Below are 113,857 nucleotides of genomic sequence, written 5' to 3'. Positions count from 1 at the left end.
GTGCCGCGGCCGGAACCGGGCGAGGTGCTCGTCCGGGTGCACGCGGCCGGCCTCAACCCGCCCGACTGGTACGCGCGCGAAGGGATGCCCGACGTGCCGCCGGAGCTCAAGCCCCCGTTCCACCTCCCGCTGATCCCGGGGACGGACGTCTCGGGTGTCGTGGCGGGCGTCGCCCCTGATGTCGACGAGTTCGCCATCGGGGACGAGGTGCTGGGCCTGCTGCGCTTCCCGGTCGCCATGCAGTCCGGTGCGTACGCCGAGTACGTCACCGCCCCGGCGTCGGACCTCGCGCGCAAGCCGGCCGCTCTCGACCACGTGCACGCCGCCGCGCTGCCCATGTCGGGGTTGACGGCGTGGCAGTTCCTGATCGAGCTCGGGCACGACCACCCGTCGCCGTTCCAGGAAGCCCGGCACCGCCCGATGGCGCTGGACAGCACGAAGACGGTCCTCGTCAACGGCGCCGCCGGTGGCGTGGGGCACCTCGCACTGCAGCTGGCCAAGTGGCGGGGCGCCCGCGTCATCGCCGTCGCCTCCGGTTCGCACGAGGAGTTCCTGCGAGACCTCGGCGCTGACGAGTTCGTCGACTACACCAAGGAACGCCCCGAGGAGGCCGTGCGCGACGTCGATCTCGTGCTGGACAACGTCGGCGGCCCGGACAGCAAGCGCTTTCTGCGCACCCTCAAGCGCGGCGGGGCGCTCTACCCGGTCTACTTCGGACAGTTCGACGAAGAGGAGAACGCGCGGCTGGGCGTGACGGTCACGGCCACGCAGGTCCGCGCGAGCGGCACGCAGCTCGCCGAGCTGGGCCGCCTGACGGACGACGGCAAGCTCCGCGTGGCGATCGACAGCACCTACCCACTGGAAGACGCCCAGGCGGCGCACGAGCGAGCGGCCCGGGGGCACCTCCGGGGCAAGATCGTGCTCACGGTGGCCTAGCGGGAGACCCAGTGGTCTGAACCCCCTGACCACCACCGCCCACTGGTCTGCCGCCGGACGTTTTTTGGTGCGTTCGGCGGCTTTCCGTGGCCGGTGGACAACGAAATACTCGTCCACATGCGATCGAGGTGGCTCGCGGGAGTGGTCGTACTGGCGCTGGCGGCACCGGGCGCCCAAGCCCAAGCGGCGCCGGCACCACAGGCCCAGGCCCAGGCCCAGGTCGTCGTTGACGGGCATGCCCGCTTCGAGGTGCTGACCCCGACCCTGATCCGCCTGGAGTACGCCGGCGACGACAGGTTCCAGGACGCGGCCACGTTCACCGTCCCGTCCCGGAACCTGCCCGCCGCCTCGTTCACCACCGACGTGGCGGGCGGGTACCGGGAGATCCGCACCGCGAGCCTGACCCTGCGCTACCGCGAGGGCAGCGGCCCGTTCACCTCCGCCAACACCTCCGTGCAGGTCGGCTCGGTCACCGCCACGCCCGAGTTCCCGTCCTACTGCGTGTTCGGTACGCCGTGCCAGGCCGAGAACGGCCTGATGACCGGTTCGGCGTCCCCGGCCTACGACCACGCGAACTACACCGGATCCGGTTTCCAGGCCGGGTTCCAGTCCACCGGCAGCACGCTCGCCCAGGACGTCTCCGGAATTCCGGCCGCGGGCACGTACCAGTTGTCGGTGCGGTACGCCAACGCCACCGGAGGCGACGGCCAGAACACGACGAGGACGCTGTCGACGACCGTGGACGGCGCGCCCGGCCCGAAGCTGACGTTGCCTCCCACCGGGTCGTGGGACACCTGGTCGACGGTGTCAGCGCAGGTGGCCCTGCCCGCCGGCACCCACACCGTCGCCCTCGCGCAGACGGCCGCCGACTCCGGCAACGTCAACGTGGACAGCTTCGCGGTCACCGCCACGGGCGCCGGTTATCCGTCGTTCACCGATCCGCTGCTGACCACCGCCTATGGCGCCGGCCCGAAGAACGTGCTGGGCGGCTGGGACCGGTCGCTGGACAACCCGGGCACGCTTCCGGTGGCGGAGCACCCGGGCATCCTGGACCGGGACGGCTGGTACCTGCTGGACGACAGCCGCACCGCGCTGCTCAACGCGAACCACACCGTCACCGACCGGCCCGCCCACGGCGGCCAGCCCTACCAGGACGGCTACTTCTTCGGCTACGGGCAGGACTACAAGCAGGGCCTGGCCGACCTCAACACGGTGACCGGCGGCACCGATCTGCTGCCCCAGTCGGCGTACGGCGTGTGGTACTCGCGTTACTACGCCTACAGCACCGCCGACTACGAGAACACGCTGCTGCCGGCGTTCCGCAACACCTTCACGCCGCTGGACTGGCTCGTGATCGACACGGACTGGAAGTCGCCGTCGCAGTGGAACGGCTGGAACTGGAACTCCGCGTTGTTCCCCGACCCGCAGTCGTTCCTGAACTGGACCCAGCAGCAGGGACTGTCGACCGCGCTCAACATCCACACCTCCATCGCCGGGAACGACCCGCAGTTCGCCAAGGCCAACGCCACGGCAGGCGGCCTGATCCCGGAAAGCGGCAACAACCAGTACGACTTCGACTGGTCCGACCCCGCCCACCTCAAGGCGTACTTCGACCTGCACCAGCCGTTCGAGCAGCAGGGCGTGCGCGAGTGGTGGCTGGACTACTGCACCACCTGCGGCGGGTCGCTCACGTCCGATCCGCACGTGGCACCGGACAACTTCATCAACCAGGCGTACGCCGACGACGGCACCGCCCGTGGCGTGCGGGGCTTCTCGTTCGCCCGGCTCGGCGGCGACGAGCGGGGCGGCATCGAGTCGAACTTCGCGCTCGGCCCGTGGTCGGAACGTCGCAACACCATGCAGTTCACCGGCGACACCCCCGCGACGTGGGACATGCTCGCGTTCGAGGCGCGGTTCACCCCGGACGAGGCCGCCGCCGGGCTGAGCAACGTCAGCCACGACATCGGCAGCTTCCACGGCGGCCACCTGGCCGACGACCTCTACGCGCGCTGGGTCCAGCTGGGCACCTTCCAGCCGGTCGACCGGCTGCACTCCGACCACGGCGACCGCCTGCCGTGGAACTACACCGGTGCGGCGGCGGCCGGCGCGGAGCGGTTCCTGCGGCTGCGCGAGGCACTCGTGCCGTACACGTACACGCTGGCGCAGCAGGCCAACGCCACCGGCGTGCCCATCACCCGGCCGCTGTACCTGGACTACCCGGCGCAGAACGACGCGTACACGCACCCGCAGGAGTACCTGTACGGCGACAACGTGCTGGTCGCGCCGATCACCACGCCGAACGACTCCGCCGGCAACGGCTCGGTGACCGCGTGGATCCCGCCGGGAACGTGGACCGACTACTTCAGCGGCACGACGTACACCGGCCCGTCCACCGCGACCATCACCGACCCGCTGACCGCGATGCCGGTGCTGATCAAGGCGGGCGGCATAATGCCGACCCGCACGAACTACGTCGACAACCAGCAGTCCCCGCTGACGCAGGTGACGCTGAACGTGGCCGCGGGCGCGGACGGCACCTTCACCCTGTACCAGGACGCCGGTGAAGGACCGCTCGGCCAGTCGGCGAGCACGCCGATCTCATGGCAGGACGGCAACCGGACGCTCACCATCGGCGCCACCACCGGTTCGTACCCCGGCGCGGTCACCGCCCGCACCTACACCCTGCGGCTGTCCGCCGCCGCGGCCCCGGCCGCCGTCCTCGTGGACGGGACGCAGGTGCCGGAGACCGCGTGGTCGTACAACGGCGACAAGCGGACCGTCACCGTGACCACCGCGAGCCTGCCGGTGACCGGCAGCCACACCGTGACGCTCGCCGGCTCGGGCAGCGGGAACCCGTCCGCCGGGGAGGTGCTCGGCGCGAACGGCCAGTGCCTGACGGCGAACCCGTCGGTCGCGCTCGCGCCCTGTGACCACTCCGCCGCCCAGCTGGTCACCCCGCCGTCCGGGGGCGCCGTGCGGATCTCCGGGCAGTGCCTCGACCAGGCGAAGCTGGCCGCCTGCACCGGATCGGCGACGCAGAGCTGGACGCTGCGGTCGAACGGCGAGCTGGTGAACGCGGGCACCGGCCAGTGCCTGGCGGCGAGCGGGATGGCGGCCTGCACGGGCACGGCCGACCAGGTGTGGCGGTTCCCGCCGGCCCAGGTCAGCGGCCCCGGCGGGCTGTGCACCGACATCGCCGACGCGGACCCGGCTTCGGGCACCGCGGTCCAGCTGTACACCTGCAACCAGAGCGACGCGCAACGGTGGTCGGCGCCCGGCGACCAGACCCTGCGGGCACTGGGCAAATGCCTCGACGTGACACTGGGAGGCACGGCCAACGGGACACCCGTGCAGCTGTGGGACTGCAACGGCACCGGCTCCCAGGTGTGGGTGACGCGGGCGGACGGCTCCCTGCAGAACCCGGCGTCGGGCCGCTGTCTCGACGACCCGCAGAACGCGCGGAAACCGGGCGACCGGCTGCAGCTCTACGACTGCAACGGCAGTGCCGCCCAGCGTTTCCGGCTCGGCAGCTGAACAGGGCTCACTGTGGGCTCGCCGCGCGGTTTCCGGTGCGGCGGCGGAGGTTCGGCGTCGTGAGGTGCGGTGGCTCGTAGGCCACGTCGACCGGTCCGAGATCCGTGCCCGGCGGGACGATCCGGTCGATGCGGTCGAGGAGGTCGTCGTCCAGGGTGGTGCTCGCTCCGGCGAGCAGGTCCGCCAGCTGCTCCTCCGTGCGGGGGCCGATGATCGCCGAGGTGACCGCGGGATGGGCGGTGACGAACGCCAGCGCGAGGTACCGCAGAGGAATTCCGGCTTCCTCCGCGAGCGGGACGAGTGCCTCGACGGCGTCGAGCTTGCGTTCGTCGGTCAGGTGCCGGGGCACCCAGTGCAGACGGCCTGGTGACGCGGTTTCCGTGCCGCCCCTGCGGAACCGGCCCGTGAGCAGCCCCATCGACAGCGGGCTCCACACGAGAACGCCCAGCCCGTAACGCTGGCACAACGGCAGAATCTCCCGCTCCACGCCGCGGTTGAGGATCGAGTAGTGCGGCTGCTCGGTGCGGAACCGCGCGAGGCCACGCCGCTGCGCCACCCATTGGGCTTCGACGATCTCGGACGCGGGCAGGTTGGAATGGCCGATGGCGCGGATCTTGCCGGAGTGAACCAGGTCGGTGAGCGCGCTGAGCGGTTCCTCGATGTCGGTGCCGGGTTCGGGGTGGTGGAGCTGGTAGAGGTCGATGTGGTCGACGTCGAGGCGGCGCAGGGACGCTTCGACGGCGGAGATGATCCAGCGGCGGGAGTTGCCGCGCCGGTTCGGGCCGGGTCCCATCGCGCCGTTGCCCTTGGTGGCGAGGACGACGTCGTCGCGGCGGCCGCGCAGCGCTTTCCCGACGATCCGCTCGCTTTCGCCGTTTCCGGCGCCATAGACGTCGGCGGTGTCGATGGTGGTGATGCCGTGGTCGAGCGCTCGGTGCACGATGCGGACGCAGGCGTCGGGATCGGGGTTGCCGTGCGGCGCGAACATCATCGTGCCCAGGGTGTAGGCGCTGACGTGGATGCCGGTGCGGCCGAGGGGGCGGGTGTACACGGGGCTCCTGCGGGAGGTCGGCGCGGTGGAGTGCCGACGGCACTCCACCGCGGAGCGGGTAAGGAGTCAGGCCGGGGCGTATTCCGTTGCCACGTCGAGAATCCAGGTGACGCCGAACCGGTCGGCGAGCATCCCGAAGGCGGGCGCCCACTGCGCGGGGCCGAACGCCTCGATGACGGTGGCGCCGTCGGCGAGGCGCTCCCACACCGCGGCGACCTCGTCGACGGTCTCGCCGCGGATCGAGAGGAAGAACGGCTCCCTGGTGATGGTGGTGCCGTTTTCGCGGCGGGTGGTGGGCTCGGCCGGGGCGGCCGGGCCGTCGGTGCCGGGCACGTCGTAGGCCATGACCCGGAAGCCGTTGCCGGCGGTGACCTGGCCGAACACCACCTTGCCCGCGTCGGGCAGATCGGCGGACATCCCGAAGTCGCCGTAGGTGACGATGGTGGCCTGGCCGCCGAAGACCGACTGGTAGAACTCCAGGGCCGCGCGGGCCTGACCGTGGAAGTTCAGGTGGGCGACAGCGTTGAGCGACATGGTTTTCCGGTCCTTCACGAGTGGTTCCGCCGCCGGGGGTTTCCGGCGACTCGGTCACTGTGTCAGCAGTACCGGTCAGGGAACGTCCGCTTCTCGTGGCAGCATCGAAGTCGTGCCGACCGCTTCCTCGACGACGACCTCGGGTCGCCTCCTTTCGCTGCTGTCGTTGCTGCAGGTTCGTCGCGACTGGCCGGGCGTGCTGCTCGCGAGCCGCCTGGGCGTCAGCGAACGGACGGTGCGCCGCGACGTCGACCGGTTGCGCGAGCTGGGGTATCCGGTCCAGGCGGTCAAGGGGCCCGAGGGTGGTTACCGGCTCGAAGCCGGTGACCGGCTGCCGCCGCTGCTGTTCGACGAGGAGCAGGCGGTCGCGCTCGCCGTGGCGTTGCGGATCGCGGCCGGGACCGGCGCGGACATCGAGGAGGCCGCGGCGCGGGCGCTGGCCACCGTGCGCCAGGTGATGCCCGCGCGGCTGCGGCAGCGGGTCGACGCCCTGGAGATCGCGGCGGCTGGTCCTGGTGGCGCGCCGCGGGTCGGTGCGGATGTGCTGCTGGCGTTGAGCGCGGCGGTCCGGGCCCGCGAGGAGGTGCGGTTCGACTACGAGCCGCCGTCCGGGGCGGCGGAGCCGGTTCCGCCGCGCCGGGTGCGGCCGCACCACCTGGTGGTCCGAAGTGGACGGTGGTACCTCGTGGGGTGGGACGCGGAGCGCGAGGACTGGCGGACCTACCGCGCCGACCGGATGCGGCTGCGCGTCCCGAACGGCCCGCGGTTCACTCCGAGGGAGATCCCGGGCGGTGACGTCGCGGCGTTCCTTTCCGCGCGGTTCAAGGGTTCCGCCGGTGCGGACGCCTGGCCCTGCCGGGGCGAGGTGGTCCTCGACCTGCCGGTCACGCAGGTGGCGCCGTTCGCGGGCGACGGCGTGGTCGAGGAACTCGCGCCGGGCAGGACCAGGCTGGTGACCGGATCCTGGTCGTGGGCCGCGCTGGCAGCGTCTTTGGCCCGGTTCGACGCGGAGATCGAGGTGATCGGCCCGCCGGACCTGCGTGCGGCGTTCGCCGCCCTGGCCCGCCGTGCCGCCCGCGCCGCGGGGGGCTAGTGGAGCCTTGACGGGGTGGCTACCGGTGTGGTGTCCGGTTGTGCCGGGGTGGGCACGGTGGCGACCACAAGACCGGCGAGCAGCAGCGTGGCGCCCACACCCGCGGGCCAGGGGAGGTGTTCGCCGAGGAAGGCGAGGCCCAGTACGGCCGCGATGAGGGGTTCGGCGAGGCTCAGCGTGCCGGCTGTCGCGGCGGTGACGTGGCGGAGTCCCGACACGAAGAGCAGGTAGCCGAGCGTGGTGGCGGGGACCGCGAGCCAGCCGACCAGGGCGAGGCTGTTCGGCTCGGCGAGGCGGGGCAGGTCGTGGGCGAAGGGCAGCAGCGCCGCCCCGCCCAGGATGAGGGTGGCGGAGACCGCGACCAGGGCGGGTGCGGGGCCGTCCAGCAAACGTTTGGCTGCCACCGTGTAGGCGCCGTAACAGAGGCCGCCGAGTATCCCGAGCAGCACGCCCGCCGTGTCGATGTGGACGGTCGCGCCCGGCAACAGCAGGACCGCCGTGCCGGCGACCGCCGCGAAGGTGCCCAGCAGCCAGGGCCGGGTGAGCCGCTCGCCGCCGGTCAGCCGGGCCAGCACGCCGACGGCGGGCGGCGCGACGCCGAGCGCGACGACCGTGGACAGCGCGGCTCCGGTGCGGACCACCGAACTGAGGAAGGCTGCCTGGTAGGCCGCGGTCGACGCGGCGGCGAGCAAGAGCCACCCCAGTGCCGGGCCACGGCCGAGCGTCCGCCACCGCCCGAGGCGGCCGCGGACGCCGACGAGGCCGAGCAGGACGAAGCCCCCGACGACCAGCCGAGCGGCGCCGAGAGCGAGGGGATCGGCGCCGGACGCCGCCAGGACCTGGGCCGGGCCGACGGTGCCCCACAACACCGCCGCCCCCAGGACTGCCGCCGAACCGCGGGCGGCGGTACTCATTCGTGCGATCACACGCACGGACGCTAGTCACGGTGGCCACCCAAGCCACGCGCTGTCGAACTTATCGTCACGCAGGCGCGAAAGAGCGAAACTTCATTCGGTCACCCCGCGACTTCACGGCCGGTGATCGAACCAGGTACGGCCGGGCAGCCATCGACGTTCGGGCTGATCCATCCCGGTGTTGCATCTTGACTATTTCTGTGGAGTCGCCGAAGGATCGTGTTCGGTTCTGGTTCAGCGCTGCCCAGGAGGTCCCCCCGATGCGCTCCGGTCGCCGTGCTCGTTTCCGGGTGTTGTTCGCCGCTCTGCTCGCCGCCCTCCTCGGACTGGCCGGGCTGACCGTTCCGTCCGTCGCCGTGGCGGCGCCGAAGCCGGCGCACAGCGTCACCTACGACGGCTACTCCTTCCTCGTCGACGGAAACCGGACGTACCTGTGGTCGGGCGAGTTCCACGCCTACCGGCTGCCGAGCCCCGATCTGTGGCTCGACATCTTCCAGAAGATGAAGGCGGCCGGGTTCAATGCGACGTCGCTGTACTTCGACTGGGGCTACCACTCGCCGCGCCAGGGCGTCTACGACTTCACCGGCGTCCGCGACCTCGACAAGCTCCTCGACATGGCGCAGCAGGCCGGGCTGTACGTCATCGCGCGGCCCGGGCCGTACATCAACGCCGAGGTCGACGGCGGCGGGTTCCCCACGTGGCTGTCCACCACGCCGGGCCACACGCGCAGCGCCGACCCGGTGTACCTGAAGTACTCGGACGAGTGGCAGACGCAGATCGACCGGATCCTGCAGCGCCACCAGCTGACCAACGGCACCGGCAGCGTGCTGGCGTACCAGGTCGAGAACGAGTACTACAACGGCGGCGCCGACGGCCGCGCGTACATGAAGCACCTGGAGGACAAGGCCCGCGCCGACGGCATCACGGTTCCCTTGGTGGGCAACAACAACGGCACCTTCAACTCCGGGGAGGCCGCGCTCGACGTCGACGCCGCCGACTCCTACCCGCAGGGCTTCGACTGCTCGAACCCCACGCACTGGAACGGCGTGCCGGACATCAGCTACGACCACGTTCCCGGCAAGCCGCTGATCACCGCGGAGTTCCAGGGCGGCGCCTTCGACCCGTGGGGCGGCCCGGGTTACGACCAGTGTGCCCAGCTGATCAACGACCAGTTCGCGAACGTGTTCTACAAGCAGAACATCGCGGTCGGCGCCACCGGGCAGAGCTTCTACATGCTCTACGGCGGCACGTCCTGGGGCTGGAGCGCGATCCCGCAGAACTACACCTCCTACGACTACGGCGCGGCGATCACCGAAGGGCGCCAGTTCGACCCGAAGTACGACGAGGACAAGCTGATCGGCTACTTCACGCAGTCCGTCGCCCCGCTGACGAAGACCGACGGACTGGCGAGCGCGCCCCTGACCGACCCCGCGCTCACCGACACCGCCCGGATCAACCCGGACACCCGCACGCAGTTCCACACCCTGCGCCACACCGACTCGACGTCCACCGCCACGAACACCACGAGCATCGCGCTCGATCTCACCGCGCACTCGGGGTACACCTACGACGACGCGGCCGCCGAGCTCGGCTACACCGGCACATGGAGCCACGTCGGACCGGAGCAGAACTACACCGGCGGCGACTACCAGCACACCGAGTCGTTCTCCGAGACTGCCGGTGACAGCGTGAGCATTCCCTTTACCGGCACCGGAATCCGCTGGGTGACGTCGAAGGACCAGAACCACGGCATCGCCGACGTCTATCTCGACGACACGAAGGTGAGCAGTGTCGACCTCTACGCGGCGAGCAAACAGAACCAGGTCACCGGCTACGAGGTGCGCGGCCTGCCCGCCGGGGCGCACACGCTGAAGATCGTCGTCACCGGGCAGCAGAACGCCGCCGCCACCGGCACGTTCGTCGTCGTGGACGCCGTCGACCTGCTGTCCGGCAGTGCCGACTACTACCCGGTCGTCCCGCAGCAGCCGGGCACCGGCATCACGCTGAACGGCCGCCAGTCGAAGATCCTCGTCGCCGGCTACGACCTCGGGCAGACGCGGATGCAGTACTCGACGTCGGAGATCATGACCTCCGCGACCATCGGCGGCCGGGACGTCGCGGTCCTCTACGGCGACCAGGGCGGGCCGGGGGAGACCGTCCTGCGGTTCGCGCAGCAGCCGTCCGTGCGGGTGCTCGACGGGAACGCGACGTCCACTTGGGACGCCGCACGCGGTGACCTGCGGCTGAACTACACCCACGACGGCCTGACGCGGGTGCTCGTCACCGCTCCCGGCGCGCGGCCGCTGCTCCTGCTGCTCGCGGACAAGGCGACGGCGGCGACCTTCTGGCGCCAGGACACCGCTGCCGGCCCGGTGCTCGTCCGCGGCACCCATCTCGTGCGGACCGCGACCGACCGGTACGGCGTCCTCGCGCTGACCGGCGACACCGGCACCGACGGCGCCTTCGAGGTCTTCGGCACCGCGAAAACCGTGCTTTGGAACGGAATTCCGGTTCCGGTGCGGCCGACATCGAGCGGCAGCCTGACCGGCGCGGTGCCGACCGCGAAACCGGTGACGCTGCCCGCGCTGACCGGCTGGAAGCACCAGGAGGAGTCGCCGGAGAGCCAGCCCGGCTTCGACGACTCGGCCTGGCCGGTGGCCGACAAGGAGACCACCAACAGCTCGACCACGTCCGGCACGAAACCGGTGCTCTTCGCCGACGACTACGGTTTCCACACCGGCAACACCTGGTACCGCGGCCGGTTCACCGGTGACGGGCGGCAGACCGGGATCACCCTGTCCAGCCAGAGCGGCGGCACCGCGGGCGCGTTCTCGGTCTGGCTGAACGGAACCTTCCTCGGCAGTTCGACCGATCCCCAGCACACGTTCGGTTTCCCGGCCGGGGCGCTGCGCTCGGGGGAGAACGAGATCTCCGTGCTGACCGTGAACATGGGCCACGAAGAGGACTACGGCGCGAACAACGGCAACAAGGCCGCGCGCGGGCTCACCTCCGCCCGGCTCACCGGGGCTCCGCTGACGTCGGTGACGTGGCGGCTGCAGGGTGTCCGTGGCGGCGAAACCGGCCTCGACCCGGTGCGCGGCCCGCTCAACACCGGCGGGCTGTACGGCGAGCGCGCGGGCTGGTCGCTGCCCGGGTTCCCGGACGGCCGCTGGAACCCGGTGACGCTGCCGGCGAAGGACACGACTCCCGGGGTGAGCTGGTACCGCACCACCGCGGATCTGGACCTGCCGCGGGGCCAGGACACCTCGCTCGGCCTGACGATCACCGACGACCCCGCGCGGCAGTACCGTGCGCTGATCTTCGTCAACGGCTGGCAGGTCGGCCAGTACGTCAACTACCTCGGGCCGCAGCACAGCTTCCCGGTCCCCAACGGGATCCTGAACCCGAACGGCCACAACACGATCGCCGTCGCGGTGTGGAACCTCGACGGCAGCACCGGCGGCCTCGGCAAGGTCGAGTGGACGAACTACGGCAGCTACCGTTCCCCGCTGACGGTGCGGCAGAACGCCTCGCCCGGCTACGATCCCGTCCGGTACGCGATGCCGCCGGCACCGGCCGCCGGGGTGACGCTGACCGCGCCGGACACGGCGTCGGGCGGGCAGCGGTTCACCGCGTCGGCGACCGTGCGGGTGCCGGCGGGAGCGCCGCCGGTCTTCGACGTGCGGCCGGTGCTCACCGCCCCGGCCGGGTGGGCGGTCAGTGCCGCCTCGCCGCCCTCGGTGCCGCGGGTCGACGGCGGCGGATCGGCGACGTTCTCCTGGACCGTGACAACACCCTCCACAGTGGACACCGCAGCGGCGCTGAAGGTCTCGGTCGGCTACCGGCAGGCCGGACGCCCGGGCTCGGTCACGGACGAGCGGATCGTCGGCGCGGTGCCGCCCGCGCCGCCCGCCGGGCAGGTGGCGGTTGGCTCACTGCCTTTCCTCACCGCGACGAACGGCTGGGGCCCGGTCGAACGCGACACGAGCAACGGCGAAGCCGCCGCGGGCGACGGCAGGCCGATGACCATCGGAGGCGTGTCGTACGCGAAGGGGCTGGGCGTCCACGCGGCCAGTGACGTCCAGCTCTACCTGGCGGGCGCGTGCACGCGCCTGACGGCTTCCGTCGGCGTCGACGGCGAAACGGGCACCGGCGGCAGTGTCTCGTTCAGCGTCGCGGTGGACGGCACGACCCGGGTCACGACCCCGGTGCTGCGCGGCGGCCAGGCGGCGGTGCCGGTCGACGTCGACGTCACCGGGGCGCAGGTCCTGGACCTGCTGGTGTCCGACGGCGGTGACGGCAACGGCAACGACCACGCCGACTGGGCGCTGCCGACGCTGACCTGCGCCACACCGCCCGCGGGGTGAACCCGGCAGGTGCCGTCTTCCGCGTTCGGCCACGCGGCGGCTGATCATGGGGTAGTTTCTGGCCCTGTGACACAGCCACCTCCTTACCGGCCTGGCCCGCCCGGACCACCGCCCGGCTGGGGACCGCCGCCCGGACCACCGCCCGGGTGGGGGCCGCCGCCGCCCGGCTGGGGTGCTCCCCGGCGCAGCCGGGCTCCACTGTGGATCGGCATCGGCACCGCGGTGGTGCTCGTGGCCGCGCTGCTCGTCACCGGATTCCTCGCCCCCGGTTTCTTCCTCGGCGACGAGCACACCGCGAGCGGGACGCCGGCCGCGCCGTCCTCCGGACCGCCGCCGACGTCCGCGTCGGTGGAGGAGGAGTTCGCGGTGCCGATCAACGCGTTCATCGACAAGGTCAACGCGGGTGACGCCGAGGGCGCCATGCGACTCGTCTGCTCCGGGGACACCGTGATCGTGCGGACCCGGTTGACCAAGGTGCTCGCCGCGGGAACGCCGCAGTTCTACTCCGAGGCGGTCGGGCTGGACGTCCCCGGCTTCGCCGAGGCGTACCTCGCGGGCACGCTCGACGGCAAACCGTTGCCGGAGACGAAGGACTCGGACGGGATCACCGTCTCCCAGGGCAGGATCAGCTCGAACAACGTCAGCGGCGACTGGTGCGTCGACGGCTTCCTCACCGGAATCCCCGAGATCGACGGTCACTGAACCGCCCCGGCTGTCCTTTGTGGACGAAAGTCACCTCGTCACGGCGAGGCCGCCCAGCAGCATCGCCATCGCGTTGTGGAAGTCCACGCTCCCGCTGTCGCCCTCGGGGTCGGGGTCCAGCGAGATCTCCGAGCACACCGCACGGACGAACAGCTTCGCGGCCCAGTCCGGGTCGCGGTGCCCGGCGAGCCTGAGCACGGTGGAGGCGTAGGCGACCAGCACGTTCCGCTCCGGGGCGATGGAGATCGTCTCCGCGACGCGGCGCGCCACGCCTCGCAGCGGCAGCAGGGTCGCGCGCATCGCCGCGGCCAGCGCGGCGAGCGTGTCCTGCCACGCCTCGCTGTCCCCGGGGAGCGTCGGCAGGGGCACGTCGCCGACCGCCTTGCCGACCACGGCCTCCGCGAGGGCCTCGTCGCCGCCGAGGTGGTCGCGGATCGCCCGGGGGTCGCACCTCAGGCGTCCGGCCACCGGCTCGACCCGGAGGTGGTCGAGACCCCTTTCGGTGACCAGGGCGAACGCGGCCTCCAGGATCGCCGGAGGCGTGACGTCGTGCTGACCGCGGAGCCGGGCAAAACCGCTCATCGTTCCACCATAGGCGTCTTCGCAGTCCTCCGTGGCACACGGGCACCCGCGGCGACCGGTAGGGCACACTGGGTGTGTTCCCGCCCACAGGAAAGTGAGGAGCTGCGGCACATGGACAGGACGAGCGCGAACGGCCCTGTGGTGGCGATGTCCCGCGAACTCGCGCAGCACCTGCTCGAAGCGTCGACGCAAGAGCCGCACGAGGGCCGGTTGTACGACTACTACCTGGGCGGCGTCGCGAACTACAAGATGGACCGGGTGTTCGCCGACCGGCAGATCTCGCTGCTGCCGGACCTGGTGTGGGCGGCCAAGCAGAACCGGGCGTTCCTCGCGCGGGCGCTGCAGTTCATGATCACCCGGGGGGTCCGCCAGTTCGTCGACATCGGGTCCGGGCTGCCGACGCAGGGCAACGTGCACCAGCTGGCCGAGCGGTACGCGCCGGGGGAGTGCACGGTGATCTACATCGACCACGACCCGGTCGCCTCCGCCCACTCCTACCTGCTGCTGGAGCAGGCCGGTGAGCTGGACCGCAACTTCCCGATCAACGGGGACTTCCTGCACTACGAGCAGCTGTGGGACGCGATCGCCGACACCGGGCTGGTCGACCCGGCGAAACCCGTCGGGCTGCTGCTGGTGGCGTTGCTGCACTTCGTCGTCAAGGACGAGCCCGCCCACGAGGCGGTGCGGTTCTTCCGGGACCAGGTCGCCTCCGGCTCCTGGATGGCGATCTCCCACGCCTCCACCGAGGGCATGTCGGAGGACACCATGCAGCGCTTCGGCACGGTCATGAAGAACTACGACGAGGCCACCTCCTCGCTGCGGGGCCGGACGCGGGCCGAGGTGCGGAAGTTCTTCGGCGACTGGGTGGAGCTGGACCCGCCCGGCACGGTGTGGCTGCCGGAGTGGACCCACCCCGACCTCCCGCAGGAGGCCATGGTCGGCGACATGGACCCGAGCCGGGCGCTGAACGTCGCCGCGCTGGCCCGCAAACCCTGACGTCCACAGTGGACTCCACGGGGCGGGAGGCGTGTCGCCCGCCCCGGCCCCGTCGCGGGCTGGCACTATCACGGCATGGAACGCGTGCTCGGCATCGGTGGGTACTTCATCCGCGCTTCGGACCCGGCGGCCCTGGGCGCCTGGTACCGGGACTGCCTCGGCCTCGACGCCGACGAGAACGGGGTGTGGCACCAGCAGGAGGGCCCCACCGTCTTCGCGCCGTTCGAGGCGGGAACGGACTACTTCGGTTCCCGCGCCCAGCAGACCATGCTCAACTTCCGGGTCCGCGACCTGGACGCCATGCTCGCCCAGCTCCGCGGCCAGGGCGCCGACGTGGCCGAGGAGACCCAGGAGCTGGCTGGGGTCGGCCGCTTCGGCTGGGTCACCGATCCCGAGGGCAACCGCATCGAGCTCTGGCAGCCCGCCTAGCCGCCGGGTGAACCGGAACGCCGGGCGGATCGTGTCCAGAGGGTGCGGACGGTGTCGCTCTCCACGGAGCAGCTACCGAGCCCGGGCGAAACGCACCCGCCGGGGAGGCGGTGGAGGCTGGCCTGTGTCGTGCTCGCGCTCCTCGCCGCGATGGCGGTCGCGATGGTCACGACGGCCGTGGCGCAGACGCCGACCATCGACGAGCCCGTCTACGTCGGCACGGCGGTCGTGTACCTGGACCAGCACAGCCTGCGGTACAACCCGGAGCACCCGCCGCTGGGCAAGCTGCTCATCGCGACCGGGGTGGCCTTCGCGGGCGTGCACCTCGACCCCGCCTTCGCCGGTGACCAGACGCAGCTCGGGCGGCAGGTGCTGTACGGGTCCGGCGTCGATCCCGGGCGGCTGATGCTGCTGGCACGGCTGCCGATGATCGTGCTGACCCTGCTGTTCGGGCTGGTCGTCTTCGCGTTCGCCCGCGACGTGGCAGGCACAGCGGGTGGGATGGTGGCGCTCGCCCTGTACGCCTTTTCGCCGGACATCATCGCGCACGGCTCGCTGGCCACGCTCGACGTCCCCGCGGCGGGTTTCGTGCTGACGTCGGTGTGGCTGGTGTGGCGGGCACGACGCCGCCCCGGCCGCTACCTGCCGCTCGTGGGACTCGCCCTCGGCGCGGCCCTCGCCACGAAGATGAGCACCCTGGCCGCGGTGCCGGTGGTGCTGGCGCTGGTCGTGCTGTCCGTCTGGCCGGGCTCACAGAGGGTCCGGCGAGTCCTCGCGGCAGTCGGCGCCGTGGCGGTGCTCGCGGTTGCCGTGGTGTGGGCGTCCTACCTCGTCGTGGATCCGCGGCTGCGCTGGGATCCGCCGCCGGGCCTGCCGGTCGTGCCCGGCCTGCGCGCGCTGCCGTTTCCCGAGCCGTACCTGGACGGGATGCGCCTCCAGTTCGGCTTCGAGAACCAGACGTGGGGCGGTTTCCTGTTCGGGCGGCAGTACTCCGGTTCGCTCTGGTACTACCTGCCCGCCGCGCTGCTGGTGAAGACACCGCTGGGTTTGCTGGCGCTCTCGGCGGCCGGTGCCGTCGCGATGGTGGCGGTTCCCCGGTTGCGCGCGGCGGCGCCCTACGTGCTCGTGCCCGCGGCCGTGCTGCTGGCCGCGGCCATGACCGGCGCCCGCGACCTCGGCGTCCGGTACGCGGTCTTCGTGCCGATGTTCGCGGCGGTCGCCGCGGCCGCGGTGGTCGCACTGCGGCGGCGGTGGTCGCACGTCGCGGCAGTGGTCCTGGTCGTGTTCGCGGCGGTCAGCTCGCTGCGGACGTTCCCGTACTACCTGCCGTACGCCAACGAGGCGTTCGGCGGCCCGGCGAACACGCACCGGTACCTGCACGACTCGAACGTCGACTGGGGCCAGGACCTGGGCCGGCTGGCGGACCGGCTGCGGCAGCGTTACGCGGGCGAGCCGATCTGGCTCGTCTACAAGGGTTCCGGCGTGCCGTCCCACTACGGCATCGACGCCGCCGACCCGCTCGCGGTGCCCGCGGACCAGGTGCGCGGACTGCTCGTCGTGTCCGATTCCGCCCTCGCCAGGGCGGACGACCACCTGCGGGCGCTGACGGGCAGCAGCACGCCGGTGGACGAGGTCGGCTACTCGATCACGATCTACCGCCGCTAGCCCCGGCTGTCCACAAGAGACAGTGCGGGCGCGGCGCCGGTCGCCGCGCCCGCACGACGGCTCAGGACGCTTCCGCCACGACCGGCAGTGCCGGGCCGCGCCGGGATTTCACCGGGGGGAGCATCGACAGCACGGCCGCGAACAGGCAGGTCGCACCGGCCGCCACCCAGACGATGGTGTAGCTGCCGGTGTGGTCGCGGACCATCCCGCCGGCCTCGGCGGCGATCGCTCCGCCGATCTGGTGCGCGGTCCACATCCAGCCGAACACCACGCCCGCCGAGGAACCGAAGTACTGCTGGCACAAGCGGATCGTCGGGGGCACCGTCGCGATCCAGTCCAGCCCGTAGAAGACCGCGAACGCGATCATGCTCGGGGTGGGTGTCGCGGCGAACAGCAGCGGCAGCAGGATCAGCGAGAGGCCCCGCAGGGTGTAGTACGTGGCCAGCAGGAACCGCGAGTCGTAGCGGTCGGTCAGCCAGCCCGAAACGGTCGTTCCCGCGATGTCGAACACCCCGGCCACCGCCAGCAGGCCCGCCGCGGTGGTGCCGGTCATCCCGTGGTCCTCCGCGGCGGGGATGAAGTGCGTCTGCATCACGCCCGACGTGGTCACCCCGCAGATGGCGAAACTTCCCGCCAGCAACCAGAAAACCCGCGTCCGCACGGCGTCGCGCAGCACCCGGAACGCGCCCCGCGGTGCCGGTTCCTCCTCCTCGACGACCGGCTCGCCGTCCGGGCCCGGCTCCGCGCCCAGCGGCGCGAGTCCCATGTCCCGCGGCCGTTCCCGCAGCAGCGTGATGATGAACGGCACGCTGATCACCGCGGCCACCGCCACCACCACCGACACCGTGCGCCACCCCGAGTGCTGGCTCAGCCAGCCCAGCACCGGCAGGAACACCAGTTGCCCCGCGGTGCTCGCCGCGGTGAGCACGCCGGTGACGAGACCGCGGTACTTCACGAACCAGCGGTTGGTCAGCGTCGCCACGAACGCCAGCGAGATCGCGCCGCACCCGAGGCCGACCAGCCCGCCCCACAGCAGCACCAGCTGCCAGGGCTCGCTCGTCACGACCGGCAACCCGGTGCCCACCGCGATCAGCACCAGCGCGGTGGCCAGCACGAGGCGGATGCCCAGCCGCTCCATCAGCGCCGCCGCGTACGGGGCGGCCAGCCCGACCAGCACCAGGTTCACCGAGATGGCCAGCGAGATCGTGCCGTAGGACCAGTGCATGTCCTCGTGCATCGGCGCCATGACCACCGAGGGCAGCGACCGGAACCCGCTGGTGCTGATCAGCACCAGGAACGACACCGCGGCCACCACCCAGGCCCAGTGCAGGCGGCCGAACCGCCGCCGCGGGCCGGAAGCGAGTTGCTGTGTCTGCGTCATGGTCACTCCCCGTCCCGGCCGGCCAGGTGGGTCAGCACCATCGCCGAGTAGGTCGCGCCCAGCCCCGTGGCGACCAGCAGGTAGTGGTGGCCGGGGCGCAGCCTGCCGCTGTCCCGCAACGTCAGGTAGTTGACGAACACGTCGGAGGCGTAGCAGTGGCTGTACTTCGGCAGGTTCTCGGCGAAGAACCGCTCCCGCGGCAGGCCCAGCTCGGCGGACACCTCCAGCATCAGCGAGTTGTAGTGCACCACCCGGTCGATGTCGCCGAGCTCCAGCCCGGCCTCGGCGACCGCCTGCCGGATCACGTCGCACACCTCCGGGTCGTGGGCCTGGTTGTGCACCTCGCGGGTCTCCGGGTCCATCAGGATTCCCGCGGCGAACTCCCCGCGCGCCCTGGTCACGTAGGAGCGGACCCGGTCGCCCTTGCCGCCCCTGGCGATCAGCATCGCGCTGGCCGCCTCGCCCATCACCGAGCCGAGCGAGTGGTAGTCGTGGTTCAGCTTCGAGAACGGCTTTTCGCCGGTGACCACCAGCGCGCGGGCGTCCGGGTCACCGTCGGCCGCGAGCAGTGCGCCCGCGGCGTCGATCGCGGCGAGGCCCGCCGCGCAGTTCTGCTGGGTGATCGCGAACGCCTCGGCGTCGTGCAGGCCCAGCGAGGTGCGGATCACGTCGGCCGCGTCCGTGGTGGACGGGGTGACCTCCTGGGTGGCGTGCGCGTAGAGGACGTATCGCACCGAGCCCGGGTCGGCCACGTCCTTGGTCACCGCCCGCGCGGCGGGCAGGATCAGGTCGAACAGGGACTGGGACGGGTCAAGACGCATGTCCCGCACGCCGTAGACCCGTTGCAGCACCTTCACCTGCGCACGGGTGAGCCCCAGCGGCCCGGCGACCTCCTCCAGCGAGGTCGAGCGGCTCGGCAGGTACGCGGCGAGCGCCTCGATGGTGGTCTGTACCTCCCGGGCGGGTTGCCCGGCGGAAACTTCCTCCCCTGTTTCGCACAGCTGTGCCGCCATTTCACACCTTCCTGCTCGCGGATCTCCGGCATTTGCACCGTGGGGGAATGGGAGTGCCCGCGGCCGCGCGGAACCGCGGGCGATGGGGCGACATTGCGACCGCCGGTCAGATTAGGGAATGGCCGGAGCGGCTGCCAAGTGCTATGCGACCAATTGACGAAAGGGCTTCTCCGGAGCACTGACGCTGCTACCCGGGTAGTACTACCCGGCTTGCTCCGTTCCGGGGACTGCCCGGTGCGGATATGGCTCCGGTGCGCCTTACTCGGAAGAATGATGGCATGCCGAAACACGCTTCCGGAATAATCGAAATCGTGCTCGTCGACGAGCGGCCGATGACCCGCTGGGCGCTGCGCATCTCGCTCGAACCCGACCCGCGATTCGTGGTCACCGGTGAAGCGGACAGCGAAGCGAAGGCTCGCGCCGTGGTCGGCGAGCAGCGCCCGGACGTGGTGGTGATCAGCGCGCACGACGGCGACGGTCCGGAACTGGTGCGCGCGGTGCTGGAGGCGTCACCCGAGAGCCGGGTGGTCGTGCTGCGGCCGGTGGAGAGCTCCGGCGTGGTCAGTGACCTGATCTCCGCCGGCGTGCGCGCGTACCTGCTGAGCAAGGCGATGCCGGAGGAACTGGCCGCCGCCATCGACGCCGTCTGCAGCGACGACGACAGGGTGGTGCTGTCGGTGCCGAGACACTGCCTGCCCCAGAACGGCGGGCGCAGACCGGACCTGCTCTCCGCCCGTGAGCTGGACGTGCTCGGCCTGGTCGCCGAAGGGCTGAGCAACGCGCAGATCGGCCGCAGGCTGCTGATCACCGAGGCGACCGTCAAACGCCACCTGCAGAACGCCTATCGCAAACTCGGCGCCACGTCGAGGCTGGACGCGGTGAACCGGGCCTGTAACAGCGGCCTGCTGGAGGCGCCGCGGATTCGCTGACCGCCGGCGTATCGAACAACGCTGTTCCTGTGGTCGCCGTCACAATTTCGGGTAGTACTCCGGGAGAATCGGTCCCATTCGCCCATCGGCGAATCCCGTGTCACCTTCAGGGCACGCGTCTTGCCCGGCCGGGCCCGGGCGGCTTCAAATGTGTTCGCCCGTTCTCGATGGGGAAGGAGCACAGGATTCGTGGACAGTGCCTATTTGACCGGGCTCAAGAAGTCGCTGGTCGGCGACGAGGCTGCCCGGTTCGTATTTCTCTGCAATTTCGAGGTCGAACACGCCTGGGCCCGCAATTACGTGGGGCTGCCGCGGCCCGCGCTGGAGAGCGCACCGGAGACGGTGCGCCGGATGGAGGAGCTCGGCGCACTGCTGGCGGGTGGTTCGGACCTGTTGTGCCTGAGCCGGCTGCTGGATCCCGGCTTCCGCCGGTACGCCGAGGACCTCGGGTTCCGGCTCCCCGCCGAGCTCGTCGTCGACGGGGCGGCCGGATCCGGTACCAGCGAACGGATTCTGGCCGATCCGGCCGCGCTGCGGCGGCTGGGTGAGCTGGCGGACGGCCGCACCTACCTGATGCCGATGGGCACCTCGGCGGCGGAGCAGAAGATCGCCGAGGCCACCGGGCTGCCGCTCGCGGTGCCGGACAGCGACACCGCGGAACGCGTCAACGGCAAGATCTACGGCCGGCGCCTGGTCGACCGGCTCGGCCTCCGTCCGGTGCCCGGCACCTGCTGCGAGACCGTCGAATCCCTCGCCGAAGCGGTGGAGTCCCGGCTGGCGAACGGAATTCCCGTCATCGTCAAGGAGTCCTACGGCGTGTCCGGCAAGGGCCTGGTCGTGCTGGACAGCCGGAAGAAGGCCGACCGGCTGCTGCGCATGGTGCGCCAGCGGGCCGCCCGCACCGGCTCGGACGCGGTGCACGTCGTGGTGGAGCAGTTCCTGGACAAGAAGTCCGACCTGAACTACCAGTTCACCGTCGACCGCGCCGGCGCCGTGCGGTTCGACTTCGTCAAGCAGGCGGTGACCGCCGGCGGTGTGCACCTCGGTCACGTGATGCCGCCCGAGCTCGGCGAGCACCACCTGGCCGAACTGCGCGCGGCGGCCGAGCTGATCGGCGGCGCGCTGTTCGACGACGGGTTCTCCGGCGTGGTCGGCGTGGACGCCATCCTCGGCGCCGACGACACCCTCTACCCGGCGCTGGAGATCAACGCCCGGCTGAACATGTCCAGCTACCAGGGGCCCGCGACCGAACGGTTCCTGCGGCCGGGCACCAGCGCGCTCGCCAAGCACTACCCGCTGCGGCTCGCCGCGCCGGTCACCTTCGCCGAGGTGCGCGAGGCGCTCGGCGGCCTGCTCGACCCCGGCCCGGCCGGACCGGAGGTCCTGATCACCTGCTTCGGCACGGTCAACGCCGAAGCCGGCCGAACCCCGCCGTTCGACGGCAGGCTCTACACCCTGCTGTTCGCGCCGGACCGCGCCGGGCTGGCCGCGCTGGACGAGCGGGTGTCCGCCGCACTGGAAACCCTCACCGGAGGACGCCGATGACCACCGACGAGTTCACCGTGCAGGGCGTGCCCGTCTCCGAGCTGGCGCAGCAGTACGGCACGCCGTTGTTCGTCTACGACACCGAAGTGCTGAGGGCCGGGTACCAGCGGTTGCGCGAGCGCCTGCACCCGGCGGTGGACGTCCTGTTCTCCCTCAAGGCGAACCCGAACGTCAGCGTGTGCGCGTACCTGCGCTCGCTCGGCGCGGGGGCCGAGGTTTCCTCGCTGGCCGAGCTGATGACCGCGCGGCGGGCCGGGGTCGACCCGAAGGACACCATCTTCCTCGGGCCCGGGAAGTCGGCCGAGGAACTGACCGCCTGCCTGCGGGCCGGGCTGCACGCGGTGGTGTGCGAGTCGCTGGCGGAGCTGAAACTGCTGGACGCGCTCGCGGTGGCCGAGGGCCTTTCCGAGGTGCCGGTGATGCTGCGCATGAACCCGGACTTCCACACCAAGGGCTCCGGGCTGGCCATGGGCGGCAAGCCCCGGCAGTTCGGCGTCGACCTCGCGGTGCTGCGGCAGTCCGCGGACGTGGTGAAGCGGCTGCGCGCGGCCCGCGTGATCGGTGTGCACGCCTACATGGGCACCCGCTTCCTCGACCACGCCGACGTCCTGAACAACACCACGCACATCCTGGCCGCGGCCGAGGCGCTGTGCGCGGAGCTCGGGGTGCCGCTGCGGACCGTCGACTTCGGCGGCGGGCTGGGCGTGCCGTACTTCGACGGGGAGAAGGAGCTCGACCTCGACAGCCTGCTGGTGGCCCTGCACGGCGTGGTCGACGAGTTCACGCGCACGCACCCGGAGACCCGGCTGATCATGGAGCTGGGCCGGTACCTGACCGCGATGGCGGGCACGTACGTGGTGCGGGTGCTGTACGTGAAGGAGTCGATGGGCGAGACCTTCGCCGTGGCCGACGGCGGGACCAACCACCACATGGCCGCGGTCGGGGTGGGCAGCTTCGTCAAACGCAACTTCCCGATCCGCTCGCTGACCCGCTACACCGAGCCCGCGGTGGGGCCGGTCACCGTGACCGGGCCGCTGTGCACGCCCAACGACGTGCTCGGCAAACGGGTCCAGCTGCCGCCGGTGGAACCCGGCGACCTGCTCGGCGTGGAGCGCTCCGGCGCCTACGGGCCCACCGCCTCCCCGGTGCTGTTCCTCAGCCACGGCTACCCGGCCGAAGTGCTGGTGCACGACGGCGAAGCGCACCTGGTCGCGCGCCGCGACACCCCGGAAGACCTGCTGAACCGACAGATCCTCAAGGAGTTCTGAGATGAACCGCAGTGAAGTGATCGCCCAGATCGCGGCCACCCTCGCCGAGGTGCTGGAGGAGCCGGTGCCCGACCCGTCCGAGGACACCCGGCTGTTCGAGGACCTGCACCTGGACTCGACGTCGATCCTCGAGGTCCTGATGGGGCTGGAGGACGCGGTCGGCGTCGAGGTCGACCCGGAGAAGCTGGAGATGGACGACTTCAGGTCCATCGGCAGCCTCGCCGACTACCTGCTGCGCAACGCCCCGGCCACCGCCGGGCAGGTGACGGGCTGAAAGGGGGCGACCATGCGACTGGCGATCCGCCGGGGTTCCACCGTGCTGGAACCCCACCGCGTCGCCCACCCCGAGATCCCCGGCCTGGAGGAGTACCACCGGGACCTGCTGCGCTCCTTCGGCCAGGACCTGGACCCGGCCGCCGCGGCGAACCCGCCCGCGGTGACCCACGCCGACCTGGTCGAGCAGCTGCTCGACGGGGACCCGCTGGGCCCGGTCGTCCCGGACCTGGTGCTGGTGGCCTACGCGCTGCCCGACGTGCACCCGTTCACCACCACCGCGACGCACGCGAACTGGCGGCTGGGCAACCACGCGGCGAGCTTCGCGGTGTCGGAGCAGGGGCTGGCCGCGCCGTTCTCGGCGGTGCGCATCGCCGACGCGTACTTCCGCGCCGGCCGCTGCTCCGCGGCGGTGCTCGCGGTACTGGAGCAGACCACGCTGCCCAACCAGGATCCCTTGGTGGACAAGGAGAACCTCGTCGACTCCGGTGCGCTGCTGCTGCTGTCGGCCGAGGACGACGGGCTGCCCGCGCTGGGCGTGGAGCAGATCTGGACGCAGCGGCAGCCCGCCGCCTGCGCGCGGCGGCTCGCCGCCGCGGTGGGTGAACCCGGGGCGACGCTGGTGGTCGAGGGACCGTGGGCGCTCGACCACGGGGTTTCCGGTGCCGGAGTGACGGTGGACCGGCTGGGCACCCGCACCTACGGCACCAGCGTGTGGCTGGCGCTGGCCGAGCACCGGGAGTGGGCGCAGCGGTACGACACCGTGGTGCTGCACGACACCGACCCCCGGTCGGACTGCTGTGCGGCGGTGGTGCTGCGCAGTTCGCGGGAGGAGACACCGGGGTCATGACCGCCACGGCTCCCGCGGTGGAGCCGGCGGCCGGTCGCCGGTTCGCCGGGGTCGGCGTGGACGTGCTGTACCTCGGCGAACTGGACCGGCTGCTGCGGCGGCCCCGGTTCCACCGGTTGATGTACTCACCCGGCGAGCTGCGCACCGCCGCGACGCTCGCGCCCGCCCGCCGCCGCGAGTTCCTGGGCGGCCGGTTCGCCGCGAAGGAGGCGGTGGGCAAGGTGCTCGGCACGGGCCTGCTCTGCGGGATCCCGCCCGCCTGCATCGAGGTCCGCCGCCGCGCGGACGGCGCCCCGGAGGTGCGGCTCAGTGGGGCGGCGGCCCGCCGGGCGGCGGAGATCGGCGTGGGGCACATCGCGTTGTCCCTCTCGCACAAGGACGAGCTCGTCGTCGCGGTCGCGCTCGGCGGCCCCGGGGAGCACCCGCCCGCGGACGAGGCGGGCACGCTCGCCGCGGAACTGGAGGCCGCGCTGGCGGCCCATCCGACCAGGAAGGAGGAAACCGTTGCAGGACAAGGACTTGACCGTAACGCTGCGGGTGCGCCTCGGCGCCGCGGACGCGCACTACGGCGGTCAGCTGGTCGACGGCGCCCGGATGCTGCGGCTGTTCGGTGACGTGCTCACCGAGGTCACCATCCGGACCGACGGCGACGAGGGGCTGCTGTCCGGCTATTCGGGCGTCGAGTTCACGGCGCCGGTCCACGCGGGCGACTTCGTCGAGGTCACCGGCCGCCTGGTGAAGGCGGGCCGGCTGCGCCGGGTGGTGGAGCTGGAAGCCCGCAAGGTGATCGAGGCGCGGTACGAGCAGGGCCACAGCACCGCGCGCGTGCTGGACGAGCCGATCGTGGTCTGCCGGGCGGTGGGCACCACCGTGGTCCCGGTGGGCAAGGTCCGCACGAGGGCCAGCTGAGGAGCCGACATGCGACTCGCACGGATCCTGTTGTGCCTGGTCCTGCTGGCCGGTGCCGCCGTCGTGGCGGCGGCACCGGCCGTCCCCTCCGTCCCCTCCGCGCCCGGTGCCGCCGGTCCCGGGCGGTGCCTCGGCGATCCCGGGCAGCAGCCCGGCTGGGCGTTGTCCACGACCACGTTCGACCCCGGCTACACGAGCCACGCCTTCGTCGGCAACGGTTACCTGTCCCAGCGGGTACCTCCGGCCGGCACCGGCTACGCCGCCACCGGCGAGCAGAGCGGCTGGCCGCTGTTCACACCGCGCTACGACGGGGCGTTCGTGACCGGCCTGTACGGCGCCGACCCGCAGCTGCTCGAAGGCAGGCACGTGGCGGCGGCGTTGCCGACCTGGTCCACGCTCTCGGTCGACGTCGGCTCGGACAGCTTCACCGCGGCCACGCCTGCGGGCCGGATCTCCGGTTACCGGCAGACGCTGTACCTGGGATGCGGGGTGCTGCGCACCACGCTGACCTGGACGTCCGCCGACGGCCACGCGACCGACCTGGAGTACGAGGTGCTCGCCGACCAGGCCGATCCGCACGTCGGCGTGGTGCGGCTGGTGGTCACCCCGCGGTGGAGCGGCGACCTCGGCGTGACCGACCTGATCGACGGCGCGGGCGCCCGCAGGCTGGAACCCGCGCCGGACCGGCCCGCCGAGCCCGCGGGGACCATCGCGGTGCCGTTCCGCACCCAGGGCACCGGCGTGGCGGGCGCGGTGGTGTCCACCCTGCGGGCCGGGCCCGGCGTGTCCGGGGCACGGCTCACCGCGGTCCCGGCGGACGGGCTCACCCGCGGTCAGCGGCTGACCCTGCCGGTGCGGGCGGGCCGTTCCTACGAGTTCACGAAGTACGTCGGCGTGGACACCGCGCTGACCTCGGCCGATCCGGCGGCCACCGCGTTCCGTGCGTCCACCGCCGCCGCGGCGCGGGGCTGGCCCGCGGTGCTCGATGAGCAGGTCGGCGCCTGGCGGCAGCTGTGGCACTCGGACGTCCAGGTGCCCGGCGACCCGCGGCTGCAGTCCTGGCTGCGCTCCGGGATGTACGGGCTGCTGTCCAGCGTCCGGGCGGGGGAGGACGACAGCATCTCCCCGACGGGGCTGAGCAGCGACAATTACGCGGGCCTGGTGTTCTGGGACGCCGACACGTGGATGTACCCGGGCCTGCTGCTCCAGCACCCGGATATCACGCGGTCCATTGTGGACTACCGGAGCAAGCTGCTGCCCGCCGCCAGGAGCAACGCCGAGCGGATCGGACAGCAGGGCGCGTTCTACTCCTGGACCTCGGCCGACAGCGGTGACCTGTGGCAGGACTGCGAGAGCTGGGGGCCACCGCCGCACTGCCTGATCCAGGACCACCTGCAGAGCGACATCGCGCTGTCGGTGTGGCAGTACTACGCCGAGACCGGCGACCTGGACTGGCTGCGGCGGGAGGGCTGGCCGCTGCTGCGCGGCCTCGCCGAGTACTGGGCGGGCCGGGTCACCGCGAACGCCGACGGCAGCTACTCGATCCGGGACATCGCGGGACCGGACGAGTACAGCAACGACGTCGACGACGGCGTGTTCACCAACGCGGGCGCGGCGACCGCCCTGCGTACCGCGATCCAGGCCGCCGCACTGCTCGGGCAGCAGGTGCCGGGGTCGTGGCAGACGATCGCCGACCACCTGCGCATCCCGTACGACCCGCGGACGCAGGTCTTCCAGCAGTACGCCGGATACCAGGGCACCACCATCAAACAGGCCGACAGCGTGCTGCTGCAGTACCCGCTGGAGTGGCCGATGTCCACGCAGGCGGCCGCGGCCACGCTGGACTACTACGCGCAGCGCACCGATCCGGACGGGCCCGCGATGACCGACGCGATCCACGCGATCGACTCCGCGCAGATCGGCGCGCCCGGCTGCGCCACCCACACCTACCTGGAGCGGGCGAGCGAACCCTTCATCCGGGACCCGTTCGCCCAGTTCTCCGAGGCCCGGGGTACGCAGGCCGGGCAGGGCGCCGGGGCGCCGGCCTACGACTTCCTCACCGGAGTCGGTGGTCTGCTCCAGGTGTTCACGAACGGGCTCACCGGGCTGCGGCTGCGCACGGACGGGGTGGTGCTCGACCCGATGCTGCCACCGCAGCTGGCGCCGGGCGTGACCCTGACCGGACTGCACTGGCAGGGCCGGACGTTCGACGTCACGGTCGGGCCCCGCATCACGACGGTGACGCTGCGCGGTGGTGCTCCGTTCACGGTGCACGCGCCGGACGGTGCGCACCAGGTCAGCGCTGCCGCGCCGCTGCGGCTGACCACCCGCAGGCCGGATCTGACGCCCACCGACGACCTGGCGCGCTGCCGCACGGCCACCGCCAGTTCGGCCGAACCCGGCATGTACGCCGAGGCCGCGGTGGATGGCAGCACCGCGACGGCCTGGTCACCGGACGGCGCCTCGGGCGAGCTGACCGTGGACCTGGGCCGCGCCACGACGGTTGCCACGGTCAGTCCACAGTGGAGTGACGTGCACCCGGCCACGGTGGCGGTGGCCGTGTCCACCGACGGCGTGCGGTTTTCCCCGGTGGCGGTCAGCGCGGACGGACGGCTGGCCCAGCCGGCGACCGCGCGTTATGTGCGGGTGACGGTGACCGGCGGTGACCAACGGGTCCGGCTGACCGAGCTCACCGTGCGGGGATGACGGCGATGCGGCGGTTTCCGCTCAACTGAGCGGAAACCGCCGCTGCCGTGCCTTTTCGTGAGCAGGGGATTTCCCTCATTCTCCGCCCGTGGTTGGTAAAACTTCCCCATCGAGGGGGGTCCCCGCCACGATGTGCGGATGCGCAGCCGAGAGCAGGCAGACATCAGCATCGTGATCGTCGATGACCGCCCCATGCCCCGGCGGGCGCTGCGGCTGTTGCTGGACGGCGAACCGCGGTTCACCGTGGTCGGCGAAGCGGCGGGCACGGGCACGGTCGGGGCGGTGGTGGCCGAGTACCGTCCCGACATCGTGGTGTTCAGCGCGCACCAGAGCGACGACATCGTCACGGTGCACGAAATCCTGGCCGGTTCCCCCGAAAGCCGCGTGATACTGCTGCGGACGGCCGATCGCGCCAGGATCGTCGGCGAGCTGATCGCCGCCGGGGTGCGGGGTTATCTGTTCAACAAGGCGAAACCGGCCGAACTGGTGGCCGCGATCCGCGCGATCAGCGCCGACGAGGAGCGGATCATCATCTCGATGCCGCGGGGGTCCATCCCCGCGCTCGGCCGGTCCGGGCGGAACGTGCTCTCGCCGCGGGAGCGGGACGTGCTCGGGCTGGTCGCGCTGGCGCTGAGCAACGCCCAGATCGGGCGGCGGCTGCACATCGCCGAAACCACGGTGAAACGGCACCTGCAGAACATCTACCGCAAACTGGGCGCCACCTCGCGGGTGGACGCGCTGAAACGGGCCGCCGCCAACGGCGTGCTGGAGGAGGGCTGAGTCCACAATGGATCGGGCTCAGCGCAGCACCACGCCGCCGTTGACGTCGAGCCACGTGCCGGTGACGAACGACGACGCCGGGCCGGCGAGGTAGAGGAACGCCTCCGCGATCTCGTGCGCGGCCGCCTGTCGTCCCAGCGGGATTTGCGAGTCGCGGCGCGCCTGTGCTTCTTCGAGCGTGATCCCTTCTCGTTGTACCGTCTCTTCGAGCCGTCGCCGGGTCAGTGCTGATTCCACAGAGGACGGTGCGACACCGTTGACGCGGATGCCCTCGCCGGCGAGTTCGAGTGCCAGGCTCTGGGTGAACAGGCGCAGTGCGCCCTTCGACGCGCAGTAGGCGGCGGTTTCCCGCTGCCCGGCGAGCCCGGTGTAGGAGCCGGTGAAGACGATCGTGCCGCCGGGCCGGGTCAGCCGTGGGATCGCGCTGCGGGCCAGCAGGAAGGAACCCTTGGCGTTGACGGCCATCACGCGGTCCCATTCCTCGGGCGAGAGGTCGGCGGCCGGTGCCTGCCGCTGGCCCACGGCGGTGGCGTGCGCCAGGACGTCCAGACCACCGTGCCGTTCGGTGGCGAGGGCCATCAGCGCGTCGCAGGCGTCCGGGTCGGTCACGTCGGTCACCGTGCTCACGGCGCCCGATCCGGGGAATTCGGCGGCGAGGTCGTCCGCCACTTTCTGCACGGCGCCGGCCTGGTCCGCGGTGAGCTCGCTGAGCACGAGCCGCGCTCCCTCTTCGGCGAACCGCCGCGCCACGGCCGCGCCGATACCCTGCGAAGCCCCTGTCACCACCACGACCTTGCCGGCGAGGACTCCCGGCGTCTCCCTAGCGATCATGCCGACCATCGTCACCGGGAACGCCGTGCCCCAGCCAGGGATGGGCTGTACCTGGCTGGGATCAGGTTGGGGCACGGTGGGTTCGATCGCGACGATGTCGCGGAAAGAGAACGGCAGTGTCGCCCACGTGGGACGTCGTCACGGCCTTCGAGCCTGCCGATGAGCGTGTCGGCTTGGGCGCGCGTGATGGGCGGGTCGGTCAGCAGCACCTCCGTCCGGCCGCGGACGAGTGTGGGACAGCGTCGACCACCGCGATGGGCCGTTGTCCGGCCTCGGTGGGTCGCGACCGTGGCCAACACCAGCAACGTCTGGCACGACGTGCGCACCTGCGGCAACGCCGCCAACCTGCGGGCCTCCCGCGCCCGCCGCAACCCGCAGTGCCGCGGAACCCTCGACGTGACCCCGTCGTCGACAGCGGCTGACGCCTCGAACCCCGGAAACCAGAACCCGTCCCACCGGCTCGAAGCCGGTGGGACGGGCCGGACCCCGGTCAGTGATCGGCCATCGCCTTCGCGATGTCCTTGAGGTACTTGCGTTCCTCGCCGGTCGGGGCGTTGACCACCACGCGGTCCACGCCGGCCGACGCGTAGTCGTCCAGGGAGTCCAGGTGGGCCAGGAAGATGGTGATCTCCATGCGCCCGCGGCCGGCCGCCGCCGCGCGCTCCTGCAGTTCCGCGACCCGCTCGCGGAAGAAGCCCGGGTCCTCGTGGTGGCCGGGCATCCACCCGTCACCGTAGGCGAGCACCCGGTCGAACACCGTGGGCCCGTCGCCCCCGACGAGCACCGGTGGGCGCGGCTGCTGCACCGGCTTCGGCCACGCGTAGAGAGGATCGAAGTCGACGAACCGGCCGTGGTACTCCGCCCGCTCCTGGGTCCAGATCCGCTGCATGGCCTCCATCCGCTCGGCCATCAGCGTCATCCTGGTGTGGTAGTCGGTGCCGTGGTTGGCCAGCTCCTCGCGGTTCCACGGCGAGCCGATCCCCACCCCGAACACCAGCCGCCCGCGTGAGAGCTGGTCCAGCGTCGCGACCTGCTTGGCCAGCCAGATCGGGTCCCGCTGCGTCACCACGCAGATCCCGGTGCCGATGCGCAGCGTCGAGGTCACCGCGGCCACCCCGGCGAGCGTCACGAACTGCTCCCGGTTGCGGTAGAAGTCGCGCGGCATGTCACCGCCCGCGTCCTCGAACCCCTCACTGAGGTCCTTGCGCTGGGAGATGTTGACGGTCTTCTCGTTCCCGGCACCGAACGGCGTCCGGCGGGTCACGGGCACGTGGCTGTGGTCCAGGACGAACAGCGACTCCAGACCGAGCCCCTCGGCTTCGCGGGCGAGCTCGAGCGGGTCGAGACCCTCGTCCGAGTTCATGGAGAACACGCCGAACTTCATTCTTCTCACCTCTCCGGCACTCCGGTCAGAGGAGCGCCTGCCCTGGCTCGTAGTCGCCCGCGGTGGGCTGGCCGACGATGACGTTCATGCGGTTGAAGGCGTTGATCAGCGCGATCCGGGACACCAGCGCGGCGAGCTGGTCCTCGTCGAAGTGCTTGGCCGCGTTCTGCCACGCCTCCTCGGTGACCCCGCCCGCGGCGTCGGCGATGCGGGTGCCCTGCTCCACCAGCTCCAGTGCCGCGCGCTCGGCCTCGGTGAACACCGTGGCCTCCCGCCACACCGCGACCAGGTGGAGCCGCACCGCGCTCTCGCCCTCGTGCGTGGCGTCCTTGGTGTGCATGTCGGTGCAGAAGCCGCACCCGTTGATCTGGCTCGCGCGCAGGCTGACCAGCTCCTGGATCGACATCGGCAACGCCGACTTCGCGGCCACGTCGTGGGCCGAGGTGAGGTACTTCAGCACCTTCCGGGTGATGTCGTTGCCGAAGAGGTTCAAGCGGGCTTCCATGTTCGGGCTCCTCTGCCGTTGCTGCTGCTTGCGGGTCCACCTCTCCGACGGGGCAGCCCGGCGGGATGTGAGACGCTCACGCGGTCTTCACCGCGCACAGGATGGCCTGGACGGGAATGACGTCCGGCGGCATCTCGGCCGGATCCTTCGTGACCGTCCTGGTGACCCGGAAACCGCACTCCTCCAGCCAGCGGCGGTACGTCGACACCTTCTGCGGCCCGCCCTGGCCCATCGTGCCGCCGAGGAAGAACGCCGGGAAGAAGTCCACGCAGTAGTTGCCGCGGTCCCTGATGTCCTCGGGGTACACCGGCACCATCACGGCGACCTGCCCGCCGGCCTCCAGCGACTTGTGCACGCCACCGAGGATCCGGAACACGTCGTCCCGGTCGAACATGTCCAGGAAGTGCTTGATCAGCACGACGTCGAAGCCCTCGGGGACCTTGTCGAAGACGTCGCCGCCGATGAACGAGCACTGTTCCGCGACGCCGTGCTCGCGGAAGTTGCGCAGGCACTCCTCTTCCTTGTGCGGCAGGTCGAACGTCGTGACCTGAAGCCCCTCGGACGGCTTCAGCCGGCAGGCGTGGATCGCCCCGAGGCCGGTGTTCCCGGCGAGGTCGAGCACGCGGGACCCGGCGGGGATGTCGACGTTCTCGAAGAACCACGGGTCCACCCTGGCGGTGACGTTGTCCATCAACGTCGCGAAGGCGTCGTACAGGTCCTGGTGCTCGGCCACGGCCTCGTACAGGGTGCCGTCGAACCCGTACAGCTCCTTGAGGCCGACGAGCGAACCGGTCCGCACGCTCTCGGTGAGGTAGAAGACCTGCCGCAGCGCGACGAACTTGATCAGCTTCATGTAGGTGGTCGCCCGCTTGAGGTCCGCCTGCGCGACGGCCGCGAGCGCGTCGAGGGAGTAACCGCCGGAAGCGGGGTCGTAGGCGAGGAACTCCTCCTTCACCAGCAGTTGCAGGAGCTGTTCCACCGCGTCCGGTTTGGCGCCGACGGCCTCACCGAGCTTCGCCGCGGTCGCGCCCGGGTGCTCGCGCAGCTCGTCGATGATGCCCAGTTCGAAGCAGGACAACAGGTTCATGAACCGCGTCGGCCCCACCATGTACTCGCGGAACCGTGCCAGCGTGGCTTCCGGTGTCAGCACAGCCAATCCCTTTCGACTCAGGCGGTCTTCGTCGCGCACAGCACGGCCTGCAGCGGCAGCGAGTCCGCCGGGATGGCGGCCGGGTCCTCCACGGTCACCTTCGTCATCTCGAAACCGCTTTCCTCCAGGCACGCCTGCCAGGTCGACAGCTTCTGCGGGCCGCCCTGGCCCATCGCGCAGCCGAGGAAGAACGCGGGGTAGAAGTCGACCGAGCGGGAGTCGAACTCCCGGACGTCGTCCTGGAACACCGGGACCAGCACGTTGACCTGGCCGCCGACGTTCAGTGCCTTGTGGACGTTCGCGAGGATCTTGACGACCTCGCTCTTGTCGAACAACGTCAGGAAGTGCTTGACCAGCACGACGTCGAAGCCCTCGGGGACCTTGTCGAAGACGTCGCCGCCGATGAACGAGCACTGCTCCGCCAGTCCGTGCTCGCGGAAGTTGCGCAGGCACTCCTCTTCCTTCTCCGGCAGGTCGAACGTGGTCACCCGCAGGCCGGGCGACTCCTTGAGCCGGTAGGCCAGAATCGCCCCGAGGCCGGTGTTCCCGGCGAGGTCGAGCACGCGGGACCCGGCGGGGATGTCGACGTTCTCGAAGAACCACGGGTCCACCCGCGCGGTGCCGGCGTCCATGCACCGGCCCCACGACTCCCGCAGGTCCCGGTGCTCGGCCACGGCCTCGAAGAGCGTGCCGTCGAACCCGTACAGCTCCTTGAGGCCGACGACCGTGCCGGCCCGCACGCTCTCGGTGAGGTAGAAGATCTGCCGCAGGATGCAGACCTTGACCAGGTCCATCATGGCCAGCACGCGTTCGAGGTCGGCGCTCTCGACGGCGGCCAGCGCGTCGAGGGAGTAGCCGCCGGAGCCCGGGTCGTAGGCGAGGAACTCCTCCTTCACCAGCAACTGCAGGAGCTGCTCGACCGCGTCGGACTTCGCGCCGACGGCCTCGCCGAGCTTCGCCGCGGTCAGTCCCGGGTTCTTCCGCAGCTCGTCGATGATCCCCAGTTCGAAGCAGGACATCAGGTTCATGAACCGCGTCGGGCCCACCATGTACTCGCGGAACCGTGCCAGCGTGGCTTCAGGCGTCATTACGGCTAATCCCTTCCAGTCGCCACTGCGTGCACCGAGCATCGATCACCGGCCTTGGCCGGGACTGTCCGGCGGGTTGGCGCCGGCTTGCCGGAGCGGCGGCAGTTCGCCGGCAAGCGGATCACAAGCGGGATGGGTGACGGTACTGGACGTACCGAGGTCAACTCCGAAGAAGTGGATGCCGGACATGCCAACGCTCTGCAAGCCGGCGGTAAGCGTGCCGGAACACGTCGTCACGATGGAACAGACCCTCGAATTCGCCGAGCGGATCCACGCGGGCAAGCCGCAGCTTTCGCTGGCGCTGCGGCTGATCCGCAACACGGGGGTGCGCAAGCGCCACATCGTGCAGCCGCTGGAGGACACGCTCCGCCATCCGGGGTTCGAGGAACGCAACCGCATCTACGAGGTGGAGTCGAAGAAGCGCTGTCCCGAGGTCATCGAAGAGGCGCTCGCCAACGCGGACCTGCGGGCCAGGGACATCGACGCGATCATCTACGTGTCGTGCACCGGGTTCCTGATGCCGTCGCCGACCGCGTACCTGATCAACACGATGGGGTTCCGCTACGACACGCGGCAGATCCCCATCGCGCAGCTCGGCTGCGCGGCCGGGGGAGCGGCGATCAACCGGGCCCACGACTTCTGCCTCGCCCACCCCGGCAGCAACGTGCTGATCGTCTCCTGCGAGCTGTGTTCCCTGTGCTACCAACCGGAAGACGACGGTGTCGGCCAGCTGCTGTCCGACGGGCTGTTCGGTGACGCCGTCGCGGCCACGGTCGTGCGGGGCACCGGCGGCACGGGGATCAGGCTGGAACGCAACGCCTCCTACCTCATCCCGGACACCGAGGACTGGATCTCCTACGTCGTGCGCGCCACCGGGTTCCACTTCCGGCTCGACCGCCGCGTGCCCGGCACCATGGAGCCGCTGGCCCCGGTGCTGCGGCAGCTCGGCGAGGACCACGGCTGGGACATCGGCGACCTCGGCTTCTACATCATCCACGCCGGCGGGCCGCGGATCCTCGACGACCTGAGCAAGTACCTGAACGTCGACCCCGGGGTGTTCCACCACAGCCGCAACACCCTCACCGAGTACGGCAACATCGCCAGCGCGGTCGTCCTCGAAGCGCTGCGGGGCCTGTTCGACGCCGGCACGGCGGACCAGGGCGCGACCGGCGTGATCGCCGGGTTCGGCCCCGGCATCACCGCCGAGATGGCGCTGGGCACCTGGACGGCAGGCGCGCCGGACCGGGAGAGGCGGATCGCATGACCGGGCTCATCCTCCCGCCGGGCCAGGGGAAGAAGATCGTCACGAAGGCGCAGGAGGTGACCTTCAAGGCCACCGCGGCGGACGGCTCGTCCGTGTCGGTCTTCGAGGTGATCGTCCCGCCCGGCTTCGACGTCGGCGCGCACGTGCACGACCACTCCCAGGAGTTCTTCTACGTGCTGGAGGGCACGCTGGACCTCCTCGCGTTCGAGCCCACCGAACGGACCGGGGACAGCTGGCACGACTGGGAGTCCCCCGACGGGGACCGGCTGGTGCGCGCGGAAAAGGGCAGCTCCATGTTCGTCCCGCCCCGGACCCCGCACGCGTTCCGCAACTCCACGACCGAACCGGTGCGCATGCTGTTCCTGAACTACCCCTCACCCGACCACGAGCGCTACTTCGAGGAGATCGCGGAGATCTTCTCGGCTCCGTCGGTGGATCCCGGTGCCGTGGCGCGGATGCGGGAGCGCTACGACATCGAGCCGATCACCCCGCTGCGCTACGAGCCACCGCTGGGAGCGTGAGATGGACCCGATTCCCCTGGTGCACGCGAGTCTGGGCGAGCGGGAGCTGGCCGCGGTCGCGGAGGTGTTCGCCTCGGGCTGGCCCGCGGGGCAGGGACCGAAGGGCAAGGCGCTGGAGGACCAGCTGGCGCGGCGCTACGGCGCCGGCGGCGCGGTCGCGGTCAGCAACTGCGGGGCCGCGCTGCACCTGGCGCTGCTCGCGCTCGGCGTCCGCCCGGGTGACGAGGTGATCGTCGCCGACTACACGTTCCCCGCGCCCGCCCACGCGGTGCGCTACCTCGACGCGGTGCCCGTCTTCGCGGACGTGCGGCCCGGCACCGGCACCGTGGACCCGGAGTCGGTGGCGGACCTCCTCGGCCCGCGGACGGTGGGCGTGATCGCGGTGGACACCGTCGGCCTGCCCGCGGACTACGCCCAGCTGCGGCCGATCGTGGACCGCCACGGCCTGTTCCTCGTCGAGGACGCCGCCTGCGCCGTCGGGGCGACCTACCAGGGCCGCGAGGCGGGCGCCCTCGCCGAGGTGGCGTGCCTGTCCTTCCACGGGCGCAAGGGCGCGACGAGCGGCGAGGGCGGGGCGCTGCTGTCCACCGACCCGGCGATCGCGGCGGACGCCCGGCTGCGGTCGTCCTTCGGTATCGGCAGCATCTTCGACTCCTCGAAGGTCGTCGGGCTGCCGATCCCGGAGTTCACCGAGATCGGCTACAACTTCAAGCTGTCCGACATCGCCGCGGCGATCCTGACCGTGCAGGTGGACCGGATCGACGAACTGCTCGCGCGCCGCAACGCCGTCGCCGCGCGGTACGCCGAGCTGCTCGCCGACGAGGAACTGCTCACGCTGCCCGAGGTGCCGGACGACCGCACGCACGCCTGGCAGACCTACGCGGTGACCCTGGACGCGAGCGTGGACCGGGCTGCGGTCGCCGCCGACCTGCGCGGCCAGGGCATCGGCTGCGGGCACGGCACCTGGGCGAGCCACCTGCAGCCCGTGTTCGAGGCGAAGCAGGAGTGCCCGGTGTCGGCGGACCTGTTCCGTCGCCACCTCGCCATCCCCATGCACGCCGAGCTCCGCCCGGACCAGGTCGAGCGGGTGGCGGAGCGCCTGCGTGCCGCGGTCCGCGCCCACGTCCGTCCACAGAGGACCTAGGAGGCAGCAGTATGACCAACCCGCAGCCGGACCGGATTCTGCGGCTGATCAACGGTTACTGGACCACCGGCATCCTCGGCGCGGCGGCGAGCCACTCGCTGTTCACCCACCTCGAAGCGGGCGCGGACACCGCCGGCGAGCTGGCCGCGCGGGCCGGGATCTCCGAGCGGGGCGCGCAGACCCTGCTCGACGGGCTCGTGAGCGTGGGCCTGGTCGAGGTGCGCGACGGCCGCTACCGCAACACCGCCGAAGCCTCGGCCTTCCTGGTCGAGGGCAGGCCCGCGGGGCTGAGCAGTTTCGCCGAGCTCAAGCTGTCGCAGATGGGCACGCTGGCGGACCTGCCCGAGGTGGTCCGCCACGGCGGCCCGCTGACGGAGGCGACGGTGGAGGTCGCCGACAACCCGCACTGGGCGAAGGTGGTCCAGGCCATCGCCGCGCAGTCGGTGCCGGTGGCGGTGCTCGTCGCGGACCTGCTGCGCCTGGACGAGGCCGGGGAGATCTCGATCCTCGACGTGGGCGGTGGTTCGGGCGTCTACTCGGCGACCTGGCTCGAACGCAACCCGCACGCGCGCGCCACCCAGCTCGACTGGGGGCCGATCAACGCGATCGCCCGCCGGCTGGTGGCGGAGAAGGGCCTGGCCGACCGGTTCACGTGCGTCGACGGCGACTTCCACACCACCGGCTTCGGCACCGCCGCCCACGACATCGCGGTGTACTCCCACATCGCCCACCAGGAGGGGCCGGAGGACAACGTCGCGATCTTCACCCGCCTGCGGGACGCCCTCAAGCCCGGCGGCACGCTGGTCGTCAACGACTACGTCGTGGACGACGACCGGAGCGGGCCGCCGTTCCCGCTGCTGTTCGCCTCGGAAATGCTGCTGAAGAGCAAGCAGGGCCGGACGTGGCGGCAGGCCGACTACCAGTCCTGGCTCGCCAAGGCCGGTTTCGAGGACATCTCGTTCCACTCCACTCCCTCTCCCGCCACCGTGGTTCTCGCCCGGTAGCCGTCTCACCGAGGAGCGCCCCATGAAGTACGCCGTCGCACTGCCGCAGTCCGCCCGCGTCGGGAGCACCGCCGCGATCCACGACGCCGCACAGGCCGCCGAAGAGCTCGGCTTCTGGGCGGTGTCCATGCACGACCACATCGTCTTCGACGGCGGCTGGCTCCTGTGCGGCGCCGAAGAGGACGACGGCCAGTCCGACCGCAGGACCGTCTTCGAGCACCTCACCACCTTCGCCTACGTCGCGGGGATCACCTCCCGCATCCGGCTGCTGTCCAGCGTCCTGCTGCTGCCGGTGCGCGCGACGATCGTGACCGCGAAGCAGATCGCCACGCTCGACCAGCTCTCCGGCGGGCGCGTGGTCCTCGGCGTCGGCGTGGGGCTCAGCGGCACCGACCGCGACCCGCGGCACGTGGCACTCCTGTCGCGGAACGCGAGCGTCGAGCTGGCCGCGCTGAAGGTGCCGATCACCCGCCGCGGGCAGCTGGCCGACGAGCAGCTCGCCGCGTTCCAGCAGATCTGGACCCAGGACGTCGCGTCGTACCACGGAAAGCACGTCAACTTCGACGATGTCCAGATCTTCCCGAAGCCCGCGCAGCCCGGCGGCCCGCCGATCTACATCGGTGGCGCCAGCCCGGCCGCGCTGCGCCGCGTCGCCGAAGGCGGGTACACGTGGCTGCCCGGCCACTGCACCCCGGAGGAGATCGCGGGCGGCCTCGACGCGCTCGCGCAGCTCAACGGCAACCACGGCCAGGAGTGCGCGCTCGACCTGTTCTTCAGCATGACCACGACGAAGGCGCGCCCGACCGCGCTGGAGAAGTCCTTCGGCGACCAGCTGCCGCTGCGCAACCTCGTCGGCACCCCGGACTACGTGACCGAGCGGATCCGCCTGTACCGCGACGCCGGGGCGACCACCCTGGAGCTGAAACCGGTGTACCGCAACGTCGACGAGTACATCCAGCTCCTCGAAACCTTCATGAAGGAAGTCGCCCCGGCGGTGTAGGACCTAGGTTTACCCGGCCGCGCGGCCGGCCTTCAGTGCGGCCGCGACGTCGACGGCGTGGCGGGCCTGGTAGCGCGCCGCGGCCAGGGTGTTTTCGCCGGGCTTGCCCTCGCCCGCCACGTGGGAGGTGCCGTACGGGGTGCCGGTCTTGAACTGGACCGGATCGGTGTAGCCGGGCGGCACGATGATGCCGCCCCAGTGGTAGAAGGTGTTGGCCAGCGCCAGGATGGTCGACTCCTGCCCGCCGTGGGTGGTGTTGCTGGCGGTGAACGCGGAGTACACCTTGCCGGCGAGCTTTCCCGCGAACCACAGCGGACCGCTGGTGTCGATGAACGCCCGCAGCTGGCTCGCCGGGTTGCCGAACCGGGTCGGGGTGCCGAACAGCACCACGTCCGCCCATTCGAGGTCGTCGTGGGTCGCCTGGACGACGTCGGCGGTGGCCCGGACGTGCTCGCCCCAGGCCGCGTTGGCCTCGATCGCCTCCGGCGGCGCCGTCTCGGCCACCTTGCGCAGGCGCACGTGCGCGCCCGCCTTCTCCGCGCCCTCGGCGGCGGCCTGCGCCAGCGCGTGCACGGTGCCGGTGGCGCTGTAGTAGATGATCGCGGCGTTGACGGGTTCCATGGGAACGAGGTCCTTCCTTCCGGTGCGCTTCGGCTCCTACGACGGAGCGGTCCCGCAGAATGTGAGGCGCCGGCCTCACAGTGCGGCGCGCTGTCTCGTCGGAGAGCTGTGAACCGAGCCGGCGGAAGGAGCCGATGACCATGAGCACGCTGTCCGGGCCGGGGGACGACCCGGGGCTGAGCGCCGTCATGGGCGAACGGCGGCAGCTGATCAACCTCGCGTACCGCCTCCTCGGCTCGCTGGCCGAGGCCGAGGACGCCGTGCAGGAGACCTACACCCGCTGGTACGCCCTGTCGCCGCAGCAGCGGAACGCCGTCGAAAACCCGGGCGCCTGGCTGACGAAGGTCGCCGGCCGCGTCTGCCTCGACCTGCTGCGCTCGGCACGGGCCCGGCGGGAGAGGTACGTCGGCGAGTGGATCCCGGAGCCCGTGCCCGATCCCGCGGAGTGGAGCACGCTGCGGCCGGGTGCCGACGCCGATCCCGCCGACCGGGTGACGCTCGACGAGTCGATCACGATGGCGTTCCTCGTGGTGCTCGACTCGATGACCCCGGCCGAGCGCGTCGCGTTCGTCCTGCACGACGTCTTCCGCTACTCCTTCGCCGAGGTGGCCGAGATCGTCGGCCGCAGCCCGGCGGCCTGCCGCCAGCTGGCCTCCTCCGCCCGCCGCCGCCTCGCCGGGTCGCGGACGCCCGCCGCTCCCGCGGCCCAGCGCGCCGGGATCGTCCGGGACTTCCGGCAGGCATGGGAGGCCAAGGACATCGACGCCCTCATCGGCCTGCTCGACCCGGCCGTGACGACGGTGACCGACGGCGGCGGGCTCGTCAGCGCCATCGGCACCGTCGACGGCGGCGAGCGGGTCGCGCGGGCGTTCGTCGACATCGCGAACCGGGTGCCCGGCCTGACGTTCCTGGAGCGCACCGTCAACGGCCAGCCCGGCCTGGTGGCGCAGCAGGACGGCGTGGTCGCGTCGGTGCTGGCGTTCGACGTGGCGGACGGGCGGATCACGAACATCTGGGTGGTGCGCAACCCCGAGAAGCTCGGCCCCTGGACGGCAGCCGCCGCCCGCTGAAGAACACCCGCCGGGCGAAGCGTTTCCGTCAGGCCCGGGCCAGCTGGGACTGCGCCGCCAGTGCCGGGGCCAGGCCGTCGCGCAGGGCCTGCGCCACCGCGACCACCCGCCGGGCCTGCACGGCCGCCGCCGCGCGGGCGGTGTCGTCGACCGGGTGCTGGCCCTGCGGGTTGACGTGGCTGGTGCCGTAGGGGTTGCCGTCGGCGAACTTGACGGGGTCGGTGTACCCGGGCGCGACCACGATGCCGCCGATGTGGTGGATCGTGTTGTACAGCGCCAGCAGCGTGGACTCCTGGCCGCCGTGCAGGGTGCCGCTGGCGGTGAACCCGCTGTACGCCTTGTCCTGCAACAGCCCTTGCTGCCACAGCCCGCCCAGGGTGTCGACGAACTGCTTGAGCTGCGCGGCGACGTTGCCGAACCGGGTGGGGGAGCCGAAGAGCACCCCGTCGGCCCACACCACGTCGTCCGGGCTCGCCTCGGGCACGTCCCGGGTGGCGTCGAGGTTGGCGCGCCACGCGGGGTTGGAGTCGATGGCGGCGTCGGGAGCGAGTTCGGCGACCCGGCGCAACCGCACCCGCGCGCCCGCCTTCTCCGCCTCGCCGGCCAGTGTCCTGGCGAGCTCGGCGACGGTCCCGGTCGAGGAGTAGTAGACGACAGCGAGTTTCACCGGATCGGTCACTGGGAGGCTCCTTCCTCGTCTGCCGCCACCGTCGCCCATCCCGCTTGCCCCCGGCTTGCCGCCGGACTGGTGCCGGTGTGCCAAGCCCGCGCCAATCCCGCGGACAGCCCAGGGCAAGACCGGTGCCCGATCCTCGGTGCAGGAGTCCGCCACGTGGCGATCGGACATCGGAAAAAGGAGCTGGTCCGGATGAAGAGCTTCGCGATCTCCCGCTCCCAGCGGAAGCGCGGTCTCTACCTCGGTGTCCTGCCGGAGCTGGCCGCGGCGAAGAACGCCGCGACCCCGCTCACCCTCGACCACGACCTCGACGTCCTCCCGGAGGCGGGACGGCGCCTGACGGTGGCGGAACTGGCGGAGCACGTGGCGGACCTGGCGGCGCGGCTGCGGGCGGCCGGAATCCGGCCGGGGGAGCGCGTCGCGATCCACAAGGCCGCCAACTTCGACGTCTGGATGCTCGCCACCGCGACGGCACGCGTCGGGGCGGTGCCCGCGATGCTGTCGCCCGCACTGGACGGCGCGACCGTGGGCGCCCTGCTCGGCAGGCTCGACCGGCCGCACCTGATCACCGACGCGCCGAAGCTCGCCGCGCTGGCCGACGTGCCGCTGACGGAGCTCACGAACAGCGTGATCACCGTGAGCGGCACGAGGCCGGGCGCGGTGGCGCTCGCCGATCTCACCGGCTCCCCCCGGGTCGAGCCGGTGTTCCAGGGGCTGGACGAGCCCGCCCTGATCACGCACACGTCCGGCACCACCGGGCTGCCCAAGCTCGTGGTGCACACGCCGAGGACCCAGCGCACCCGGCTGCGGCCGCAACTGGTGCTGCTGTCGCTGATGCGGAAGCGGGAGAAGGTCGCGATCGTCATCCCCTTCGTGCACTCCCGCCTGTACGCGGCGATGGCGCTGTGCCTGGAGAAGCAGCTGCCCGTGCTCGCCATGAACCACGCGGCCGCGCCCGACGAGATCGCGACGGTGTTCACCGAGGAACAGCCCGGGTTCATCGAGGCGCTGCCCAACTCGTTCATGGCATGGGAGGGGCTCACCGAAGACCCGCGCAAGCCGTTCTCGTCGGTGAAGTACTTCAGCAGCACGTTCGACGCCATCCACCCCGGCACGATGAGCAGGCTGCTCCGCTCCTCGGCGCGGCGGGCCCCGCTGTTCTTCCAGATCTACGGGCAGAGCGAGGTCGGCCCCGCGGTCGGCAGGCCCTACTTCCGCGGCTCCGCGCACCGCACGGACGGGCGCTGCGTCGGATGGGCGCTGCCCGGCAGCGCGCGGGTCCGCCTGGTGAGCCGCAACGGCAAACGACCGTCCAAACGCAACCCCGGTTTCATCGAGGTCAGCTGGGACGGCCTGGCGAAGACCTACTTCGGCGAGCAGGAACGCTACGACGCCAACCGGAACGGCAAGTGGTGGCGCACCGGCGACGTCGGGTACCGCACCGTGCGCGGCTGCCTGCACATGCTCGACCGCGAGGCGGACGTGATCCCCGGCGTGCACAGCAACCTGGAGATCGAGGACGCGCTACTGGGCAGGCTGACCGAGCTGAGCGAGGTCGTCGTCGTGCCGGGGCCCGGCGCGGAGCCGGTCCCGGTGGTCTGCACCCGCGGCGACCGGCCGCTGGACCGGGACCGCTGGCGCGCGGCCGTCGCCGGGCTCCCGCGCCTGGCCGACCCGGTCCAGCTCCCGCTCAGCGAGCTGCCCCGCACCGCCACGCTGAAGGTGCGGCGGATCGAGCTGTCCCGCAAGCTCCGCGAGAAGGACGCGGAACCGGCGTGACCGATGGGTTTCCTCGCGGCACTGGACGCCGGGGTCGGCCCGATGGCGGCGATGGAGGACGCGAACCTCCCCGGGAACGTCGGCAAGCCGCACGAGGTGGCGTCGTCGTTCTGCCACGGCCGGGAGAACCTGCTGCCGGACGTCTTCTCCGCGGTCCGGTCCACCGTGGACGACGTGCTGGGGAACGCACCGGTGTTCCGGCGCTACCTGGACCGCCGCGCCGAGCCGGCACGGCCGGGCGGCGCGGAAAAACCCACGCCGCCCGGCCGTGCCCTAAGTGCCGCCGGAGCGGGGCCCGGCCGGAATCAGCCGTTCGCCGAGTGCCGGGTCCTGGTTGAGGATGTCGCGTTCGAGCTGTTGCAGCGCGGGGCGGGGATCGATGCCCAGCTCCTCCCCGAGCCGCGTCCTGATCTCCCGCAGCACCGCCAGCGCCTCGGCCTGCCGCCCGGTGCGGTACAACGCCAGGCTCAGCAGCTCGTAGCCGTGCTCGCGCAGCGGGTGGGCGTGGACGAAGGCCTTCAGCTCCGCCACCGCGACTTCGTAGGCGCCCACGGCGACCAGCGCCGCACAGCGGCCTTCGACCACCGACAGCCGCAGCTCCTCCAGCCGCGCCACTTCCGGTGCCACGCAGGGGGAATTGGCCATCTCCGCGTACGCCGGTCCCCGCCACAGCGCCAGTCCCGCCTCGAACTCGGCCAGCGCCCGGTGCGGATCACCCCGGTCCCACGCCTGCCAGCCCGCCTTGGCGCGGTCGCCGAACCAGCGGACGTCGACGTCGGCGACGCGGCTGTCGAGCAGGTACCCGGGCGGGTGCGTGCGCAACACGGTGGCCGGCGTTCGCGGGGCCCGGTGCGGTTCCAGCACCCGCCGCAGGTTCGCCACGTGCGCCTGCAACGAGGTCACCGCCGACGGCGGCGGCGGTCCGGTCCACAACGCTTCCCGCATCAGGTCGACCGCCACCGGCTGGCCCAGCTGACTCACGAGCAACGCGAGCAGTGCCCGCTGTTTGGGCGCGCCCAGATCCACCAGGCGGTCGCCGACCACCGCCTCCAGCGGGCCCAGCGCCCGGAACTCCACCTTGACCTCGGAACCCCCGCGGGGAGCCGGCGGTTGCACCGTGGTCCAGCGGATAGCGCCCGGTGGATTGCGAAATGAGGCTACGGCTTCTTCGCCAGTCATTTTTTCCGTTTCCTGTTGTGAAATTCCCGGGCACCCGCGAGTGCGGATTCTGCACACGTTCGCCGGTGGCCGGTGCGCGGACAACAAGTCGGGGTCGAGACGAGCCGGGGATGGGACCCGGTCACTCTTCGTGTCACATTCGGGCTGTGCACGGACATTGGCCAACCCCCAAGTGTTGCAACGATTGCCCTGGGACGAGAGGTTTTGGGGTGCGGTGGGTTATTACCCACCTGGCGTTGGGATCGTACGAGTCCGGGTCGGCGGGTCGCAACCGGTGCCAACGGGCGGGCTCACATGAGCGCCGAATCTTCCCAAATCCCTCCGGTAGAGTTCTGCCCGCATCCGGTTTCCGTTAATTTTGATCTTGGTTGGGAAGTACCGGAATTGCACTTCCGGGCAATGCCGCAGGGGTGTTCAGGCAATTCCATCCTCTTTGAGAAAGCGCTTACCGGATACGCCATCAGCTCGGCGCCAAGCCGATGACAAGTGCGATGGGCGACGGTGGGAGGCGTCCACCCGACGCGACCCTGGAGGTGCGCCGTGACACACGTCGGCATCATCGGAGCGGGCATCGGAGGGCTGTACCTGGCGCTGTACCTCCAGCAGCAGGGCGTCTCCGTCACTCTCCACGCGGACCGCACACCCGACGAGCTCCGGCAGAGCCGGCTGCCGAACACCGCCACGTACTGGTCGGCGATGCGGCAGCGGGAACGGCAGCTCGGTGTCAACCACTGGGACGAGCAGGCGGCGGACTGGAGCGTCCGGCACCTCCACCTCCGCATCGGGCCGGAACCCGAACCGTTGCGCTTCCACGTCGAGCTCGACGAGGCCGGCCTCACGGTCGACCACCGCCTCTACGCGTCGAGGCTGCTGGAGGACTTCGCCGACCGTGGCGGCGAAGTCGTCTACGGGCCGGTGCGGCCGGAGTCGCTGGAGCCCCTGTCGGAGGAGTACGACCTCGTGGTGGTCTCGGCCGGGCGGGGCGGCCTGACCGACCTGTTCCCGCGGCGCGAGGGGGCGGCGAACTTCACTCAGCCGCAACGGTTCCTGTGCAGCGGGATCTACCGGGGGATCGAGCTCCCGCCGCCGGTCGGCACCTACCTGAGCTTCGTGCCCGGCGGGGAGCTGTTCCACGTCCCCGTCATCACGTTCGACGGCAATCGGAGCGTGCTCTTCTTCGAGATCGTGCCCGGCGGGGAGCTCGACGCGCTGCTGAACGTGCGCTACGAGGAAGATCCGCGGAAGTTCGACCGCACCGTGTTGCAGCTTCTGGAAAAGGCCTTCCCGGAGACCCGGGCGCTCGTCGACGACGCGTCGTTCGGCGTGAACCGGCCCCAGGACATCCTGCAGGGCGCGATCACGCCGACCGCACGCCGCGGTTACGCCCAGCTGCCCAACGGAAAGTGGGTCATGGCACTCGGCGACGTGCACGTGGTCAACGACCCCCTGCTGGCGCAGGGCGCGAACGCGGCGTCGGCGTGTGCCTTCCTGCTGGGCGAGGCGATCGTCGCCGACGATCTCGCGTTCGACGAGATGTGGTGCCGCCGCACCGAGGCCGCCCTGTGGGCCTACGCGCAGAACCCGTTCGACTGGACCAACTATATGCTGCGCGACCCGCTGCCGGCCAACGTCGCCCGGCTGATGGCCGCAGCGACCCAGGACCAGCGGGTGGCCGACGAGTTCGGCAACAACTTCGCCACCCCCGAACGCAACTGGAACATCCTCGCCAGCCCCGAGCGGACCGACGCCTACCTGAGCCGGCTGGCGGACGAGGACCGGGCGCGCTGATGGCCCCGGGATCGCCGCCGGTGGTCCGGACAGCCGACCCGGCGCGGGTGCGCTCGGCGTTCCGCCAGCACCCGGAGGGCGTCACGATCATCACGACGCTGGACGAGTTCGGCCACCAGTGGGGCATGACGGCGACGGCGGTCACCGCGGTCTCGCTCGAACCACCGCTCCTGCTGGTGTGCGTCGCGAACCGCTCCGGGCTGATCGGGCCGATGACCGCCGGGGCCGGGTTCGTGGTGCACTTCCTCGCCGGCGGCCAAGCGGAGCTGGCGCACCGGTTCGCCACTCCGCTGGAGGACAAGTTCGCCGGCACCAGCTACCGGTTCGCCCCCAGCGGCTGCGCCCGGCTGAACGGGGTGCTGGCGTCACTGGACTGCGTCGCCCACGACGTGCACCCCGGTGGGGACCACACGATCGTCGTCGGCCGGATCCTCGAGGTAGCACTGGAAGACTCCGCCGGCGACGCACTCGTGTTCTTCGGCGGTGCCATGTCAACTCTGCGAGGAGGTCGATGACCTTGTTGTTCACGTCGGAGTCCGTGACCGAGGGGCATCCGGACAAGATCTGCGATGCGATCAGTGACTCGGTGCTGGACGCGTTGTTGGAGAAGGATCCGCGGAGCCGGGTGGCGGTGGAGACGCTGATCACGACGGGTCAGGTGCATGTGGCGGGTGAGGTCACCACCGAGGCGTATGCGGATATTCCGACGATCGTGCGGGAGAAGATCCTCGACATCGGTTACGACTCTTCGGCGAAGGGGTTCGACGGCAACTCCTGTGGCGTGAACGTCGCGATCGGTGCCCAGTCGCCGGACATCGCGCAGGGTGTCCAGCAGGCACACGTGGCCGACGAGCTGGACCGTCAGGGCGCGGGGGATCAGGGTTTGATGTTCGGCTACGCCTGCTCGGACACCCCGGAGCTGATGCCACTGCCGATCGCGCTGGCGCACCGGCTCTCACAGCGGTTGACCCGGGTGCGCAAGGACGGGGTGTTGCCGTATTTGCGTCCGGATGGCAAGACGCAGGTGACGATCGAGTATGCCGGGGATCAGCCGGTGCGGCTGGACACGGTGGTGCTGTCGACCCAGCACGCGGAGGGCATTGACCTGGAGGCGATGCTGGGGGTGGATATCCGGGAGCAGGTGGTGTCGCCGGAGTTGGCGGGGCTGGAGCTGGACACCACGGACGTGCGGCTGCTGGTGAACCCGACGGGCCGGTTCGTGATCGGTGGCCCGATGGGGGACGCGGGGCTGACCGGGCGGAAGATCATCGTGGACACCTATGGCGGGATGGCTCGTCATGGTGGTGGTGCGTTCTCGGGCAAGGACCCGTCGAAGGTGGACCGCTCGGCGGCGTATGCGATGCGGTGGGTCGCGAAGAACGTGGTGGCGGCGGGGTTGGCCACGCGGGTGGAGGTGCAGGTGGCGTACGCGATCGGGAAGGCGGCGCCGGTGGGGTTGTTCGTGGAGACGTTCGGCACGGAGACGGTGGATCCGTCGAAGATCCAGTCGGCGATCACGCAGGTGTTCGATCTGCGTCCGGCGGCGATCATCCGGGATCTGGACCTGTTGCGCCCGATCTACGCGCAGACCGCCTCCTACGGGCATTTCGGCCGTCCGGAGCTGTCCCTGCCGTGGGAGAACACCGACCGCGCCGACGCGCTCGCCGGGAGCGTGTCGTGAAGATCGCGGTGAGCGGTTCGATCGCGCTGGATCACCTGATGGTCTTTCCCGGGCGGTTCACCGACCAGTTCCTGCCCGGGCGGATGGACAAGGTGTCGTTGTCCTTCCTGGTGGAGGAGCTCGCCGTGCGGCCCGGCGGGGTGGCCGCCAACATCGTCTACGGTCTCGGTTCGCTGGGGGTGCCGTCGGTGCTGATCGGGTCCGTGGGAGCGGATTTCGACGGGCACCGCGGCCGGCTGGAACAGCGCCTGGTGGACACCAAGTCCGTGCACGTCTCGAAAAGCAGGCAGACGGCGCGTTTTCTCTGCACCACCGACGCCGCCCAGAACCAGATCGCGTCGTTCTGCTCCGGGGCGATGGTCGAGATGCGGGACTTGCCACTCGGGCCCGTGGTGGACCGGACCGGTGGCCTCGACCTCGTCGTCGTCAGTCCCAGCGATCCCCGTGCCATGCTCGCGCACACCGTCGAATGCCGGGAACGGGGCATCCCGTTCGCGGCGGACCCGTCGCAGCAGCTGGCGAATGTCGGTGGTGACACGGCAAGGTCCCTTGTGGACGGTGCGACCTACCTGTTCACCAACGAGTACGAGCACGACCTGCTGCTGAACCGGACCGGATGGAGCCACGACGAGCTGCTGGCCAGGGTGGGCGGGTGGATCACGACGCTCGGGGCCGGGGGAGCGAAGGCCGAAACCTCGGGCCGTCCGCCCCTCACCGTGCCCGCGGTACCGGTGGACGAGGAAGTCGATCCGACGGGCGTGGGAGACGCCTTCCGCGCGGGATTCCTGTGGGGCCGGTACTGGCGGCTCGGGGTGGCACGGGCGATGCAGGCCGGCTGCGTGCTGGCGTCGATGGTGCTCGGCAGTCCGGGTGGCCAGGAGTACACAGTGGACAGAGCCGGTTTTTCCGCCTGTGCGGCGCGGGTCTACGGTGGGGAAGCCGCCGGGGAAATCGAGTCGAAGCTGCGCGTGTGAGCCGTTCTCCGGCAAAGAGCTCCCCCACTACCAGAACGGGAATCATGACGATCACTGTGGGAATCAACGGTTTCGGCCGTATCGGCCGCAGCTACTTCCGCGCCCTGCTCAAGTCCGGCGCCGACATCCGGGTGGCCGCGGTGAACGACCTGGCCGATCCGCAGACCCTGGCGAACCTGCTGAAGTACGACAGCGTGTACGGGCCGCTGGCGCAGGAGGTCGCGGTGGACGGCTCGTCGATCAGGGTCGGGAGCACCGAGTTCGAGGTGCTCAGCGAGCGCGACCCGGCGCAGCTGCCCTGGCGCCGCCTCGGCGTCGACGTCGTCATCGAGTCCACCGGCGTGTTCAACGACGCTGCCAAGGCGCGGGCGCACATCGACGCCGGAGCCTCGAAGGTGGTCGTCTCCGCCGCGGCGAAGAACGCCGACCTCACGGTCGTCTTCGGCGTCAACGACGACCTGTACGACCCCGAGAAGCACACGATCGTCTCCAACGCCTCGTGCACCACCAACTGCCTGGCCCCCATGGCGCGGGTGCTGGACGACGCGCTCGGCATCGAGCACGGCACCATGACCACCATCCACGCCTACACGCAGGACCAGAACCTGCAGGACGGCCCGCACAAGGACCCGCGGCGTGCCCGCGCGGCCAACCTCAGCACCATCCCGACCACCACCAACGCCGCCAGCGCGATCGGTCTCGTGCTCCCGAGCCTGCGGGGCAAGCTCGACGGGTACTCGGTGCGCGTGCCCGTCCCCGTCGGCTCGCTGACCGACCTGACCGTGCGGGTGGGCCACGAGACGACGGTGGAGGAGGTCAACTCGCTGTTCCGCAAGGCGGCGGACGGCGAGCTCTCGCGGATCCTGCGCTACACCGCGGATCCCGTCGTCTCGGCGGACATCGTCGGTGACCCGGCGTCGTGTGTCTTCGACTCCCTGCTCACCCAGGTCATCGAGGGACGCCACGTGCACATCTTCGGCTGGTACGACAACGAGTGGGGCTTCTCCAACCGGCTCGTCGACACCACCCGGCTGGTCGCGGGCGTGACTGCCTGACGGGCTCGCCCGTCACCACGTGACGGGCAGTTCGTGCACGCCGTAGACGACCATTTCGTCCTTGTAGCGCAACTGGTCCGCGGGCACGGCGAGGGCGAGGGCCGGCACGCGCCGCAGGAGCGTGCCGTAGACGACCTGCAGTTCGACTCTGGCGAGCGCCTGGCCGAGGCACTGGTGCGGGCCGGAGCCGAAGGCCAGGTGGTGCCGGGGTGCGCGGCGCAGGTCGAGCACGTCCGGCTGGGAGTACACGGATTCGTCGCGATCGGCAATGTCGGTCGCGGCGATCATCCCCTCGCCCTCGCGGATTCGCCGCCCGCCCACCACGAGGTCCGCGGTGGCGGTCCGGCGCCGTCCGATGTGGACGATCGAGAGGTAGCGCAGCAGCTCCTCGACGGCGCCGGGGAGCAGCCCGGGGTCCTCGCGCAGCCGGGCCAGCTGCGCGGGGTGTTCGAGCAGGGCGACGACGCCCAGCGCGATCATGTTCGCGGTGGTCTCGTAGCCGGCGATCAGCAGCAGCTGCCCCATTTCCGCGATCTCCCGCCGGGTCATCCTTCCCGGGGCGAGCCATTCCGCGGCGAGCCTGCCGAGCAGGTCGTCCCCCGGCCCCGCGGTTTTCCGTGCCACCAGGTCGTCCAGGTAGGCCATCAACTCCCGGGCGGCGGCGACGGACTCCGCGGGGGTGACGGCGGGGGAGACCATCGAGCGGCCGGTGCGGTGGAAGAACGCGCGGTCGGCGTAGGGCACGCCGAGGAGTTCGCAGATCACCAGCGAGGACACCGGCAGCGCGAAGGACTCGACGAGATCGGCGGGCCGGGGACCGGCGAGCAGGTGATCGGTCAGCTCGTCGGCGATCCGCTGGATCCCGGGCCGCAGCGTCTCGGCCTGCCGGGCGGTGAAGTGCGGGACGAGGGGGCGGCGGCCCGCGCTGTGCTCGGCCCCGTCACGCCGCATGAACGTCTTCAGCTCGCCACGGGAGGCGGCCATGCTCGGCGTGGGAAAGGGGTAGCCGGGCCGGTCCGTGTCGGCGCTCACCCGCGGGTCACGCAGCATCTCGCGCACGTCGTCGTACCGGGTGACCAGCCACGGCGTGCTGCCGTCCCACAGCCGGACCCGCGACACCGGCTCGGCCGCCTGCAGGCGCGCCAGCTCAGGCGGCGGGTCGAACGGGCAGCGGCGGCGCATCGGGTAGCGGGGTTGCTCCGTCATGGGTCCTCCCGGAAAGGTGGAGCGAGCGCAGCTAGCTTGTGTTTCCTAAGCGGCGGAGCCGCTTGCCGTGGGCCGTCACCTGGCACCGCCGCGGGTTCTGAGGTGGTTCCTCGCGAGGACAGCGCCTCCGTGGTGACCTGGCGGTCATGAGGAGGCGATCCCGGAGCGAGGGGCCGCCTGAGTGAACCAGCCACGCGAAGCGTGCCCGTTGAGGGTGGCGGTGGGCTGGCGGGAGGGGCCGCTACCCGCACCGGCCCGCAAGCCACGTCTGAAACAGTCCCTGACCCTCAACCGACCGTGGGAAGGAACTGTGGGGCGTGGCGGACCGGATCGGCGTGTTCGAAGGCGGCGGCCAGGGACAGCACCCGGGCGTCGGACCAGCGGCCGGCGAAGAACGAGATTCCCAGCGGCAGCTCGCCCGCGTAACCGGCCGGGACGCTGGCGTCCGGGTAGCCCGCGACCGCCGCCGGGGTGGAGGAGCCCAGTTCGTAGCCGACGTCGCCCCGGCCGTAGGTGGTGACCCACGCCGGGCCGTTGGTGGGCGAGACGATCGCATCGAGGTGCTGTGCGGCGAGGGTGTCGTCGATGGATTGCCGCGCCAGCGTGGTCGCCGTCGCGCGGTTGCGCAGGTAGGTGGGGTCGGTGGTGGGCGGCGCGGTGAGGGCCTGCTCGAACAGTTCCTGCCCGAACCTGCTGAGCTCCACCGGGTCCCGCCGGTCGAAGGCGACGAGCCCGGCGATCGTCTGCGGCGCGGCCGGGCGGTGCGCGAGGTAGGCCGGGAGGTCGCGGGCGAACTCGCTGAGCAGCGCGGCGTTCTCCGCGGCGCCGATCTGGTCCTGGTACGGCAGGTCCACGTCGACCACCGTCGCGCCCCGCGCCCGCAGCACGTCCACCGAGTGCTGCACCGTCGCGTCGACGGCCGGGTCGATCCCGGCCTGGCGCCACACGCCGATCCGCGCCCCGCGGAGCGCGTCCGGGGCGAGCAGCCGCGCGTAGTCCGTGGGCTGGCCCTGCGGGTAGCTCAGGGTCGCGGCATCGGCCGGGTCTCGGCCCTGCAGCGCCGAGAGCAGGATGGCGGCGTCGACCGCGTGCCGCGCCATCGGCCCGGCCGTGTCCTGCTCGGCCGAGATGGGGACCACGCCCGTCCGGCTGACCAGGCCCAGCGACGGTTTCAGGCCCACCACCCCGTTCGCGCCGGCCGGGCACACGATCGAACCGTCGGTCTCGGTGCCCACGGCGACCTGCGCCAGCGACGCCGCGACGGCGACGCCCGAGCCGGACGACGAGCCGCACGGGTTCCGGTCCAGCACGTACGGGTTGGCGGTCTGCAGCCCGACGCCGGACCAGCCCGACGTGGAGTTGGTGGAGCGGTAGTTGGCCCACTCCGACAGGTTCGTCTTGCCGAGGACCACCGCGCCGGCCGCACGCAGCCGGGTCACCAGTGAGGCGTCCTGCGCCGGCGGCCGCGCCAGCAACGCCCGCGAGCCCGCGGTGGTTTCGAGGCCGCGGGTGTCGATGTTGTCCTTGAGCAGCACCGGAATCCCGTCGAGGGGGCCGCGCGTGCGGCCGAGCCGCCACCGCAGGTCGCTCGCCGCCGCCTGGGCCAGTGCCGTCGGATCGACCGAGAGCACGGCGTGCACCTTCGGGTCGACCGACCGGATGCGCGCGAGGTAGCGGCCGGTCAGGCGCACCGAGGTGAGCGAGCCGGAGCCCATCATCCGCTGCAGGCTGGGGATCGTGGCGGCGTCGAGGTCGAACGCGGTGTCCGGCGCGGCCGCGAGTGCCGGTGCCGGCACCGTCAGGGGAGCGAGGAGCAGGCACAGGGCGCACAAGAACTGGGCGAGGCGCATCGCCTCACTGAAGTCCTGTGCCGGGCCGTTCGTCAAGACCCGGCGCGGAAACCGACGAACGGACGTTGCCCCGGACGCGGCGCGAACCTAGTCTTTCCGGACTGGGCAAGGAAGCCGGACGCCGTGGAGGTAGCCATGGTGAGCGGAGAACTGACCCGTCGCGGCCTGCTGCGCGCGTCGCTGCTGGGCGGTGGTGTGCTCGCCCTCGCTGCCCGCGGTGGCGTGGCCGCGGCCGATCCGCGCCCGGCGCTGGACGCCGGAGCCGCACGGGTGCTGGCCACCACACGCCGCCCGTGGTTTCCCGCGAGGTGGTTCCGCGTCACGGACTTCGGGGCCGCCGGGGACGGGCGCACCGACTGCACGACGGCGTTCCGGCACGCGATCGAGGCGTGCCACCGGGCGGGTGGCGGGCATGTCCTCGTGCCGCCCGGGAACTACGCGACCGGCGCGATCCACCTGCTCAGCAACGTCGACCTGCACCTCGAACAGGGCAGCCGGATCCTGTTCAGCACCGACCCGGCCGCCTACCTGCCCGTGGTGTACACCCGCTGGCAGGGCATCGAGTTCATGAACTATTCGCCGCTGGTCTACGCCTTCGGGCAGCGCAACATCGCCATCACCGGCGCCGGGGAGCTGGACGGCCAGGCCGACGCGACGCACTGGTGGGACTGGAAGACGCCGAGCGACCAGGAGTTCGCCGTGCTGGAGGCGCAGGCGAACGCCGGAGTGCCCGTGCCGCAACGGGTTTTCGGTCCCGGCTTCCACTTCCGGCCGCTCTTCGTGCAGCCCTACCGGTGCGACACCGTGCTGATCGAAGGGGTCACGTTCCGCAACAGCCCCGCGTGGCACCTCAACCCCGTGCTGTGCCGGAACGTCGTCGTGGACGGGGTCACCGTCGCCTCCTCCGGGCCCAACACCGACGGGTGCGACCCCGAGTCGTGCGACGGCGTGGTCGTCACCGGCTGCTCGTTCGACACCGGCGACGACTGCATCGCGATCAAGGCGGGCCGCAACACCGACGGCAGGCGGGTGAACGTGCCCTGCCGCGACGTCCTGATCGAGCGCAGCAGCTTCGCCGACGGCCACGGCGGGGTCACCATCGGCAGCGAGATGACCGGTGGCGTGCGCGACGTCTACGCCCGCGACCTGACCATGAACAGCCCCAACCTGCGCAGCGGCCACCGCATCAAGACGAACTCGGTGCGTGGCGGGTACGTCGAGAACGTCCACTTGGGACGGATCACCGCCGGCACGATCGGCGGCCCCGTGCTGCTCGTCGACTACAGCTACGGGGAAGGCGACACCGGGGAGTACCCGCCCACGGTCACGGACATCAACCTGAGCGAGTGGACGGTGCAGGCGTGCGAGCAGGGCTGGCAGATGGCCGGCTATCCGGAGGACCCGATCGGGCGGGTGGCGCTGACCGACGTCACGATCGCGTCGATGTCCGGGACGAACGTCGCCGAGTACGTCCGCGACCTCGAACTGCGCCGGGTGAGCATCGGCGGGCGGCCCGTCACGGGCACCTGACGTAGGCTGAGCGGATGTCGAGGGCTGTCGCGCCGGTGCAGACTCCCGGACGCCGCAGGCGATCCGAACTCAAGAAGGCCGCGATCCTGGACGCGGCGGAGGCGCTGTTCGTCGCCGACGGCTACGAACGGGTGAGCGTCGACGCGATCGCGGCCCGCGCGCAGGTCTCCAAGCGCACCGTCTACGACCACTTCGGCGAGAAGGAAGCGATCTTCCTGCGGGTGCTCGAACGCGTCAACGACGCGCTGACCGAGACCATCCGCGTCGCGATCGAGGAGGAGCTGCCGCCGGGACGCGACCTGCGCGAGGCGTTGACGGCCTTCGGGAAACGGGTCGTCACCGAGGCGTTTCCGTCGCCCGACTACCTGACCTTCCAGCGGCTGACCTCGCGGCAGTCGTCGGTGCCCCGGCTGAGCGAGGACGCCCGCGACCGGCCCGAGCGGATGCTCGAAGAGCGCTTCGCCGCGCTGGCCGCCGGCGGTGAGATCCGCACCGAGGACCACCGCCTCGCCGCGCGGCACTACACGGCTTTGACGATCAGCCTCGCGCTCGACGCGTTCGACGGCGCCGACCCGGCTGAGCCCCTGGCGACCATCACCGCCGGGGTCGACGCGTTCCTGCGCGCCTACCGCTGATCGCCCTCGCGACGGCGCTCCGCAGAAATCCACACCGTGTAGTGTGGTTTTTGCGAGAAGGGAGCGCACGTGACGAAATCCCAGTCAGGCGCCGGTATCCGGGCGCGCGGTCTCACCAAGCGGTACGGGAACAAGGTCGTGGTCGACGACCTGTCCTTCACCGCGCGCCCGGGGGTGATCACCGGGTTCCTCGGGCCCAACGGAGCGGGCAAGAGCACCACCATGCGCATGCTCCTGGGGCTGGTCAGGCCCACCCGGGGCACCATCACGATCGGCGGCCGGGCCATCACCGAGCTCGACGACCCGGTGCACACCATCGGCGCGCTGCTGGACGCGCGGGCCGTCCACCCCCAGCGCACGGCGTCCGACCACCTCCTCGCGTTCGCGCAGACCGCGGGGCTGGGCCGGAAGCGGGTCGAGGAGGTGCTGGACCTCGTCGGCCTGACCGCCGCGGCCTCCCGCCGGGCGGGGGAGTTCTCGCTGGGGATGAACCAGCGCCTGGGCATCGCGACGGCCCTGCTCGGCGACCCCGGGGTGCTGGTGTTCGACGAGCCGCTGAACGGCCTGGACCCCGAAGGCATCCGGTGGGCGCGCACCCTGATGCGGAACCTGGCGGCCGAGGGGCGCACCATCCTGTTCTCCAGCCACCTGATGTCCGAGATGGAGCTGACCGCGGACGATCTCGTGGTGATCGGCCAGGGCAGGCTCGTCGCCGAGGCCACGCTGGAGGAGTTCGTGCGGACCCACACCACGCAGGTCGTCACGGTCTCCTCGCCGGCGCCCCAGAACCTCGCGCGGGCGCTGGAGCGGGCCGGTGCCGCGTTCGAGCGCGGTGACCACGGCAACTTCCTGGTCACCGGTGCCGACACCGCCGTCGTCGGCAAGATCGCCGCGGCCGAGGGGATCGTCCTGGACGAGCTGACCCGCGTCCGCGAGTCACTGGAGGACGTGTTCCTCCGGCTCACCCACGACGTCACCGAGTACGAAAGCCGGGCCGCATGAAGCTCCTTGCCGTGATTCCCAGCAGGAACACGATCCGGTCCGAATGGACGAAGCTGCGCAGTGTCCGCAGCACCTGGATCCTCGTCGCCAGCGCCGTCTTCTCGGGCGTCGCGCTCAGCGTGCTCGGCATGTCCGACCTGCTCGGCGTGCCGGCGTCGCAGGTGCCGCCCGGCTGGGACCCGACCGCGGGCAGCCTCAAGGGTTTCCTCTTCGCGCAGCTCGTCATCGGGATGCTCGGCGCGTTCAGCGTCACGCCCGAGTACGCCAGCGGGCTGATCGGCAGCAGCCTCGCGGTGGTACCGGCGCGCTCGCGCCTGCTGGTGGCGAAGACGCTCGTCGTGGCGGCGATCGCGTTCGTCACGAGCCTGCTCACGACGGTAATCAGCTTCACCGTCGTGCAGGTGAGCGTCAAGGGCGCCGGTCTGCCCGCCGCCGGTCTCGGCCAGCCCGGTGTCTTCGGTGCGCTCGTCGGCGCCACGCTGTACCTGACGTTCGTCGCGCTCATCGGAGTGGCGGTCGGGGTGCTGACCCGGTCGAGCACCGGCAGTCTCGCCGTCCTCGTCGGCGCGCTCCTGCTCGTGCCCGCGCTGGCTCCGGGACTGCCTGGGGCGGTGGGCGACGCGTTCGGCCGGTACTGGCCGATCACCGCGGGGCAGGCCGCGTACACCGTGGTCCCGGTCGAGGGCGCGGTCTCGCCGGGGTCGGGTCTCGTCATCCTCCTCGTGGCGGCGGTGGTCGTCACCGTCGTGGGTCACGCCGCCTTCCGTGCCAGGGACGTCTGACCGGTTCTTGCAACGTGTGCAAATCGGCAGTACGCTCTTTTCAAACGATGGCAAAGTGGCCGCGTTGAGTACCGGAGCCAGCGGCCCTTCCCTGCGGCAAGCAGGCGCCGGGCGGGGCCGGGTGCTCGGACGGGTTCAGCGGGACGGCGAGCGAGCTGTCCGGGGTCGCGGTGCCGTCCTGTCCGAGGAGTGAGGTCCATGGCCCCTGGTCCCCAGGCTTTCCGTCACCACTCTCGTAAACGGCGCGGCGCGCTGTTCGCCGCCGCCCTGTTGACCGCCGCCGTCGCCGTTCCGGCCGCCACCGCCGGCGCGGCCACGACGTCCGGCGGCGTCCTCTACCGCCCGAGCACCGCGAGCGGGTCCACGGAGGACGCGAGCTACCCGCGCGTGATCCGCCTCGAACACAGCGGCAGCGCCAACGGCACGCTGCTGGCCACGTTCTCCCACTCCGGCACGGGTGTGGCGAAGGCGAACTTCCCGGTCTACCGCTCCACCGACAACGGCGTCACCTGGACCTCCGCGCCGATCGGCACGGTCACCGACACCCAGCACGGCTGGGACCTCGACGGCCCGACACTCTACGAACTCCCGCAGGCCGAAGGCTCGCTCCCGGCGGGCACGCTGCTCGCCGCGGGCACCGCGTGGAACCACGGGGACTACACGCAGCAGGCCGTCGAGGTGTTCGTCTCCACCGACCAGGGCGCGCACTGGACCTACCGCAGCTCGTGTGCCGCGGAGTCGGGCACGGCCAACACGATCGGCCACGGCATCTGGGAACCGGAGTTCATGGTCACCGGCCACGGGCTGATCTGCTACTACTCCGACGAACGCCCGTCGGCGAACAACTACGCCCAGGTCCTCGCGCACACCGTCTCCACCGACGGCGGCCTCACCTGGGGCGGCGAGGTCTACGACGTCGCACTGCAGAACGGCGTCGACCGGCCCGGCATGACCACGGTGGTCGCGCTGCCCAACGGCACCTACGCGATGACGTACGAGGACTGCAAGGCCGGTGCCGACCCGGACCAGGCGTGCGACGTCTATCTCAAGACCTCGTCCGACGCCGAGTCGTGGAACCCGGGCAGCCTCGGCACCCGCATCGAGACCAGCGACCACCGGTTCCTGCTCCACACGCCGTATCTGACGTGGTCGCCGGCGGGCGGTCCCAACGGGACACTCATCGCGTCCGGGCAACGGGTGGTCGCGGGCACCGACGGCTCGCTCGCGATCCAGCGGGAGGACGGGCATGTGCTGTTCGTGAACCGGAACCTCGGCTCCGGTGCCTGGCAGGAGATCACCACCCCGGTCACGACGGCGCCCACCGGCGGTTACGACGCGGGGGAGACGGCGTGCGCGGGGTACAGCTCACCGCTGCTCGCCGCGGCGTCCGGGAACACGTTCCTCATGCTGGCGGGCACGCATCTGGCCACGGGCAAGTGCGAGACTGACTTCGGCACGGCGACGCTGCCGAACGCGCAGGGCACCATCACCGGCCCCGGTGACACGGGCAAATGCGTCGACGTCAACACCAACACGTCGGTCAACGGCAACGCGGTGCAGCTCTACACCTGCGGTGTCGCCACCGGTCAGCAGTGGTCGCTGGAGACCGACGGCACGGTCCGCGCCTACGACAAGTGCCTCAACGTCGTGAACGGCGGCACCGCCAACTCGTCCAAAGTGGAGCTTCGCGACTGCCTGGGCACGGGCGCCCAGCAGTGGCAGGCCCGCGCCGACGGGTCGCTCTACAACCCGCAGTCGGGTCGCTGCCTGGACGACCCGGCGGCGCAGACCGCGGACGGCACGCAGCTGCAGATCTACGACTGCAACGGTTTGTTCACGCAGGTGTGGCACGTGCCCGCCTGAGCCTGGGTGAACAACGAGGAGGCCGGTCCATTGTGGACCGGCCTCCTTCGTGTTCTCGCTCAGTCGCGTCCGCCGCGCCGGTTCAGCTCCTCCACCACGGCCGCGTCCACGAACGTCCGTGCCGCCACCCGGTCTCCGGCCACCAGCCACAGGTGCAGCCGCGCCGGACCGCCGGGCGCCGGAACCGTCAGCGGCACCGCGGCACTGAGCCGGAACGGCTCCGCCCGCACTGCACGGGAGTCCGCGGCCACCGCGGGCAGGCCACGCGAGCCCGACGCCCCCCACGCGGCGTGCAGGGTGCCGGTGACCGGCGTCCGGCCGGTGTGCGAGACGTGCACGTCCAGCGTCAGCGGCCCGGCGGGCACCGCGATGTCGGCTCCCGCGTGCGCGGGCACGAGGTCCACCACCAGGGTGGTCGGCGCGAACGCGTCGGCCGGGTTCAGCCCGCCCCAGTCCTTGGGCCTGCGGTGCGCGTCCAGCAGGCCCGCCATCTCGTGCTCCACGTCCGTCAGCTCGGTGTAGATGTAGCCCGCGAACCGGTCGTGCCGGCGGATCTCCTGTGTCTGCCAGCGCACGTGCCACGCCCGCTCCAGGCTCGTGAAACCCGCGCCGAACTCACTGTTGAGGATCGGCACCCCAGAACGGGGGAACCCGGGCGAACCGTAGAAGGACTTGTCGACGACGAAGTCCGAGCTGAGCTTCACCTCGAACGTCTCTCGTTCGCCGGACGCGAGCGCGGCGAGGTTTTCCGCCCAGGCACGGGGATCCTCGTCGTAGTAGTGCCAGTCGACCAGGTCCGTCTTCACGTGCGCCCAGCCGGAGTTCTCCACGATCGGCCGGGTGTCGTCGAGCGAGCGCATGAGGTCGTACGCGTGCGTGGCCGCGGCGGCCCGCTCCGGGCTGCCCGGGATGTCCCAGTCGAGGCCCCATTCCTCGTTGTACAGCCCCCAGATCACGATCGACGGGTGGTTGCCGTCGCGGCGGACCAGGTCGGGCAGCTGCGCCTCGAACCCCGCCACCGCGGCCGGGCTGAACCGGCTCGGGCACGGCGGTTCCGCCCACACCAGCATCCCCGTCCGGTCGGCGTGGTCGAGCCAGCGCGGTTCCTCGAACTTGAGATGCTTGCGCACCAACGAGAAGCCGAGCTCGCGGGCGAGGTCGAGATCACGCACCAGCGTTTCGCCGTCCGGTGCGGTGAGGCCGGTCTCCGGCCAGTACCCCTGGTCCAGCACGCCCCGGACGTAGAGCCGTTCCCCGTTGAGGTACAACGCTTCGCCGCGGGTCTCGATCCGCCGCAGCCCGCCGGTCACGGTGAGCCGGTCGGCCTCCCGCCCTTCGCCCACGGTCAGCGCGATGGAGTAGACGTGTGGCGACTCCGGGCTCCACAACCGGGGAGACCCCACCTCCAGCCTGCCCTCGAACCGGCCCCCGGCCACCGGAAGCACGGTTTCGTGGCCTTCGAGCAGGGCGACGACCCGCGCGGTACCGGGAGCATCACCGGCGAGTTCGCCGGCGATGTCGAAGCCCGTCAGCGAGTCCCCGCGCACGGAGACGTCCGCGACGTACGTACGGCCGCGCGCCTCCAGCCACACGCTCTGCCAGATCCCGGACGTCGGCGTGAACGAGACACCGTCGTAGTCGTCGCGGGGGATGGAACGCTGCTTGCCGTGCGGGATCTCGCGTTTGTCCGCCGGGGCGTCCACCTCGACGGTCAGCTCCGCGGGCCGCCCCGGTTCGAGCACGCCGGTCACGTCGAACTCGAACGAGCTGTGCCCGCCGACGTGCTCGCCCACGGGCAGCCCGTCGACCGAGACGGCCGCCCGGTGGTGCACGGCGCCGAAGCACAGCACCACCCGGCGGCCCGCCCACTCGTCCGGCACGGTCACGGTGCGCGAGTAGACGCCGTGCTCCAGCCAGGTGCGCCGGACGCCGGAAGCGGCCGTCTCCCAGGCGAACGGGACGGTGATCGACGCGGGCGCGCCGTCGTCCGCGGTGAACCGCCAGCGGCCGTTGAGGCTCAGCCACTGCGCGGAGCGGTCCCGGTCGGGCCGCGGGTATTCCGGCCGGGGCACCGCCTCCGCGACGAGCGGGTCGGCGGCGTTCTCGGCAATCGTCATGGTGTCTCAGCCCTTTACGCTTCCGGCGAGGATGCCGTTGATGAAGTGCTTCTGCAGCACGATGAACAGGATCAGCAGCGGGACGAGCGCGATCGACGCGGCGGCGAGCAGCTCACCGGTGATGGTCGCGTAGTCGGCGCCCACCTTGTGGCCCGAGATGTTCTGGGCCAGCGTCACCAGCACCACCTGGAGGGTGGCCATCCGGCTCGAACTGGCCGCCACCACCGGCCACACGACGTCGTTGTAGATGTTCATGATCGTCAGCACCCCGAGCCCCGCCAGGCCCGACCGGATCGCCGGCAGGATCACGTGCCAGAAGATGCCGAACTCGCCGCAGCCGTCCACGCGGGCGGCGTCGAGCAGCTCGTCCGGCACCGCCGCGATCACCTGGCGCATCCAGAAGATCGCGAAGGCGTCGACCGAACCGGGCAGGATCAGCGCCTGGTAGGTGTTCACCCAGCCGAGCTCCTTCATCTCCAGCAGCAGCGGGATGATCAGCACGATCGTGGGGAGCATCAGCGTCAGCAGCACGGCGCCGAAGATCAGGTTCTGGCCGCGGAAGCGGTACTTCGCGAACGCGTAGGCCGCCAGCGGGGCGAAGAACATCGTGATCGCGCCCTTGCAGACCAGCACGACGCCGGTGTTGACGAAGCCGCTGCCGAGGGGCACGTCCTGGAACATCCCGCGGAAGTTGGCCAACGTCAGGTGCGCCGGGTCGAAGACGAGCGGGTGCCGGACGATCTCGTCCGCCGGCTTGAACGCGGACAGCAGCGCCCACACCACGGGCGCGAGCAGGGCCACGGTCACCACGAGCAGGAACACGTGCGAGCCGATCAGCGGACGCCCGGTCCGCCGGCCGCGGACGTCGAGAGTGGTCACGGGTCAGTCCTCCGCTCGGAGCAGCCGGACGAACAGCAGCGACACCGCCATCACCACGATCACCAGCAGGAACGAGTTCGCCGCTCCGGTGCCGAGATCCGCGCGGGTGATGTGGTTGTAGAGGTAGAGCCCTGCCGTCGTGGTCGAGTTGTAGGGCCCGCCCTTCGTCACCACGTACGGCTCGGTGAACATCTGGAACACCGCCAGCGTCTGCAGCACCACGCTGAACATCACCGAGCGGCGCAGCAGCGGCACGGTGATGCTCCACAGCTGCCGCACCCGGCCCGCGCCGTCGAGCGACGCCGCCTCGTACAGCCCGCCATCGATCTGCTGAAGTCCGGAAAGGATGATCAGCACCACGAAACCGGTTGTCTTCCAGATGAACAGCAGCGCGAGCGTCGGCTTGGCCCACCCGCTGGTGACGAGCCAGCCGACCGGGGGCAGGCCGAGCGCGCGGAGCACCGCGTTCACCGGACCGTAGTTCTGGTCGAACAGCACGACCCAGATCTGGGCGACCGCCACCAGCGGTGTCACGAACGGCACGACGAACGCCACCCGGTAGAAGCCGCGCATCCGCTTGATGGCGCCCAGCAGCACCGCGACGACCACCGACAGCACCAGCTGCACCGGCACGACCAGCAGCCACAGCACCCCGGAGTTGCCCAGGGACGACCAGAAGGCGCCGTTGGTCAGCAGGTAGCGGTAGTTGCCGAAGCCGACCCACTGCGCGGCGCCCGAACCGTGCCAGTCGGTGAAGCTCAGGCGCAGCGTGAAGAACAGCGGGTAGACGCCGAACGCGAGGAACACCAGCACGAACGGCAGGACGAACGCGTACGGCGCGAGGCGGCGGCGCCACGGCGAAGTGCGCCTTCGCCGTGACGCCTCCACCGCGGGAGGCGTGGTCGTTTCCCGGAACACCGTCGCCGGCACGGGCCTCGTGGTCATTTGCGCTCGATCAGGTTCGTCTGGATGTCCTTGCTCGCCTGGTCGATGACCTGCTGCGGGGTCATGCTGCCGTCCAGCATCTTCTGCAGGTCGGTGCCCAGGTAGTCGACCGCGCCCGACCACCAGACCGGGAGCGGCGCGCCACCCGGAATCTGCCGGCCCGCTTCGACGGCGGTCTGCCACAGATCCTGGCCGCCCATCCCGTCGATCGGCTTGAACAGCGGCTTCGCCGGATCGGCGGCCGGGCCGTAGGCCGGGATGGACGTGTTCGTGCCGCCCGGGTAGACGGAGTTCGGGCCGTAGACGGCGGTGTAGCCGGCCTGGTCGAACGTCAGGAACCGGTAGAACAGCCAGGCCAGCTGCGGGTTCTTGCTGTCCTTGGGGATCACGAACGACGAGCCGCCCATCGCGCCGCCGCGTGCGCCGCCGGCGGACCACGCGGGCAACGGCATCGCGCGCCAGTCGCCCTTCGTCGCGGTCAGCTGTTGCTGGGGGGCGTAGTCGAACCAGATCGCCCACGGGTAGAAGACCTCGTCACCGGAGTCCAGCGCGCCCACGTCACTGGGCTTGAGGTACTCCGCGCGAGTGCCGAGGCCCTCCTTCCGCACCGTGTCGAGCCAGGTCAGGATCTGGTGGTACGGCGCGGAGTCCAGCCGCAGCGTGCCGTTCGCGTCCGCCAGGCTGGTGCCGAGCTGGCTGGCGTACATTTCGAGCTGGAGCTGGCTGTTGAAGCTGTCCTGCTCCAGATGGATCGGCTTGGCGCCGGGCTTGTACTGCTGGTACTTCTTCGCCGCGGCGAGCAGGTCGTCGTAGGTCTTGATCCCGTTCGGATCGATCCCGGCCGCGCTCAGCGCCTTCGCGTTGTAGAACAGCAGTCCGGGGTCGAGGTCGAACGGCACGCCGTAGATACCGCCGTTGACGGTGTTGACGTCGACCTTCTGCTTCGCGATGTCCTTGACGTAGGGCGCGAGCACGTCCTTGAGGTTCCACAGGTGGTCGACGTACCCGCCGACCTTCGCGTCGTCCAGGAAGACGCCGTCGGGCACGTCGGTGCCGGTGATCAGCGTGTTCTGGAGCTTGGAGTCGATGTCGACGGCTTCGTGGTGGACGGTGACGCCCGGGTACTTCTCGGTGAACTTCTTGATCGCCGCGTCGAAGACCTTGAACAGGTCGCCGGAGCGGTCCCAGATCGTGATCTCGCCCTTCGGCGAGTCCTCGGCCGGGGCCTGCAGCACCGCACCGTTCGCGGTCGAGCCGCTGCCGGAGCCGATGTCCGGGCCACAGGCGGTCAGCCCGGCGACGAGCAGGGCCGCGGCGGCCAGGGTGGCGCCGCGGCGGGGGAGCAGGCGTCCTCCCTGCCGGGAAATGGGCTTCATGGCACTCCTTTGTGCGAGTTTGCCAACGTGCGCAAAAGATACGGCATGCTTGCGCACGTTGCAAACGCTACGATGACGGGTCGACGAAGGGAGTGACATGGCGGTCACGCTGCGGGACGTCGCGGATCGGGCGGAGGTCTCCGTGCGCACCGTGTCGAACGTCGTCAGCGGTTACGAGCACGTGAGCGACAAGATGCGCCAGCGCGTGCTCCGGGCCATCGACGAGCTCGGCTACATCCCGAACCCGGTGGCGCGGACGCTGCGCACCGGGAAGACCGGCCTGCTGTCGCTGGTGGTGCCCGAGATCGACGTGCCGTACTTCAGCCAGCTCGCCCGCGAGGTCATCGACGCCGCCGGTCACCTCGGGTTCCAGGTGATGATCGACCAGACCGGGCACGACCACGAGCGGGAACGCCAGCTGTTGCGCGGCGGGGGCCGGCGCAACCTGTTCGACGGGATGCTGTTCGCGCCACTGGCGACCCGCGACGAGCTGCGCGACGTGGACCCGGCCCGGTCGTCCCCGCTGATCCTGCTCGGCGAGCACGTCTTCGACCACCGCTTCGACCACGTGGCGATCGACAACGTCGTCGCGGCCCACGACGCGACCTCGCACCTGCTCGACCGCGGCCGCACCCGCATCGCGGCGATCGGCGCGCAGCCGAAGGAGACATACTCGACGCCGCTGCAGCGCACGGAGGGGTTCCGCAAGGCGCTGCGGGAACGCGGGCTGGAGCCGGTGAACGCGCTGGAGCGCACGGCCGCCCACTACGGCCGCGCCGACGGGTACGCGGCCGCCGTGTCCTTACTGCGTGGTTCGCCCCGGCCCGACGCGATCTTCTGCTATTCGGACCTGCTGGCGATGGGCGCGATCCGCGCGGTGTTCGACGCGGGGCTGCGGGTCCCGGAGGACGTGGCGGTCATCGGCGTCGACGACATCGAAGAGGGCCGGTATTCGCGGCCGTCACTGAGCACGGTGTCGCTGGACACGCCCTTCATCGCCCGCACCGCGGTGTCCCGCCTCGCCGCGCGGATCGAGGACCCGTCGCTGCCGGCGGAGGAGTTCATCGCGCCGCACGCGCTGATCCCGAGGGAAAGCACGGAAACCCGGCCGAAGCGGGAGTGACCGGGTTTCCGGGCGCGGCAGTCAGCGCCGCACGCTGAAGTTGTACGTGGCGTACCGGCGCTTGTCGCTGCCCGCGTCCTCCCACGAGTAGCCGTGCCGTCCCACGTGTTCGAGCCGGATGCGGGTGTCGGCCATCACCTGGAAGCCCGTGCGGCGCGCCCGCTCGGAGAACGCGTAGTCCTCGCCGAGGTACCAGCTGCCCCCGCCGTCCGGGATGATCATCGGCAGGAAGTACGGCACCGACGGGCGGCCGAAGCGCTCGTTGCACACCGGGAGTTGTTCGTGCACCTGGATCTTCTCGTACACCTCGCGGTGGGTGAGCAGGAAACCCGTTGCGGCGTAAAGGATCTCCATCAGCCCGCCGCCCTCGCCGAACAGCACGCGCTCGGTTTCCGGCAGCAGGTGGCAGGCCAGCGCGCGCAGCCCCTTCTTCGGGTAGATCCCGCACACCATCGGCAGTTCGTGCTCGCGCAGCATCTCCACCGCGTCGGCGGTGAAGCCGATGTCCGAGTCGATCCACAGCAGCTCGTCGAAGCCGTCGGCGAGCGCGTCGGTGGCCATCTGGCTGCGGCCCTGGTCGATCGCGGCGTACCCGGAGACCTGGCGCACCTGGTAGCCGCGGGCCTCCAGCTGGCCGAGGCCCCTGGCGCACTCGGGCTCGACGTGGCTGCCCACCGGCACCAGCACCACACAACGGGAGGGGTCCATCGAAACTCGGTCCGTCCTAGTAGTCGATCAACGGGAAGTCGGCGCGCGCCTGCTCGAACTGCGCGGCCCACTCGTCCGGCCAGCCGAAGGCGCGCCTGGCCAGCGGCCGCAGGTCCGCGCCCGCGGCGCCGCTGGTGAAGTGGACGTACTCGCCCCAGTTCAGCTGCCCGCGGTACCGCGTTCCGCCTTCGGTGGGGAAGTGCTGGGCCAGCAGACGGAAGAAGGAGACCATCACCTTCGCGTGGCCGCCGTCGGTCCACAGTGGATGGAACCAGTCGCGGAACCAGTGGGTGCCCGGGCGCGGGAAGTCATCGCTGCCCTTCGTGAAGTCCGCGCGCAGCCGCCGGGCGTGCCGGGGCAGGTCCAGCGCCACGTACAGGTCGTACTGGAAGAACTCGGCCCACTTCGAGTCACCCCAGATGCCGAAGGCGGGGGAGCCCTGGACGCCGTTGTTCACCGACTCCACGACGTGCGCGATCTCGTGGCTGGGCAGGTCGAACGCGCCGTCGTGGCGCTCGGTCCACGGCCCCGGCCCGCAGTCGCTGACGTTGCGGTGGTCGTGCGAGGCGTCGGTGTGGTAGCCCGGGTGGCCGCCGGAGTACCGGTGGCCGTGGTGGATCGAGTACAGCCGGGCGTCCGGCCCGAACGTGCCGCCGTAGGTGGCCTTGCTGTACCGCCAGATGTCGCTCACGTAGCCCAGCAGCCACCGCGTGCCGTTGCGGTTGACGTCCTCGTCGAGGTAGATCGCGGCGTGTTCGTCGTGCTGCGACAGGGTGAGCAACCGGTCGTGCTCGTGCCAGTGCTCGCGCCAGCGGACGGGCGGCTCGCAGGTGGCGGCGCTCCAGGAGGTGTCGCGGCCCAGTGGGTTGTCCAGCACCTGGTACGCGCCGGGGTCGATCGGAAAGCTCACGAGGAGAAGGTACGACCGCAGCCGGGCGCGTGGTCGTCACCGCCGCGCCCGGCGGCGGAAGTTCGGGATAGCCCTCACGGGCGGGCCGTGCTGGTGGCTCAGCGGGTCGGCAGCAGCAGGGTGAAGGTGGGCGGCGCGGGCCGGGACAGCCAGAGCCGCCCTCCTTCCGCCTCCGCGAGGCTGCGCGCGAGCCCGAGTCCGATCCCGCTGCCCGAACCGGCGCGGCGCCGGAACACGTCCACGTCGTCGGGAATGCCAGGGCCCTCGTCGGCGACGTCGACGGCCAGCACCTCCCCGGCGTCGCGGGCAGTGATGGTCACCGTGCCGCGACCGTGGGTCAGCGCGTTGTCCAGCAGGACGGCGAGGATCTGCCGGACGGCGGCCTCGGCCGCGCGCGGCGCCGGGGCGCCGTCCGCGGTCACGCGCAGCTCCCGGTCCTGCGCGGCGAGCAGCCCGCGCCAGCCGTCGCCGACCTCGGTGAGCAGTTTGTCCAGGTCGGCGGCCGGGGCGGTGCTGGTGCCGCGGGCGAGGGTGAGCAGGTCGTCGATCGTGCGCTCCAGCCGGTCGGCGGTCGCGATGCCGTCGGCGACGGCGGCGGACAGGTCGGCGCCGGGGGAGTCCAGCGCGGCTTCGAGCTGGAGGCGCAGCCCGGCCAGCGGCGTGCGCAGCTGGTGAGAGGCGTGGGCGGAAAAGGCGCGTTCACGTTCGAGCATCCCGCCGATCCGCCCGGCCGTCGTGTCCAGGGCCGAGCCGACGGCGTCGATCTCGGGCACGCCCGCGGTCGGGGCCCGCACCGTGACGTCGCCTTCGCCGAGCCGGCGCGCCGCGACGGCGAGCTGCTCCAGCGGGCGCGCGAGCCGGGCGGCCATCCGGCGGGCCACCAGCCAGGTGAGAGCGAGCGCGGCGGCGGCCAGCCCGGCCATCACCAGCCAGGTCGCGCCGGTGCGCAGGTACACCTCGGTGCGCGGGGTCGCCGCGCGCACGACACCGACGAACACGTGGTTGTCGGTCACCGGGACCGCGAAGGTGAGCTCGCCGCCGCCGTCGCCGCGGGCCGGGCTCCCGCCGGCCGCCCGCCGCACCACCGTGTCCGCCGTGGACGGCCCGTCCCCGGCGAGCAGCCGCCCGTCCGGGGCGTAGACGGCCAGCCCGGCGCTGGGCACCCGCACCGACGCCGGGTCGTCGGCGAGCGGGTCGGCCACCGCCAGCGCGGTCGCGTCCGCGGCCCGTTCGAGCTCGCCGCGCTCGTCGTCGAGGTAGTACTTCGCCACCCCGGCCGCCAGCGGCAGCCCGAACAGGCTGATGGCCAGCATCGCCGCGGCGACCGTCAACGCGACGATCCTCCTGCGCATCGTCACTCCCCGGGGCGTTCGAGCCGGTAACCGTGCCCGCGCAGCGTCGAGATCCGGGGCACTCGTGCTTCCGAGGGCGCGGCGTCGGCGAGTTTCCGGCGCAGGGCGGCGATGTGCACGTCGAGCGTCTTGGTCGAGCCGTACCAGTGCGCGTCCCACACGTCGGTCATGAGCTCGTCGCGGCTGACCGCGGCGCCCGGGCTCCCGGCGAGCCGGGCCAGCAGGTCGAACTCCTTGGCCCGCAACGGAACCTCGGTGCCGTCGAGGTACACCCGCCGCGCCGGCACGTCGATCCGCAGTGGACCGACCTCGAGCTCACCGGACGCCGCGGCCGCGCCCCGGCGCAGGTGCGCGCGCACGCGGGCGAGCAGCTCACCGAGGCGCACGGGCTTGGTGAGGTAGTCGTCCGCACCGGCCTCCAGCCCGACGATCACGTCCATCTCGTCCTGCCGCGCGGTGAGGATCACCAGCACCGTCTGCGGCTGGCCCGCCCGCAGCCTGCGGCACACCTCGACCCCGTCGAGGTCGGGCAGGCCCAGGTCGAGCAGCACGAGGTCGAAGTCCTGACCGGCCGCCGCGCCCAGCCCGCCGCGACCCGTCCGCTCCCACCGCACGGAGAACCCGTGCCGGCGCAGGCTCGAATCGAGCACCCGCCCGATCGTCTCGTCGTCCTCCACCAGTAGCAGCCGCGCCATGACCGCAGGGTAAACGCCGAAGTCGGCGCCCGCCCAGCGATGAGCCTGCGCTTACCGCCGGTTGGCCGTCCGCTAACCCAGGGCGGGCGAGACTGCGTTCGTGTTCGTTCTCGCCCTGAACCCCCTGGACCCGCACAGCCTGCTGGCCACCTTCGGCCCGCTGGGGGTGGCGCTCGTCCTGTTCGCCGAAACCGGTCTGCTGATCGGGTTCTTCCTGCCCGGCGACTCGCTGTTGTTCACCGCCGGCCTGCTCTGCGCGACCACGGCGGACGCCACGCTGCACCTGTCGCTGCCGTGGGTGCTCGTCGCGGCCGCCGCCGGTGCGCTGCTCGGCGCCCAGACCGGTTACCTGATCGGGCGCCGGGCGGGACCAGCACTGCTCGACCGTCCCGGCCGGCCGCGGTTGCAGGCTGCGACCGCGCGGGCACGGGAAGCCCTGGACGGCTACGGCGTGGGCAAGGCCGTCGTGCTCGCCCGGTTCATCCCGTTGGTGCGGACCGTGCTCAACCCGCTGGCCGGGGCACTCCGGGTGCCGGCGCGCACGTTCACCCTGTGGCAGGCGGTTGGGGGACTGATCTGGTCGCTCGGCGTCACGACGGCCGGGTACCTGCTGGGCAGCCGGATTCCGGGCATCGACACCTACCTGCTGCCGATCATCGGCGTGATCGTGCTGCTGTCGCTCGTACCCGTCGCCCGTGAGCTGTGGCGGGCGCGGCGCAAGGTGGGGGAGACCCGATGAGCCTCAGCTATCTCGAAGCCGTCGTCGTCGGCGCCTTCCAGGGCGTCACCGAGCTGTTCCCCGTGTCCAGCCTCGGGCACAGCGTGCTCGTCCCCGCGCTCGTCGGCGGGCAGTGGGCGCGTGACCTCGACGTGTCCGCGCCGGAGTCGCCGTACCTCGCGTTCATCGTCGGCCTGCACGTGGCCACCGCGGCGGCGCTGCTGGTGTTCTTCCGGCGTGACTGGGCCCGCATCATCGGCGGTTTCCTCACGTCGGTCCGCCACCGGCGGGTCGAAACCCCGGCCGAACGGCTCGCCTGGCTGATCATCCTCGCCACCATTCCGGTCGGGATCGCCGGGTTGTTGCTGGAACACCTCTTCCGGACCGTGCTGGGCAGACCGCTGCCCTCGGCGATCTTCCTGATCGTGAACGGGATCGTGCTGTACCTGGGCGAACGGCTCCGGCGCCGCGCCGAGGTCGTCGACACGTCCACTGTGGACGCATCGGTGACGGGCACACGGACCGTCGTACTGCCCAAGGTGGAGGAGTCACCGGACGACCGCCTGGCGCGGCTGTCGTTCGGCCGGGGCGTGCTGATCGGTTCGGCGCAGATCCTGGCCCTGCTGCCGGGAATCAGCCGCTCCGGGGCCACGATGGTGGCCGGCCTGACCCGTGGTCTGTCCCACGAGGACGCGGCGCGTTTCTCGTTCCTGCTGGCCACGCCGGTGATCCTGGCCGCGGGTGCGCTGAAGATCCCCGACCTGACGGGCCCGCTCGGCGCCGGCATCCACGGCCCGATCCTCGCCGGCAGCCTCGCGTCGTTCGTCACGGCCTACCTGGCCGTGCGGTTCCTGACCCGGTACTTCCACACCCGCACCCTGACCCCGTTCGCGGTCTACTGTGGACTGGCCGGCCTCGCCGGAGTGCTGTGGCTTTCACTGGCGTGAGCGGAAAATCATCGAGCAGAACCGGAAAACGGCGGCGCGAAAGCCGCCAGCCGTGCCGGATCCGGGGTGTCCTGCGCCAGCAGGGCCCAGTACTGCTCCTTCTCCGGCCAGTCGAGCCGGAGCGTCACCACGCGGGCGGCGCAGCTGCGGACGGCCGGCAGGACCCTCCGTGCGTGGCCCTCCGGCTGCGTCGAACTCGCCACCAGCCGCCGGTGCCAGACCTCCCCGGCTCGCGGGGGCTCCGGATCCCGCAAAGCGAACATCGCCAGCGCCGCGAAACCGGCTCGCACGACGTCCCTCACCACCGGGCCGCCCGTGACTTCCAGCACCGCCAGCCGCGAGACGGAGTCCAGCAGCTCGTCCAGAGCGGCGTGGTCGCCCGCCGCCACGGCCTGGTGCAGCCGCGCCCGCAGTGAGTCGACGTCCTTGAGCGCCTGGTGCCGGTGCGCCGGGGCGACGCCGCCGTCCCGGGCCAGTGCCCGCTGCACGTCCCCGACGCGGTCCGGCGCCAGCCCCAGGAACTCCGCCGCCTCCCCGAACGGCAGCTCCAACGCGGACCGGTACTTCGGGAACGCGGCCCGCACCCGTTGCCGGGACACGCCTTTCCCGGTCTCCTTGATGTGGTCGCGCGTCAGGTCGAGCAGCTGCGCCAGATCCGTGGCGACCTCCCGCAGCGCCTCGCCGTCCCCGGCGGCGCGGGCGTCCTGGTGCGCGCGCAGCCGGTCCAGCGAGAACGGGCCCTCCGCCACCAGCTCCTCGCCCGCCCCGGCCTCCACCGGCTCGTCGTGCTCGCCGGGGTTCGGCTCACCCGCGCCCCGCCGCGACTCCGCCACCTGTTCTTCCTTGCGCAGCCGGAAGAACGGATCGAAACCGCCCGGGTTCGGCGCCGCGTGGGTCATGACCCCGAGCCTAGCCGGACCCGTCAGGCGAGCTGGCCTACCGTGCCAGCGCGTCTTCGACCAGACCGGCCACGGCCGCCATCCCGGCTTCGTTCGGGTGGTAGGAACTGCGTCCCGCCGGGACGGTGTACTTCTCGACCCACGGGTCGGCCGAGCAGGAGTCGTGGCCTTCGCTGGCGCCGGTCACCTCGACGACCTCGGAACCGGTGCTCGCCGCCGCGGCGCGGGTGAAGTCGGCCAGCCGGGTGGCGATGCCGCGCTCGAAGGCGAGCTGGTCGCCGGTGAGGGGAACGCCGTCGCAGGCGTCGCCGGGTGGCACGATGGTCAGGTACTCGACGAACACCATCCGCGCCCCCGGCGCGCGCTGGTGGACGGCGTTCGCGACGTTTTCGAGGCGGCGCTGCAGGTCCCCGAAAGTCGTGTTGATCGCGCCCTGGTCGACGGTGCCGCAGCCGGTGCCACCACTGGTCTGGCAGGAGTAGGTGCCCAGGCTGCCGAGGTAGTTCACGTCGTTGCCGCCGATGGTCGCCGTGACCAGCTTCGTGTCCGCGCCGATGGCGTCGATCTGCGGCGGCTGGCCCGCCTGCCCGGTGTCGAGGACGTTGGCGGTGGTGGCGCCGCTGCAGCTGACGTCGGTGAGCGCGAGCCCGAGCTGCCCGGCGACGAGGCTCGGATAGTTGTGGTCGGACCGCGCGCACGCCGACGGGCTTCCGGCCTGCGGCGAGGGAATGCCGGGCCCCGCGGCGAAGGAACTGCCCATCGCGACGTACTCGCTGCCATCGGCGGCTTCGGCGGCGGGCCCGCCGATCCCGGCCGCGACCAGCGTCAGCAGGGAAACCACCACACCGAGACGACGCACCACAGGGCCTCCCACGACGGCGGAAAAGGTCTGGACCGCTGTTGCGAGTGTCGGCCGCGGGCCGCGCCGGGGTCAAGCGATGGCCGATCTTCTGTCCGGCAGTACCGTCGTGCGCCGCCCGCTACGCCGGACGTCCGGCGTAGCGGGCGGTCCGGCGTCAGCGGCGGGTTTCGATCCGCAGGTCGCCGCGGGTCACGGCGCGGATGTGATCACCGGCGAGCAGGTCGTGCGGGTAGCCGAGGTCGATCGCGCTGACCTCGTCGAGGCGCGCCAGCTGGGCGGCGCTGAACTCGACCTCCAGCGCGCCCAGGTTGCCCTCCAGCTGGTCGAGTGTGCGGGCGCCGATGATCGGCGCCGTCACGCCCGGGTTCCGCAGCGTCCAGGCCAGCGCCACCTGGGCGGGGGTGTGGCCCAGCTCCGCGGCGACCTCCCGCACCACCTCGGCGATGGCGAGGTTGCGTTCGGTCACCAGGCCCAGGCCCGCGTTGAAGCTCTTGCGGGCGCTTTCCGCGGGTTCGGCGTCCGCCGCGGTCAGGTCGGCGCGGGTGTACTTGCCGGTGAGCAGACCACCGGCCAGCGGGGAGAACGGGGTGACGCCCAGCCCCATCGCCCGGGCCATGGGGATCAGGTCCCGTTCCGCGGCCCGGTTGATCAGGTTGTACTCGATCTGCAGCCCCACCAGCGGCGACCAGCCGCGCAGGTCCGCGATCGCCTGCATGCGCGAGATCTCCCACGCCGGGGCGTTGGACATCGCCACGTACAGGACCTTGCCCTGGCGCACCAGGTCGTCCAGGCCGCGCAGGATCTCCTCGACCGGTGTCGTGAAGTCCCACACGTGCAGGTAGAGCAGGTCGAGGTAGTCCGTGTCCAGCTGCCGCAGGCTGGCTTCCACCGACGTGAACAGGCTTTTGCGGTGCGCGCCCCCGGAGTTCGGGTCGCCGGGGCGGCGCAGCGTCGTGTACTTCGTCGCCAGCACCAGGCTTTCCCGGTTGCCGCGGGCGAACTCGCCGAGCAGGCGCTCGGCGCTGCCGCCGGTGTAGGTGTTGGCGGTGTCGATGAAGTTGCCGCCGCGCTCGACGTAGGTGTCGAACAGCTTGCGTGCGTCGTCCCGCTCCGCGCCCCAGCCCCATTCGGTGCCGAAGGTCGCCGTGCCCAGCGCCAGCGGGGAGACCCGCAGCCCGGAGCGGCCCAGCAGCCGGTAGCTGTCGAGGGTGAGCGACATCGTGTCCTCCTGCGCTCGTGATCCGTTTGTCGCAAGTGAGTCTGGAACCGCCGCGAGCAGGGGGTAAGGGAAGGAACTTCCTGGGAACACGAGTCCTACCCGCGCTGTTGGAGCGATCATGACGACCTCCATCGTGGACAGGACCCAGGAGCTGGCCGCGTTCCTGCGGACCCGGCGTGAGCGCCTGGACCCGCGTGACTTCGGCCTCCCGGCGCGCCGGCAGGCCCGGCGGACCCCGGGACTGCGCCGCGAGGAGGTGGCCGAACTGGCCGGGGTCAGCGTCGACTACGTCGTGCGCCTGGAGCAGGCCCGCGGGCTGCGGCCGTCGGCCGACGTGCTGGAGGGGCTGGCGCGGGCGCTGCGCCTGGCCCCCGACGAACGCGCCTACCTCTTCGACCTGGCCCGGCAGCGGCCCCGCGACGCCGACGAGCCGGCCACCAGCGCGGCGCCGTCGCTGGCGCGGCTGGTCGCCGACCTGTCACCGCTGCCGGCCATGCTGCTGAACCACCGCTACGACATCCTCGCCTGGAACCCGGAAATGGCCCGGCTGCTGGTGGATCCGGACACCCTGCCGCCGGCGCACCGCAACGCGATGTGGCTGTGCCTGATGCACCCGAAGGTGCGCGAGTTCTACCTCGACCGCGAACGCGTGGTGCGGGAGGGGATCGCCCACCTGCGTGCCGCGTGGGCCGCGCACCCGGACGACCGGGCGCTGGGCGACCTGATCGCCGAGTTCACCGCGGGCAACGAGGAGTTCGCGCGGCTGTGGGCCGAACGGGACGTCAAGGTCAACGGGCGCGGGCACAAGGTGCTGCGCCACCCCGAGGCCGGGGCGGTCACCGTGCAGTTCGAAACGCTGCGTCCCCTGCAGGACCCGGACCAGCTGCTGGTGATCTTCCGCGCCGCGGACGCGGAAAGCCAGTCCGCCCTGGACCGGTTGTGCGCGGGGTGATTCCGCCGTTTGACCGGGAGCGCGTTCGCCGGTCTCCGGGAAGACGGGCGAACGCGCTCGGGTCTCACACCGACTTCAGCACCCGGACGCGGTCGGCGAGGGCGCGGCGCGCGACGTCGGCGCCGCCGCCGTCTCGCCTCCGGCGCTGTCGCCCATGACGCCGATGCGAGCGGGGTCGTCGCCCAGCTGAGAGGCGTGCTCGTGCAACCACCGCAGCGCCGCGTAGGGCACCCCGCTGGCGGACACGTACCGCGCGACCGGCCCGTCGAGCCCAGCGACGAGCCCCGCTGGGTGTACTAGCGCATCCTGACCCGCGGGCCGTCGTCCGCCATCGCAGCGGCCATCGGGGCCAGCGCCTCGGCTTCTCGGCGGAGAACTCAGGCGGTGGGCGCGAGGACGACGACCTTGCCCGCCACCGTGCCCGCGGCGGCGTCGGCGTGGACGGAGGGCAGCTCGGCCAGCGGTACCCGCCGGGCGACGTCGACCCGCAGCTCGCCGCGGTCGACCAGCGCCACCAGCTCCGCGAGCTGTTCGGCGTCGCTGCGGACGAAGAGGTCGATGCCCCGCACGCCGCGCTCCTCGTCGCTGGGCGCGGGCATCCACACCGTCGTGTTCACGACGACGCCGCCCGGGCGGACCAGGGTGACCAGCGCGGCCAGCTGCTCCGGCTCGACCGGCGCGAGGTTGAGCACGACGTCGACCTGCTCGGCCACCGCCGCGGTGAGGTCGGTGGTGGTGTGGTCGATGACCTCGTCGGCGCCGCCGGACTTGACGGCGTCGGCGCTGCGGGGGCTGGCCGTGGCGATGACGTAAGCGCCCGCGTTGTGCGCCAGCTGCACCGCGTAGCCGCCGACCGCCCCACCGGCGCCGTTGATCAGTACGCGTTGCCCGGCCGTCAGCTTGCCGTGGTCGAACAGCGCCTGGTACGCGGTCAGGCCCACCACCGGCAGCGCGGCGGCGTCGGCCAGCGGGACGCTCGTGGGCGCCGTGGTCAGGACCTCGGCCGGGGCGAGCACGTACTCCGCCGCCGCGCCGGGCTTGTCCATCGGCAGGAAGCCGACGACCTGGTCACCGACCGCGAGACCGTCGACGCCCGCACCGAGCGCGTCGACCGTGCCGGCCACGTCGAGGCCGGGGGTGTGCGGCAGGACCACCGGGATGGGGCCCTGCATGAAGCCGCCGCGGATGTTGCCGTCCACGGAGTTGAACGACGTGGCCGCGACGCGGACCCGGACCTCTCCGGCGCCGGGGACGGGCAGCGCCACGTCCTCGTAACGCAGGACGCTGGGCTCGCCGTACTCGTGGAAACGCACTGCCTTCATCGGAGGACTCTCTTTCGGTCTCGTTCTTTGCTTCGAGTTCGAAGCACTTGCTCAGAGTATGCCTGCTTCGAATTCAAAGCAAGTGACGTGTGCCACCGACTCCGTCAGCGGGGCGGGCCGAGGACGACGTTCCCGGCCAGTTCGGCGGCTTCGACGAGCCGCTCCATCCGGATCCCGAAGCCCTCCGGACGCGGTTCGCGCAGGTCACGGCCCGCGTGGCGGAACATCTTCTCCAGCCCTGCGGGGACACCCCGCTGCGGCCCGGCGACGTGCCCGACGTGCTGCGCATGGCCGAGGAGGCGGAAGGTCCTGAGTCGGCGGCCGCGGTCGCGCACTGGGTGCACCGCCAGGAGCGGGCCTTCCGCGTCTACCGCTACGCGGGCTCCGCCACGCCCGCCGGGTTCATGGCCATCCTGGGGCTGGAGGCGCCGCTGCCCGGGGACCGGGCCGCGGACCCGGTGGTCGCGGCGCTCTGGGACCACGTCGAGACGGCCGCTCCGCTGGGGCCGGGGGAGCACCTGGGCATCCGCCGGTTCGCGATGCAGCCGGGCAGGCACCAGCGGCCCTCACCGCTGCTGGACCTCATCAGCCGGCGCACCATCGCGGAGGAGATGCGGACCCGCGGCCGGGCGGTCACCGCCACTGTCTTCGAGGACGCCGGCCGGTGGCGGCGGTACCTCGCTCTCGCCGGGCTGCACGAGGTCGCGGCGGTGGACGTCGGCGGGCGGCGGCAGTACGTCTTCGGCCGGGACTGGCGGCGCCAGCCGGTGGAGCAGTGGGTGGAGGACAGGGTTCGCGCCGAGACCACGCCGGTGGGCGGTGACCAGCACGGCGACGACCTGTCGCGCGCCGCCTTCGAGGAGGGGGTGCTCGACGCGTTGCGCACGTGGCGCACTCCCCGGGAGTTCGCCACCAGCGTCCTGGTGCGGTCCCGGCTCGTGCCGCGCGGCTCGGCCGACCCCGTCGCGGACCTGCGCGGCGCCATCACGAACGCGCTCGACGCGTTGCCGGTCGATCCGGCGGGCGTCAAGGAACGGCTCGTCGAGCAGCTGCTGCGGCAGCTGGCGTCACCGCGGGAGTGAGGCGCGGACCGCGGGCACGACCTCCTCGGCGAAGAGCGCGTACTGCCGCTCGTGGTCGTCGAGGGGCCACAGCACGAAGCCGTTCATCCCCACCTCCGTGACCAGTTCGACGATCCGCTCGGCCCAGACGTCCGCGGGTTCGTCGAAGGTGGCCGACGACGTGCCGGAGACGCGGCCGGCGATGTTGTAGACCTTGCGCAGGCTCGCCGGGTCCCGGCCCGCGTCCTCCGCCGCCGCGTCCAGCCGGGCGACGGCGGCCGGCAGCGCGTCCAGGCCGAGGTAGGCGTGGGAGGGCAGCCAGCCGTCGGCGCGGGCGCCGGTGAGCGCGAGCGTGCGCGGGCCGTAGGAGCCGAGCCAGAGCCCGAGGGCCTCACCCGGCGCGGGCCCCGGGTGCACGCCGGCCAGCGCGTAGTGCTCGCCCGGCACGCGCACGCTGCGGTCCCCGCTCCACATCGCGCGGATGACGCCGATGGCCTCTTCGAGCGCGGCGACGGCCTCGGCCGGTGTCCGGCGCGGGCCGCCCATCGCGGCGATCGCGTCCCAGAACGCCCCGGCGCCCAGGCCCAGCTGCACGCGGGACCCGCTGAGCCGGTCCAGGAGGGTCGCGGCGGCCTTCGCGAGCACGGCGGGCGGGCGCAACGGCAGGCAGCTGACGGTCGGCACCAGGGTGACCGAGCTCGTCCGCGCCGCCAGGAAGGTGAGCAGCGTCCAGGTGTCGTCGAACGCGCTCTGGTACGGGTGGTCCTGGATCGTCAGCAGGTCCAGGCCCAGCCGGTCGATCAGCGTCGCCTGCCGGAGCGAGCGGCCGCCGGGCAGCGCCAGCGGGTCGACGTTGGCTCCGAAGAGCACGGGCAGTGGCACGGCGGCTCCTGTTCGGGTCAGCTCTTGCGGCGCCGGGGCGCTGCCGAGCGGGGCGGCGCCGAGCGCATGTGGTCCCGCACCGGCGCCAGCAGGGCGGCCAGTGTCTTGACGTCGTCGCGCGAGAGCGGCTCGAAGAGCAGGCCGCTGACGACCTCGATGTGCCCGGGCAGCACCCGCGCGAGCAGCGCGCGCCCGGCGTCGGTGATGGTGACCGTGATGCTCCGCTCGTCGTCCGGCGAGGGGGCCCGCACGACCAGCCCTGCCTTTTCGAGCAGCCCCGCCTGGTAGGTCAGCCCGCTGCGGCTGTAGACGACGCCGTCGGCCAGGTCGGTCATGCGGTGGCTGCCCGTCGGCGAGTCCCCGAGCCGGGCCAGCAGCTGGAACTGCACGTAGCTGAGGTCGCCGGCCTCGCGCAGCTGCTGCTCGACCGCGTGCCGGAGCAGGCTGGTCACCTCGATGAGGTCGAAGTAGGCACCGAGCTGCACGGGATCGAGCGACGGCGGGGAGTCGGGCATGACAGGAGTGTACTGCTTCGAATTTGAAGGTGCTGTGCTCAGCGTTCCCGGGCGGCACTGTCCGAAGTGGACCGAGCCGCTGTGCGGCTACTTCGAGGCCGCCGACCCGCGGAGGAGGAGTTCGGGCCCCCTGGTGCCAGGACGCGGACCTGCCGGTTCTCCGCGAGATCGAGCGCGCCGCCGGAGAGGCGTTCGCCGACCTCGGCATGACGGCGGTCGCCGAGGACGAGCCGCCCACACTGGAAACCCTGCGCGGGTTCCAGCGAGCAGGCAGGGCGTGGGTGCACGCTGACGACGTTCACCGAGGTGCCGTGGAACGGGCCCTACTACCGGCGATGCGGGTTCCGCTACCTCACCGACGCCGAGCTCGGCCCTGGCCTGCGCGGAATCCGGGCGGAAGAAGCCGCGCGCGGCCTGGACCACTGGCCCCGAGCAGGGATGCGACGCGACCTCTGACCCGCGGGCGCGGTGCGCTGCGGCGCCATCGCGGAGGGGGAACCCTCGGGCAACGAACTGGCCGCGGCCGAGATCACCGAGTGGCTCGGAAAGCGGTTCGAACTCGCGGCGTGAATTCGAGGTCCGCACTCAACCTGCGGGTCCGGTCGGCCGTCTCCTGGGGGAGCCGGTCGATCGAGAAGGAGCAGTTGCATGGTTTCCCTCCGCCCCGCCACCCCCGAGGACGCCGCCGAAGTGGCCCCGCTGCTGGTCGAGCTGGGCTATCCGGACAACGAGGTGGACGTCGTCAAGGCGCGGCTGGCCAGGTGGACCCGCGAGCAGACCGGGGCCGCGCTGGTGGCGGAGCTCGACGGCCGGGTGGTGGGCACGATCGCGGTGATCGCGGTGCCCTTCTTCGAGCGGGAGGGCTACTGGGGGCGGATCGTCGCACTGGTGGTCAGCGCCGGCTGCCGGGGCCGGGGCGTGGGGCGGCAGCTCGTGGAGGCGGCCGAGGCGAAGGCCCGCGAGCTCGGCTGCATCAAGATGGAGGTCAGCAGCTCGCGCAGCCGCAACGAGTCCCACCCGTTCTACCGCAGCCTCGGCTACCAGGACTGGGCCGGACACAGCACGCGCTACCTGAAACAGCTCTGACGCCGTCAGGCGCCCTTCGCGATCGCCAGACGGGGTGCTCGACGCTTAGGGTGAGGCCGCCGCACAACCGAAAGGACCTCCCGATGACCGATCAGTGGCACCGCCCGCTGCGCCACATCAAGGGCGGCGAACTGTCCGGCGACACCACGCAGACCAGTGGTATGCGGCGGCTGGAAGCCGTCTCGGGCAAGACCGTGGGCTCGGAGAAGGTGTGGATGGGCGAGACGCACGTCGGCCCCGCCACCAACTCCGGCGACCACCACCACGGCGAGGCGGAGACCGCCATCTACGTCAAGTCCGGGCACCCGGTGTTCGTCTTCGCCGACGGCGAGGAGGAGATCCGCCTCGAAACCGGCCCCGGCGACTACATCTTCGTGCCCCCGTACGTGCCGCACCGCGAGGAGAACCCCGGCGACGAGGACGCCGTGGTGATCATCGCGCGCAGCAGCCAGGAGGGCATCGTGGTGAACCTGCCCAGCCTCTGGGCCCCGGTGGCGAAACCGGGCGAGTGAACCCCGGATTTTCCTTACCGGGCAAAGAGAACGCGCGAGTGCTCCACCTCGGGTGACGGAACGGTGGCGCCGCGGTCGCGGGTGAACCACGGTGCCGGGAACGTCCGTGATGACCGGTGCCGGGTCGGCGACGTGTCGCCGGCCGCCCCGCGAACCGGATGAGGTGAGCAACCGATGATCCCAGCCCCAGGGCGGCATCGCGTCTCGAAACGGACGAAGGCCGCCACGGCGGTGCTGGCCCTCGCGGCCGCACTCGGCGGCACGGCCGTCGCCGTCACGGCGGGAGAGCCGGGACGAGCCGCCGCGGACGCCGTCGACAAGAGCCAGTTCGTCGACATCACCACCGTCGCCCCCAACGTCGCCACGCCCGCCCCGCGAGACGGGGCGTCGACGGGGACGTTCACCGTCGACTGCGGGAAGAACGAGAACCAGCACTTCAACCCCGACAACTTCATCGCCCAGCCGGGCGTCAAGAACGGCGCCCAGCACCTGCACGACTACGTCGGCAACCTCACCACCAACGCCGACTCCACCGACCAAAGCCTGCTCGCCGGCGGCACGACCTGCAAGAACGGCGACCAGTCCGCGTACTTCTGGCCCGTCGTCCGGATCGACACCGGCGACGGCGAGCCTGCCGCTTCCGCCGCCGCGGCACCCGGGGACCAGACCGTGGCGAGCGAGCTGCCCGCCCAGGACGCGAACAACGAACTGCCCGGCAACGACGGGGAGATCCAGCAGCCCGCCACCGTCGAGCTGACGTTCCTCGGCAGCCCGGCCGGCCAGGTCACGGCGATGCCGCAGTTCCTGCGCATCCTCTTCGGCGACGCGAAGGTCTCCACGAACGGCCCCAAGAACGCCAGGGCCGGGTTCACCTGCACCGGTTTCGAGGACCGGCTGATCGACAAGTACCCGATCTGCCCGGAAGGCAGCCGGGTGAAGCGCGTCCACGACTTCGCCAGCTGCTGGGACGGCGAGCACACCGACAGCGCCAACCACCGCGACCACATCGTCTACCCGGACGCGGACGGGCAGTGCCCGCAGGGTTTCGAGGCCGTGCCCCAGCTGCGCGTCAGCCTCACCTACGACATCCCGCGGGAGATCCAGCTCAATGGACAGTACAAAATAGACTCGTTCCCCGAGGAGCACCACAACCCGGCGTCCGAGCACGACGACTTCGCCAACGTGATGTCGCAGGAGATCATGAACCGCGTCGTCGGCTGCCTCGACACCGGCCGGACCTGCCAGGAGTGACCCCCGGGGCGGGCGGCGTGTGCGCGCCGCCCGCCCCGCCGGGCTCACTTGCCGTGCGGGTCGGCGGCGTTGAGCGTGGCCACCACCTGGTCGTAGTCGCCGCGAACTTCGCCGTAGCGCAGGAACTTCACTCGCTCCACCTGGATCTCCTTCGCGTCCGGCTCACTGGCCAAGAGCGAGATCACCTCGTCGGCGAACTCGTCGAGCGGCATGGCGAACTCGCTCTCCTCCTGGCCCGGCAGCAACGCGGTCCGCACCGACGGCGGCACCAGCTCGACGACCCGCACCGGCGTGTCGGCCAGTTGCAGCCGCACCGACTCGCTGAGCATGTGGATGGCGGCCTTGCTCGCGTTGTAGCTCGGCGTGACGGCGAGCGGCGCGAACGCCAGCCCCGAGGACACGGTCACGATCGTCGCGTCCGGACGGGTCCGCAGGTGCTCGACGAACGCGGCGATCAGCCGGATTGGGCCGAGCACGTTCGTGGTCACGACCTCCTCGGCCGAGGCCAGGAAGCCGTCCGCGTGGTGCCAGTCCTCAACGCGCATGATGCCGGCCATCGCGATCACCACGTTGAGGTCCGGGTGCTGGCGCAGGACCTCGGCGGCCGCGGTGCGGATGCTCCCGGCGTCGGCGGTGTCGATCCGCACGGTGTCGAAGCCGTGCTCGGCGGCGAGCTTTTCGAGCAGCTCGGTGCGGCGCCCGCCGATGACGACGGTGTTGCCCTCGGCCTGCAGCCGCTGCGCGAGTGCGAGCCCGATGCCGCTGGTGGATCCCGGGATGAAAATGGTGTTTCCGCTGATGTTCATGCTTCGAGTCTGTGCGGCCGGGCCGGTCCGGCGGCAGGGAGCACTCATCGGGGGATCGGCGATCCCTGGTTCGCCGGACTCGGGCGCGGATACTGGAGGCATGGATCGTGCGGAGCTGGCGGCGTTCCTGCGCCGCCGCCGGGAGCAGCTGCGGCCCGAGGACGTCGGGTTGCCCGCGGGGCCGCGCCGCCGCGCGCCCGGCCTGCGGCGGGAGGAGGTCGCCGCGCTGGCGGCGATGTCGACGGACTACTACACCCGCCTGGAGCAGCGGCGCGGCCCGCAGCCGAGCGAGCAGATGCTGGCGGCGCTCGCCCGCGCCCTGCGCCTGACCGACGACGAACGCGACTACCTGTTCCGCACCGCCGGCCGCAACGCGCCCACCCCGGTGGCCGCGGCGTCGCACGTGGCGCCCGCGTTGCTGCGCGTGCTCGACCGGCTGTCGGACACGCCCGCGCTGATCCTGTCGAACCTCGGCGAGGTGCTGGTGCAGAACAGCATGGCCGAGGCCCTCTATGGCGACCGGTCGCACTTCACGGGCTGGGCGCGCAGCGACATCTACCGCTGGTTCACCGATCCGGCCGAGCGCCGGATCTACCCGGAGCACGACCGCGACCGCCAGAGCCGCGCCTTCGTGGCGAATCTGCGCGCCGTGCACAGCGCGATGGGCCCGCAGTCCCGCGCCGGGGAGCTGGTGCGCACGCTGACGAAGACCAGCCCCGAGTTCGCCCGGCTGTGGGACCGCCACGAGGTCGCCAAACGCTTCGAGGACCACAAGGTGCTCGTGCACCCGCAGCTGGGCGAGATCGAGGTGGACTGCCAGGCGCTGTTCACCGAGGACCAGTCACAGCTGCTGCTCGTGCTCACGGCGGCGCCCCGCACCCCGGCGGCGGAAAAGCTGCAGCTGCTCGGCGTACTGGGCCACGAGCGCTTCGACACGGTGTCCTAGCCGCGGTCACCGCACCCTGGGGGACGGCGGAGAAGCCCGCCGCGGTCAGTAGCCGAAGTTCTGGGTCCAGCACGGGCCGCCGTCGCCGAGGTAGTAGGCGCCCGCGCCGATGGTGGTGAACTCCGGGTTGAGCAGGTTCGCCCGGTGGCCGGGGCTGTCGAGCCACGCCTGCACCACCTTGTGCGGCGAGTCCTGGCCGCGGGCCACGTTCTCCGCGCCGGGCGCGGGATAGCCCGCGGCGCTCATCCGTTCGCCGGGCGTGCGCCCGTCCGGGTTGATGTGCGCGCAGAAGTCACGCTGCGCCATGTCCTTGCTGTGCGCGCGGGCCGCGGTCCGCAGGCGCTCGTCGGAGCGCAGCGGCCGCAGCCCCGCCCGCGCGCGGGCCGCGTTGGACAGCCGGACCACGGCGTCCTCGGCGGCGCGCTGGTGCTCGGTGCTGCCCACCACGGACCGGAACGACGGATCACCCGCCGGTTCGAGCTCGGCTTCGGGCACCGGCCTCGACGGTTTGCCCAGCACGCCCACGTCCATGGTCTCCTCGGGCGGGCGGAACCGGGCGACCGTTCCGTCCCGTCTTTTTCGCTTGCGGCTCGTGGGCACCTCGACCACCTTCCCCCGCCACCGGGCGGCAGCTGCCTACGGTAGTGCTTCGAGCTCGGGTTCGGTGGTCCGCAACAGCCGCGGGTCGGGTTGCTCGCCCGACATCTTGAGCAGGCCCCGCACGACCTTGGCCAGCAGCGGCCAGTTCCGCGGGTTCCGCTTGTCGATCCCGCCGATGAGCTGCTTGAGCATCGTCAGGCTGTCGAAGTAGACGCGCTCGCACACCAGATTCTCGTGCTCGTCGAAGACGAAGTACGCCGTCATGCGCACCCGGAACTTCGAGCCCGTGGCGGGAATCTGCCCGAACGGACCGAGATGTGTGCCCAGTAGCCAGAATTCCACGGCGACGGCGTCCTTGCTGTGCCGCAACGAGATCAGCTCGTGGTGCTGGTCCGGGAACGCCACGCGGGTGTCGTGGTAGTAACCGCGGACGTCCGAGTCGCCGTCGTGCACGGTCATCGTGGCGATCAGCTCGTAGTGCGGGTGCGGGAAGGTGGACAACGTGGCGTCCCAGTCCTGGGCGACCTCGTCGCGGAAGTGGTCGAGGACGAGCTTCTGGCGCGCCCTGAGGACCTCGGTGTCGGGGATGTCGAACTCGCTCATGCCCGCGAAGATAGCCGTGCCGCGTGACCGGTCAGATATCCGGTCAGCACGGCGCCCACCTCGGCGAGCGGCTGGGGACCGGTGATCGTGTGGTGGGTGCAGCCGAGGTCGTGCGTGCGCACCCGGCCGGTGATCCGCGACTCCCACACCGCGCTGTCGGCGACGGATTCTCCTTGCGTGGCACGGAAGTACACGAGGTCCCCGTCGAACACCGACTCGTGGTAGGTGGGCAGCAGCGTCACCGAGTGCGCAAGGACGGTGGTGAGCGCGGTGATCTGCTCCGGCGTCAGTCCGGGAAGTCCGCCGGCCGCCGAGCACGAGTGCGGGGTCGATCGGCCTGCTGTCCAGCTGCGCGAGCAGCGCCACGTGCTCGCCGCCGGCCTGCAGGCGTGCCGCGATCGCGTGGGCCAGCGCCCCGCCGAGGGACCAGCCCAGCAGGCGGTAGGGCCCGGACGGGCGGACCGAGCGGATCCGGCGCACGTAGTCGTCGACCAGCTGCGGGAACGTCGCGGGCAGCTCGCCGGGCTTGTCGAGGCCGGGGGACTGCAGGCCGTACACCGGGAGGCCGGCGGGCAGGTGCCGCGGCAGACCCGCGTAGCACCAGGCGAGGCCGCCGGCCGGATGCACGCAGAACAGCGGCGGCTGGTTCCCGGCGGCACGCAACGGCAGGAGGGCGTCGAGGGCACGCGCGGGGGCCGCCTGGTCGAGGTGCCGGGCGAGCTCGGCCACGGTGGGCGCCTGGTAGACGGCGCCGAGCGCGACCTCGGCACCCAGGTCGGCGCGCAGGCGGCCGACGAGCGCGGCGGCGAGCAGAGAATGGCCGCCCAGCGCGAAGAAGTCGTCGTCCACGCCCACGTGGTCGAGCCCGAGCACCTCGGCGAAGAGCACGCACAGCTGTCGTTCGCGGGTGGTTTCGGCCTCCCGGCCGGCGCGGCGTTCGGCGGCGGGCAGGGCCGCGTGGTCGAGTTTCCCGTGTGCGGTCAGGGGAAGCTCGCGCAACGGCACGAACGTGGACGGCACCATGGCGGCCGGCAGCCGCTGCGCCGCCCACGTCCGCAGCTCGGCTTCGGCGACCGGCTCCGCGCGGGGAACCACGTGGGCGACGAGCGCGCGGCCGGTGCTGGTGACCACCGCCTGGGCGACGCCGGGATGGCTCAGCAGCGCGGTTTCCACCTCGCCGGGTTCGATGCGGACCCCGTGCAGCTTGAGCTGCGAGTCGGCGCGGCCGAGGTACTCCAGGTCGCCGTCGGCGGTCCACCGGACGACGTCGCCGGTGCGGTACAGGCGTGCGCCGGGCGGGCCGAAGGGGTTGGGCACGAAGCGTTCCGCGGTCAGGCCGGGCCGGTCGTGGTAGCCGCGAGCCAGCTGCGCCCCGGCGAGGTAGAGCTCACCGGGGACCAGCGGGGGCTGCGGCTGCAGTGCGGCGTCGAGCACGTACGCCTGGACGTTGTGGCCCGGCTTGCCGATGACCGGGCGTTGTCCGCGGATCCGGCAGTACACGGCGTCCACAGTGGACTCGGTGGGACCGTAGAAGTTCCACGCGCTGACTCCCGATGTCTTCTCCAGCGTCGTCCACAGCTGCGCGTCGATGGCCTCGCCGCCGACCATCAGCTGCCACGGGAACTTCTCCGGCCCCGAGTACAGGCCGTGCGCCAGGAGGTTGCACACCAGTGACGGGGTGAGGTCGGCGAAGTCGATGCGGTGCCGGTGGAAGTAGCGCACCAGTGCGGCCGGGTCGAGCCTGGTGGCGTCGTCGACGAGGTGGACCTCCTGCCCGGCGGCCAGGAACAGCATCGACTCCCAGAAGGTGTCGAACGAGAACGACGCGGTCACCGCGGAGCGCAGGCGCCGCCCGGCGATGAGCTCGGCGTGATGGTCGGCGTAGAGGTTGGCCAGCTGGCGGTGTTCCACCACGACGGCCTTCGGGGCGCCGGTCGACCCGGAGGTGAAGCTGAGGTAGGCGGCGTGCCCGGGTTGCGGAGCGGTGTCCGGGTCGGTATCGGCCTGACTGTCCACATCGGACTCGTCAAGGAGCAGCAGCGGATGTCCTTCCGGGAGCGGGACATCCGTGGTGGTGAGCACGCACAGGGGAGCGGCGTCGTCCAGCAGGCACGCCAGCCGCGCGGGCGGCTGGCCGATGTCCAGCGGTACGCAGGCCGCGCCTGCCTTCAGCACCGCCAGCAGCGCGACCATGGCGTCGGCGGTGCGCGGGAGCGCCACCGCGACGCGGGTTTCCGGGCCCGCGCCGCGGGCGAGGAGGAGGTGCGCCAGGCGATTCGCACGCTTGTTGAGGTCCGCTGTGGACAACGTGATCTCCCCGCACACCAGGGCGTTGGCCTCGGGACGCCGGCGAGCCTGGTCCTGGAACAGCTCCGGCAGGGTCTGCCGCTGAACCGGGCGTGCGGTGTCGTTCCAGGTGTGCAGGACGAGTTCGCGTTCTCCGGCGTCCAGCAGGTCGAGCGTGCCCACCGGTTGTCCCGGGTCGGCGGTGGCCAGGGTGCGCAGGAGCCGCAGGAAACGCCGGTGATGGGCGGCCAGCGTCGCGGCGTCGTACTTGCCCGGATCGGCGTTGAAGTCGATGCGCAGCGAGCCGTCGGAGGGCCGGTCGTACACGTTGACGCCGAGGCCGGTCACCGGTCCGTTGGACAGGTTGTGCAGCGTCGCGGAATGCCGGCCGAACCGCAGCCGCGCGTCGTGCATCATGATGTTGATGCCCCAGTCGCCGAGGTAGCCGCCGAGGTGGGGCGCGAGGCCCAGGTCGCGCACCAGGTCCGCGGACGAGTAGCGCTGGTGACGCAGGAGCTGCTTGGCGTTGTCCGCCGCGCCGCGGACCGCGTCGAGCACGCTGGTGGCGGGCGTCAGCGCGGTGCGCAGCGGAAGGACACTGGCGACCATCGACGGCACGCAGCGGGCGAGCTTGCCGGGCCGGGCGTTGACGGTGAGCTCCAGCGAGACGTCGTCCCGGCCGGTCAGGCGGTGCACGTACAGCGCGAGCGCGGCCATCGCCACCGGCGGCAGACTCGTGCGGGCCTGCCGCGCCAGCGCCCGCAGGCCCGCCGCGTCCTCGGGCGCGAGGTGACCGGTCTCGCGCACGAACGCGTGCGGCACGATCGACCAGGGCGTGCGTGACCGCTGCGCGGGCCAGCCGGCCAGCTGCCCGGCCCAGTACTCGCGGTCCTGGGTGAACCGCTCGGAACGCCGGTACCCGGCCTCCTCGGCGAGCAGTTCCCGCAGCGAGCCGAACGGGCAGGGTGGCGGCTCGGTCCGTTCCTCGGCCGCGGTGTAGAGGGCCGCGACGCGCTGGATGAACAGGGCGAACCCGAAGCCGTCCAGCACGGCGTGGTGCAGCCGGAAGTAGGCGACCCAGCGCGCGTCGCCGGTGCGCAGCAGGGCGAAGGCGAACAGCGGGGCCTGCCGGAGATCCACCGGCTGCCGCAGGTCGGCCCCCATGTACTCCTCGGCCGCCGCGTCCGGGTCCCCGGTTTCGCGCAGGTCCACCACCGGGAGCTGCCAGTCGGAGAGGGGCTCGATGACCTGCCGGACCCGGCCGTGCGCGTCCTCGTCGAACCGGGCACGGACGGCCTCGGCCTCGTCGACGGTCTGCCGCAGCGCGGCGGTCAGCAGCGGGACGTCCACGGCACCGTCGATGTGGACCGCCTCGGCGGCGTTGTAGCTGGGGTTGGCGGGATCCAGCTGCTGGGCGAACCACACCCCCGTCTGGGCAGCTGTGAGCGGCAGGGTCTCGATCGGCATACACGCAACGTACCGATTCCGTTACGAGCTGCCACCCGGGGGAGTGCTTGTGGAGGTTCTGGCCTCCCGGCGCACCGGGCGCAAGGTCCGGAAAACGTCGCCTACGGAAATTCCGGGGGCCGGCTCATCATCGGGAGCACGGCGATCCGGAGGACCCCGATGAGAACGAGAACCGTGGCACTGCTCGTCGCGCTGACGGTCCTGGCGTCGCTGGCCTGCCGGACGGCGTCGGCGGCTGCCGGAGCCGACTTCACCCTGACTGGTCTGGACCTGCACGACGGCAAGCTGGTCCAGACCGGGAGCACGTACTACCTCTACGGCACCGAGTACGGGTGCGGTTTCACCTGGGGCCAGGCCGGCACTCCGTGGTGCGGCTTCGGCGTGTCCACCAGCACCGACAAAGTCACCTGGAGCGCAGCGACAATCCTGTTCTCTCCCCACGACATCGACTCGTGGACCGGCACCACGTGGACGGTGGAGTGCGGCAGCACCGGGGCGGGCTGTTTCAACCCCCGCATGATCCAGCGCACCGGCTGGGGCGCGGACGACGGCAGCTGGCTCCTGTGGTTCAACGCCCCCGCCGACTACAACCGCAGCGGGGCCAACGCCTACTACGCCCTGAGCTGCACCGGTCCGGCCGGGCCTTGCGGCTCCCCGCACAAGCCCAGCCTGTCCGTGTGCGGCGGCAACGGCGACTTCGACGTCCTCACGCGGACCGGCGCCGGCCCGGTGTTGTTGTGCACCCAGGCCGACCAGACACTGAGCAGTGAGCAGCTCGACCAGTGGGGCACTGACGGCACCGGCGCGGGCGCGAACGACCTCGCCGGGCTCACCGCCGTGGAATCTCCGAGCGCGTACCACGACACCGCGCACGACCTCTGGATCATGACCTACAGCGACCCCAACTGCGGCTACTGCTCCGGTGACGGCACCGGTTACGCCACCGCCACCAGCCCGCTCGGCCCCTGGACCGCGCCGGCCAACTCCGGCGTCTCCGCCCCGGCCACCGGCCGCCGCGACCTGTCGGCCACCTCCTGCGGCGGCCAGCCCCGCGCGGTCTCCTTCGTCGACGGCCGGCCCTACCAGGGGATCGACCTGTGGAACGGGTCGCTCGACGAGACCGCCGCACCCGTGCACTTCGAGCAGCTCGTCTACACCGCACCCAGTCCCGCGGCGGCCCCGTGGCAGCCGTTCCGCCCCTGGACGTGCGATTGACGGCCGCTCACCGGGCGGAAGGCGAGAACCGCGACAGGAGCAGGCCGCCGGCGAAGAACACCACCACCAGGGCGAGCAGGACGGCCGCCAGTGTCGCGGATCCGCTGATCAGCGTGGTGAAGTTCAGCAGCACCAGCACGGTGATCCCGGCCAGCCCGGCGAGCCCGAGCGCCGGCGCGACCCGCGTGTGCCAAATGCGCGTGTCGACCCGGTGGCGGGCGAAGAACGCGAGGATCGCGACCCCGGTCAGGACCATCAGCACCAGGATGCTCACCGTGGCCAGGCCGGACATCCAGGTGAACAGGTTCAGCACCGGATCGCTGCCAGCCAGCACGAACACGGCGAGGATGACGGCCGCCGACACGGTCTGGGCCAGTGAGCCGACGTACGGCGACCCGTGCCGGTGGTGGGTGCGGGCGAGCGGCTCCGGGCCCACCCCCTGCCGCCCGAGGGCGTACAGGTAGCGCGCGATCGCGTTGTGGAACGCCAGCAGTGCCGCGAACAAACTGGTCAGCAGCAGGATGTTCATGACGTCCGCGTACCCGGTGCCGAGGTAGCGGGCGGCCGCGCTGAACACCAGTCCCGACGTGTCCGCGCCGGCGGCGGCCTCGACCTGCGCCGGACCGTAGGCGACGACGACGGCCCAGCTGCAGATCGCGTAGAACACGCCGATCAGCACGACCGCGATGTAGGTGGCGGCCGGAATCGTGCGCCTGGGGTCGCGGGCTTCCTCGCCGTAGATCGCGGTCGCCTCGAACCCGATGAACGACGCGACGGCGAACATGATCGCGATGCCCGGCGCGCCGTGGAAGAACGTCGAGGGCGCGAACGACGTCGCGGAGTAGCCCCCGGGGCCGCCCCTGACGAGGATCGTGGCCGCGAGCACGGTCAGGACGCCCATTTCGAGCACGAGCATCACGCCGAGCACCCGGGCACCGACGTCGATGCTGCGGTAGCCCAGTGCGGCCACGATCAGCAGCAGCACCGCGGCCAGCACCCACCAGGGAATCTCGGGTCCGCCGTAGTGCGTGATGATGCCCCGCAGGGTCGTGGCCGCCAGACCGTAGACCGCGGCCTGGATCGCCGTGTACGCCAGGAGCGCGAGCCCCGCCGCGCCGAGACCGGGCGTGGTGCCCAGACCCCGCGTGACGTAGGCGTAGAACGCGCCGGTGTCGACGACGTGGTGGCTCATCGTCGCGTAGCCGACGCTGAAGAGCAGCAACACGACCGCGACGGCGAGGTACGCGAGCGGCACGCCCGGCCCGTTGCTGATGGCGAGCATGACCGGCAGCGCGCCGCCGATCGCCGTCAGCGGGGCGGCGGCCGCCACGACGAGGAAGACGATGCCGGGGATCCCGATGGACCCGCGGAGGGTGTGGCCGCTGTCGGCAGGGGAGGAGGTGATGCCCGGTTCGACCATGGCTGGCTCCAGGGGAGGAGGAGGGTTCAGGAACGCGAGGGCTTCCGTTCGTGCACGAGCCGTCCGGCGAAGTAGGTCTGCTCGACCGCCGTGGCGTGGATGTCGCCGGGGTCGATGTCGAAGAGAATCCGGTCCAGTACCAGGAAATCCGCGGCGTAACCGGGCGCGAGCCGTCCGGTGACGCCGCCGAGGCCCATCGCTTCCGCCGGGTTGGTGGTGAAGGCGGCGATGGCTTCCGCCACGGTGAGGGCCTGGCCGGGGTTGAGGGTGCCGGGGAACCGCTCGTCGGGGTTGCGGCGGGTCACCAGCGTTTCCAGGCCGGTCCACGGATCGGGCGTGGGCGCGGCGCAGGGCCAGTCGGAGCCCGCGGCGACGAGCGCGTGGGCGTCGACGAGGTCGCGCACCGGCCACGACGAGTCCACCAGGTCCTGCTCGACCTGGGCGGCGATGCTGTCCTGGAGCACGCCCGGGTACCAGATGTACGGCGACAGATCGGCCACCACGGCCAGCTCGCCGAACCGGGCGACGTCGTCGGGGTGCACGAACTCGGTGTGCGCGATCTGCAACCGGATATCGGATCCGGTTTTCCGGCGCAGCACTTCGGCGGCGTCGAGCACGAGCCGGACCGACGCGTCCCCGGTGGCATGCAGCTTCGCCCCGAGCCCGAGTTCGGCGCAGCGGTTCAGCTGCGCCACGAGCTCGTCGAGGGTCCAGTAGAGCTCGCCACGGAACGGTTTTTCACCGTGGTGGCACCGGTACGGCGACAGCAGCGCGGTGGTGCGTGTCATCGGGACGCCGTCGAGCACGATCTTGACGAAGTCCGGACGGACGAGGTCACCGCGCAGCCCGGCGAGGCGTTCGATGAGCTCCTCGCCGACGATGCCGTCTTCGAGGAACGGCCGGACCGGCGCCGACAGCACGACCCGGGCGTTGAGCTCGCCCGCCTCCTCGAGCGCGTGCAGGGCGGTCGCGGGCCCGAGCATGGTGGCGGCCTCCTGCGCCGAGGTCACGCCGTACCCGTTGAGGACCTCGATCGCGGTGCGCACGGCGGCCGCCGTCCGCGCCTGCGGGTCGGCGATCGACCTGGCGAAGGCCGATTCCGCCTGTGCCGCGGCCGATTCGTGCAGCACCCCGGTCAGCCGGCCTGCCCGATCGCGGACGTAGTGGCCGCCGTCGGGATCGGGCGTGTCCGCGTCGACGCCCATCGCTTCCAGCGTGCGTGAGCCGACCCACCGGTTGTGCATGCTGTCGTCGCGCAGCAGCACCGGCCGCCCGCCCGCGGCTTCGTCCAGCTGCGCCAGGAAACCGGCGTCGGTCAGCCCGTCCAGCACGGTGCTGCCGACGATCCCGCCGACGACCCACGCGCCGGCGTCCAGGTCTCCGGCCCAGCGGCGGACCTTGCCGAGGATCGTGGGCAGGTCGTCGGTCGGCAGCAGCGGCAGCTCGAAGGCGGCCTGGCTCCCGCCGAGGTTGAGGTGCACGTGCCCGTCGACCAGCCCCGGCATCACCATGGCGCCGGCGACGTCGCGGATCGTCGTGTCCGGCCCGGCGAGCCGCGCGATTTCGGCGGCGGTGCCGACCGCGACGAGGACGCCGTCGCGCACCGCCAGCGCCTCGGCCCACGGCTGCCGCGGGTCCTGTGTCCAGATCCGGCCACCGGTCACGACGAGGTCGGCGGTCATGAGTGCTCCGCTCCGTGGTGGCAGTGCGCGGACGCCGACGGCGGCACGTCGAGCGTGGGGTTGCGGTCGAAGAACCCGACCGGCCTGAGGGTGAAACCGGTGTAATCGACCGGCATGACCGGCCAGTCCTCCGGGCGCGGCACGTGGGTGAGGCCGAACGTGTGCCACACGACGATGTCCTCGCCTTCGAGCGAGCGGTTTCCCGCGGTGTAGGCGGGCAGCCCGGCGCCCCCGGCGTGCTGGTTGACGAAGTCGCCCGCCGGGTAGCGCTCGGCGGGGTCGTAGCGCGTGACCCACAGGTGCCGGGTGGCGAAGGCCGCGCGGCGCGCGATGGACGACGCCGGATCCGCGAGCAGCGTCGGCAGGCCCTCGGGCACGAGGGCGTAGCCGACCGGGCGGCCCAGCCGGTTGCGGCGCTCGGGGTTGACGATGTGCCACACCCGGTTGCGCGCCGGATCGGCGTCGCGCTGTGCCGAGTTTTCCGTCCGGAGAACGGTTTTCTTCGTGGTGAAAGCGTTTCCCCGCGGGTTGTCCGGACCGATCGGGACGCGCTCGACGTCGACCTCCTCGACCTGGTTGCGCGGGCCGTCGACGGTCATGTCCAGCCGGGCGCTGAACAGGTGCTGGTGCAGGGGCGCGCCGAGACCGGGGGCGATCGGGGCGGCGTACGGGTAGTCGCCGCCGTCGTGCGCGGACGTGAACACCACGCCGGTGGCCTTGGTCTCGAAGCCGATCGTGCCGTCGAGGTAGAAGTACCAGTAGAACCCGTAGTCGTAGTTGCCGACCGTGGTGAAGAACGACACGACGAGGCGGCGCTGGCGGCGCGTCTGCACCGAACCGGACCACAGATCGCTGTGCTTCCACAGGATTCCGTAGTCCTCCTCGTGGATGCAGACGGCGTTCGGGAGCGTCTTCGGTTCGCCGCGCTCGTCGGCGATCACGGCGTCCAGGTAGGTGATCTCGCCGAGGCAGTCGCAGCCGAGCTCCAGTGCGTTGGCGTAGCGCCCGACGAGGTACTCGCCGGTGTCGAAGTAGTTCTGCCACGACCGCACGGGCGCGGGATCGGCGTAGGGGACCACCATCTCCGCGATCGACGCGCGGTACACGACCGGGCGAACGCCGGAGCCCTCGTCGAACCCGATCTGGTGCAGCACCAGCCCCTCGCGGGCGTCGAAGTTCACCCGCAGCGACCACTTCTCCCACGTCAGCACCTTGCCGTCGAGCCGGAGGCTAGAACCTTCGGGCTGGGTGATCTCGATCGGTTTCTGGGTGGTGCGCAGCGGTCCGCGCACCGCGGGGTCGTCGTAGTTGCCCGATTCGCGGGGGACCGGCACCGGCCCGGAGTCGATGACCCGGTCGACGGTGCGGTTCATCGTGTCGACGTAGGCGACGAGCCCGTCGACCGGATGCGCCCACGCGGAGTCGGTTTCGTGCTCCTGCAGGAAAGCCAGGCCGCGCAGGATGCGCCGGCCGGACTCCTCGGGGTACTCGTCCGCGTAGACGCCCGCCGACAGCGGCGCGACGCGGACGTGCTCGACCGCGAGACCGCGGGCGGCCAGCGCCGCGAGCCAGCGCTCGTCGGTGGCGAGGAGCTGTTCGACCAGCTCGAACTCCTCGTCCAGCACCGGAAGCTGCCCGCTCGTCGCGGTGTCGAGCTCGGTCACGGACACCACCTCGGCGGCGGTCACGTCGACCACGACGTCGCGGGAGATCTGGGTGGCCAGGTCCAGCAGCAGGGCGCGGAAACGGCGCTGTGGCGGGCTTTCCGGGCGGTGGGCGAGCACGTCGGCCTTGGGTGGTTCGTCGAGGCCCACGTACACGAACCGGGTGCTGTCCGCGACCAGGCCGGCCTTTTCCGCGACCTGGCGGACCGTGCGGATCTCCTCGGCCGCCACCGCGGCAAGCGGATGTTCGGACATCGGCATCCTCCTCGAAGCGCGTGGCGGCAACTATACTGAGCACTTGTACAAAAACCAGGGGTGCGAGGTAACGGCTGCGTTACGGCCTATCCTGGAAAAGCCCGATCACCAGCGGAAAGAGATCATCGTGCCCAAGGTCGTCGATCACGACGCGCGCCGTCGCGAGATCATCGGGGTGGTGTGGCGGCTGGTGGCCGAGGAGGGCATCCAGTCGGTCACCACCCGCCGGATCGCCGAAGCGGCCGGGTTCGCCAACGGGGCCCTGCTGTACTACTTCCCGAACAAGGACGCGGTGCTCACGGCCGCCTTCCAGCACATCTTCGACGCGACGAACACCCGGGCGGACAAGGCGGACGGCGAACGCCGCGGGCTGGGCGGGCTGCGCACGCTGTGCCTGGAGATCATGCCGCTGGACGAGGAGCGGTGCACGGAGGCGCGGCTGGCGATCACGTTCTGGCAGCAGGCACTGAACTCGCCCGAAAAGGCCGCCATGCACACGAGTTTCCTGAACCGCTGGCGCGAGGAGATGAGCGCCCGGCTCGGCGAGGCCGCCGAGGACGGGGAGATCGGCGAACTGCCGGATGTCGACGCCGTCGTGGACGAGCTGCTCTCCATGCTGATGGGCCTGCAGATCATGGGCGTGCTCTCGCCGCGGGAGACCACGCCGGACCGTCAGCTGGCCCAGCTGGACGAGTTCTTCGCCCGGCTGCGCCGGGGTTGAGGGTCTATTTCGTCCTTTCCGGACTGTCCAGGTAGGACATGGCCAGCTCGGTAGTGGCCTCCGCCCAGTCCGACCAGGACAGGCCGTCCGGCCAGGACCGGCAGCTGGCGGCCCGGTGCACGCAGGAGCCGATGATGCTGCGCGCGACGAACCGCATCGCGGCGGCGTCCACGGCGGGCCCGGCGGCATCGGTGAGTGCCTGCTGGACGGTCGCGAGCGCCTGCAGTCCGCGTTCGGCGCCTTCCGCGGGCTGGCCGCTGAGTAGCTCCGGGAACGCCTTGGTGTGGCTGGAGAAGGCGTGCGCCATCGCGTGGGTGAAGGCGCCGATGACATCGCGGAGCCCGGGGGAGGCCGCGCGCAGCGCCACGGCGACGCCGGCTTCGAGCTGTTCGAGCAGCTGGTCCTTCACCGCCCTGAGCAGCTGTTCCTTGCCGGTGAAGCGGCGGTAGATCACCCCGACCGAGACACCCGCGTGCTCGGCGACGGCCGCCACGGTGAACTCGTCGATGCCCTCGGTGCTCAGGATGTGCTCGGCCGAGTCGAGCACCTTCTGCAGCGAGGCCCGGCTACGAGCCTGCTGCGGAGGGCGGAAGCCGTGCTGAGCACTCACGGCCAGGACGTTACCGCTCACCCCGCGACACCGGACGGCCAGGGCAACGGTAATGATAATTACTGTTATCGTATGGTCCGTCGAGGAGAGCGAGTTCCAGAGCATGGTCCACATCGAGGTGCGCGGCGCCTACGTCGACTTCCCCGTCTTCGACGCCAAGACCCGGTCGTTGAAGAAGCAGGTCCTCGGCAAGGTGGGCGGCGCGATCGGCACCGGGGCGAAGGCGCCGATCATCGAGGCGTTGCGCGACATCACGCTGTCGCTGGCCGAGGGCGACCGGGTTGCGCTGGTCGGGCACAACGGGGCGGGCAAGTCGACCCTGTTGCGCCTGCTGTCGGGCATCTACGAGCCCACCCGCGGGACCGCCCGGGTCGAGGGGAAGGTCGCGCCGGTCTTCGACCTGGGTGTCGGGATGGATCCGGAGGGGTCCGGCTACGAGAACATCCTCATCCGCGGCCTGTTCCTCGGCATGTCACGGCAGGCGATGCGCAAGCGCGCCGACGACATCGCGGAGTTCACCGAGCTCGGCGACTACCTGCACCTGCCGCTGCGGACGTACTCCGCGGGGATGCGGGTCCGGCTGGCGCTCGGCGTGGTCACCACCATCGACCCGGAGATCCTGATCCTCGACGAGGGTCTCGGCGCGGTCGACGCCGCCTTCATCGCCAAGGCGCGCGGCCGCATGGTGGACCTAGTCCACCGCTCCGGGCTGCTGATGTTCGCCTCGCACTCCGACGAGCTCCTGCGGGAACTGTGCACCACGGCGATCTGGATGGACGAAGGCCGGATCCGGCTGCACGGCCCGGTGCGCGAGGTGCTCGCCGCCTACCAGGGACGCGACTGAACGGCGCCGGGGCGTTCGCGGAACTGGCGGGGCGACTCGCCGTAGGCGGTGCGGAAGGTCTGGCTGAAGTGGGCGGCGCTGGGAAAGCCCCATCGCGTGGCGATCGTGCCGATCGGGCGGGCGGCCAGCTGCGGGTCGGCCAGGTCGCGCCGGCACCGGGCCAGCCGCTGCTGCCGCACCCACTCGCCGACGGGGTGGCCCTGCTCGTGGAAGAGCTTGTGCAGGTACCGCACGGAAATGTGGTGCGCCGCGGCGATGGTGGCCGGGGTCAGGTCCGCCTCACCGAGGTGCGTGCGGATGAACGTGTGGATCTCGGCCAGCAGCGCCCGGCTCCGGGTGTGCTCCGGCAGGGCGTCGCGGCGGTCCAGCGCGCCCGCGAGCGCCGCGGTGAGCACGTCCAGCGTCGCGGTGGCCAGCCGCGCGGTGTCGGCCGCGGTGAGCTCGTTCCACTGCCGCGCCAGCTGCAGCAGGAACTGCGACGCCAGCGCCCCGACCCCGTGGGCGCGCGGGAGGAGCGCCTCGCGCACCGTGCGCAGGTCCCTGGCGGGCAGCGGCAGCGACGACCGGGGGAAGCGCAGCAACAGCAGCTGGTGCACGGGCAGCTCCGGGGCGAATACCGCCTGGTAGGGGCGCGACGTGTCGTACAGCTTCAGGTCGCCCACGCCCATCCGCAGGCAGCGGTCGCCGTGCGTGACGACACCGGCGCCGCGGATGAAGCACACGAGCTTGCCCACCTCGGGATCCCCGCGGCGGATCATCGCCCGGCTCCGGTGCACCGTGTGCGGCATGGTGGACATCAGCGTCACCTGCACCGGGCCGAACTCCCGCACGGCGACCTGCGCCCGGAAAGCGCTTCCCGGCTCACGCCGCAGCTCGTACGGCGCCCACAGCTGCTCGTGCACCTCGTGCCAGTAGGCGAACCTGTCCCGCACCGGCACGTCGTCCGTGCTCACGACCCTCATGACCGCCCCCAGCGACGCCTCGAACCGATGGCCAGCGTAACCGGCTAAAGGGGCATATCGGGGCAGAAACGGTGAAAAGGTGTGCACTCCGGCGTAAAAGGTGTGCGCTCTGGCGGATGGAAACGAAGGCGAGAACAGCGCTTCGTGGATCATGGCACCCGGATGGCTACCCTCGTCGGACGCGGAGTCCCACGGGTTACTGACCACAGTGGACACCACGGAAATGCCGCACGCCAAGCCCTTCGCCGCATGCCTCTGCCCACGCGTTCGCCGAGGTCCCGGTGCGCGGCGAGCGCCGCGTCGGTGGCCGCCTGCTCGCGGGCGAGGTCCGCGAACGCGCCGTCGACCAGTGCCTGCTCCGCGGCGGCTCCCTCGAAGTCGGCGTCCGTGCCGCCGTACAGCTTCGGCGCCGGGCCGTCGGGCCGGAGCCACGTGCGCCAGTCGCGTTCGACCTCCGCGAGGTGGCGGACCAGCCCCAGCAGGGACATCGTCGAAGGCGGCACCGACCGGCGCGCCGGCTCCGCGGCACCGAGACCCTCGCACTTCATGAGGAGGGTCAGCCGGTAGTCCTTCAGGTAGTCCCGCACCGTCGCCAGCTCGCCGTCCGGGCTGACGCCGGCGGTGTTGCGCGGATCGTCGCCCGGATCCACCCACATGTCGGGGTGGATCCGGGCCTGACCCCATCGCTCGGGCACGTCGCTCACCCTCCCAGGATGCCCTGCGGGGCAAGCGGATTGTCTGGGCTCAGACCGTGCCGTCCTCCCACCACCACGCGCGGCCGAGGTCGGCGCGGCTGTCGACGTGCTGGTGATCGGCCGTGTACGTCTCCAGCCCGGAGAAACCGCAGGTTTCCGCCTTCTGGTAGACGGTGCGGTTCGCGACGCCGGGCACGTCGAGGTCCGCCGCGGTGCCGTAGAGGTGCATGCTGTCGCTCGCGCCGCCGACGTCGGCGTTGTGCGCGATGCTGCGGAACCCGGAGTTCACGGTGATCGGCGTGTTCCCCAGCTTGAGCCGCAGGGCCTCCAGTTTGTACATGCAGCGCCGCACGTTCTCCTTGGCGCTCGCGGCGCTGACCTTGCCGCCGTCGAAGGTGCCGCTGACGCGGTCGGTGAACTCGCTCCACTCGAAGTGCGCGGTGGAGCCGTCGGACGATTCGAGCGCGTTCAGCTTCGCCTGCGTGGCCGCGCCCACGACACCGTCGGCGGTGAGCCCGTAGGCGGCCTGAAAGCGCTTCACCGCGGCGGTGGTGGCGGGGCCGAAGTCCCCGTCGACGGCCAGCCGGGTCTGGCTCGCGCTGCTCGCCGGATAGCCCGCGACCCTGATCTGCAGCTCGGTGACGTCCGCGCCGCTCGTACCCTCCTGCAGTTGGCGCGACCAGCTGTAGGCGCTGGCCACGCCGGTCAGCAGCAGTGGCCCGGCCACCGCGCCGGCGCCCACGGCGACCGCGGTGCGGAGCATTCGCCGGCGGCTCAGGGATGCAGAGGACATGGCGTTCCTTTCCCACGACGAGGGGCGCGACTGCGTGGAAGGCTACCGCCTCGGCATCGGCAGGCAAGCTCCTTGAGTGACAAGGAAATCCTCTTGACACGCCGCCGGGCCCGCTCCGTCAGCCGGGGAAGTCCGGCAGCGTCAGCGCCGAGTGTTCGGGGTGCCGCTCGGATGCCGGCGCGGTGGCGAGCGCGCGAAGCGTCGCGTTCCGTTGCGCCAGCGCTTCCTCCGTCGTGGGGAACAGGAGCGCCCGCCCTTCGCCCACCAGGCGCTGGTTGGCTTCCACGAAGTCCCGCACCCCCTTCTCGTACGCGGCGAACGCCGCTGTGTGGTCCGGGATCGTGGCGAGGGCGTGGCCGAGCATGTAGGCGCCCACGAGGGCGAGGCTGGTGCCCTGGCCCGTCGCGAAGGACGGCGCGTGGGCGGCGTCGCCGACGAGCGCGACCCGACCCTCTGTCCACTGTGGCAGGTGGATTTGGCTTACCACGTCGAAGAAGAGGTCATCGGCTTCGCGCATCGCGGCGACCATGCGCGGGATTTCCCAGCCCTCGCCCGCGAACGTCTCGGCGACCAGGTCGCGTTGCGCCTCCGGGTTCCGGAACGCCTGGATCGGCGGCTCCTGCCGGCCGAAGACGAGGAAGCCGTGCACCTCCTTGCTGTCGAGGACGGCGTAGAGCGCGGCGCCCCTGCCCACCGTCGTCCACGCGAGCGCTTCGCGGACGAGCCCGAAGTCGTTGGGCATGGTGAACCCGGCGAAGCAGTAACCGAGGTAGTGGTGGAACCGTTCCTCGGGCCCGAAAACCAGCTCACGGGTGTGCGAGTGCAGCCCGTCGGCGCCGATCACCAGGTCGTAGGTCTCCTGGCGGCCGCTGCGGAAGGTGACGTCGACCCCGCCGGCGTGGTCGGTGAACGTGTCGACGGAGTCGCCGAACCGGAACTCCACGTCGTCGCGGACCAGGTCGTAGAGCGCGGTGGTCAGGTCGCCGCGGCGGATTTCGAGGTCCTCGCGGTCGCTGCCGCCGGTGACCAGCTCGGGCTCCAGTTTCGCCACCTCGCTGCCGTCGGCGTCGAGGAAGACCAGTTGCCGCGTGGCGATGTGCAGCTCCCGCAGGCGGGGCAGGATCCCCATGTGCCGCACGGCGTCCAGCGCGGTGCCGCGGATGTCGATCGGGTAGCCGCTGGCCCGCAGCGCGGGCGCCTTCTCCACGACGGTCACCGCGAACCCGGACCGCCGCAGCCAGTAGGCCAGGGCGGGCCCGGCGATGCTCGCGCCGGAGATCAGAACAGTGGTGCTCATGAGAACTCCCCAGATAGCTAAGTTAGGTATCTATTCTCCGGGTGCGACAATGCGGTGCCGGCCCGGGTGGACGAGGTCGACTATATACCTAAGTTAGGCATCTATGGGGAGTGTGATGGCCGACACCGAGCCAGGCGGCACGCCCGACCTGCGGACCGTGTTGCCCCGGCTCATGCAGCTGGGCACCCTGATGAACCGCAGCGGCCTGCCCCAGCGGGCGATGAAGCACGCCGGCGCCGACCTCGAACGGCCCGGGCTTTCGATCCTGCTCGCGCTGTACCTGGGCGGGAAGGCGATGCGGGTCGGGGAGATCGCGGAGCGGATGCAGGTCGCCGGCCCGCACGTCACGCGGCACCTGCACGTGCTCGAACGGCGCCGGTTGGTGCGCGGCCTGGCCGATCCCGACGACCGGCGCGCCCGCCTGGTGGAACTGACCCCGGACGGGGCGGCGATCGCGGAACGGTACGCCGCGACGGTGCTCGGCTGGTTCGGCGAGGCGTTGTCCGGCTGGTCCGCCCAGGACCGCCGGACCTTCTACGACCTGCTGCTGCGGTTCACCGATGACGTCGCGACCTTCCTGTCCTCTTTGGACGAGGAATGACTTTGTCCTGAGTGGACGGTCAGGCGGCCAGGGGACGTCGGCGCAGGGCGGGATCGTCCAGCGCGGGCGGCCGGTACTCCTGGTCGAGCACGCCGATGTCGGTGCCCGGCGGCACGATCTCGTCGATGCGGTCGAGGAGGTCGTCGTCCAGCCGCACCGCCAGCCCGGCGAGCAGGTCGTCGAGCTGCTCCATCGTGCGCGCGCCGAGCAGCGCGCTGGTGACGCCGGGATGGGCGGTGGTGAACGCCATGGCCAGGTGGGTCAGGGGCAGGCCGGCCTCGGCGGCGAGCGGGACGAGCTGTTCGACGACGTCGAGACGGCGCTCGTCGCCGAGGTGCCGGACCCGGCCGGCGCGGCGCAGGTCGTTGGGCCCGCCCTTGCGGACGCGGCCGGTGAGCAGGCCCTGGCCGAGCGGGCCCCAGACCAGGACGCCCATGCCGTAGCGCTGGGCGACGGGCAGCACCTCGCGTTCGATGCCGCGGTTGAGGATCGAGTAGGCGGGCTGCTCGGTGTGGAACCGGGCCAGGCCGCGCCGTTCGGCGACCCACTGGGCCTCGACGATGTCGGACGCGGGCGTGCCGGAGGCGCCGATCGCGCGGACCTTGCCGCTGCGGATCAGGTCGGTCAGCGCGGAAAGCGTTTCCTCGAAGTCCGTGGCCGGGTCGGGCCGGTGGAGCTGGTAGAGGTCGATGTGGTCGGTTCCCAGGCGGCGCAGCGAGTTCTCGACGGCGGTGACGATCCAGCGGCGGGAGGCGCCCTGTGCGTGGGGTTTCTCGCCGATGGGACGGCCGAACTTCGTGGCGAGCACGACGTCGTCCCGGCGGCCTTTCAGCGCCTTGCCGACGACCTCTTCGGAGTCGGCGTAGGCGTCGGCGGTGTCGATGAAGTTGATCCCGGCGTCGAGTGCTTTGTGGACGATGCGGGCGGACTCCTCGGGCGCGTTGCCCATGGAGGTGGCGAACATCAGGGCGCCCAGCGCGTAGGGGCTGACTCTGATGCCGGTCCGGCCGAGGGTGCGGTACTGCATGGGGCTGGCTCCCGGGAGGTATGCTGACGCTAAGTGGAAAGCTTTTCCGCAACTATACGGAAAGGCTTTCCGGTTATGCAAGAGGGGTGGTGTGGTGAGCGAGAACAGCCCGGCGCCGCGCCGGCGGCGCGCCGACGCGCGGCGCAACGTGGACGCACTGGTCGAAGCCGCGAGGAAGGTCTTCGACACCTCGGGGGTGGACGCGCCGGCGAAGGAGATCACCGACCTGGCCGGGGTGGGGGTCGGGACGCTCTACCGGCACTTCCCGCAGCGCGCGGACCTGGTGAAAGCGGTGGTGCAGAGCGGGATCGACGCCGTCGCCGACGCGGGGCCGGCGTTGAGCGCGGAGTACGAGCCGGTGGAGGCGCTGACGAAGTGGGTGGACCGGTTCACCGAGCTGCTCGGCACGAAACGCGGGCTGGCCTCGGCGCTGCATTCGGGCGATCCGGCGTTCGAGGGCCTGCCGGGGTACTTCCGGCAGCGGCTGGGCCCCGCCCTCGCGGCGCTGCTCGACGCCGCGGCGGGCGAGATCCGGGATGACGTCGGCGCCGAGGACCTGCTGCACGCGATCGCGCAGCTGTGCCAGCCCGTGCCCGGCCGGAGTCCGGAGCACGGGAAGCGGATGGTCGCGGTCCTCGTCGACGGCCTGCGCCGCGGCGGGGGAGAGCGTTCGTAAGCACGGCGTGGTGGTGGCACTCGCGGCGGCGGGGGAGAAGCGCGCCTCAGGAAGCAGGCCACCGATGGAGGTCGGCGATCGGGCGGCTCGGGTCGTGCGCGGGATGGCGGTTCTGGTCGAGGGCCTGCGGCGTCGCGGGGGAGAGTCGCCGCTCAGGAAGCCAGGCCGCCGATGGGGTGGGCGGCCCGGGTCGGTCGAGGGCCTGCGGTGCCGCTGGAAACCTCCCTTCAGGAAGCAAACCCCCGATGACGAGGTCGGCGATCGGGTGGCCAGGTTCTGGTCGGGGGGCTGCGGCGCGGCCGGAGAGAGCCAGCCGGTCAGGAAGACACGCCGCGATGACGAGGTCGGCGATCGGGCGGCTCGGGTCGGTCGAAGGTCCACGCCGCCGCGGGGGAGAGTCGCCGCTCAGGAGGCCAGGCCGCCGATGAGGAGGTCCACGATGCGGTGGGCCAGGGCGTGCACCTCGTCGGCCGGCTGGCCGTCCACGCGGTGGTACCACATGTCCACCGCGTTGAGGTTGCTCAGCAGCGTCCGCGTGGCGAGCGCCGGGTCGACGCGGCGGAGTGAGCCGTCCTCGATGCCTTCCGTCACGACGCCGCGGAAGAGCTGCTCGTAGTCGCTGCGCAGGCGGTTCAATGCGGTCAGCGCGTCGCGCTGACGGGCCTTGAGCGCGGTCGACCGCTGGTCCCGCACCGCCTGGTGGACGACGTGGTGGTAGGCTAGGTCCTCCATCAGGTTGAGTTCGTGCGCGACGGCCATCGCCACGAGCCGTTCGCGGGCGGTGCCCTCGCCGCGGGCGTGGGGTTCGACCCGCTCGCGGACGCGGCGCATGCCCTCCTCGTAGACGGCGAGGAAGATGTCGAACTTCGACCGGAAGTGGTAGTACACCAGGCCCTTCGTCGCCCCCACCTCGCGGGCGATGTCGTCGATCGTGGCGTTGGCGAACCCGCCGGCCATGAACGCCTCCGCGGCGGCGTCGAGGATCCGCTGCCGGACCTCGCTCGTCACCGCCGTCTCCTCTGCGCTCACCGCTCCTCCTCCCCGCCCCGGCCGTCATCCTCGCACGCCACGAGCGCGACGTTGACACCGCAAGCCGGCCGGACTTACCGTGATACTCGGTAGTATCGCAGGTAGATGGGCTAGAAGCGATCCGGAAACCCCGAGCAGAGCCGCTCCCGGAGGGCGTCCCATGACGAACGCGCAAGACCTGCTGCACGAGCTGGCCACGAAGAAGGCCATGAGCCGGCTGCTGCCGGTGCTCGGCATCGCCTACTTCATGTCCTATGTGGACCGCACCAACATCGCGCTGGCGAAGACGGCGCTGGAGGCCGACATCGGCATCGGCGCGGCGGCCTACGGGCTCGGCGCCGGCCTGTTCTTCCTCACCTACGCGCTGCTGGAGGTGCCGAGCAACCTGGTCCTCTACCGGGTCGGCGCCCGGCTGTGGATCACCCGGATCGCCGTGACGTGGGGCGCGGTCTCGGCCGCCATGATGTTCGTGCACAGCGAATGGTCGTTCTACCTGCTGCGACTGCTGCTCGGCGCGGCGGAGGCCGGGCTGTTCCCGGCCATGATGTACCTGGTCACGCTGTGGTTCTCGCAGAGGCACCGGGTGACGATCGTCGGCCTGATCTACACCGCGCCGTGCCTCGCGATCTTCGTCGGTTCGCCGGTCGGCGGCGCGCTCATGGAGCTGGACGGCGCCGGCGGGCTGCGGGGCTGGCAGTGGATGTTCCTCGTCGAAGGGCTCGTCACCGTCGTCGCCGGGGTGCTGGTGTGGTTCACCCTGCCCGGCCGTCCCGCGGACGCGAAGTGGCTGACCCCGGAGCAGGCCGCCGAACTCACGCACCGGGCGGTGGGGCAGGACGCGCCGTCCGCGACGCGGGTCCGCGGCAACCTGCGCCTGGCCTTCGGCCGCCCCACGGTGCTCGCGCTCGCCGCGATCTACTTCATCAACCAGGCGATCAGCTCCGGCGTGGGCTTCAACTACCCGGCGCTGCTGCAGTCGCTCGGCATCCGGAACCCGTTCCTGGTCGGGCTCGTGGCCGGCAGCGGCGGAATCGCGGGCCTGGTGGGGGTGCTGTTCTTCCCCTGGCTCGAACGGCGGATCGGGCGGGCGGTGACGCTCATCGGGGTCGGTGCCGGTGGGACGGCGGTGATCCTGCTCGTCTTCCTCATCTCCGCGAACCCGGCGGTGCGCATCGTCCTGATCTTCCTGTCCAGCTTCTTCGCCCTCGGCACGCTGCCGCTGTTCTGGTCCGTCGCGATGTCGCGCATGTCCGGTCTGCTGGCCGCGGCCGGGCTCGCGTTCATCAACACGGTCGGCATCACCGGCGGTTTCGCCGGCCCCTACGCCTACGGCCTCATCGAGGACGCGACGGGAAACCTGCTGTCGCCGTATTACACGCTGCTCGTCGCGTCCGGCGTGGGCCTCGCGCTGGTGCCGCTGCTCGCCCGGGCGATCCGCCGGGAGAAGCGACACCGGGACGACGTTCCGTCCACAGTGGACCTGGAAACGGCATGAGGGCCGCGGTGGCCGCCGTGCTGGCGGTGGTGTGCTGCTTGACGGGCGGGCAGGCGCTGGCGCAGGAGCCGCTCCGGTACGTGGCGCTGGGCGACTCGTCGGCCGCGGGACCCCTGATCCCGGACCAGATCGACGCGACCTGCCTGCGCTCGGACCGCAACTGGCCGCACGTGCTGGCCGCGACCCTGCACGCCGCGCTGACCGACGTGACGTGCTCGGGCGCCACGACGGCGGACCTCGCGGGACGGCAGGCGGGCGTGGTGGCGCCCCAGTTCGACGCCCTGCGCCCGGACACCGGCCTGGTCACCCTCGCGATCGGCGCCAACGACCTCGCGCTGTCGTCGGCGTTCGTCACGTGCGCGAGCCCGGGCGGCGTTGTCGTCGAGCCGTCGTGCCGCGAGCAGTACACTGTGGACGGCCGCGACCAGTTCGAGGCCCGCATCCGCGCGACAGCGCCGAAGGTCGGCGCCGCGCTGGCGGAGATCCACCGCCGCTCGCCGCGGGCGAAGGTGGTGGTGACCGGATACCTGACCTACTGGCGCCCGGGCGGCTGCTACCCGGCCGACCCCTTCGCGCCACGCGACGCCGACTACATCCAGCGCACCCTCGACCGCTTGGCGGCGATGCTGGCGTGGGAGTCCGCGACGCATCGCGCGTCCTATGTGGACATCCGGCGGCCGAGCGCCCGGCTCGGCCTGTGCGAGGCACCCGCCCAGCGCTGGCTCGAAGGCGCCGTGCCCGCGTCCCCGGCGTACCCGTACCACCCCAACGCCGCCGGAATGGCCCACGTGGCCGGGATTCTCGCGGCAGCGGTTCAGGAGAACGACACCGAGTAGCTGTTCGTCGTGAACCGCTCCGTCGCACCGCCCGTGGAGCTGATCTCGAAGCCGAACTGCACCTCGCCGAGGGTCACGTCGCCCCACCAGCCGTTGCTGCGCAACCACTTCAGCACCGAGAGGATGTCGACGCCGCCGCTGGTCACGTTGCCGCGGACGAACGAGTACACCTCGTGCCCGTTGTTGCCCCGGTAGACGTCGTAGCTCACGCCGCCGATGCTCGCGGTCGTCTGCTTCGAGCCGAGCGGGCCCGCGGTCACCCGGTTCTCCCAGATCATCACCTCGTAGGCGTTGCTGTTCGCCCAGATATCGTACGCCGCGTTGTACACCCCGCTGCCCGGCAGCGTCACGTTGAAGCTGCTCGTGAGAGTGGCCAGGCTCGACAGGGTTCGGCCGACGTTGCGCGCCGAATGCGGGTAGCACTTGACGCCGTCCGTGGCGGGCTGCGTCGAGTCGACCCAGAAGTTGCTGGAGGAGTTGGCGTAGATCGTCTCCGGTCCGTGGTTCGACGCCCAGCAGTCCTGCCGGACGGTGTAACCGCCGGTGGACCATTCCGCCCACTGGTCGCTGGACGACCAGGTGGCGGCCTGCGCGGTCGCGGTGCCGAGCAGGACCGAGGCGAGCACGGCCGTGACGGTGGTGGCAATCCTCATCGTTTTCACCCCAGGTTCACCAGTGAGACAGCCCCGAGTCCGCCGGTGTCGTCGGCGCCCCACGAGGCGATCGCGATCGTGTTCTGCCCGTCGGTGCGCAGGATTCCGTTCGGGAGCACGAAAACGTGCTGCGGACCGACGTTGTTGACATACCGGCCGAGGTTCCAGCCGTTGACGAAGATCTCCGCGCGGTAGTTGCGGGCGGCGTTGTCGTCGATGCGCAGGCCGATCGAGTTGTCCTGCCCGGCGGGCAGGTGCAGCGCGAACGTGGTGCGGTACCAGCTCACGCCCGGCGTCGGTTCGGTCGACGGCAGGGTCGTCGCCGGCCACGACGCGTCATTGAATCCGGGCAGGCTCCAGCCGTTGCGTTCGCCGTAGAGGCCGCCGTTGTTCAGGGGGCCGCGCACCGGGTCGGCGCCGTTCTCGCCGCCGAGCGCGCCCTGGATCTTCCACGCGATCGGGTCGGCGCCGACGGTCGCCGCGGTGAGCCCGCGTGGCTCCTTGTGCGAGTCGTTGGCGTTCCAGTCCTCGTTGTGGCCCATGTTCTCCACCAGCACCGACAGCACGTTGCCGGCCTTGAGCGCTCCGGCGGGAATCGGGAACTGCTTCGTGCCCGGACCGCTGGTGCCGAGGTAGACCCCGTTGAGCCAGGCGGAGAACTGGCCCGCGGTGCCGGTGGTCGCCGACAGCGTGACCGTCGTTTCGCCGCCCGTGGCCTGGAACCGGCCGCGGTACCAAACGTCGCCGTAGTGGTAGCCGTAGTCGTCGGCGTACAGCACGGGCTGCCCGGCCGGCGGCTTGGCCGGGTTGTTCGTGGTGAGGTGGTCGGCGGCGACCCAGGACGAGTCGTCGAACGCGGGGTTCGCCTCGGGAGTCTCGTACTGGTGCTGCCACGTGGTCAGCGCGGGCAACGTGACCGGCTGGGGCCCGGCCAGGCGCGCGACGAGCGTGCCTTCCGCGGTGCGGGTGGCGGGGACGAGTCGGCCGTTCCACAGCAGGAACTTCACCGACGGCGGTGCCCACACCTCCAGCTGTGTGGCGGCCTTCGTGTCGCCGGTGAGCGCCAGCACCGGGCCGAGGACCTTGGCGTCCCGCACCAGGTACGGCCCGCGCTCCAGGACGGGACCGGCACCGGTGTCCTGGCGCCAGAACCCGGCGGACGTGGCGGTGTCGGCGATCAGCAGCTCCAGCGGGGCCTTGCCGCCCTCGATGCGCACCCGGGCGAGTCCGTTGTGGACGTAGTCGAGTCGCAGATCTCCCTTGCTCGGGTCCCAAGTGGACGAAACAGATCCGGAAAGGACGGACACGTGCGGCTGGGTGGCGAAGTGCAGCACCGTCTCGCCAGTGCCGTCACCGTAGAGCAACGCGGTGTCGGTGCCGCCGATCGTACCCTGTGTCATGATCTCCGAGGTCGAGTAGACGAGGTGCTGCGAGCCGAAGTCGTAGCCCGCGACGAGCAGCTTCGCGTCCCGCCCGCGCAGCGTCAGGCTGCCCTGCTGGGGCACGGTGGGATACGCGGCGTCCAGCGCGACCGTCGTGCTGTCGGTGGTGGTGGCGGTGGTGTCCCGGTGCTGCACCAGGAGGAACCGCGTGCCGGTGTCCGGGTTGACGTTCGACTTGACCTGCACCACCGGGTTCGACGCGACGAGGTCCGGCCCGTAGTCGGTCTTCGCCAGCGGTGTCACGGACTGGGTGAAGTAGCCGATGCGCTTCTGCTCGTCGTACTTGCTCGTCAGCTGCCGGGACTCGGTGATCGCGGCGCCGTAGTCGTAGGACGAGTAGACCGCGCCGGGATCGGGCAGCCAGCCCCAGCTCGTGCCGCCGAAGGTCATGTAGAAGTTCTGGAACGTCGCGCCCGAGGCGATGTTGTTCGTGTAGAAAACGCTTTCGAAATCCGGCCCGGTCAGCTGGCGGCACTGGTCGTAACCGGGACCGCCCCAGGGGTCGAAGGAGCCGCCCTGGAACTCGGCGATCGAGATGGGCGTGCCCGGCGAGATGCCGCGCGTCCAGCGGTAGTCCGGTGCGGGCTGCCACACCTGCGGGTTCGAGCAGTCGAAGCCCTGCGGGTAGCCGTCGAACGCGTAGACGTCCACCCCACCCGGGGTGCCGGGCTTCCAGTTCCCGGCGGGCCAGACGTCGTTGTGGAACAACGGAACCGTGATCCCGTCGGCCCGCGCCTGGTCTTCGAGTGCCTGCATGTAAGCCGGGTCGAGGGCGCCGTTGCTGTACTCGTTCTCGATCTGGTCCAGGATCACCGTGCCGCGGCCGTCGGTCAGCTGGTGGCGCGCGAGGATCGGGTCGATGTGGCGGAACCACTCCTTCGCGGCGGCCAGGTAGTCCGGGGCGCTGGTGCGGGCCTTGCCGGCCTGGGTGGTCAGCCACCCCGGCAGGCCGCCGGAATCGGTTTCGGCGTTGATGTAGGGGCCGGGCCGGGCGATCACGTAGATCCCGACGTCCTGTGCGATGTCGAGCAGCCGGTCCACGTCGCGGATGCCGGTGAAGTCGTAGACGCCCTGCTTCGGCGAGTGGAACGCCCAGTCGAAGTAGATCGACACGGCGTTGAACCCGCCGGCCTTCATTTTCTGCAGCACGTCGCGCCACAGCTGCGGGCTGGGCAGGCGCCAGTAGTGGAACTCGCCCGACCACAGGTAGACCCGCTTGCCGTCGATCGAGAACGAGTAGTGGTCGTAGGAGATCGTGTGCGCCGGTTTCGCGGGCCGTGCCGCGGCGTCCGGGACCCCGCCGAGCAGGACGGTGCTCAGCAGCACCGCGACCAGCGTCAGGACACGAAGGGATCGCATCGCTCCTCCTAACGGATTCCGAGGGTGCGCTCGCCGAGGGTCTTCGGCGCGGTGGCCGGGCTGCCGGTGACCGGGGCGAACGGCAGGGGCGCGGCGCCGACGGGCCGCATCAGGTAGGACCGCCCCGCCCGCGCGGAGAACTGGAACTCGTCGGCGCCGAAGACCTGCCGGCCGCCGCCGGACACGACCTCGACCGCCTGGCCGGGCCACGGGTTGCGGACGCGCTGCACGTGGTCGGCGCCCGCTTCCAGCGCCACCGTGACCGGCTTCCCGCCGCGGACCTGAACGTCCACTTTGGAGCTGTCGGCGACGAACACCGTGCCGTCGGCGTCCCAAGTGGACGGCCAGGCCGGTGCGATCCGCAGCAGCCCGTCGTAGTCCTGCACCAGCGCCTCCTGCAGCGCGTCCGCGAGTACGCCGATCTGCTCCACGTACGGCTCGGCCGGGCCGAACTTCGCGAAACCGCTGGGATAGGCCTGGAACTGCTCGGTCAGGCCCACGAGCGTGCGTTCGACGTCGGCGGCGCGGCCGAGGCGCGCGGCCTGCACCGGGTCGAGGCTCCAGTCGTTGACCATGACGTTGCGGCGGAAGTCGAACGTCCGCTGTGCCACCGCGTCGTCCGCGCCGAGCAGGCCGTACGGCCATACCGGTTCGAGCCCGATGTTCTCGGTGTTGTGGAACTCCGCGGCGGGCTGGTACGACGGCGCGAGCACGGTCTGGCCGCTCGCGTCGTCGGCCGGGGTGAGCAGCTGGGTCTGCGTCGCGGCGTCGGTGCGCGGGAACGGTGCGATCCGCGCCTGCCTTGCCCGTTCGGCCAGGTCCGGGTCGCGGCCGAGCAGGGTGGCGGCCTGCACGAGGATCGGGAACAGGGTCCGCTCCGCCGCGAGGTCGGTGGCCGGGTTGTCCACGTCCCACTGGGTTTCGTGCGCGTTGGACGGGACGGTGTGCAGGAAGCCGTCGGCGCCGGGCTTCGCGTAGTCCAGCAGGAACCGGGTGGCTTCGGCGATCAGCGGGTAGTTCGCCGCCAGGAACGCCCGGTCGCCGGTGGCGCGGTACTGCTGCCACACCCAGAACGCGACCTCCGCGCCCGTGCTGAGGGTGCGGCCGTTCCAGGTCGGCTGCACCGAGGCGTCGCAGTTCAGGCCGGGTGTCGGGAGCCACGTCTCGTTCTCGTAGCCCTGGCCGTTGAACCGCATCGTCTCCGGCACGCAGACGCCCGGCCGCCCCGCCAGGTGCTCGCGCGTCCACTGCTCGATGTCGGCGAGGTTTTCCCGGTACAGCCGGAAGTACGGGTCGTTGAGCTCGAACGCCCCGGCGCCGAGGTTCGCGGCGACCTGCATGCGCAGGTTCCAGTGCCAGTACGCGCTCGGCGCCCAGTTGTGGAAGTCGCCCTGGGCGCTGAACAGGTCGCCGACGCCGGCCTGTGAGCCCGGGAACTCGTCGCCGCTCTCCGCGGCCGCGGCGTAGAGGTCGATCGTGCGGAGGTTCTCCAGGTAGTCCGCGACGCCGTCGGCCGAGGACAGGCGCAGGAGCCCGACTCGGCCCCAGAACCGGTGCCACCACTGGGAAGTTTCGGCGGCGAGGAACGGCGAACCGAGGTCCGGCAGCAGCCGGTGCGCGGTGGTGCGTGCGTCGCCGCCATGCCACTCCGGCGCGGCGAGCACAATCCGGAACGAGCCGTCGGCCCGCGGGGTCACGGTGACCTCGACCGTGCGGGCGTCGACCACCTTCGTCCGCACCTGCCGCCCTACGCCCGTAACCGCCGCGAGGGAACCGAAGGTCTCGCCGGTCGCCCCGGCTTCGCCCGCGTCGACCCAGGTTTCGGCCAGCCCGGCGACCGTGGCGTCGGCGAACGCCGTGGGCGTGCGGGGTTCCCACAGCCGCAGCCGGGCGGTTTGCGGAACGCGGGGATCGGCGCCGGTCACGTCCACCACGAGCTGGTCGGTGCCGGTGCGGACGTAGGTCGTGGCGGTCATACCACCGCCGGACTGCGTGAACTTCCCGTCGTAGAGGGAAAGGCGGCCGCGGTAGTCCGGTGCGGAGGTGATCGCGGCCAGGCCCGGCAGGACGAGCTGACCAGGGGATTTGCGGCCGGGCCACGTGTCGGCGCGGTTGACCTGGACGGCGGGCCCGTCGGCGCTCGCCCACGCGGCGGCGCCGAGGCGCCCGTTGCCCAGCGGCATCGCCGCGGCCGGATCGGTGCCGGGCCTTTCGAGCACGAGGTCGGCGCGGGAGACCACGCCCGCGGCGTCGACGACGAACCGGCCGTCACGCCAGGCCGTGGTGGGCCCGGCCGCGCTCGCGGTGGTGGCCGAGGTGGCCGCCAGCGCGAGCACGATCGCGGCGGCGAGGACAGGCCGGTTCTTCCACACCGAAGACCGCCTCCAGCCGAAACGATTCGACAGGTGAGCATCCGGCTCCACCGAGGTGTCGGCGAAGCCGGTGAAGGACTATCCCAGCGCCGCCGATCCCCGTCAACCCTTGCCGCCCAACGAAAGTCGGAAACCGGGCCGCATTCGACAGATTCGATCGATGGTCCTTTGTGGACCCCGGATCACAGCCCCAGTGCGCTCATGAGCAGAGCGGCGACCGCGGCGCGGTGCTCGGGGGTGTCCTGCCACCGGAGCCTGCGGCCGGTCTCCACCACCACGCCGAAACCGGCGTGGACCAGGACCCGGGCCTGGCGCGAGTCGAGGCCCGGGCACGCCGAGCGCAGCTGCTGCTCCCACACCGCGATGTGCTCGCGTTGCGCGACCAGCAGGGGGCGCTGCAGCCCGGGCGGCAGGCCGGCGATTTCGGCGTTCGCCACGCTGTTCAGTGCGTTGTGCTCGAAGCTGTACGCCACGTAGGTCGCCGCCAGCACGGCCAGCGCGTCGTGCGGGTCGGCCACCCCGCGGAGGTTGTGCTCCACCGCCTGCGCCAGTAGCCCCGCCGCCTGCAGGCACGCCGCCGCGAGGATGTCGGCCTTGCCGGGGAAGTAGCGGTACAGCGCGGACGGCACCAGCCCCACGGCCTCGGCGATCCGGCCGTTCGTGACGGTGGCGAACCCGTCGCGCTCGAACAACGGGATGGCGGCCGCGAGGATCTCCGAGCGCCGGGTCCGCGCCACGGGCTGGGCGGGCAGCTCGACGACGCGCGCGTTGCCCGTGACCGTCGCCAGGTCAGTCGCCGCGACGCGCCGGGCCGACCCCCGCAGGAGGTCCTCGACGCGGCGCTGGGCGATCGACGTGTGGTGCATCGTGATGGACCCGATCGCGCCGAGCGCCGCCACGGCGCGCAGGTGCTCGCCTGGCCCGGGGTGCTCGCGCCGCACCGCGTCGGCCACCCGGTCGACGACGAGGGCGAACTTCGCCCGCAGCCCGCGGCGGTCCTCCCGGTTGAGGTACCGGGCCTCCCAGCGGTACACGCCACCGGACGCGCGGTGGGCGACGGTGACCCGGGTGACGGCGGCGAGTACCTCAGCCAGCGCGGCTGGAACGGGCACGTCGTCGAGCGCGTCGACGAGCCGGTCCGCCATCACGTTCGCGCACTCGGCGAACAGCGCGTACTTGTTCGGGAAGTGCCGGTACAGGGCGGCCGCCGTGATGCCCACGGCGGAGGCGATCTCCTCCATCGACGCCGCGTGGTAGCCACGCTCGCTGAACGCGCGGCCTGCCGCCTCGACGATGAGCTGCCTGCGGTTACGCGGCCGGACGGCCGCGGCCGGCTCGGCGGTCACCGGCCGGCCCCGGCGGACGGACGCGGGAACTGGGCCATACGCGCAGTCAACCACGAGCCGGACCGGCGCCGGGCGCGGCGGCCTCTTGCCGACCGGCGATCCGGGTCGATATGTTAATGATAAGTCTCGTCGTACACCTTATTTTGCCTACCAAGGAAGCTAGGTAAGTAAATGAGCAATCTCAACAGGAGAAGCGCGCTGTCGCTCGGTGTCGCACTGGGCCTGGTGGGGGCGGCGAGCGCCGTCCCGGCGTGGTCGTGGGCGGCGACGGGCACCGACCCGTGGGAGGTCTGGGACGACGAGGTGGACCCGCTGATGGCGGGGGTCCTCGACGCCGGCCAGGTGCCGGCGGTGAACACCGCGCTGAGCTCGTGGGTGAACAACGGCGACGCACTGCCCGCCGGCCTGCCCGCGAACCTCGCCGCGTACCTCCAGCGGAACAACCAGCTGCCATCCTGGGCCGACCGCGCCAAGCTGCGCCGCGCCGCGGACTTCAACCGGCGCAAGGACACCTACCTGTTCATGCTGTACGGCCTCGGCAGCGGCATCATGAGCACGGTGATCCCGCGGGAGGCCCGGTCGGTCTACTGGTCCGCGGGCGGGGCCGACATGAAGAACCGCGCGGCCAAGACGTTCACCTTCGGCTACGACCTGAGCGACCTGAACGCGTTCGAGCCCTCGGGTCAGTTCGTGGTCACGGTCAACAAGACCCGCCTGGTGCACGCCGCGGTGCGCCACCTGCTGCCGCGGTCGCCGCAGTGGACGGCGGTGTCGGACGAGCGGATCCCGATCAGCAACGGCGACATCCTGATCACCTTCCACAGCCTCGGCACGTTCGTGCACCGGAAGCTGGCCGAGTGGAAGGTCCCGATGTCGGCCGCGGACGAGGACGCCTTCCTGCACCAGTGGCAGGTCGCGCTGCACCTGCTCGGGGTGCACGACGAGTTCATCCCGCAGACGTGGGCCGCCGCGGACGCGCAGTCGGCGCAGGTGCTCACGCCGCTGCTCGCCCCGACCACCGAGGGCAAGGCGCTGGCGGAGGTGCTGCTCGGGCTCACCGCCCAGCTCGACGGCGGGCTGACCCGCGGCATCCTCGACGAATTCGTGCGCTACGTGCTCAGCGACGAGATCGGCGACTGGCTCGGCCTGCCCCGCGACTACGGCGCGGCGACGCTGATCCGCACCGGGTGGCCGGCCTACATCGCGTTCCGCGAGGGCCTGATTCCCGTTGCCCCGGCGGGGTTCTACGTGTTCGACCAGCTCCTGCGCTCGGTCGCCATGCTGTTCCTGAACAACTTCACCTCGCCGACCACCACGCCGATCACCATCCCGACGGGCAACCGGCCGGGATCCTGATCAGCCGAACAACGTCCGCACGGTCTCGGTGGCCAGGTCACGCAGCCACGCGTGGGCGCGGTCCTCGTCGTAACGCCGGTGCCACACCAGGTACAGCGGGACGTCGGGCATCTCGACCGGCAGTGGCAGCGTGACCAGGCCGAGGCGGTCCCGCGCCGCACGGGTGACCGCCTCGGGAACGGTGACCACCAGGTCGGTGTCGAGGGCCAGGTGCAGCGCCATGGCGGCCGTCGGCCCCGTGGCGACCACCCGGCGCGCACGACCGTGCGCGGCCAGGGCCTCGTCCACCGGGTCACGCAGGCGGCCGCGCCGCGAGACGAGGACGTGCTCGGCCGCCGCGTAGCGCTCGACGTCCGGCCGGCCCTCGGTGAGCGGATGACCGGGCCGCACCGCGACGACCAGCCGGTCGCGGCCGACGAGGCGGTGGCT

The 113,857-nt window shown here is 71.4% G+C and carries 100 protein-coding genes and 1 pseudogene (2 of these 101 only partly in view); 52 read left to right on the top strand and 49 right to left on the bottom strand.

Features of this window, described 5'->3' with window-relative positions:
- Together FHX82_RS27755 and FHX82_RS27750 are read left to right on the top strand one after the other, a co-directional pair.
- On the top strand, window positions 1-936 hold the 3' portion of the coding sequence (locus tag FHX82_RS27755; protein WP_229881134.1) for an NADP-dependent oxidoreductase. The gene continues 78 nt to the left of window position 1, outside the view; only the last 936 of its 1,014 coding nucleotides appear in the window; its start codon lies off the left edge, out of view; it ends in the stop codon at window positions 934-936.
- A 117-nt stretch (window positions 937-1,053) separates the two neighbouring features.
- Window positions 1,054-4,470 carry a TIM-barrel domain-containing protein gene (locus tag FHX82_RS27750; protein ID WP_145933336.1) on the top strand — a complete coding sequence of 1,139 codons (3,417 nt, stop codon included), beginning with the start codon at window positions 1,054-1,056 and terminating at the stop codon, window positions 4,468-4,470.
- Window positions 4,471-4,477: 7 nt separating this feature from the next.
- Here FHX82_RS27750 and FHX82_RS27745 read toward each other — a convergent pair whose 3' ends face one another.
- Entirely contained in the window at window positions 4,478-5,521 is a 1,044-nt protein-coding gene (locus tag FHX82_RS27745; protein ID WP_145933337.1) for an aldo/keto reductase, read from the bottom strand.
- Window positions 5,522-5,587: 66 nt separating this feature from the next.
- Entirely contained in the window at window positions 5,588-6,055 is a 468-nt protein-coding gene (locus FHX82_RS27740) for a VOC family protein (RefSeq protein ID WP_145933338.1), read from the bottom strand.
- 112 nt (window positions 6,056-6,167) lie between these two features.
- Between FHX82_RS27740 and FHX82_RS27735 the strand changes: the two genes are divergently transcribed.
- Complete coding sequence (locus FHX82_RS27735; RefSeq protein ID WP_145933339.1) at window positions 6,168-7,148, top strand: helix-turn-helix transcriptional regulator; 981 nt, start codon at window positions 6,168-6,170, stop codon at window positions 7,146-7,148.
- Here the strand turns inward: FHX82_RS27735 and FHX82_RS27730 are convergent.
- Window positions 7,145-8,062 carry a DMT family transporter gene (locus FHX82_RS27730; protein WP_145933340.1) on the bottom strand — a complete coding sequence of 306 codons (918 nt, stop codon included), beginning with the start codon at window positions 8,060-8,062 and terminating at the stop codon, window positions 7,145-7,147. The two genes, FHX82_RS27735 and FHX82_RS27730, sit on opposite strands and share 4 nt — an antisense overlap.
- Before the next feature lie 260 nt (window positions 8,063-8,322).
- On the opposite strand from FHX82_RS27730, the gene FHX82_RS27725 reads away from it, so the two are divergent.
- The gene (locus FHX82_RS27725; RefSeq protein ID WP_145933341.1) at window positions 8,323-12,429 is read left to right on the top strand and encodes a beta-galactosidase; all 4,107 of its coding nucleotides are present in this window, start codon (window positions 8,323-8,325) and stop codon (window positions 12,427-12,429) included.
- A 231-nt stretch (window positions 12,430-12,660) separates the two neighbouring features.
- Window positions 12,661-13,131 carry a hypothetical protein gene (locus tag FHX82_RS27720; RefSeq protein WP_145933342.1) on the top strand — a complete coding sequence of 157 codons (471 nt, stop codon included), beginning with the start codon at window positions 12,661-12,663 and terminating at the stop codon, window positions 13,129-13,131.
- A gap of 30 nt (window positions 13,132-13,161) precedes the next feature.
- On the opposite strand, the gene FHX82_RS27715 is transcribed toward FHX82_RS27720, so the two are convergent.
- Complete coding sequence (locus tag FHX82_RS27715) at window positions 13,162-13,713, bottom strand: hypothetical protein (protein ID WP_145933343.1); 552 nt, start codon at window positions 13,711-13,713, stop codon at window positions 13,162-13,164.
- 111 nt (window positions 13,714-13,824) lie between these two features.
- Here FHX82_RS27715 and FHX82_RS27710 point away from each other — a divergent pair, with 111 nt between their 5' ends.
- The 3 genes from FHX82_RS27710 to FHX82_RS27700 all read left to right on the top strand — a co-directional run bounded on the left by FHX82_RS27710 (window position 13,825) and on the right by FHX82_RS27700 (window position 16,803).
- A complete protein-coding gene (locus FHX82_RS27710; protein ID WP_145933344.1) occupies window positions 13,825-14,709 on the top strand; it encodes an SAM-dependent methyltransferase in 885 nt (294 codons plus the stop codon).
- Window positions 14,710-14,784: 75 nt separating this feature from the next.
- The gene (locus tag FHX82_RS27705) at window positions 14,785-15,138 is read left to right on the top strand and encodes a VOC family protein (protein ID WP_145933345.1); all 354 of its coding nucleotides are present in this window, start codon (window positions 14,785-14,787) and stop codon (window positions 15,136-15,138) included.
- Between the two features lie 51 nt (window positions 15,139-15,189).
- Entirely contained in the window at window positions 15,190-16,803 is a 1,614-nt protein-coding gene (locus FHX82_RS27700) for an ArnT family glycosyltransferase (RefSeq protein WP_229881135.1), read from the top strand.
- Between the two features lie 61 nt (window positions 16,804-16,864).
- On the opposite strand, the gene FHX82_RS27695 is transcribed toward FHX82_RS27700, so the two are convergent.
- Together FHX82_RS27695 and FHX82_RS27690 are read right to left on the bottom strand one after the other, a co-directional pair.
- The gene (locus tag FHX82_RS27695) at window positions 16,865-18,184 is read right to left on the bottom strand and encodes an MFS transporter (RefSeq protein WP_145933347.1); all 1,320 of its coding nucleotides are present in this window, start codon (window positions 18,182-18,184) and stop codon (window positions 16,865-16,867) included.
- Between the two features lie 2 nt (window positions 18,185-18,186).
- Complete coding sequence (locus FHX82_RS27690; RefSeq protein ID WP_145933348.1) at window positions 18,187-19,197, bottom strand: 3-oxoacyl-[acyl-carrier-protein] synthase III C-terminal domain-containing protein; 1,011 nt, start codon at window positions 19,195-19,197, stop codon at window positions 18,187-18,189.
- Window positions 19,198-19,475: 278 nt separating this feature from the next.
- On the opposite strand from FHX82_RS27690, the gene FHX82_RS27685 reads away from it, so the two are divergent.
- The 9 genes from FHX82_RS27685 (at window position 19,476) to FHX82_RS27650 (ending at window position 28,457) form a co-directional block, all read left to right on the top strand.
- Window positions 19,476-20,126, top strand: coding sequence for a LuxR C-terminal-related transcriptional regulator (locus tag FHX82_RS27685; RefSeq protein ID WP_183176873.1), 651 nt, complete (start codon window positions 19,476-19,478; stop codon window positions 20,124-20,126).
- A 189-nt stretch (window positions 20,127-20,315) separates the two neighbouring features.
- The gene (locus FHX82_RS27680; protein ID WP_145933350.1) at window positions 20,316-21,671 is read left to right on the top strand and encodes a preATP grasp domain-containing protein; all 1,356 of its coding nucleotides are present in this window, start codon (window positions 20,316-20,318) and stop codon (window positions 21,669-21,671) included.
- A complete protein-coding gene (locus FHX82_RS27675; RefSeq protein WP_145933351.1) occupies window positions 21,668-22,939 on the top strand; it encodes a type III PLP-dependent enzyme in 1,272 nt (423 codons plus the stop codon). The genes FHX82_RS27680 and FHX82_RS27675 overlap by 4 nt, the downstream gene beginning before the upstream one ends.
- A gap of 1 nt (window position 22,940) precedes the next feature.
- The gene (locus FHX82_RS27670; RefSeq protein ID WP_145933352.1) at window positions 22,941-23,213 is read left to right on the top strand and encodes an acyl carrier protein; all 273 of its coding nucleotides are present in this window, start codon (window positions 22,941-22,943) and stop codon (window positions 23,211-23,213) included.
- A gap of 12 nt (window positions 23,214-23,225) precedes the next feature.
- Window positions 23,226-24,062 carry a hypothetical protein gene (locus FHX82_RS27665; RefSeq protein WP_145933353.1) on the top strand — a complete coding sequence of 279 codons (837 nt, stop codon included), beginning with the start codon at window positions 23,226-23,228 and terminating at the stop codon, window positions 24,060-24,062.
- The gene (locus FHX82_RS27660; protein WP_221216625.1) at window positions 24,059-24,676 is read left to right on the top strand and encodes a holo-ACP synthase; all 618 of its coding nucleotides are present in this window, start codon (window positions 24,059-24,061) and stop codon (window positions 24,674-24,676) included. The genes FHX82_RS27665 and FHX82_RS27660 overlap by 4 nt, the downstream gene beginning before the upstream one ends.
- Window positions 24,582-24,971 carry a 3-aminobutyryl-CoA ammonia lyase gene (kal, locus tag FHX82_RS36660; RefSeq protein ID WP_221216624.1) on the top strand — a complete coding sequence of 130 codons (390 nt, stop codon included), beginning with the start codon at window positions 24,582-24,584 and terminating at the stop codon, window positions 24,969-24,971. Before FHX82_RS27660 ends, kal begins: the two co-directional genes overlap by 95 nt.
- A gap of 9 nt (window positions 24,972-24,980) precedes the next feature.
- On the top strand, window positions 24,981-27,677 hold the full coding sequence (locus FHX82_RS27655; protein ID WP_145933354.1) for a discoidin domain-containing protein: 2,697 nt from the start codon (window positions 24,981-24,983) through the stop codon (window positions 27,675-27,677).
- A 138-nt stretch (window positions 27,678-27,815) separates the two neighbouring features.
- Window positions 27,816-28,457, top strand: coding sequence for a LuxR C-terminal-related transcriptional regulator (locus FHX82_RS27650; protein ID WP_145933355.1), 642 nt, complete (start codon window positions 27,816-27,818; stop codon window positions 28,455-28,457).
- Between the two features lie 18 nt (window positions 28,458-28,475).
- Here the strand turns inward: FHX82_RS27650 and FHX82_RS27645 are convergent, their stop codons facing one another.
- The 5 genes from FHX82_RS27645 to FHX82_RS27625 all read right to left on the bottom strand — a co-directional run bounded on the left by FHX82_RS27645 (window position 28,476) and on the right by FHX82_RS27625 (window position 33,415).
- Window positions 28,476-29,288 (bottom strand): SDR family NAD(P)-dependent oxidoreductase, encoded by an 813-nt coding sequence (locus FHX82_RS27645; RefSeq protein WP_183176872.1) that lies wholly within the window; start codon window positions 29,286-29,288, stop codon window positions 28,476-28,478.
- Window positions 29,289-29,778: 490 nt separating this feature from the next.
- The gene (locus FHX82_RS27640; protein ID WP_145933357.1) at window positions 29,779-30,672 is read right to left on the bottom strand and encodes an LLM class F420-dependent oxidoreductase; all 894 of its coding nucleotides are present in this window, start codon (window positions 30,670-30,672) and stop codon (window positions 29,779-29,781) included.
- 25 nt (window positions 30,673-30,697) lie between these two features.
- Window positions 30,698-31,177 carry a carboxymuconolactone decarboxylase family protein gene (locus tag FHX82_RS27635; protein WP_145933358.1) on the bottom strand — a complete coding sequence of 160 codons (480 nt, stop codon included), beginning with the start codon at window positions 31,175-31,177 and terminating at the stop codon, window positions 30,698-30,700.
- Between the two features lie 76 nt (window positions 31,178-31,253).
- Entirely contained in the window at window positions 31,254-32,327 is a 1,074-nt protein-coding gene (locus FHX82_RS27630) for a methyltransferase (protein ID WP_229881138.1), read from the bottom strand.
- A gap of 17 nt (window positions 32,328-32,344) precedes the next feature.
- Window positions 32,345-33,415: a methyltransferase gene (locus tag FHX82_RS27625; RefSeq protein ID WP_229881140.1), complete on the bottom strand. Its 1,071-nt coding sequence runs from the start codon at window positions 33,413-33,415 to the stop codon at window positions 32,345-32,347.
- A 187-nt stretch (window positions 33,416-33,602) separates the two neighbouring features.
- Here FHX82_RS27625 and FHX82_RS27620 point away from each other — a divergent pair, with 187 nt between their 5' ends.
- The 5 genes from FHX82_RS27620 to FHX82_RS27600 are packed head-to-tail and all read left to right on the top strand — an operon-like array spanning window position 33,603 to window position 38,348.
- The gene (locus FHX82_RS27620; protein ID WP_145933359.1) at window positions 33,603-34,679 is read left to right on the top strand and encodes a type III polyketide synthase; all 1,077 of its coding nucleotides are present in this window, start codon (window positions 33,603-33,605) and stop codon (window positions 34,677-34,679) included.
- A complete protein-coding gene (locus tag FHX82_RS27615; protein WP_145933360.1) occupies window positions 34,676-35,200 on the top strand; it encodes a cupin domain-containing protein in 525 nt (174 codons plus the stop codon). Before FHX82_RS27620 ends, FHX82_RS27615 begins: the two co-directional genes overlap by 4 nt.
- 1 nt (window position 35,201) lies before the next feature.
- Window positions 35,202-36,344 carry a DegT/DnrJ/EryC1/StrS family aminotransferase gene (locus tag FHX82_RS27610; protein ID WP_145933361.1) on the top strand — a complete coding sequence of 381 codons (1,143 nt, stop codon included), beginning with the start codon at window positions 35,202-35,204 and terminating at the stop codon, window positions 36,342-36,344.
- Window positions 36,345-36,355: 11 nt separating this feature from the next.
- Window positions 36,356-37,348 (top strand): methyltransferase, encoded by a 993-nt coding sequence (locus FHX82_RS27605; protein WP_145933362.1) that lies wholly within the window; start codon window positions 36,356-36,358, stop codon window positions 37,346-37,348.
- Between the two features lie 22 nt (window positions 37,349-37,370).
- Window positions 37,371-38,348 carry a TIGR03619 family F420-dependent LLM class oxidoreductase gene (locus tag FHX82_RS27600; RefSeq protein WP_145933363.1) on the top strand — a complete coding sequence of 326 codons (978 nt, stop codon included), beginning with the start codon at window positions 37,371-37,373 and terminating at the stop codon, window positions 38,346-38,348.
- A gap of 9 nt (window positions 38,349-38,357) precedes the next feature.
- On the opposite strand, the gene wrbA is transcribed toward FHX82_RS27600, so the two are convergent.
- A complete protein-coding gene (gene wrbA, locus FHX82_RS27595; RefSeq protein WP_145933364.1) occupies window positions 38,358-38,969 on the bottom strand; it encodes an NAD(P)H:quinone oxidoreductase in 612 nt (203 codons plus the stop codon).
- 140 nt (window positions 38,970-39,109) lie between these two features.
- On the opposite strand from wrbA, the gene sigJ reads away from it, so the two are divergent.
- On the top strand, window positions 39,110-40,039 hold the full coding sequence (gene sigJ, locus FHX82_RS27590) for an RNA polymerase sigma factor SigJ (RefSeq protein WP_145933365.1): 930 nt from the start codon (window positions 39,110-39,112) through the stop codon (window positions 40,037-40,039).
- A gap of 28 nt (window positions 40,040-40,067) precedes the next feature.
- Here the strand turns inward: sigJ and FHX82_RS27585 are convergent, their stop codons facing one another.
- A complete protein-coding gene (locus FHX82_RS27585; RefSeq protein ID WP_145933366.1) occupies window positions 40,068-40,718 on the bottom strand; it encodes a flavodoxin family protein in 651 nt (216 codons plus the stop codon).
- Window positions 40,719-40,907: 189 nt separating this feature from the next.
- Here FHX82_RS27585 and FHX82_RS27580 point away from each other — a divergent pair, with 189 nt between their 5' ends.
- Both FHX82_RS27580 and FHX82_RS38100 read left to right on the top strand, forming a co-directional pair.
- A complete protein-coding gene (locus FHX82_RS27580) occupies window positions 40,908-42,494 on the top strand; it encodes an AMP-binding protein (protein WP_145933367.1) in 1,587 nt (528 codons plus the stop codon).
- Between the two features lie 3 nt (window positions 42,495-42,497).
- Window positions 42,498-42,701 (top strand): annotated as a pseudogene (locus tag FHX82_RS38100) (DUF3050 domain-containing protein); the annotation flags it as partial.
- Window positions 42,702-42,767: 66 nt separating this feature from the next.
- Here the strand turns inward: FHX82_RS38100 and FHX82_RS27570 are convergent.
- A complete protein-coding gene (locus FHX82_RS27570) occupies window positions 42,768-43,610 on the bottom strand; it encodes an AfsR/SARP family transcriptional regulator (RefSeq protein WP_221216622.1) in 843 nt (280 codons plus the stop codon).
- Between the two features lie 603 nt (window positions 43,611-44,213).
- Between FHX82_RS27570 and FHX82_RS27565 the strand changes: the two genes are divergently transcribed.
- From FHX82_RS27565 to gap, 5 genes are read left to right on the top strand one after another with little or no spacing between them, the layout of a single operon-like run.
- Window positions 44,214-45,461, top strand: coding sequence for a styrene monooxygenase/indole monooxygenase family protein (locus FHX82_RS27565; protein WP_145933369.1), 1,248 nt, complete (start codon window positions 44,214-44,216; stop codon window positions 45,459-45,461).
- Window positions 45,461-45,976 (top strand): flavin reductase family protein, encoded by a 516-nt coding sequence (locus FHX82_RS27560; protein WP_145933370.1) that lies wholly within the window; start codon window positions 45,461-45,463, stop codon window positions 45,974-45,976. Before FHX82_RS27565 ends, FHX82_RS27560 begins: the two co-directional genes overlap by 1 nt.
- Window positions 45,973-47,142 carry a methionine adenosyltransferase gene (gene metK / locus FHX82_RS27555; RefSeq protein WP_183176871.1) on the top strand — a complete coding sequence of 390 codons (1,170 nt, stop codon included), beginning with the start codon at window positions 45,973-45,975 and terminating at the stop codon, window positions 47,140-47,142. Before FHX82_RS27560 ends, metK begins: the two co-directional genes overlap by 4 nt.
- On the top strand, window positions 47,139-48,116 hold the full coding sequence (locus FHX82_RS27550; RefSeq protein WP_145933371.1) for a carbohydrate kinase family protein: 978 nt from the start codon (window positions 47,139-47,141) through the stop codon (window positions 48,114-48,116). Before metK ends, FHX82_RS27550 begins: the two co-directional genes overlap by 4 nt.
- Window positions 48,117-48,160: 44 nt before the next feature.
- Complete coding sequence (gene gap, locus FHX82_RS27545) at window positions 48,161-49,171, top strand: type I glyceraldehyde-3-phosphate dehydrogenase (RefSeq protein ID WP_145933372.1); 1,011 nt, start codon at window positions 48,161-48,163, stop codon at window positions 49,169-49,171.
- Window positions 49,172-49,183: 12 nt separating this feature from the next.
- Here gap and FHX82_RS27540 read toward each other — a convergent pair whose 3' ends face one another.
- Entirely contained in the window at window positions 49,184-50,377 is a 1,194-nt protein-coding gene (locus FHX82_RS27540) for a cytochrome P450 (RefSeq protein WP_145933373.1), read from the bottom strand.
- Window positions 50,378-50,664: 287 nt separating this feature from the next.
- Complete coding sequence (locus FHX82_RS27535) at window positions 50,665-52,227, bottom strand: amidase (protein ID WP_145933374.1); 1,563 nt, start codon at window positions 52,225-52,227, stop codon at window positions 50,665-50,667.
- Window positions 52,228-52,362: 135 nt separating this feature from the next.
- On the opposite strand from FHX82_RS27535, the gene FHX82_RS27530 reads away from it, so the two are divergent.
- The 5 genes from FHX82_RS27530 to FHX82_RS27510 all read left to right on the top strand — a co-directional run bounded on the left by FHX82_RS27530 (window position 52,363) and on the right by FHX82_RS27510 (window position 58,039).
- Window positions 52,363-53,757 carry a glycoside hydrolase family 28 protein gene (locus tag FHX82_RS27530; RefSeq protein WP_145933375.1) on the top strand — a complete coding sequence of 465 codons (1,395 nt, stop codon included), beginning with the start codon at window positions 52,363-52,365 and terminating at the stop codon, window positions 53,755-53,757.
- 14 nt (window positions 53,758-53,771) lie between these two features.
- A complete protein-coding gene (locus FHX82_RS27525) occupies window positions 53,772-54,392 on the top strand; it encodes a TetR/AcrR family transcriptional regulator (protein WP_145933376.1) in 621 nt (206 codons plus the stop codon).
- Window positions 54,393-54,461: 69 nt separating this feature from the next.
- Window positions 54,462-55,394 carry an ABC transporter ATP-binding protein gene (locus FHX82_RS27520; protein WP_229881141.1) on the top strand — a complete coding sequence of 311 codons (933 nt, stop codon included), beginning with the start codon at window positions 54,462-54,464 and terminating at the stop codon, window positions 55,392-55,394.
- Window positions 55,395-55,405: 11 nt separating this feature from the next.
- Complete coding sequence (locus FHX82_RS27515) at window positions 55,406-56,176, top strand: ABC transporter permease (protein WP_183176870.1); 771 nt, start codon at window positions 55,406-55,408, stop codon at window positions 56,174-56,176.
- 198 nt (window positions 56,177-56,374) lie between these two features.
- Complete coding sequence (locus FHX82_RS27510) at window positions 56,375-58,039, top strand: sialidase family protein (protein ID WP_229881142.1); 1,665 nt, start codon at window positions 56,375-56,377, stop codon at window positions 58,037-58,039.
- A 59-nt stretch (window positions 58,040-58,098) separates the two neighbouring features.
- Here FHX82_RS27510 and FHX82_RS27505 read toward each other — a convergent pair whose 3' ends face one another.
- Genes FHX82_RS27505 through FHX82_RS27490 form a run of 4 tightly spaced genes read right to left on the bottom strand, consistent with a single transcriptional unit; the run spans window position 58,099 to window position 63,356 of the window.
- A complete protein-coding gene (locus FHX82_RS27505) occupies window positions 58,099-60,156 on the bottom strand; it encodes a glycoside hydrolase family 2 protein (protein ID WP_145933378.1) in 2,058 nt (685 codons plus the stop codon).
- Window positions 60,157-60,162: 6 nt separating this feature from the next.
- Window positions 60,163-61,035 carry a carbohydrate ABC transporter permease gene (locus FHX82_RS27500; RefSeq protein ID WP_145933379.1) on the bottom strand — a complete coding sequence of 291 codons (873 nt, stop codon included), beginning with the start codon at window positions 61,033-61,035 and terminating at the stop codon, window positions 60,163-60,165.
- Window positions 61,036-61,038: 3 nt separating this feature from the next.
- Entirely contained in the window at window positions 61,039-61,980 is a 942-nt protein-coding gene (locus FHX82_RS27495; protein WP_145933380.1) for a carbohydrate ABC transporter permease, read from the bottom strand.
- Complete coding sequence (locus FHX82_RS27490; RefSeq protein WP_145933381.1) at window positions 61,977-63,356, bottom strand: ABC transporter substrate-binding protein; 1,380 nt, start codon at window positions 63,354-63,356, stop codon at window positions 61,977-61,979. Before FHX82_RS27490 ends, FHX82_RS27495 begins: the two co-directional genes overlap by 4 nt.
- A 97-nt stretch (window positions 63,357-63,453) precedes the next feature.
- Here FHX82_RS27490 and FHX82_RS27485 point away from each other — a divergent pair, with 97 nt between their 5' ends.
- Window positions 63,454-64,479 carry a LacI family DNA-binding transcriptional regulator gene (locus FHX82_RS27485; RefSeq protein ID WP_145933382.1) on the top strand — a complete coding sequence of 342 codons (1,026 nt, stop codon included), beginning with the start codon at window positions 63,454-63,456 and terminating at the stop codon, window positions 64,477-64,479.
- 21 nt (window positions 64,480-64,500) lie between these two features.
- Here FHX82_RS27485 and FHX82_RS27480 read toward each other — a convergent pair whose 3' ends face one another.
- From FHX82_RS27480 to FHX82_RS27465, 4 genes are all read right to left on the bottom strand, one after another.
- The gene (locus tag FHX82_RS27480) at window positions 64,501-65,187 is read right to left on the bottom strand and encodes a hypothetical protein (protein ID WP_145933383.1); all 687 of its coding nucleotides are present in this window, start codon (window positions 65,185-65,187) and stop codon (window positions 64,501-64,503) included.
- Between the two features lie 16 nt (window positions 65,188-65,203).
- The gene (locus FHX82_RS27475; protein WP_145933384.1) at window positions 65,204-66,097 is read right to left on the bottom strand and encodes a hypothetical protein; all 894 of its coding nucleotides are present in this window, start codon (window positions 66,095-66,097) and stop codon (window positions 65,204-65,206) included.
- A 98-nt stretch (window positions 66,098-66,195) separates the two neighbouring features.
- The gene (locus tag FHX82_RS27470) at window positions 66,196-67,449 is read right to left on the bottom strand and encodes a HAMP domain-containing sensor histidine kinase (RefSeq protein ID WP_145933385.1); all 1,254 of its coding nucleotides are present in this window, start codon (window positions 67,447-67,449) and stop codon (window positions 66,196-66,198) included.
- Between the two features lie 2 nt (window positions 67,450-67,451).
- On the bottom strand, window positions 67,452-68,144 hold the full coding sequence (locus FHX82_RS27465; RefSeq protein WP_145933386.1) for a response regulator transcription factor: 693 nt from the start codon (window positions 68,142-68,144) through the stop codon (window positions 67,452-67,454).
- A gap of 100 nt (window positions 68,145-68,244) precedes the next feature.
- Here FHX82_RS27465 and FHX82_RS27460 point away from each other — a divergent pair, with 100 nt between their 5' ends.
- Window positions 68,245-68,883, top strand: a complete 639-nt coding sequence (locus FHX82_RS27460) for a DedA family protein (RefSeq protein ID WP_229881144.1) — start codon at window positions 68,245-68,247, stop codon at window positions 68,881-68,883.
- Window positions 68,880-69,809, top strand: a complete 930-nt coding sequence (locus FHX82_RS27455) for an undecaprenyl-diphosphate phosphatase (RefSeq protein ID WP_145933387.1) — start codon at window positions 68,880-68,882, stop codon at window positions 69,807-69,809. The genes FHX82_RS27460 and FHX82_RS27455 overlap by 4 nt, the downstream gene beginning before the upstream one ends.
- 8 nt (window positions 69,810-69,817) lie before the next feature.
- On the opposite strand, the gene FHX82_RS27450 is transcribed toward FHX82_RS27455, so the two are convergent.
- The 3 genes from FHX82_RS27450 to FHX82_RS27440 form a co-directional block, all read right to left on the bottom strand.
- Window positions 69,818-70,708 (bottom strand): hypothetical protein, encoded by an 891-nt coding sequence (locus tag FHX82_RS27450; protein ID WP_145933388.1) that lies wholly within the window; start codon window positions 70,706-70,708, stop codon window positions 69,818-69,820.
- A gap of 37 nt (window positions 70,709-70,745) precedes the next feature.
- Window positions 70,746-71,567 carry an SGNH/GDSL hydrolase family protein gene (locus tag FHX82_RS27445; protein ID WP_229881147.1) on the bottom strand — a complete coding sequence of 274 codons (822 nt, stop codon included), beginning with the start codon at window positions 71,565-71,567 and terminating at the stop codon, window positions 70,746-70,748.
- Between the two features lie 157 nt (window positions 71,568-71,724).
- A complete protein-coding gene (locus FHX82_RS27440) occupies window positions 71,725-72,789 on the bottom strand; it encodes an aldo/keto reductase (protein WP_145933389.1) in 1,065 nt (354 codons plus the stop codon).
- 118 nt (window positions 72,790-72,907) lie between these two features.
- Between FHX82_RS27440 and FHX82_RS27435 the strand changes: the two genes are divergently transcribed.
- The gene (locus FHX82_RS27435; RefSeq protein ID WP_145933390.1) at window positions 72,908-73,741 is read left to right on the top strand and encodes a helix-turn-helix domain-containing protein; all 834 of its coding nucleotides are present in this window, start codon (window positions 72,908-72,910) and stop codon (window positions 73,739-73,741) included.
- Between the two features lie 75 nt (window positions 73,742-73,816).
- Here FHX82_RS27435 and FHX82_RS37330 read toward each other — a convergent pair whose 3' ends face one another.
- Entirely contained in the window at window positions 73,817-73,987 is a 171-nt protein-coding gene (locus FHX82_RS37330) for an alpha/beta hydrolase (RefSeq protein ID WP_229881149.1), read from the bottom strand.
- Between the two features lie 131 nt (window positions 73,988-74,118).
- On the bottom strand, window positions 74,119-75,063 hold the full coding sequence (locus tag FHX82_RS27425) for an NADP-dependent oxidoreductase (RefSeq protein WP_145933391.1): 945 nt from the start codon (window positions 75,061-75,063) through the stop codon (window positions 74,119-74,121).
- 89 nt (window positions 75,064-75,152) lie between these two features.
- On the opposite strand from FHX82_RS27425, the gene FHX82_RS27420 reads away from it, so the two are divergent.
- Window positions 75,153-76,145 (top strand): hypothetical protein, encoded by a 993-nt coding sequence (locus tag FHX82_RS27420; protein WP_221216621.1) that lies wholly within the window; start codon window positions 75,153-75,155, stop codon window positions 76,143-76,145.
- Here the strand turns inward: FHX82_RS27420 and FHX82_RS27415 are convergent.
- Window positions 76,131-77,006: an LLM class flavin-dependent oxidoreductase gene (locus FHX82_RS27415; RefSeq protein ID WP_145933392.1), complete on the bottom strand. Its 876-nt coding sequence runs from the start codon at window positions 77,004-77,006 to the stop codon at window positions 76,131-76,133. The genes FHX82_RS27420 and FHX82_RS27415 overlap by 15 nt on opposite strands.
- 17 nt (window positions 77,007-77,023) lie before the next feature.
- Window positions 77,024-77,521: a MarR family winged helix-turn-helix transcriptional regulator gene (locus tag FHX82_RS27410; RefSeq protein WP_145933393.1), complete on the bottom strand. Its 498-nt coding sequence runs from the start codon at window positions 77,519-77,521 to the stop codon at window positions 77,024-77,026.
- A gap of 648 nt (window positions 77,522-78,169) precedes the next feature.
- Here FHX82_RS27410 and FHX82_RS27405 point away from each other — a divergent pair.
- From FHX82_RS27405 to FHX82_RS27395, 3 genes are all read left to right on the top strand, one after another.
- Window positions 78,170-78,607 carry a GNAT family N-acetyltransferase gene (locus tag FHX82_RS27405; RefSeq protein WP_145933394.1) on the top strand — a complete coding sequence of 146 codons (438 nt, stop codon included), beginning with the start codon at window positions 78,170-78,172 and terminating at the stop codon, window positions 78,605-78,607.
- 83 nt (window positions 78,608-78,690) lie between these two features.
- On the top strand, window positions 78,691-79,119 hold the full coding sequence (locus FHX82_RS27400; protein ID WP_145933395.1) for a cupin domain-containing protein: 429 nt from the start codon (window positions 78,691-78,693) through the stop codon (window positions 79,117-79,119).
- A 174-nt stretch (window positions 79,120-79,293) separates the two neighbouring features.
- Window positions 79,294-80,370: a DUF1996 domain-containing protein gene (locus FHX82_RS27395; protein ID WP_145933396.1), complete on the top strand. Its 1,077-nt coding sequence runs from the start codon at window positions 79,294-79,296 to the stop codon at window positions 80,368-80,370.
- A 44-nt stretch (window positions 80,371-80,414) separates the two neighbouring features.
- Here the strand turns inward: FHX82_RS27395 and FHX82_RS27390 are convergent, their stop codons facing one another.
- Complete coding sequence (locus tag FHX82_RS27390) at window positions 80,415-81,176, bottom strand: SDR family oxidoreductase (RefSeq protein WP_145933397.1); 762 nt, start codon at window positions 81,174-81,176, stop codon at window positions 80,415-80,417.
- Between the two features lie 100 nt (window positions 81,177-81,276).
- Between FHX82_RS27390 and FHX82_RS27385 the strand changes: the two genes are divergently transcribed.
- Window positions 81,277-82,122, top strand: coding sequence for a helix-turn-helix transcriptional regulator (locus FHX82_RS27385; RefSeq protein ID WP_145933398.1), 846 nt, complete (start codon window positions 81,277-81,279; stop codon window positions 82,120-82,122).
- 45 nt (window positions 82,123-82,167) lie between these two features.
- On the opposite strand, the gene FHX82_RS27380 is transcribed toward FHX82_RS27385, so the two are convergent.
- Together FHX82_RS27380 and FHX82_RS27370 are read right to left on the bottom strand one after the other, a co-directional pair.
- Window positions 82,168-82,722, bottom strand: a complete 555-nt coding sequence (locus tag FHX82_RS27380) for a CAP domain-containing protein (protein ID WP_229881153.1) — start codon at window positions 82,720-82,722, stop codon at window positions 82,168-82,170.
- Window positions 82,723-82,758: 36 nt separating this feature from the next.
- A complete protein-coding gene (locus FHX82_RS27370; RefSeq protein ID WP_221216620.1) occupies window positions 82,759-87,078 on the bottom strand; it encodes a non-ribosomal peptide synthetase in 4,320 nt (1,439 codons plus the stop codon).
- A 159-nt stretch (window positions 87,079-87,237) separates the two neighbouring features.
- Here FHX82_RS27370 and FHX82_RS27365 point away from each other — a divergent pair, with 159 nt between their 5' ends.
- On the top strand, window positions 87,238-88,293 hold the full coding sequence (locus FHX82_RS27365) for a glycoside hydrolase family protein (RefSeq protein WP_145933400.1): 1,056 nt from the start codon (window positions 87,238-87,240) through the stop codon (window positions 88,291-88,293).
- A gap of 7 nt (window positions 88,294-88,300) precedes the next feature.
- On the opposite strand, the gene FHX82_RS27360 is transcribed toward FHX82_RS27365, so the two are convergent.
- From FHX82_RS27360 to FHX82_RS27350, 3 genes are read right to left on the bottom strand one after another with little or no spacing between them, the layout of a single operon-like run.
- Window positions 88,301-89,713, bottom strand: coding sequence for an APC family permease (locus tag FHX82_RS27360; protein WP_145933401.1), 1,413 nt, complete (start codon window positions 89,711-89,713; stop codon window positions 88,301-88,303).
- 26 nt (window positions 89,714-89,739) lie between these two features.
- A complete protein-coding gene (locus FHX82_RS27355) occupies window positions 89,740-91,395 on the bottom strand; it encodes an amidohydrolase (protein WP_145933402.1) in 1,656 nt (551 codons plus the stop codon).
- Window positions 91,392-93,314: a primary-amine oxidase gene (locus tag FHX82_RS27350; protein WP_145933403.1), complete on the bottom strand. Its 1,923-nt coding sequence runs from the start codon at window positions 93,312-93,314 to the stop codon at window positions 91,392-91,394. Before FHX82_RS27350 ends, FHX82_RS27355 begins: the two co-directional genes overlap by 4 nt.
- 127 nt (window positions 93,315-93,441) lie before the next feature.
- Between FHX82_RS27350 and FHX82_RS27345 the strand changes: the two genes are divergently transcribed.
- Window positions 93,442-94,035 carry a TetR/AcrR family transcriptional regulator gene (locus FHX82_RS27345; RefSeq protein WP_145933404.1) on the top strand — a complete coding sequence of 198 codons (594 nt, stop codon included), beginning with the start codon at window positions 93,442-93,444 and terminating at the stop codon, window positions 94,033-94,035.
- Between the two features lie 4 nt (window positions 94,036-94,039).
- Here FHX82_RS27345 and FHX82_RS27340 read toward each other — a convergent pair whose 3' ends face one another.
- Window positions 94,040-94,645 carry a TetR/AcrR family transcriptional regulator gene (locus tag FHX82_RS27340; RefSeq protein ID WP_229881154.1) on the bottom strand — a complete coding sequence of 202 codons (606 nt, stop codon included), beginning with the start codon at window positions 94,643-94,645 and terminating at the stop codon, window positions 94,040-94,042.
- Between the two features lie 103 nt (window positions 94,646-94,748).
- Here FHX82_RS27340 and wzt point away from each other — a divergent pair, with 103 nt between their 5' ends.
- Window positions 94,749-95,489, top strand: a complete 741-nt coding sequence (gene wzt / locus FHX82_RS27335) for a galactan export ABC transporter ATP-binding subunit Wzt/RfbE (protein ID WP_145933406.1) — start codon at window positions 94,749-94,751, stop codon at window positions 95,487-95,489.
- On the opposite strand, the gene FHX82_RS27330 is transcribed toward wzt, so the two are convergent.
- From FHX82_RS27330 to FHX82_RS27315, 4 genes are all read right to left on the bottom strand, one after another.
- A complete protein-coding gene (locus tag FHX82_RS27330) occupies window positions 95,471-96,451 on the bottom strand; it encodes a helix-turn-helix domain-containing protein (RefSeq protein WP_145933407.1) in 981 nt (326 codons plus the stop codon). The genes wzt and FHX82_RS27330 overlap by 19 nt on opposite strands.
- Before the next feature lie 149 nt (window positions 96,452-96,600).
- Entirely contained in the window at window positions 96,601-97,155 is a 555-nt protein-coding gene (locus tag FHX82_RS27325) for a mycothiol transferase (protein ID WP_145933408.1), read from the bottom strand.
- A 40-nt stretch (window positions 97,156-97,195) separates the two neighbouring features.
- Window positions 97,196-97,939: a D-Ala-D-Ala carboxypeptidase family metallohydrolase gene (locus FHX82_RS27320; protein ID WP_183176869.1), complete on the bottom strand. Its 744-nt coding sequence runs from the start codon at window positions 97,937-97,939 to the stop codon at window positions 97,196-97,198.
- 118 nt (window positions 97,940-98,057) lie between these two features.
- Entirely contained in the window at window positions 98,058-99,236 is a 1,179-nt protein-coding gene (locus FHX82_RS27315) for an FAD-dependent monooxygenase (RefSeq protein ID WP_145933409.1), read from the bottom strand.
- Between the two features lie 115 nt (window positions 99,237-99,351).
- On the opposite strand from FHX82_RS27315, the gene FHX82_RS27310 reads away from it, so the two are divergent.
- The gene (locus tag FHX82_RS27310; protein WP_145933410.1) at window positions 99,352-99,837 is read left to right on the top strand and encodes a MarR family winged helix-turn-helix transcriptional regulator; all 486 of its coding nucleotides are present in this window, start codon (window positions 99,352-99,354) and stop codon (window positions 99,835-99,837) included.
- Window positions 99,838-99,856: 19 nt separating this feature from the next.
- Here FHX82_RS27310 and FHX82_RS27305 read toward each other — a convergent pair whose 3' ends face one another.
- Complete coding sequence (locus FHX82_RS27305) at window positions 99,857-100,864, bottom strand: aldo/keto reductase (RefSeq protein WP_145933411.1); 1,008 nt, start codon at window positions 100,862-100,864, stop codon at window positions 99,857-99,859.
- Between the two features lie 94 nt (window positions 100,865-100,958).
- Between FHX82_RS27305 and FHX82_RS27300 the strand changes: the two genes are divergently transcribed.
- Window positions 100,959-101,540: a TetR/AcrR family transcriptional regulator gene (locus FHX82_RS27300; RefSeq protein WP_229881156.1), complete on the top strand. Its 582-nt coding sequence runs from the start codon at window positions 100,959-100,961 to the stop codon at window positions 101,538-101,540.
- A 405-nt stretch (window positions 101,541-101,945) separates the two neighbouring features.
- On the opposite strand, the gene FHX82_RS27295 is transcribed toward FHX82_RS27300, so the two are convergent.
- Window positions 101,946-102,569: a TetR family transcriptional regulator gene (locus FHX82_RS27295; RefSeq protein WP_145933413.1), complete on the bottom strand. Its 624-nt coding sequence runs from the start codon at window positions 102,567-102,569 to the stop codon at window positions 101,946-101,948.
- A gap of 160 nt (window positions 102,570-102,729) precedes the next feature.
- Between FHX82_RS27295 and FHX82_RS27290 the strand changes: the two genes are divergently transcribed.
- Together FHX82_RS27290 and FHX82_RS27285 are read left to right on the top strand one after the other, a co-directional pair.
- Complete coding sequence (locus tag FHX82_RS27290) at window positions 102,730-104,064, top strand: MFS transporter (protein WP_221216619.1); 1,335 nt, start codon at window positions 102,730-102,732, stop codon at window positions 104,062-104,064.
- The gene (locus FHX82_RS27285; protein WP_145933414.1) at window positions 104,061-104,900 is read left to right on the top strand and encodes an SGNH/GDSL hydrolase family protein; all 840 of its coding nucleotides are present in this window, start codon (window positions 104,061-104,063) and stop codon (window positions 104,898-104,900) included. The genes FHX82_RS27290 and FHX82_RS27285 overlap by 4 nt, the downstream gene beginning before the upstream one ends.
- Here the strand turns inward: FHX82_RS27285 and FHX82_RS27280 are convergent.
- The 4 genes from FHX82_RS27280 to FHX82_RS27265 form a co-directional block, all read right to left on the bottom strand.
- Window positions 104,879-105,553, bottom strand: a complete 675-nt coding sequence (locus tag FHX82_RS27280) for a GH12 family glycosyl hydrolase domain-containing protein (protein WP_145933415.1) — start codon at window positions 105,551-105,553, stop codon at window positions 104,879-104,881. The genes FHX82_RS27285 and FHX82_RS27280 overlap by 22 nt on opposite strands.
- A 5-nt stretch (window positions 105,554-105,558) precedes the next feature.
- On the bottom strand, window positions 105,559-108,354 hold the full coding sequence (locus tag FHX82_RS27275) for a glycoside hydrolase family 35 protein (protein ID WP_145933416.1): 2,796 nt from the start codon (window positions 108,352-108,354) through the stop codon (window positions 105,559-105,561).
- Window positions 108,355-108,362: 8 nt separating this feature from the next.
- Window positions 108,363-110,726: a glycosyl hydrolase family 95 catalytic domain-containing protein gene (locus FHX82_RS27270; RefSeq protein WP_145933417.1), complete on the bottom strand. Its 2,364-nt coding sequence runs from the start codon at window positions 110,724-110,726 to the stop codon at window positions 108,363-108,365.
- Between the two features lie 182 nt (window positions 110,727-110,908).
- On the bottom strand, window positions 110,909-112,072 hold the full coding sequence (locus FHX82_RS27265) for a TetR/AcrR family transcriptional regulator (RefSeq protein ID WP_145933418.1): 1,164 nt from the start codon (window positions 112,070-112,072) through the stop codon (window positions 110,909-110,911).
- Between the two features lie 171 nt (window positions 112,073-112,243).
- Between FHX82_RS27265 and FHX82_RS27260 the strand changes: the two genes are divergently transcribed.
- Complete coding sequence (locus FHX82_RS27260) at window positions 112,244-113,428, top strand: oxygenase MpaB family protein (protein WP_145933419.1); 1,185 nt, start codon at window positions 112,244-112,246, stop codon at window positions 113,426-113,428.
- On the opposite strand, the gene FHX82_RS27255 is transcribed toward FHX82_RS27260, so the two are convergent.
- A protein-coding gene (locus FHX82_RS27255) for a LysR family transcriptional regulator (protein ID WP_145933420.1) crosses the window boundary here: on the bottom strand, window positions 113,429-113,857 show its 3' end. 471 nt of this gene lie beyond the right edge of the window; only the last 429 of its 900 coding nucleotides appear in the window; its start codon lies off the right edge, out of view — the gene reads right to left on this strand; the stop codon is at window positions 113,429-113,431.

This window comes from Amycolatopsis bartoniae (assembly GCF_014191255.1).
GTDB classification, from domain to species: Bacteria; Actinomycetota; Actinomycetes; order Mycobacteriales; family Pseudonocardiaceae; genus Amycolatopsis_E; species Amycolatopsis_E bartoniae.
This window is presented reverse-complemented; position numbering and strand designations above follow the sequence as displayed.

Bases quoted from the DNA above. Each gene is read 5' to 3' on its own strand.
- FHX82_RS27385 (WP_145933398.1), top strand. From the start codon at position 81,277: ATGGATCGTGCGGAGCTGGCGGCGTTCCTGCGCCGCCGCCGGGAGCAG.
- FHX82_RS27740 (WP_145933338.1), bottom strand. From the start codon at position 6,055: ATGTCGCTCAACGCTGTCGCCCACCTGAACTTCCACGGTCAGGCCCGC.
- FHX82_RS27725 (WP_145933341.1), top strand. From the start codon at position 8,323: ATGCGCTCCGGTCGCCGTGCTCGTTTCCGGGTGTTGTTCGCCGCTCTG.
- wrbA (WP_145933364.1), bottom strand. From the start codon at position 38,969: ATGGAACCCGTCAACGCCGCGATCATCTACTACAGCGCCACCGGCACC.
- FHX82_RS27620 (WP_145933359.1), top strand. From the start codon at position 33,603: ATGCCAACGCTCTGCAAGCCGGCGGTAAGCGTGCCGGAACACGTCGTC.
- FHX82_RS27625 (WP_229881140.1), bottom strand. From the start codon at position 33,415: ATGACGCCTGAAGCCACGCTGGCACGGTTCCGCGAGTACATGGTGGGC.
- FHX82_RS27645 (WP_183176872.1), bottom strand. From the start codon at position 29,288: ATGATCGCTAGGGAGACGCCGGGAGTCCTCGCCGGCAAGGTCGTGGTG.
- FHX82_RS27285 (WP_145933414.1), top strand. From the start codon at position 104,061: ATGAGGGCCGCGGTGGCCGCCGTGCTGGCGGTGGTGTGCTGCTTGACG.
- FHX82_RS27480 (WP_145933383.1), bottom strand. From the start codon at position 65,187: ATGGACCCCTCCCGTTGTGTGGTGCTGGTGCCGGTGGGCAGCCACGTC.
- FHX82_RS27400 (WP_145933395.1), top strand. From the start codon at position 78,691: ATGACCGATCAGTGGCACCGCCCGCTGCGCCACATCAAGGGCGGCGAA.
- FHX82_RS27370 (WP_221216620.1), bottom strand. From the start codon at position 87,078: ATGCCGATCGAGACCCTGCCGCTCACAGCTGCCCAGACGGGGGTGTGG.
- FHX82_RS27405 (WP_145933394.1), top strand. From the start codon at position 78,170: ATGGTTTCCCTCCGCCCCGCCACCCCCGAGGACGCCGCCGAAGTGGCC.
- FHX82_RS27470 (WP_145933385.1), bottom strand. From the start codon at position 67,449: ATGCGCAGGAGGATCGTCGCGTTGACGGTCGCCGCGGCGATGCTGGCC.
- sigJ (WP_145933365.1), top strand. From the start codon at position 39,110: ATGAGCACGCTGTCCGGGCCGGGGGACGACCCGGGGCTGAGCGCCGTC.
- FHX82_RS27435 (WP_145933390.1), top strand. From the start codon at position 72,908: ATGACGACCTCCATCGTGGACAGGACCCAGGAGCTGGCCGCGTTCCTG.
- FHX82_RS27640 (WP_145933357.1), bottom strand. From the start codon at position 30,672: ATGAAGTTCGGCGTGTTCTCCATGAACTCGGACGAGGGTCTCGACCCG.
- FHX82_RS27425 (WP_145933391.1), bottom strand. From the start codon at position 75,063: ATGAAGGCAGTGCGTTTCCACGAGTACGGCGAGCCCAGCGTCCTGCGT.
- FHX82_RS27580 (WP_145933367.1), top strand. From the start codon at position 40,908: ATGAAGAGCTTCGCGATCTCCCGCTCCCAGCGGAAGCGCGGTCTCTAC.
- FHX82_RS27560 (WP_145933370.1), top strand. From the start codon at position 45,461: ATGGCCCCGGGATCGCCGCCGGTGGTCCGGACAGCCGACCCGGCGCGG.
- FHX82_RS27705 (WP_145933345.1), top strand. From the start codon at position 14,785: ATGGAACGCGTGCTCGGCATCGGTGGGTACTTCATCCGCGCTTCGGAC.
- FHX82_RS27540 (WP_145933373.1), bottom strand. From the start codon at position 50,377: ATGACGGAGCAACCCCGCTACCCGATGCGCCGCCGCTGCCCGTTCGAC.
- FHX82_RS27305 (WP_145933411.1), bottom strand. From the start codon at position 100,864: ATGCAGTACCGCACCCTCGGCCGGACCGGCATCAGAGTCAGCCCCTAC.
- FHX82_RS27280 (WP_145933415.1), bottom strand. From the start codon at position 105,553: ATGAGGATTGCCACCACCGTCACGGCCGTGCTCGCCTCGGTCCTGCTC.
- FHX82_RS27730 (WP_145933340.1), bottom strand. From the start codon at position 8,062: ATGAGTACCGCCGCCCGCGGTTCGGCGGCAGTCCTGGGGGCGGCGGTG.
- FHX82_RS27615 (WP_145933360.1), top strand. From the start codon at position 34,676: ATGACCGGGCTCATCCTCCCGCCGGGCCAGGGGAAGAAGATCGTCACG.
- FHX82_RS27695 (WP_145933347.1), bottom strand. From the start codon at position 18,184: ATGACGCAGACACAGCAACTCGCTTCCGGCCCGCGGCGGCGGTTCGGC.
- FHX82_RS27525 (WP_145933376.1), top strand. From the start codon at position 53,772: ATGTCGAGGGCTGTCGCGCCGGTGCAGACTCCCGGACGCCGCAGGCGA.
- FHX82_RS27365 (WP_145933400.1), top strand. From the start codon at position 87,238: ATGAGAACGAGAACCGTGGCACTGCTCGTCGCGCTGACGGTCCTGGCG.
- FHX82_RS27490 (WP_145933381.1), bottom strand. From the start codon at position 63,356: ATGAAGCCCATTTCCCGGCAGGGAGGACGCCTGCTCCCCCGCCGCGGC.
- FHX82_RS27290 (WP_221216619.1), top strand. From the start codon at position 102,730: ATGACGAACGCGCAAGACCTGCTGCACGAGCTGGCCACGAAGAAGGCC.
- wzt (WP_145933406.1), top strand. From the start codon at position 94,749: ATGGTCCACATCGAGGTGCGCGGCGCCTACGTCGACTTCCCCGTCTTC.
- FHX82_RS27750 (WP_145933336.1), top strand. From the start codon at position 1,054: ATGCGATCGAGGTGGCTCGCGGGAGTGGTCGTACTGGCGCTGGCGGCA.
- FHX82_RS27350 (WP_145933403.1), bottom strand. From the start codon at position 93,314: ATGTCCGAACATCCGCTTGCCGCGGTGGCGGCCGAGGAGATCCGCACG.
- FHX82_RS27675 (WP_145933351.1), top strand. From the start codon at position 21,668: ATGACCACCGACGAGTTCACCGTGCAGGGCGTGCCCGTCTCCGAGCTG.
- FHX82_RS27495 (WP_145933380.1), bottom strand. From the start codon at position 61,980: ATGACCACGAGGCCCGTGCCGGCGACGGTGTTCCGGGAAACGACCACG.
- FHX82_RS27310 (WP_145933410.1), top strand. From the start codon at position 99,352: ATGGCCGACACCGAGCCAGGCGGCACGCCCGACCTGCGGACCGTGTTG.
- FHX82_RS27600 (WP_145933363.1), top strand. From the start codon at position 37,371: ATGAAGTACGCCGTCGCACTGCCGCAGTCCGCCCGCGTCGGGAGCACC.
- FHX82_RS27665 (WP_145933353.1), top strand. From the start codon at position 23,226: ATGCGACTGGCGATCCGCCGGGGTTCCACCGTGCTGGAACCCCACCGC.
- FHX82_RS27670 (WP_145933352.1), top strand. From the start codon at position 22,941: ATGAACCGCAGTGAAGTGATCGCCCAGATCGCGGCCACCCTCGCCGAG.
- FHX82_RS27395 (WP_145933396.1), top strand. From the start codon at position 79,294: ATGATCCCAGCCCCAGGGCGGCATCGCGTCTCGAAACGGACGAAGGCC.
- FHX82_RS27605 (WP_145933362.1), top strand. From the start codon at position 36,356: ATGACCAACCCGCAGCCGGACCGGATTCTGCGGCTGATCAACGGTTAC.
- gap (WP_145933372.1), top strand. From the start codon at position 48,161: ATGACGATCACTGTGGGAATCAACGGTTTCGGCCGTATCGGCCGCAGC.
- FHX82_RS27455 (WP_145933387.1), top strand. From the start codon at position 68,880: ATGAGCCTCAGCTATCTCGAAGCCGTCGTCGTCGGCGCCTTCCAGGGC.
- FHX82_RS27275 (WP_145933416.1), bottom strand. From the start codon at position 108,354: ATGCGATCCCTTCGTGTCCTGACGCTGGTCGCGGTGCTGCTGAGCACC.
- FHX82_RS27655 (WP_145933354.1), top strand. From the start codon at position 24,981: ATGCGACTCGCACGGATCCTGTTGTGCCTGGTCCTGCTGGCCGGTGCC.
- FHX82_RS27505 (WP_145933378.1), bottom strand. From the start codon at position 60,156: ATGACGATTGCCGAGAACGCCGCCGACCCGCTCGTCGCGGAGGCGGTG.
- FHX82_RS27535 (WP_145933374.1), bottom strand. From the start codon at position 52,227: ATGCGCCTCGCCCAGTTCTTGTGCGCCCTGTGCCTGCTCCTCGCTCCC.
- FHX82_RS27320 (WP_183176869.1), bottom strand. From the start codon at position 97,939: ATGTCCTCTGCATCCCTGAGCCGCCGGCGAATGCTCCGCACCGCGGTC.
- FHX82_RS27650 (WP_145933355.1), top strand. From the start codon at position 27,816: ATGCGCAGCCGAGAGCAGGCAGACATCAGCATCGTGATCGTCGATGAC.
- FHX82_RS27530 (WP_145933375.1), top strand. From the start codon at position 52,363: ATGGTGAGCGGAGAACTGACCCGTCGCGGCCTGCTGCGCGCGTCGCTG.
- FHX82_RS27450 (WP_145933388.1), bottom strand. From the start codon at position 70,708: ATGACCCACGCGGCGCCGAACCCGGGCGGTTTCGATCCGTTCTTCCGG.
- FHX82_RS27685 (WP_183176873.1), top strand. From the start codon at position 19,476: ATGCCGAAACACGCTTCCGGAATAATCGAAATCGTGCTCGTCGACGAG.
- FHX82_RS27330 (WP_145933407.1), bottom strand. From the start codon at position 96,451: ATGAGGGTCGTGAGCACGGACGACGTGCCGGTGCGGGACAGGTTCGCC.
- FHX82_RS27715 (WP_145933343.1), bottom strand. From the start codon at position 13,713: ATGAGCGGTTTTGCCCGGCTCCGCGGTCAGCACGACGTCACGCCTCCG.
- FHX82_RS27440 (WP_145933389.1), bottom strand. From the start codon at position 72,789: ATGTCGCTCACCCTCGACAGCTACCGGCTGCTGGGCCGCTCCGGGCTG.
- FHX82_RS27360 (WP_145933401.1), bottom strand. From the start codon at position 89,713: ATGGTCGAACCGGGCATCACCTCCTCCCCTGCCGACAGCGGCCACACC.
- FHX82_RS27315 (WP_145933409.1), bottom strand. From the start codon at position 99,236: ATGAGCACCACTGTTCTGATCTCCGGCGCGAGCATCGCCGGGCCCGCC.
- FHX82_RS27390 (WP_145933397.1), bottom strand. From the start codon at position 81,176: ATGAACATCAGCGGAAACACCATTTTCATCCCGGGATCCACCAGCGGC.
- FHX82_RS27660 (WP_221216625.1), top strand. From the start codon at position 24,059: ATGACCGCCACGGCTCCCGCGGTGGAGCCGGCGGCCGGTCGCCGGTTC.
- FHX82_RS27710 (WP_145933344.1), top strand. From the start codon at position 13,825: ATGGACAGGACGAGCGCGAACGGCCCTGTGGTGGCGATGTCCCGCGAA.
- FHX82_RS27465 (WP_145933386.1), bottom strand. From the start codon at position 68,144: ATGGCGCGGCTGCTACTGGTGGAGGACGACGAGACGATCGGGCGGGTG.
- FHX82_RS27690 (WP_145933348.1), bottom strand. From the start codon at position 19,197: ATGGCGGCACAGCTGTGCGAAACAGGGGAGGAAGTTTCCGCCGGGCAA.
- FHX82_RS27410 (WP_145933393.1), bottom strand. From the start codon at position 77,521: ATGCCCGACTCCCCGCCGTCGCTCGATCCCGTGCAGCTCGGTGCCTAC.
- FHX82_RS27610 (WP_145933361.1), top strand. From the start codon at position 35,202: ATGGACCCGATTCCCCTGGTGCACGCGAGTCTGGGCGAGCGGGAGCTG.
- FHX82_RS27355 (WP_145933402.1), bottom strand. From the start codon at position 91,395: ATGACCGCCGACCTCGTCGTGACCGGTGGCCGGATCTGGACACAGGAC.
- FHX82_RS27510 (WP_229881142.1), top strand. From the start codon at position 56,375: ATGGCCCCTGGTCCCCAGGCTTTCCGTCACCACTCTCGTAAACGGCGC.
- FHX82_RS27635 (WP_145933358.1), bottom strand. From the start codon at position 31,177: ATGGAAGCCCGCTTGAACCTCTTCGGCAACGACATCACCCGGAAGGTG.
- FHX82_RS27260 (WP_145933419.1), top strand. From the start codon at position 112,244: ATGAGCAATCTCAACAGGAGAAGCGCGCTGTCGCTCGGTGTCGCACTG.
- metK (WP_183176871.1), top strand. From the start codon at position 45,973: ATGACCTTGTTGTTCACGTCGGAGTCCGTGACCGAGGGGCATCCGGAC.
- FHX82_RS27485 (WP_145933382.1), top strand. From the start codon at position 63,454: ATGGCGGTCACGCTGCGGGACGTCGCGGATCGGGCGGAGGTCTCCGTG.